General features: G+C 61.9%; 104 protein-coding genes and 1 pseudogene. 54 read left to right on the top strand and 51 right to left on the bottom strand.

Translation table 11 applies throughout. From position 1 onward, the window contains the following. The 10 genes and pseudogenes from ACLK1G_RS22140 to exaC all read right to left on the bottom strand — a co-directional run. Nucleotides 1-1193 (bottom strand): annotated as a pseudogene (locus ACLK1G_RS22140) (type IV secretion protein Rhs); the annotation flags it as partial. 463 nt (nucleotides 1194-1656) lie between these two features. Beyond that, on the bottom strand, nucleotides 1657-2388 hold the full coding sequence (locus ACLK1G_RS22135) for a LexA family transcriptional regulator (RefSeq protein ID WP_420767356.1): 732 nt from the start codon (nucleotides 2386-2388) through the stop codon (nucleotides 1657-1659). A 193-nt stretch (nucleotides 2389-2581) separates the two neighbouring features. Beyond that, entirely contained in the window at nucleotides 2582-3109 is a 528-nt protein-coding gene (gene ppa, locus ACLK1G_RS22130) for an inorganic diphosphatase (protein ID WP_003205933.1), read from the bottom strand. Between the two features lie 121 nt (nucleotides 3110-3230). After that, nucleotides 3231-4043, bottom strand: coding sequence for a M90 family metallopeptidase (locus tag ACLK1G_RS22125; protein ID WP_420767355.1), 813 nt, complete (start codon nucleotides 4041-4043; stop codon nucleotides 3231-3233). Nucleotides 4044-4050: 7 nt separating this feature from the next. Beyond that, the gene (locus ACLK1G_RS22120) at nucleotides 4051-4707 is read right to left on the bottom strand and encodes a DedA family protein (protein ID WP_420767354.1); all 657 of its coding nucleotides are present in this window, start codon (nucleotides 4705-4707) and stop codon (nucleotides 4051-4053) included. Nucleotides 4708-5095: 388 nt separating this feature from the next. Next, nucleotides 5096-5557 (bottom strand): GNAT family N-acetyltransferase, encoded by a 462-nt coding sequence (locus ACLK1G_RS22115; protein ID WP_420767353.1) that lies wholly within the window; start codon nucleotides 5555-5557, stop codon nucleotides 5096-5098. A 106-nt stretch (nucleotides 5558-5663) separates the two neighbouring features. After that, nucleotides 5664-6488, bottom strand: a complete 825-nt coding sequence (gene eutC, locus ACLK1G_RS22110) for an ethanolamine ammonia-lyase subunit EutC (RefSeq protein ID WP_420767352.1) — start codon at nucleotides 6486-6488, stop codon at nucleotides 5664-5666. Between the two features lie 11 nt (nucleotides 6489-6499). After that, complete coding sequence (locus ACLK1G_RS22105; protein WP_420767351.1) at nucleotides 6500-7894, bottom strand: ethanolamine ammonia-lyase subunit EutB; 1395 nt, start codon at nucleotides 7892-7894, stop codon at nucleotides 6500-6502. Nucleotides 7895-7951: 57 nt separating this feature from the next. Continuing rightward, nucleotides 7952-9400: an ethanolamine permease gene (gene eat / locus ACLK1G_RS22100; protein WP_420767350.1), complete on the bottom strand. Its 1449-nt coding sequence runs from the start codon at nucleotides 9398-9400 to the stop codon at nucleotides 7952-7954. Between the two features lie 239 nt (nucleotides 9401-9639). Beyond that, on the bottom strand, nucleotides 9640-11160 hold the full coding sequence (gene exaC / locus ACLK1G_RS22095) for an acetaldehyde dehydrogenase ExaC (protein ID WP_420767349.1): 1521 nt from the start codon (nucleotides 11158-11160) through the stop codon (nucleotides 9640-9642). Nucleotides 11161-11654: 494 nt separating this feature from the next. Here exaC and ACLK1G_RS22090 point away from each other — a divergent pair, with 494 nt between their 5' ends. The 4 genes from ACLK1G_RS22090 (at nucleotide 11655) to ACLK1G_RS22075 (ending at nucleotide 15951) form a co-directional block, all read left to right on the top strand. Further along, entirely contained in the window at nucleotides 11655-13559 is a 1905-nt protein-coding gene (locus tag ACLK1G_RS22090) for a sigma-54-dependent Fis family transcriptional regulator (protein ID WP_420767348.1), read from the top strand. Between the two features lie 121 nt (nucleotides 13560-13680). Continuing rightward, a complete protein-coding gene (gene mpl / locus ACLK1G_RS22085; RefSeq protein WP_420767347.1) occupies nucleotides 13681-15030 on the top strand; it encodes a UDP-N-acetylmuramate:L-alanyl-gamma-D-glutamyl-meso-diaminopimelate ligase in 1350 nt (449 codons plus the stop codon). Next, a complete protein-coding gene (gene ubiX / locus ACLK1G_RS22080) occupies nucleotides 15027-15674 on the top strand; it encodes a flavin prenyltransferase UbiX (RefSeq protein WP_420767346.1) in 648 nt (215 codons plus the stop codon). Before mpl ends, ubiX begins: the two co-directional genes overlap by 4 nt. Then, complete coding sequence (locus tag ACLK1G_RS22075) at nucleotides 15667-15951, top strand: YceK/YidQ family lipoprotein (RefSeq protein ID WP_045157038.1); 285 nt, start codon at nucleotides 15667-15669, stop codon at nucleotides 15949-15951. The genes ubiX and ACLK1G_RS22075 overlap by 8 nt, the downstream gene beginning before the upstream one ends. Nucleotides 15952-16106: 155 nt before the next feature. Here ACLK1G_RS22075 and ACLK1G_RS22070 read toward each other — a convergent pair whose 3' ends face one another. The 3 genes from ACLK1G_RS22070 to ACLK1G_RS22060 all read right to left on the bottom strand — a co-directional run bounded on the left by ACLK1G_RS22070 (nucleotide 16107) and on the right by ACLK1G_RS22060 (nucleotide 19043). After that, nucleotides 16107-16748 carry an oxidoreductase gene (locus ACLK1G_RS22070; RefSeq protein WP_420767345.1) on the bottom strand — a complete coding sequence of 214 codons (642 nt, stop codon included), beginning with the start codon at nucleotides 16746-16748 and terminating at the stop codon, nucleotides 16107-16109. Between the two features lie 27 nt (nucleotides 16749-16775). Next, entirely contained in the window at nucleotides 16776-18494 is a 1719-nt protein-coding gene (locus tag ACLK1G_RS22065; RefSeq protein ID WP_420767344.1) for a C13 family peptidase, read from the bottom strand. A 93-nt stretch (nucleotides 18495-18587) separates the two neighbouring features. After that, a complete protein-coding gene (locus tag ACLK1G_RS22060) occupies nucleotides 18588-19043 on the bottom strand; it encodes a MaoC family dehydratase (protein WP_420767343.1) in 456 nt (151 codons plus the stop codon). Nucleotides 19044-19232: 189 nt separating this feature from the next. Here ACLK1G_RS22060 and ACLK1G_RS22055 point away from each other — a divergent pair, with 189 nt between their 5' ends. Genes ACLK1G_RS22055 through ACLK1G_RS22045 form a run of 3 tightly spaced genes read left to right on the top strand, consistent with a single transcriptional unit; the run spans nucleotide 19233 to nucleotide 20912 of the window. After that, nucleotides 19233-19598 carry a CidA/LrgA family protein gene (locus ACLK1G_RS22055; RefSeq protein ID WP_420767342.1) on the top strand — a complete coding sequence of 122 codons (366 nt, stop codon included), beginning with the start codon at nucleotides 19233-19235 and terminating at the stop codon, nucleotides 19596-19598. Continuing rightward, a complete protein-coding gene (locus ACLK1G_RS22050) occupies nucleotides 19595-20311 on the top strand; it encodes an LrgB family protein (RefSeq protein ID WP_420767341.1) in 717 nt (238 codons plus the stop codon). Before ACLK1G_RS22055 ends, ACLK1G_RS22050 begins: the two co-directional genes overlap by 4 nt. A gap of 10 nt (nucleotides 20312-20321) precedes the next feature. Beyond that, nucleotides 20322-20912, top strand: a complete 591-nt coding sequence (locus ACLK1G_RS22045) for an LON peptidase substrate-binding domain-containing protein (protein WP_420767340.1) — start codon at nucleotides 20322-20324, stop codon at nucleotides 20910-20912. A gap of 2 nt (nucleotides 20913-20914) precedes the next feature. Here the strand turns inward: ACLK1G_RS22045 and ACLK1G_RS22040 are convergent, their stop codons facing one another. Both ACLK1G_RS22040 and ACLK1G_RS22035 read right to left on the bottom strand, forming a co-directional pair. Further along, on the bottom strand, nucleotides 20915-22231 hold the full coding sequence (locus tag ACLK1G_RS22040; RefSeq protein ID WP_420767339.1) for a bifunctional DedA family/phosphatase PAP2 family protein: 1317 nt from the start codon (nucleotides 22229-22231) through the stop codon (nucleotides 20915-20917). A gap of 45 nt (nucleotides 22232-22276) precedes the next feature. Next, on the bottom strand, nucleotides 22277-22957 hold the full coding sequence (locus ACLK1G_RS22035) for a DNA-3-methyladenine glycosylase (protein WP_420767338.1): 681 nt from the start codon (nucleotides 22955-22957) through the stop codon (nucleotides 22277-22279). Between the two features lie 198 nt (nucleotides 22958-23155). On the opposite strand from ACLK1G_RS22035, the gene ACLK1G_RS22030 reads away from it, so the two are divergent. The 13 genes from ACLK1G_RS22030 (at nucleotide 23156) to ACLK1G_RS21970 (ending at nucleotide 36373) form a co-directional block, all read left to right on the top strand. Further along, nucleotides 23156-24427 (top strand): glutamate-5-semialdehyde dehydrogenase, encoded by a 1272-nt coding sequence (locus ACLK1G_RS22030; RefSeq protein ID WP_420767337.1) that lies wholly within the window; start codon nucleotides 23156-23158, stop codon nucleotides 24425-24427. Nucleotides 24428-24455: 28 nt separating this feature from the next. Continuing rightward, nucleotides 24456-25127: a nicotinate-nucleotide adenylyltransferase gene (gene nadD / locus ACLK1G_RS22025; RefSeq protein ID WP_162488984.1), complete on the top strand. Its 672-nt coding sequence runs from the start codon at nucleotides 24456-24458 to the stop codon at nucleotides 25125-25127. Between the two features lie 71 nt (nucleotides 25128-25198). After that, nucleotides 25199-25693 (top strand): ribosome silencing factor, encoded by a 495-nt coding sequence (rsfS, locus tag ACLK1G_RS22020; RefSeq protein WP_420767336.1) that lies wholly within the window; start codon nucleotides 25199-25201, stop codon nucleotides 25691-25693. Between the two features lie 9 nt (nucleotides 25694-25702). Beyond that, nucleotides 25703-26170, top strand: coding sequence for a 23S rRNA (pseudouridine(1915)-N(3))-methyltransferase RlmH (rlmH, locus tag ACLK1G_RS22015; protein ID WP_003185785.1), 468 nt, complete (start codon nucleotides 25703-25705; stop codon nucleotides 26168-26170). Nucleotides 26171-26180: 10 nt separating this feature from the next. Then, complete coding sequence (mrdA, locus tag ACLK1G_RS22010) at nucleotides 26181-28076, top strand: penicillin-binding protein 2 (RefSeq protein WP_420767335.1); 1896 nt, start codon at nucleotides 26181-26183, stop codon at nucleotides 28074-28076. Between the two features lie 31 nt (nucleotides 28077-28107). Then, nucleotides 28108-29211 (top strand): rod shape-determining protein RodA, encoded by a 1104-nt coding sequence (rodA, locus tag ACLK1G_RS22005; RefSeq protein ID WP_045157031.1) that lies wholly within the window; start codon nucleotides 28108-28110, stop codon nucleotides 29209-29211. A 17-nt stretch (nucleotides 29212-29228) separates the two neighbouring features. After that, entirely contained in the window at nucleotides 29229-30239 is a 1011-nt protein-coding gene (mltB, locus tag ACLK1G_RS22000; RefSeq protein WP_420767334.1) for a lytic murein transglycosylase B, read from the top strand. Next, nucleotides 30239-31264: a septal ring lytic transglycosylase RlpA family protein gene (locus ACLK1G_RS21995; RefSeq protein WP_420767333.1), complete on the top strand. Its 1026-nt coding sequence runs from the start codon at nucleotides 30239-30241 to the stop codon at nucleotides 31262-31264. Before mltB ends, ACLK1G_RS21995 begins: the two co-directional genes overlap by 1 nt. A gap of 168 nt (nucleotides 31265-31432) precedes the next feature. Continuing rightward, the gene (locus ACLK1G_RS21990) at nucleotides 31433-32590 is read left to right on the top strand and encodes a D-alanyl-D-alanine carboxypeptidase family protein (RefSeq protein WP_420767332.1); all 1158 of its coding nucleotides are present in this window, start codon (nucleotides 31433-31435) and stop codon (nucleotides 32588-32590) included. Between the two features lie 82 nt (nucleotides 32591-32672). Then, a complete protein-coding gene (locus ACLK1G_RS21985) occupies nucleotides 32673-32948 on the top strand; it encodes a DUF493 domain-containing protein (protein WP_420767331.1) in 276 nt (91 codons plus the stop codon). Further along, nucleotides 32948-33595 carry a lipoyl(octanoyl) transferase LipB gene (gene lipB, locus ACLK1G_RS21980; RefSeq protein ID WP_420767330.1) on the top strand — a complete coding sequence of 216 codons (648 nt, stop codon included), beginning with the start codon at nucleotides 32948-32950 and terminating at the stop codon, nucleotides 33593-33595. The genes ACLK1G_RS21985 and lipB overlap by 1 nt, the downstream gene beginning before the upstream one ends. A gap of 1 nt (nucleotide 33596) precedes the next feature. Beyond that, nucleotides 33597-34619 (top strand): lipoyl synthase, encoded by a 1023-nt coding sequence (gene lipA / locus ACLK1G_RS21975; protein WP_014340371.1) that lies wholly within the window; start codon nucleotides 33597-33599, stop codon nucleotides 34617-34619. An 815-nt stretch (nucleotides 34620-35434) separates the two neighbouring features. After that, on the top strand, nucleotides 35435-36373 hold the full coding sequence (locus tag ACLK1G_RS21970) for a S66 peptidase family protein (protein WP_420767329.1): 939 nt from the start codon (nucleotides 35435-35437) through the stop codon (nucleotides 36371-36373). A 112-nt stretch (nucleotides 36374-36485) separates the two neighbouring features. Here ACLK1G_RS21970 and ACLK1G_RS21965 read toward each other — a convergent pair whose 3' ends face one another. The 5 genes from ACLK1G_RS21965 to leuS form a co-directional block, all read right to left on the bottom strand. After that, nucleotides 36486-37808 (bottom strand): lytic murein transglycosylase, encoded by a 1323-nt coding sequence (locus ACLK1G_RS21965; protein ID WP_420767328.1) that lies wholly within the window; start codon nucleotides 37806-37808, stop codon nucleotides 36486-36488. 72 nt (nucleotides 37809-37880) lie between these two features. Then, the gene (gene arfA, locus ACLK1G_RS21960; protein ID WP_030140368.1) at nucleotides 37881-38045 is read right to left on the bottom strand and encodes an alternative ribosome rescue factor ArfA; all 165 of its coding nucleotides are present in this window, start codon (nucleotides 38043-38045) and stop codon (nucleotides 37881-37883) included. A gap of 167 nt (nucleotides 38046-38212) precedes the next feature. Continuing rightward, nucleotides 38213-39250 carry a DNA polymerase III subunit delta gene (gene holA / locus ACLK1G_RS21955; protein WP_420767327.1) on the bottom strand — a complete coding sequence of 346 codons (1038 nt, stop codon included), beginning with the start codon at nucleotides 39248-39250 and terminating at the stop codon, nucleotides 38213-38215. A gap of 52 nt (nucleotides 39251-39302) precedes the next feature. Continuing rightward, nucleotides 39303-39908: an LPS-assembly lipoprotein LptE gene (locus tag ACLK1G_RS21950; RefSeq protein ID WP_420767326.1), complete on the bottom strand. Its 606-nt coding sequence runs from the start codon at nucleotides 39906-39908 to the stop codon at nucleotides 39303-39305. A 90-nt stretch (nucleotides 39909-39998) separates the two neighbouring features. Next, nucleotides 39999-42605, bottom strand: a complete 2607-nt coding sequence (leuS, locus tag ACLK1G_RS21945) for a leucine--tRNA ligase (RefSeq protein ID WP_420767325.1) — start codon at nucleotides 42603-42605, stop codon at nucleotides 39999-40001. Between the two features lie 304 nt (nucleotides 42606-42909). On the opposite strand from leuS, the gene ACLK1G_RS21940 reads away from it, so the two are divergent. Both ACLK1G_RS21940 and ACLK1G_RS21935 read left to right on the top strand, forming a co-directional pair. Continuing rightward, the gene (locus ACLK1G_RS21940; RefSeq protein WP_420767324.1) at nucleotides 42910-43230 is read left to right on the top strand and encodes a hypothetical protein; all 321 of its coding nucleotides are present in this window, start codon (nucleotides 42910-42912) and stop codon (nucleotides 43228-43230) included. A gap of 103 nt (nucleotides 43231-43333) precedes the next feature. Next, nucleotides 43334-44095 carry a YdcF family protein gene (locus ACLK1G_RS21935; protein ID WP_420767323.1) on the top strand — a complete coding sequence of 254 codons (762 nt, stop codon included), beginning with the start codon at nucleotides 43334-43336 and terminating at the stop codon, nucleotides 44093-44095. A gap of 146 nt (nucleotides 44096-44241) precedes the next feature. Here the strand turns inward: ACLK1G_RS21935 and lnt are convergent, their stop codons facing one another. From lnt to miaB, 5 genes are all read right to left on the bottom strand, one after another. Further along, nucleotides 44242-45765 carry an apolipoprotein N-acyltransferase gene (gene lnt / locus ACLK1G_RS21930; RefSeq protein ID WP_420767322.1) on the bottom strand — a complete coding sequence of 508 codons (1524 nt, stop codon included), beginning with the start codon at nucleotides 45763-45765 and terminating at the stop codon, nucleotides 44242-44244. A gap of 27 nt (nucleotides 45766-45792) precedes the next feature. Then, nucleotides 45793-46632 (bottom strand): CorC family transporter, encoded by an 840-nt coding sequence (locus tag ACLK1G_RS21925; protein WP_420767321.1) that lies wholly within the window; start codon nucleotides 46630-46632, stop codon nucleotides 45793-45795. Nucleotides 46633-46672: 40 nt separating this feature from the next. Then, the gene (gene ybeY, locus ACLK1G_RS21920) at nucleotides 46673-47131 is read right to left on the bottom strand and encodes an rRNA maturation RNase YbeY (RefSeq protein WP_420767320.1); all 459 of its coding nucleotides are present in this window, start codon (nucleotides 47129-47131) and stop codon (nucleotides 46673-46675) included. Continuing rightward, nucleotides 47124-48134 (bottom strand): PhoH family protein, encoded by a 1011-nt coding sequence (locus ACLK1G_RS21915; RefSeq protein WP_420767319.1) that lies wholly within the window; start codon nucleotides 48132-48134, stop codon nucleotides 47124-47126. The genes ybeY and ACLK1G_RS21915 overlap by 8 nt, the downstream gene beginning before the upstream one ends. Nucleotides 48135-48351: 217 nt before the next feature. Continuing rightward, nucleotides 48352-49680 (bottom strand): tRNA (N6-isopentenyl adenosine(37)-C2)-methylthiotransferase MiaB, encoded by a 1329-nt coding sequence (gene miaB / locus ACLK1G_RS21910; RefSeq protein ID WP_420767318.1) that lies wholly within the window; start codon nucleotides 49678-49680, stop codon nucleotides 48352-48354. Nucleotides 49681-49812: 132 nt separating this feature from the next. Here miaB and ACLK1G_RS21905 point away from each other — a divergent pair, with 132 nt between their 5' ends. Continuing rightward, a complete protein-coding gene (locus ACLK1G_RS21905) occupies nucleotides 49813-50142 on the top strand; it encodes a DUF1820 family protein (RefSeq protein WP_003185742.1) in 330 nt (109 codons plus the stop codon). A gap of 141 nt (nucleotides 50143-50283) precedes the next feature. Here ACLK1G_RS21905 and ACLK1G_RS21900 read toward each other — a convergent pair whose 3' ends face one another. The 4 genes from ACLK1G_RS21900 to ACLK1G_RS21885 all read right to left on the bottom strand — a co-directional run bounded on the left by ACLK1G_RS21900 (nucleotide 50284) and on the right by ACLK1G_RS21885 (nucleotide 53806). Next, the gene (locus tag ACLK1G_RS21900; RefSeq protein ID WP_420767317.1) at nucleotides 50284-50838 is read right to left on the bottom strand and encodes a tetratricopeptide repeat protein; all 555 of its coding nucleotides are present in this window, start codon (nucleotides 50836-50838) and stop codon (nucleotides 50284-50286) included. Nucleotides 50839-51056: 218 nt separating this feature from the next. Beyond that, on the bottom strand, nucleotides 51057-52340 hold the full coding sequence (gene hemL, locus ACLK1G_RS21895) for a glutamate-1-semialdehyde 2,1-aminomutase (RefSeq protein ID WP_420767316.1): 1284 nt from the start codon (nucleotides 52338-52340) through the stop codon (nucleotides 51057-51059). 26 nt (nucleotides 52341-52366) lie between these two features. Next, nucleotides 52367-52993: a thiamine phosphate synthase gene (thiE, locus tag ACLK1G_RS21890; RefSeq protein WP_420767315.1), complete on the bottom strand. Its 627-nt coding sequence runs from the start codon at nucleotides 52991-52993 to the stop codon at nucleotides 52367-52369. 15 nt (nucleotides 52994-53008) lie between these two features. After that, entirely contained in the window at nucleotides 53009-53806 is a 798-nt protein-coding gene (locus tag ACLK1G_RS21885) for a hydroxymethylpyrimidine/phosphomethylpyrimidine kinase (protein ID WP_420767314.1), read from the bottom strand. 299 nt (nucleotides 53807-54105) lie between these two features. Here ACLK1G_RS21885 and ACLK1G_RS21880 point away from each other — a divergent pair, with 299 nt between their 5' ends. The 4 genes from ACLK1G_RS21880 to ACLK1G_RS21865 all read left to right on the top strand — a co-directional run bounded on the left by ACLK1G_RS21880 (nucleotide 54106) and on the right by ACLK1G_RS21865 (nucleotide 60579). Next, nucleotides 54106-56490 carry a 7TM diverse intracellular signaling domain-containing protein gene (locus ACLK1G_RS21880; protein ID WP_420767313.1) on the top strand — a complete coding sequence of 795 codons (2385 nt, stop codon included), beginning with the start codon at nucleotides 54106-54108 and terminating at the stop codon, nucleotides 56488-56490. A gap of 74 nt (nucleotides 56491-56564) precedes the next feature. After that, nucleotides 56565-58214 carry an acyl-CoA dehydrogenase family protein gene (locus ACLK1G_RS21875; protein ID WP_420767312.1) on the top strand — a complete coding sequence of 550 codons (1650 nt, stop codon included), beginning with the start codon at nucleotides 56565-56567 and terminating at the stop codon, nucleotides 58212-58214. Nucleotides 58215-58374: 160 nt separating this feature from the next. Further along, complete coding sequence (amn, locus tag ACLK1G_RS21870) at nucleotides 58375-59874, top strand: AMP nucleosidase (protein WP_305501175.1); 1500 nt, start codon at nucleotides 58375-58377, stop codon at nucleotides 59872-59874. 138 nt (nucleotides 59875-60012) lie between these two features. Beyond that, nucleotides 60013-60579 carry a pseudouridine synthase gene (locus tag ACLK1G_RS21865; RefSeq protein WP_420767358.1) on the top strand — a complete coding sequence of 189 codons (567 nt, stop codon included), beginning with the start codon at nucleotides 60013-60015 and terminating at the stop codon, nucleotides 60577-60579. Here the strand turns inward: ACLK1G_RS21865 and ACLK1G_RS21860 are convergent. Both ACLK1G_RS21860 and ACLK1G_RS21855 read right to left on the bottom strand, forming a co-directional pair. Further along, a complete protein-coding gene (locus ACLK1G_RS21860; RefSeq protein WP_003228500.1) occupies nucleotides 60574-60783 on the bottom strand; it encodes a DUF2788 domain-containing protein in 210 nt (69 codons plus the stop codon). The two genes, ACLK1G_RS21865 and ACLK1G_RS21860, sit on opposite strands and share 6 nt — an antisense overlap. Before the next feature lie 252 nt (nucleotides 60784-61035). Then, nucleotides 61036-61515 carry an Lrp/AsnC family transcriptional regulator gene (locus tag ACLK1G_RS21855; RefSeq protein ID WP_039594083.1) on the bottom strand — a complete coding sequence of 160 codons (480 nt, stop codon included), beginning with the start codon at nucleotides 61513-61515 and terminating at the stop codon, nucleotides 61036-61038. A gap of 413 nt (nucleotides 61516-61928) precedes the next feature. Here ACLK1G_RS21855 and ACLK1G_RS21850 point away from each other — a divergent pair, with 413 nt between their 5' ends. Next, entirely contained in the window at nucleotides 61929-62933 is a 1005-nt protein-coding gene (locus ACLK1G_RS21850; protein WP_420767311.1) for a DUF6515 family protein, read from the top strand. Nucleotides 62934-63111: 178 nt separating this feature from the next. Here ACLK1G_RS21850 and ACLK1G_RS21845 read toward each other — a convergent pair whose 3' ends face one another. Continuing rightward, entirely contained in the window at nucleotides 63112-64005 is an 894-nt protein-coding gene (locus ACLK1G_RS21845; RefSeq protein ID WP_420767310.1) for a cation diffusion facilitator family transporter, read from the bottom strand. A gap of 27 nt (nucleotides 64006-64032) precedes the next feature. Then, a complete protein-coding gene (locus ACLK1G_RS21840; protein ID WP_420767309.1) occupies nucleotides 64033-64452 on the bottom strand; it encodes a polyribonucleotide nucleotidyltransferase in 420 nt (139 codons plus the stop codon). A gap of 95 nt (nucleotides 64453-64547) precedes the next feature. Here ACLK1G_RS21840 and hrpB point away from each other — a divergent pair, with 95 nt between their 5' ends. Then, the gene (hrpB, locus tag ACLK1G_RS21835; protein WP_420767308.1) at nucleotides 64548-67064 is read left to right on the top strand and encodes an ATP-dependent helicase HrpB; all 2517 of its coding nucleotides are present in this window, start codon (nucleotides 64548-64550) and stop codon (nucleotides 67062-67064) included. Between the two features lie 130 nt (nucleotides 67065-67194). Here the strand turns inward: hrpB and ACLK1G_RS21830 are convergent, their stop codons facing one another. Next, complete coding sequence (locus ACLK1G_RS21830) at nucleotides 67195-68274, bottom strand: endonuclease/exonuclease/phosphatase family protein (protein ID WP_420767307.1); 1080 nt, start codon at nucleotides 68272-68274, stop codon at nucleotides 67195-67197. Beyond that, entirely contained in the window at nucleotides 68271-68930 is a 660-nt protein-coding gene (locus ACLK1G_RS21825; RefSeq protein ID WP_420767306.1) for a DUF7847 domain-containing protein, read from the bottom strand. The genes ACLK1G_RS21830 and ACLK1G_RS21825 overlap by 4 nt, the downstream gene beginning before the upstream one ends. Nucleotides 68931-69108: 178 nt before the next feature. Here ACLK1G_RS21825 and ACLK1G_RS21820 point away from each other — a divergent pair, with 178 nt between their 5' ends. From ACLK1G_RS21820 to rhlE1, 5 genes are all read left to right on the top strand, one after another. Next, nucleotides 69109-69864 (top strand): DUF2076 domain-containing protein, encoded by a 756-nt coding sequence (locus tag ACLK1G_RS21820; RefSeq protein ID WP_420767305.1) that lies wholly within the window; start codon nucleotides 69109-69111, stop codon nucleotides 69862-69864. A 128-nt stretch (nucleotides 69865-69992) separates the two neighbouring features. After that, nucleotides 69993-70472: a LabA-like NYN domain-containing protein gene (locus ACLK1G_RS21815; RefSeq protein ID WP_030140338.1), complete on the top strand. Its 480-nt coding sequence runs from the start codon at nucleotides 69993-69995 to the stop codon at nucleotides 70470-70472. A 21-nt stretch (nucleotides 70473-70493) separates the two neighbouring features. Then, nucleotides 70494-71105, top strand: coding sequence for a 3'-5' exonuclease (locus ACLK1G_RS21810; RefSeq protein ID WP_420767304.1), 612 nt, complete (start codon nucleotides 70494-70496; stop codon nucleotides 71103-71105). Nucleotides 71106-71262: 157 nt separating this feature from the next. After that, nucleotides 71263-72165 carry a drug/metabolite exporter YedA gene (gene yedA, locus ACLK1G_RS21805; RefSeq protein ID WP_420767303.1) on the top strand — a complete coding sequence of 301 codons (903 nt, stop codon included), beginning with the start codon at nucleotides 71263-71265 and terminating at the stop codon, nucleotides 72163-72165. A 58-nt stretch (nucleotides 72166-72223) separates the two neighbouring features. Continuing rightward, nucleotides 72224-73561: an RNA helicase RhlE1 gene (gene rhlE1 / locus ACLK1G_RS21800; protein ID WP_420767302.1), complete on the top strand. Its 1338-nt coding sequence runs from the start codon at nucleotides 72224-72226 to the stop codon at nucleotides 73559-73561. Between the two features lie 133 nt (nucleotides 73562-73694). Here the strand turns inward: rhlE1 and ACLK1G_RS21795 are convergent, their stop codons facing one another. Both ACLK1G_RS21795 and ACLK1G_RS21790 read right to left on the bottom strand, forming a co-directional pair. After that, nucleotides 73695-74936: a TIGR03862 family flavoprotein gene (locus tag ACLK1G_RS21795; RefSeq protein ID WP_420767301.1), complete on the bottom strand. Its 1242-nt coding sequence runs from the start codon at nucleotides 74934-74936 to the stop codon at nucleotides 73695-73697. Between the two features lie 279 nt (nucleotides 74937-75215). After that, nucleotides 75216-76136 carry a histone deacetylase family protein gene (locus ACLK1G_RS21790; RefSeq protein WP_420767300.1) on the bottom strand — a complete coding sequence of 307 codons (921 nt, stop codon included), beginning with the start codon at nucleotides 76134-76136 and terminating at the stop codon, nucleotides 75216-75218. Nucleotides 76137-76209: 73 nt separating this feature from the next. Here ACLK1G_RS21790 and ACLK1G_RS21785 point away from each other — a divergent pair, with 73 nt between their 5' ends. The 3 genes from ACLK1G_RS21785 to ACLK1G_RS21775 all read left to right on the top strand — a co-directional run bounded on the left by ACLK1G_RS21785 (nucleotide 76210) and on the right by ACLK1G_RS21775 (nucleotide 78342). Next, nucleotides 76210-76779: a GNAT family N-acetyltransferase gene (locus ACLK1G_RS21785; RefSeq protein WP_420767299.1), complete on the top strand. Its 570-nt coding sequence runs from the start codon at nucleotides 76210-76212 to the stop codon at nucleotides 76777-76779. A 103-nt stretch (nucleotides 76780-76882) separates the two neighbouring features. Next, on the top strand, nucleotides 76883-77752 hold the full coding sequence (tesB, locus tag ACLK1G_RS21780) for an acyl-CoA thioesterase II (RefSeq protein WP_420767298.1): 870 nt from the start codon (nucleotides 76883-76885) through the stop codon (nucleotides 77750-77752). Then, nucleotides 77749-78342: an HAD family hydrolase gene (locus ACLK1G_RS21775; RefSeq protein WP_420767297.1), complete on the top strand. Its 594-nt coding sequence runs from the start codon at nucleotides 77749-77751 to the stop codon at nucleotides 78340-78342. Before tesB ends, ACLK1G_RS21775 begins: the two co-directional genes overlap by 4 nt. A gap of 144 nt (nucleotides 78343-78486) precedes the next feature. Here the strand turns inward: ACLK1G_RS21775 and ACLK1G_RS21770 are convergent, their stop codons facing one another. Both ACLK1G_RS21770 and ypfJ read right to left on the bottom strand, forming a co-directional pair. After that, nucleotides 78487-79434 (bottom strand): alpha/beta hydrolase, encoded by a 948-nt coding sequence (locus ACLK1G_RS21770; protein ID WP_420767296.1) that lies wholly within the window; start codon nucleotides 79432-79434, stop codon nucleotides 78487-78489. Further along, nucleotides 79435-80322 (bottom strand): KPN_02809 family neutral zinc metallopeptidase, encoded by an 888-nt coding sequence (gene ypfJ, locus ACLK1G_RS21765; protein ID WP_420767295.1) that lies wholly within the window; start codon nucleotides 80320-80322, stop codon nucleotides 79435-79437. Between the two features lie 252 nt (nucleotides 80323-80574). On the opposite strand from ypfJ, the gene ACLK1G_RS21760 reads away from it, so the two are divergent. Continuing rightward, on the top strand, nucleotides 80575-81453 hold the full coding sequence (locus ACLK1G_RS21760; protein WP_030140327.1) for a DMT family transporter: 879 nt from the start codon (nucleotides 80575-80577) through the stop codon (nucleotides 81451-81453). A 189-nt stretch (nucleotides 81454-81642) separates the two neighbouring features. On the opposite strand, the gene ACLK1G_RS21755 is transcribed toward ACLK1G_RS21760, so the two are convergent. Next, nucleotides 81643-82980: an MFS transporter gene (locus tag ACLK1G_RS21755; RefSeq protein WP_420767294.1), complete on the bottom strand. Its 1338-nt coding sequence runs from the start codon at nucleotides 82978-82980 to the stop codon at nucleotides 81643-81645. Between the two features lie 258 nt (nucleotides 82981-83238). Between ACLK1G_RS21755 and quiC the strand changes: the two genes are divergently transcribed. Together quiC and ACLK1G_RS21745 are read left to right on the top strand one after the other, a co-directional pair. Further along, on the top strand, nucleotides 83239-85137 hold the full coding sequence (quiC, locus tag ACLK1G_RS21750; protein ID WP_420767293.1) for a 3-dehydroshikimate dehydratase QuiC: 1899 nt from the start codon (nucleotides 83239-83241) through the stop codon (nucleotides 85135-85137). Nucleotides 85138-85239: 102 nt separating this feature from the next. Continuing rightward, nucleotides 85240-85917 (top strand): TetR/AcrR family transcriptional regulator, encoded by a 678-nt coding sequence (locus ACLK1G_RS21745; RefSeq protein WP_420767292.1) that lies wholly within the window; start codon nucleotides 85240-85242, stop codon nucleotides 85915-85917. A gap of 156 nt (nucleotides 85918-86073) precedes the next feature. Here ACLK1G_RS21745 and ACLK1G_RS21740 read toward each other — a convergent pair whose 3' ends face one another. The 4 genes from ACLK1G_RS21740 to ACLK1G_RS21725 all read right to left on the bottom strand — a co-directional run bounded on the left by ACLK1G_RS21740 (nucleotide 86074) and on the right by ACLK1G_RS21725 (nucleotide 90038). Further along, on the bottom strand, nucleotides 86074-86925 hold the full coding sequence (locus ACLK1G_RS21740; RefSeq protein WP_420767291.1) for a shikimate dehydrogenase: 852 nt from the start codon (nucleotides 86923-86925) through the stop codon (nucleotides 86074-86076). Between the two features lie 4 nt (nucleotides 86926-86929). After that, nucleotides 86930-87370, bottom strand: a complete 441-nt coding sequence (gene aroQ / locus ACLK1G_RS21735; protein WP_420767290.1) for a type II 3-dehydroquinate dehydratase — start codon at nucleotides 87368-87370, stop codon at nucleotides 86930-86932. Between the two features lie 296 nt (nucleotides 87371-87666). Further along, nucleotides 87667-88746, bottom strand: a complete 1080-nt coding sequence (gene trmA, locus ACLK1G_RS21730; RefSeq protein ID WP_420767289.1) for a tRNA (uridine(54)-C5)-methyltransferase TrmA — start codon at nucleotides 88744-88746, stop codon at nucleotides 87667-87669. Then, entirely contained in the window at nucleotides 88743-90038 is a 1296-nt protein-coding gene (locus ACLK1G_RS21725; protein ID WP_420767288.1) for an NCS2 family permease, read from the bottom strand. Before ACLK1G_RS21725 ends, trmA begins: the two co-directional genes overlap by 4 nt. A 217-nt stretch (nucleotides 90039-90255) precedes the next feature. Here ACLK1G_RS21725 and ACLK1G_RS21720 point away from each other — a divergent pair, with 217 nt between their 5' ends. Beyond that, a complete protein-coding gene (locus ACLK1G_RS21720; protein WP_420767287.1) occupies nucleotides 90256-90696 on the top strand; it encodes a DUF4879 domain-containing protein in 441 nt (146 codons plus the stop codon). Nucleotides 90697-90774: 78 nt separating this feature from the next. Further along, nucleotides 90775-91341, top strand: a complete 567-nt coding sequence (locus tag ACLK1G_RS21715; RefSeq protein WP_420767286.1) for a DJ-1 family glyoxalase III — start codon at nucleotides 90775-90777, stop codon at nucleotides 91339-91341. Between the two features lie 5 nt (nucleotides 91342-91346). Here the strand turns inward: ACLK1G_RS21715 and ACLK1G_RS21710 are convergent, their stop codons facing one another. Together ACLK1G_RS21710 and ACLK1G_RS21705 are read right to left on the bottom strand one after the other, a co-directional pair. Beyond that, a complete protein-coding gene (locus ACLK1G_RS21710) occupies nucleotides 91347-91634 on the bottom strand; it encodes a HigA family addiction module antitoxin (RefSeq protein ID WP_420767285.1) in 288 nt (95 codons plus the stop codon). A gap of 14 nt (nucleotides 91635-91648) precedes the next feature. Beyond that, entirely contained in the window at nucleotides 91649-91927 is a 279-nt protein-coding gene (locus ACLK1G_RS21705) for a type II toxin-antitoxin system RelE/ParE family toxin (protein WP_420767284.1), read from the bottom strand. Nucleotides 91928-92108: 181 nt separating this feature from the next. Between ACLK1G_RS21705 and ACLK1G_RS21700 the strand changes: the two genes are divergently transcribed. Genes ACLK1G_RS21700 through ACLK1G_RS21690 form a run of 3 tightly spaced genes read left to right on the top strand, consistent with a single transcriptional unit; the run spans nucleotide 92109 to nucleotide 95820 of the window. Beyond that, on the top strand, nucleotides 92109-92633 hold the full coding sequence (locus ACLK1G_RS21700; protein WP_420767283.1) for a (2Fe-2S)-binding protein: 525 nt from the start codon (nucleotides 92109-92111) through the stop codon (nucleotides 92631-92633). Next, on the top strand, nucleotides 92630-93622 hold the full coding sequence (locus tag ACLK1G_RS21695; protein WP_420767282.1) for an FAD binding domain-containing protein: 993 nt from the start codon (nucleotides 92630-92632) through the stop codon (nucleotides 93620-93622). The genes ACLK1G_RS21700 and ACLK1G_RS21695 overlap by 4 nt, the downstream gene beginning before the upstream one ends. Further along, complete coding sequence (locus tag ACLK1G_RS21690; protein ID WP_420767281.1) at nucleotides 93619-95820, top strand: xanthine dehydrogenase family protein molybdopterin-binding subunit; 2202 nt, start codon at nucleotides 93619-93621, stop codon at nucleotides 95818-95820. The genes ACLK1G_RS21695 and ACLK1G_RS21690 overlap by 4 nt, the downstream gene beginning before the upstream one ends. On the opposite strand, the gene ACLK1G_RS21685 is transcribed toward ACLK1G_RS21690, so the two are convergent. Next, nucleotides 95817-97055 (bottom strand): MFS transporter, encoded by a 1239-nt coding sequence (locus ACLK1G_RS21685; protein ID WP_420767280.1) that lies wholly within the window; start codon nucleotides 97053-97055, stop codon nucleotides 95817-95819. The genes ACLK1G_RS21690 and ACLK1G_RS21685 overlap by 4 nt on opposite strands. 486 nt (nucleotides 97056-97541) lie before the next feature. On the opposite strand from ACLK1G_RS21685, the gene ACLK1G_RS21680 reads away from it, so the two are divergent. Genes ACLK1G_RS21680 through ACLK1G_RS21670 form a run of 3 tightly spaced genes read left to right on the top strand, consistent with a single transcriptional unit; the run spans nucleotide 97542 to nucleotide 100178 of the window. Further along, on the top strand, nucleotides 97542-98981 hold the full coding sequence (locus ACLK1G_RS21680) for a cytochrome ubiquinol oxidase subunit I (protein ID WP_420767279.1): 1440 nt from the start codon (nucleotides 97542-97544) through the stop codon (nucleotides 98979-98981). A gap of 3 nt (nucleotides 98982-98984) precedes the next feature. Continuing rightward, nucleotides 98985-99992: a cytochrome d ubiquinol oxidase subunit II gene (cydB, locus tag ACLK1G_RS21675; RefSeq protein ID WP_420767278.1), complete on the top strand. Its 1008-nt coding sequence runs from the start codon at nucleotides 98985-98987 to the stop codon at nucleotides 99990-99992. Nucleotides 99993-100013: 21 nt separating this feature from the next. Beyond that, entirely contained in the window at nucleotides 100014-100178 is a 165-nt protein-coding gene (locus tag ACLK1G_RS21670; protein ID WP_080942585.1) for a DUF2474 domain-containing protein, read from the top strand. Nucleotides 100179-100183: 5 nt separating this feature from the next. Here the strand turns inward: ACLK1G_RS21670 and ACLK1G_RS21665 are convergent, their stop codons facing one another. Both ACLK1G_RS21665 and ACLK1G_RS21660 read right to left on the bottom strand, forming a co-directional pair. Then, nucleotides 100184-101308, bottom strand: a complete 1125-nt coding sequence (locus ACLK1G_RS21665; RefSeq protein WP_420767277.1) for a methyltransferase — start codon at nucleotides 101306-101308, stop codon at nucleotides 100184-100186. 173 nt (nucleotides 101309-101481) lie between these two features. Further along, the gene (locus ACLK1G_RS21660; RefSeq protein WP_420767276.1) at nucleotides 101482-102198 is read right to left on the bottom strand and encodes an autoinducer binding domain-containing protein; all 717 of its coding nucleotides are present in this window, start codon (nucleotides 102196-102198) and stop codon (nucleotides 101482-101484) included. A gap of 282 nt (nucleotides 102199-102480) precedes the next feature. Here ACLK1G_RS21660 and ACLK1G_RS21655 point away from each other — a divergent pair, with 282 nt between their 5' ends. Beyond that, on the top strand, nucleotides 102481-103257 hold the full coding sequence (locus ACLK1G_RS21655) for a ferredoxin--NADP reductase (protein WP_420767275.1): 777 nt from the start codon (nucleotides 102481-102483) through the stop codon (nucleotides 103255-103257). Nucleotides 103258-103299: 42 nt separating this feature from the next. Here the strand turns inward: ACLK1G_RS21655 and mscL are convergent, their stop codons facing one another. Then, nucleotides 103300-103713, bottom strand: coding sequence for a large-conductance mechanosensitive channel protein MscL (mscL, locus tag ACLK1G_RS21650; RefSeq protein ID WP_420767274.1), 414 nt, complete (start codon nucleotides 103711-103713; stop codon nucleotides 103300-103302). 283 nt (nucleotides 103714-103996) lie between these two features. On the opposite strand from mscL, the gene katB reads away from it, so the two are divergent. The 3 genes from katB (at nucleotide 103997) to radA (ending at nucleotide 107557) form a co-directional block, all read left to right on the top strand. Then, nucleotides 103997-105538 carry a catalase KatB gene (gene katB / locus ACLK1G_RS21645; RefSeq protein ID WP_420767273.1) on the top strand — a complete coding sequence of 514 codons (1542 nt, stop codon included), beginning with the start codon at nucleotides 103997-103999 and terminating at the stop codon, nucleotides 105536-105538. 62 nt (nucleotides 105539-105600) lie between these two features. Further along, nucleotides 105601-106149: an ankyrin repeat domain-containing protein gene (locus ACLK1G_RS21640; protein WP_420767357.1), complete on the top strand. Its 549-nt coding sequence runs from the start codon at nucleotides 105601-105603 to the stop codon at nucleotides 106147-106149. Nucleotides 106150-106189: 40 nt separating this feature from the next. Continuing rightward, nucleotides 106190-107557 carry a DNA repair protein RadA gene (gene radA / locus ACLK1G_RS21635; RefSeq protein WP_030140305.1) on the top strand — a complete coding sequence of 456 codons (1368 nt, stop codon included), beginning with the start codon at nucleotides 106190-106192 and terminating at the stop codon, nucleotides 107555-107557. Nucleotides 107558-107745: 188 nt separating this feature from the next. Here the strand turns inward: radA and ACLK1G_RS21630 are convergent, their stop codons facing one another. Next, nucleotides 107746-108102 carry a PilZ domain-containing protein gene (locus tag ACLK1G_RS21630; RefSeq protein WP_420767272.1) on the bottom strand — a complete coding sequence of 119 codons (357 nt, stop codon included), beginning with the start codon at nucleotides 108100-108102 and terminating at the stop codon, nucleotides 107746-107748. Nucleotides 108103-108261: 159 nt separating this feature from the next. On the opposite strand from ACLK1G_RS21630, the gene ACLK1G_RS21625 reads away from it, so the two are divergent. Then, nucleotides 108262-110328 (top strand): carbon starvation CstA family protein, encoded by a 2067-nt coding sequence (locus ACLK1G_RS21625; protein WP_420767271.1) that lies wholly within the window; start codon nucleotides 108262-108264, stop codon nucleotides 110326-110328. Between the two features lie 15 nt (nucleotides 110329-110343). Further along, nucleotides 110344-110541, top strand: coding sequence for a YbdD/YjiX family protein (locus tag ACLK1G_RS21620; RefSeq protein WP_072390895.1), 198 nt, complete (start codon nucleotides 110344-110346; stop codon nucleotides 110539-110541).

Raw genomic sequence — 110541 nt, 5'->3', positions numbered from 1 at the left:
GGATTGCTGACCGACAGAGGTGGGGAGTCTCCCGTGGTGATTTGCAAGGGTCTGACAGGCGCCGGCCCCACTGAAGGTCCTCGCCCCGCAATCACGACCGGCTTGAGCACATCGGCATGAGCGTTAAGGCTGTCGCCACCGAGTTGGCCCAGGCGTTGGCTCGAGGCCTGCAACCATGCGCGGGCTCGTTCCGAGCGAACCAAGCGCAGCGCCTTGCCGCTCAGGCGCAGGCCTATGCCTAAGCCGCCGGTAACGATTGCCAGGATGAAGTTGATCAGCACCGCACCGCGCACTTCGCCCAGGACTTCGGCCAAATATTGCGGTGGCAACATCCGCAGCCAACTGGTGAACGCCGCCGTGTAAACGAAGAGCAAGGGCTCATCGCTCATCATCAGCGCTTTGGCGATCGCCTCTGACGAAGTTTCCAGCAGTTGCTCAAGCTCGGCCCCGGTGAGGTATTCCAGGAGCTTTTCACTGTTGGCCTTAAGGTCCGCCAGCAGATCGAAGATCTGTTTGATGTCGTCCCACAGTTCAAACAGGCCTTTTTCAAAGCCGCGTAACTGAGACTGCTCCAACAGGTCGACGCGCTTGAAAAAACGGCTGTCGGAGAATTCCTTCCACTGTGGTTGAAACTCGTTCCACTCGGCTTTCAGCCAACCTTCGAGCTCGGCGATCGCTGTTTGATAAGAGGCATACAGCGCCCTGACGTGATCGCTCGTGACATTCGGAAAAAAGCTGATGCGGTAACGCTGGCCGCGGTCGCATTCGGCGATTTCCAGGATGCCGCTGGGGCCGATGACGTATGGGATTGGATCGCCAAACGTTTCTTTCCCCAGCGCGTCCCGAATGATGGGTTCGAGCACCACCGGTGTGTCGCCGATTGGCACGAAACGTGATGCCTGGAACATATGCACAAGGGTCAATGGACCTTGTGCCGGACAGCTCGCCACCACGGCGCTGACTTGCTTGCCGCCGTCCTTCGTAGGCGCGAGCGAGACCTCATTGCCGACCTTGAACACCTGCTCGATGTCCAGCGTCTGGCCGTTCCAGAACTTCTCTGCCCACGTGTCGTAGTCGCCCAGGCAACTGCGAAAATCCTGTAGCACCGCCTCGACATTGGGCTTGTTCATGACGGCCAGGACCAGCGAACCAATGGCGCCGCTTAGAGACGGGGTCTTGTCAGGGAAACGCATTCAGACATCTCGCAACGCAGGAAGGCGCGAGACTTTGCCGGGGATGGCTGGAGAAATAAGTCAGGAAAGGAGATAGGGTCTGTAGGGCAAATCTTTAATTGGTTCCGGATAGGCAAGAACCCGCTGAACCCCTTGGAATTCAGACAATAAAAAGCCGGCTTATGGCCGGCTTCTCGTTGACTGATTCAGTTCGTTTTTGACAAACCTTACCAGCCTTCAAAACGTACATCCGGCTCTTGCGGCCGGCTGTGGGACTTGGTCAGAAAGTGATCTGCCTTGTCGGTGCGAGGCGTGGGCTCGCAAATGTGGGGCGCAGGATACGCGGGTTTGCTTTGGAATCCCAGTGGTAAGTGGTGTGGAATCATTGGGTTAGGGGTGAACCAGGGGAAAAGCAGGGGGCTGCTGCGCAGCCCAGCGGGAGCAAGCTCCCTCGCCACGAAAAGCGATCCCTGCCGTTGGGAAGTCAATCGGACACCGGCGGTCTCTGTTTGTTGAGGGTTGACCACCAGAACACCCAGCCGATCACGTGGATGTGTTGTGCGTCGATCTGTTCGGCGCTGAAGACTTCGTCGGGGTAGGCGGCGCTGTTGTGGCTGCGCAGCCGAAGTCGGTTACCGGGGATGCGGTGCAGGTATTTGATGCGCAGCATGCCGTCGTGTTCGAGGGCGTAGATTTGGCCGTCGACGATTTGGGTCAGACCCCGGTCGATGGCGAGGGTGGAGCCGTCTTCGATGCGTTCGGCCATGCTGTCGCCGACCATGGTGGTGCAGATGGCGTCGCTGGGGTCGATTTCCAGGGATTCTAGGTGGGTGCGGGGCAGGCGGATGGATTGATCGGGGATTTCGGTGATGTAAGTTTTGGTTTCGCCGGGGGCAATCGGGACTTCCTTGTAGAACGGCAGTTCGATGTCCGTGGTTTCCGCCACGCTGTAGACGCCGTCGTTTTCGGCGGCTTCATAGGTGGTGCCGGGGCCGAGGCCCAGTGGGGTTTGCGGGCCTTCGCCGGTGGCGAGCCATTGCGGGCTGACGGTGAGCAGGCCGGCGATGCTGTAGATGCGTCCCGGTGGGATGCCACGGTTGAACCAGTTATTTACATGCTGCGATTTTACGCCGTACAACTTCGCGAAGTCGGCGGATCGGATGTTGGCTTCTTTGAGAAGGGCTCTGAAGCGGTCGCCACTGGAATGTATTTTCATAAACGGAAAGTTTAGGGGCGACTGTGCTTTCGGCAATAAACATGTCGTGTGAATTTATAAGATGATCTTTCCGTTTGCAGGAACCAAAACTAGCGGGATAAACGCAGGTAAACGCTGGTAATACGAAAGTGTATTAGCCAGGGTCCAAGCATAAAAAAACCCCGGTTAACCGGGGTTCTTTTTAAGTTCGGTCTCAGCCTTTGTAGGCGGCAACCGACTTGGTGATCGCTTCGCGGGCGGCGTCTGCGCCGGCCCAGCCTTCGATCTTGACCCACTTGCCTTTTTCGAGGTCTTTGTAGTTCGCGAAGAAGTGCTCGATCTGCTGGATCAGCAGTGGTGGCAGGTCGGTGTATTCCTTCACATCGACGTACAGTTGCGACAGTTTGTCGTGGGGTACTGCGATGACTTTGGCATCGCCGCCGCCGTCGTCGGTCATGTTCAGGATGCCGACTGGACGGGCGCGGATGACCGAGCCTGGAGCCACTGGGTAAGGGGTTACGACCAGCACGTCGAGGGGGTCGCCGTCGTCGGCCAGGGTATTGGGGATGTAACCGTAGTTGGCCGGGTAGAACATCGGGGTGGCCATGAAACGGTCAACGAACAGGCAATCGCTGTCTTTGTCGATTTCGTATTTGATCGGGGCGTGGTTGGCCGGGATTTCGATCGCGACGTAGATGTCGTTCGGCAGGTCTTTGCCAGCCGGAATCTTGCTGTAGCTCATTGGGCGGTGCCCCCGTTAGTTGACCAGATGACTGGTCGGATTGACCAAAAAGTGGCGGCGATTATAGGCATATTCGGCCGCTGTTGCCACGCTACCAGGGTCTTGGGCTTTGCCCTAGACCTTAGTATGACGCCTGATAGACCGGATCTTCGGCCTGAAGTTGCCGCAGCCGGGCCAACGGATCCTGGCGGTAAAACGCCTTGAGCTGTTCATACACCCGAGGATAGGCCTGGTGCAGCAGATCCGGGGCGCTGAAGAAGTATTCGCTGGTGACGGCGAAGAACTCGGCGGGGTTTTCGGCGGCATAGGGATCGATGGCGGTCTCTGCGTCGGGGTTGTGGTCGAGTTGGCGGTCCAGATCATCGAATGCATGTTGCATGGCGTCGGCCCAGTCGCTGACGCGCATGTCGGCGTGCAGCGGTGGCAGGCCGTTGGCGTCGCCGTTGAGCATGTCGAGTTTGTGCGCCAGTTCGTGGATCACCAGGTTGTAGCCGTCCCAGCCGCCGCTGGCCATCACGCCGTCCCAGGCCAGGATGATTGGGCCTTGGGGCCAGGCTTCGCCGCTGTGTTCGCCGTCCCATTCGTGCTCGATGCCGCTGGCGTCGCGGTAGCGTTGGGGGCTGAGGAAGTCGTCGGGGTAGAGGACGATTTCGTGGAAGCCCTGGTACCAGTTCAGGTCGCCGAGGTGCATCAGTGGCAATTGGGCCTGGGCGGCGAGCAGCAGGCGTTGTTCCTGGTGCAGTTCGACGCCGGGCAGGGCGGTAAGGTGTTTGTCGTGCAGGAACAGTACGCAGGCTTCACGCAGCCATTGGTCTTCTTCGGCGCTGATGCCGTCGAGGAAGCTCAATTGCTGGCGCACCCGTTGCCAGGTGTCCTCGGCCACGGGGTGTTTGGCGAGGGCGCGTCGGCGGCGCCAGTTGCTCAAGGACCACATGGAGCGATCAGCGCGTTTCGGCTTTTGAGCCGCGCTGGCTCATTTTGCTGCGCACCAGGCCAATGATCATCGGCAGCAGCGACAGCAGGATGATGCCCACCACCAGCAGCGACAGGTTTTGCTTGATGAAGGGCACGTTGCCGAAGAAGTAGCCGAGGGTCACCAGGCCGCCAACCCATAGGATGGTGCCAAGGACGCTGAAGCCTAAGAAACGCAGGTAATTCATCTTTCCGACGCCGGCGACGAAGGGCGCGAAGGTGCGGATGATCGGCAGGAAGCGCGCCAGGGTCACGGTTTTGCCGCCGTGTTTATCGTAGAAATCGTGGGTCTGCTGCAGGTAGTCGCGGCGGAAGATTTTCGAGTTGGGGTTGCTGAACAGTTTTTCGCCAGCGGTACGGCCGATGAGGTAGTTGGTGCTGTCGCCGAGGATGGCCGCGAGCATCAACAGGCCCCCCAGCAGTACCGGGTCCATGGCGCCACCGGCGGCTACGGCGCCGGCGATGAACAACAGGGAGTCGCCCGGCAGGAACGGCATGACCACCAGGCCGGTTTCACAGAAGATCACCAGGAACAGGATGGCGTAGATCCACGTCCCGTAGTTGGTCACCAGCATGTCGAGGTAGACGTCGAGATGCAGGATGAGGTCGAGGGGGTTGAAATCCATGCGTAACACCTTGGTGGCGGCCCGACTCGGCGGGCCTGGTGGGTCTGGCTTTGAGTATGGGCTACAGAGTGTGTAGCTTTTTCTTACAAGCAGGGAAGAGCGGCATTATACGGTGGGGATTGTGAAGCGCGTGTTGAGTTTGTAGCGGGGGATTTCCAAGGGGACTGGCTGGATGAGGCGTGGCTCGGACCGATTTTGTGGCGAGGGAGCTTGCTCCCGCTGGACCGCGTAGCGGTCCCAAAGCAGGCAGCTCGGTCGGCCTGATGTACCGCGTGCTCAGGTTTTGGGGCTGCTGCGCAGCCCAGCGGGAGCAAGCTCCCTCGCCACGAGGGTTTCACTCAGTCACAAGGTTTCACCTGGCCACAGAGGCTTCATCTAGCCGCAGGGGTCAAAGCCCTTCACTGATCGGCAGCACGTAGTTCTTGAACTCGGAGTCTTCCTTGAAGCCGATCGACTCGTAGGTTTTCTGCGCGACGTCGTTGTTGCTGCTGGTGGAGACGCGCATGCGGACGGCGTTGGTTTCCTTGGCCATTTTTTTTGCGGTGCGGATCAGGTTGTCGGCGACGAGTTGGCGGCGGGCGTCTTCGGCGACGTAGATGTCGTTGAGGATCCACACGCGCTTGAGCGACAGCGACGAGAAGCTGGGGTAGAGCTGGCAGAAACCGAGCAACTTGCTGTCGTCGTCATCCGGCAGGGCCAGGTAGATCACCGACTCTTTGCGGCGCAGGCGTTTTTCCAGGAAGGCCCGGGACGAGTCCGGAAAAGGCAGCGAGCCGTAGAATTCCCGGTATTTGACGAACAATGGGGTCAGCAGGTCCAGGTGTTCCAGCGTCGCTTGGATAATCCGCATGGTAGGTCTCGTCTGCAAAGGTCGACATCAAGTCTGACAACAACGGCGGACTGCCGTGCCCAGATGCTGCCTGAAAGCGGATCAAAAGCGCAATTGCATGACAGGTTCAGCTTGGGGGCGGCGCCAGTAGGAAATTACCTTTCATATCGGCACCGTTTTCCGCCTCTAAAGTGTTTACCTGGGCTTCGTCCTTCAGATTGACCCCCGAGAGCTGTCGGCGACAGGCCTCGCGCATCAGGTAGATCAGGCGATGGGCCGCCATGCCGTAGCTCAGGCCTTCGAGGCGCACATTGGAGATGCAGTTGCGATACGCATCGGTCAGGCCGACCTTGGGGGCGTAGGTAAAATACAGCCCCAGGCTGTCGGGGGAGCTGAGGCCGGGGCGTTCACCGATCAGGATCACCGACATTTTTGCGCCGAGCCGCTGCGCCACTTCATCGGCCACCGCGACGCGGCCCTGTTCCACCAAAACGATGGGCGACACAGACCAGCCTTCGGCGGCGATCTGTTCTTCCAGGCGCGCCAGGAACGGCAGCGTATGGCGATGTACCGCCAGCGCTGACAGCCCGTCAGCCACCACAATGACCAAGTCCACACCGCCGGGATGGGCGGCGGCGTAGTCCTGAAGGATTTGCGCGGAGGCGCCGTCGAGCCGTCGACCCAGATCCGGGCGTTGTAGATAGCTATTGCGGTCGCTGGCTGCGCTGTGGAGCAACAGGCTTTCACGGCCACGCTCAGTCAGTTGTGCGCGGATGCCCTGGTGATCGAACGCCAGGTGCACCGCATCGCGGGCCTGGGCGTGGGCGAATTGGAAGTCCAGTTGCGCCGAGGTGGGTAGGCTGGTGCCGGTGCGGCCCAGGGCGATGCGCGCCGGGGTGAGGTTGCGCAGGTTCAGCCAAGGGTTTTGCGAATCGACAGGGTTTTTATCCATGGGCAGGTCTCTTATCCCAAATGCGCGAGGGCGTGACGAAACGCCGGTGGCAGGTTGTCGCCGAACCGCACCCGGCCATCGGCCTGAGTGAAGATGCCCATGTTCGCCAGCCAGGTTTCGAATTCCGGCGCGGGCTTGAGGCCCAGGGTCTGGCGGGCATAGAGGGCGTCGTGGAACGAGGTGGTCTGGTAGTTGAGCATGATGTCGTCGGAGCCGGGGATGCCCATGATGAAGTTGATCCCGGCCACGCCCAGCAGGGTCAGCAGGGTGTCCATGTCGTCCTGGTCGGCTTCGGCGTGGTTGGTGTAGCAGATGTCGCAGCCCATCGGCACGCCGAGCAACTTGCCGCAGAAGTGGTCTTCGAGGCCGGCGCGGATGATTTGTTTGCCGTTGTAGAGGTATTCCGGACCGATGAAGCCTACAACCGTGTTCACCAGGAACGGGTTGAAATGTCGCGCCACGGCGTAGGCCCGCGTCTCGCAGGTCTGTTGATCGACGCCGTGGTGGGCATTGGCCGACAGCGCGCTGCCTTGGCCGGTTTCGAAATACATCAGGTTGTTGCCCAAGGTGCCGCGATTCAGGCTGAGCCCTGCGTCGTAGCCTTCCTTCAAAATGTTCAGGCTGATGCCGAAACTGGCGTTGGCCGCTTCGGTGCCGGCGATGGACTGGAACACCAGGTCCAGGGGCACGCCCCGGTTCGCCGCTTCGATGGAGGTGGTGACGTGGGTCAGCACGCAACCTTGGGTGGGGATGTCGTAGCGCTGGATGATGGCGTCGAGCATTTCCAGCATGGCGCAGATCGAGGCGGTGCTGTCAGTGGCCGGGTTGATACCGATCATGGCGTCGCCGTTGCCCAAGAGCAGGCCGTCGAGGATGCTCGCGGCGATGCCGGCGGGTTCGTCGGTGGGGTGGTTGGGTTGCAGGCGCGTGGACAATCGCCCGCGCAGGCCGAGGGTGCCGCGGAACTTGGTCACCACGCGGATTTTCTGCGCCACCAGCACCAGGTCTTGCACGCGCATGATTTTCGACACGGCGGCGACCATTTCCGGCGTCAGGCCAGGAGCCAGTGCCCGCAGGCTCTGTTCGTCGGCGGCTTCGCTGAGCAGCCAATCGCGAAAACCGCCGACCGTGAGGTGGCTGACGACGGCAAAAGCTTGTTTGTCGTGAGTGTCGACGATCAAACGGGTGACTTCGTCGGCCTCGTAAGGAATCAGCATTTCTTGCAGGAAATGGCTGAGGGGCAAGTCAGCCAGGGCCATTTGCGCGGCCACGCGCTCGCCATCGTTGAGCGCGGCGATCTCGGCCAGGAAATCCCCGGAACGCGCCGGGCTGGCCTTGGCCATCAGGTCTTTGAGGCTGTCGAAGCGGTAGGTCTGGGCGCCGACCGTGTGTGCAAAACTGGCCATACAGGTTCTCCGTGACGGCGCCGCTGGGCGGCGCCGTGTTTTTCGGCACGTTACGGCTTAGTGCAAGGCTTCTTCGGCTTTTTGAATGGCCGCGAATTCCTCTTCGGGCGTGCCTGCGACCAAGTGATGCCGACTGTAGAAAGCAAAGTAAGCAATTAACACTCCATAGATGATCGCGGCGCCGATCACCACCCGAGGATCGACCAGGAAGCCCGCCACCACGGCGATACACGCCAGCACCAGGGCCACGCCCGAGGTGAAGATGCCGCCCGGCGTGCGGTATGGCCGGTCCATTTTGGGGCGACGGATGCGCAGGGTGATGTGCGCGGCCATCATCAGCACGTAGGAAATGGTCGCGCCGAACACCGCCACCAGAATCAGCAGGTCGCCCTGGCCGGTCAAGGACAGGCCGAAACCGATGATGCCGGGGATGACCAACGCCATGACCGGCGCTTTGCTTTTATTGGTTTCCGAGAGTTTGCGCGGCAGGTAGCCGGCGCGGGACAGCGCGAAGATCTGCCGCGAGTAGGCGTAGATGATCGAGAAGAAACTGGCGACCAAACCGGCCAGGCCGACCAGGTTGACGAAGTTGCCCATCCAGGTCGAGCCGCCGTAGGCCTTGGCCAGGGCTTCCACCAGTGGGTTGCCCGACGCCATCAACGCGTTGGAGCCCGCGCCGCCCGGGCCGATCACCAGAATCAGCAGGGCAAAGGCCACCAGCACCAGCATCGCGCCGATCAGGCCGCGCGGCAGGTCGCGCTTGGGGTTCTTGGTTTCTTCAGCGGCCAGCGGCACGCCTTCCACGGCGAGGAAAAACCAGATCGCATAAGGGATGGCCGCCCAGACGCCGACGTAGCCGAACGGCAGGAACGAACTGGCCCCAGCGGCCTCGGTGACCGGAATGTCCAGCAGGTTGGCGACGTTGAAGTGCGGCACCATCGCCACCAGGAAAACCCCCAGTGCCAGGGCGGCGACGGCGGTGATGATGAACATCAGCTTGAGGGCTTCCCCGACGCCGAAAATGTGGATGGCAATGAAGATGATGTAGAACGCCAGGTAGATCATCCAGCCGCCAATGCCGAACAGCGACTGGCAATAGGCGCCGATGAACACGGCAATCGCCGCCGGGGCAATGGCGTATTCGATCAGGATCGCGGTTCCCGTGAGGAATCCGCCCCAAGGCCCGAATGCGCTGCGGGCAAAACCGTAGCCGCCGCCGGCGGTGGGGATCATCGAAGACAGCTCGGCGAGGGAAAAACACATGCACAGGTACATCGCGGCCATCAGCAGCGTGGCGAGGAACATCCCACCCCAACCGCCCTGGGCCAGGCCGAAGTTCCAGCCAGCGTAGTCGCCGGAAATGACATAGGCCACGCCCAGGCCCACCAGCAGGACCCAGCCTGCCGCGCCTTTCTTCAGTTCGCGTTGTTGGAAATATTCGGAGCCGACTTTTTCGAAATCGACCGAGGACGTTGCCGGTTGCGGGGTTGCATGATCGCTTGGCATAAGGGTTCACCTGTTTTTATTGTTTTTTGGCCCTGTTGGAGCGGGGCTGCTCTTGGAACCGGTGTGTTGCATACAGCATGGATGCAAGCTGGACCGCCGCCTTCGCGAGCAGGCTCGCTCCCACAGTGGATCGGTTCCAACCCTGAAGAAGAGTTATCCACAAATCCCTGTGGGAGCGAGCCTGCTCGCGAAGGCAATCTAAAGGGCGAAGCAGGGTTGCCTGCCTCGCCCTTTTTTACTTAGAAGAACCCCAACGGATTGATGTCGTAGCTCACCAGCAGATTCTTGGTCTGCTGGTAGTGGTCGAGCATCATCTTGTGCGTCTCGCGCCCGACGCCGGACTTCTTGTAGCCACCGAACGCGGCGTGGGCCGGGTACAGGTGGTAGCAGTTGGTCCAGACGCGACCGGCCTTGATCCCCCGGCCCATGCGGTAGGCGCGGTTGATGTCGCGGGTCCAGAGGCCCGCGCCGAGGCCGAACTCGGTGTCGTTGGCGATGGCCAGGGCTTCGGCTTCGTCCTTGAAGGTGGTGATGCTCACCACCGGGCCGAAGATTTCTTCCTGGAAGACGCGCATCTTGTTGGTACCCTTGAGCAGGGTCGGCTGGATGTAATAACCGCTGGAAAGGTTGCCTTCGAGTTTCTCCACCTGGCCGCCGGTCAACAGTTGCGCGCCTTCGCCCTTGGCGATTTCCAAGTACGAAAGAATCTTGTCGAATTGCTGCTCGGATGCCTGGGCGCCGACCATGGTGTCGGTGTCCAGCGGGTCGCCACGTTTGATCTGCTCGATTTTCTTCATCACCACTTGCATGAATTCGTCGTAGATCGACTCCTGCACCAAGGCGCGGGATGGGCAGGTGCAGACTTCGCCCTGGTTGAAGAACGCCAGCACCAGGCCTTCGGCGGCTTTTTCGATGAAGCTTGGCTCGGCCTGCATGATGTCTTCGAAGAAGATATTCGGCGACTTGCCGCCCAGTTCCACGGTGGACGGGATGATGTTCTCGGCGGCGCATTTCATGATGTGCGAGCCCACCGGGGTGGAACCGGTGAAGGCGATTTTGGCGATGCGCTTGCTGGTGGCGAGGGCTTCACCGGCTTCCTTGCCGAAACCTTGCACCACGTTCAGCACGCCCGGTGGCAGCAGGTCGCCGATCAGTTCCATCAGCACGCAGATGCCCAGCGGGGTTTGCTCGGCCGGCTTGAGTACCACACAGTTGCCGGCGGCCAGAGCCGGAGCGAGTTTCCAGGCGGCCATCAGCAGCGGGAAGTTCCACGGGATGATCTGCCCGACCACGCCCAGTGGTTCATGGATGTGATAGGCCACGGTGTTGCCGTCGATCTCGGCGGCGCTGCCTTCCTGGGCTCGCAGGCAACCGGCGAAGTAGCGGAAGTGGTCGGCTGCCAATGGGATGTCGGCGTTGAGGGTTTCACGCACGGCCTTGCCGTTGTCCCAGGATTCGGTGATCGCCAGGGTTTCGAGGTTCGCTTCGATGCGGTCGGCGATTTTCAGCAGGATCAGCGAACGGGCCTGGACCGACGTAGCGCCCCAGGCATCAGCGGCGGCGTGGGCGGCATCCAGGGCTTTGTCGATGTCTTCGGCCGTGGAGCGCGGGAATTCGGCAATGGGCTGGCCATTGACCGGCGAAGTGTTGGTGAAGTACTGACCTTTGACAGGCGCGACGAACTCGCCGCCGATGTAGTTACCGTATTTGGCCTTGAACGAAACGATAGCGCCTTCAGTACCGGGGTGAGCGTAACGCATGATGAGTTCTCCTTGGCTTTTGTGCTTATTAGGGAGCCGCGCAAATTCGCGCTGGTACTTAAGCCTAGAGCAAAGGTTGGGCCATTGCCTTGCAGGGCCCGGAAATCAAGACTTTGGGAGGAATACGTCAGACAAACGGAGGGGTTGTGTCACGGTTGCGATACGCAGGGTGTGACAGTTTGTGCCATGGCTGAGACAGTCTGTGACCGGCAGGTCGCGCCAGCATTGCAAAGGCGGTTGGGCTGGAGGATGCTGGGCCTCACGAAGTTGGCCTGCTCAGCATTGTGGCGAGGGGATTTATCCCCGCTGGGCTGCGCAGCAGCCCCCAAAGCAGCCAACTCGATCAATCTGATCCACCGCATGCTCAGGTTTCAGGGCTGCTGCGCAGCCCAGCGGGGATAAATCCCCTCGCCACAGGTTAAGTGTCGAGCACGGGTTAAATGTTAAACAGTTGCTCCAGTGAGGCAGGTCCTTCAGGGGAGAATAATAAGAACATGCACAGCAACCATTTGAGTCGCCATGCCCAGCAAGTCTTGACGGTCACCCAGGGCAAGGCCCATTTGCAGGGGCCTGGCAGCGATCCGTCGATTGCCCGTTCCTGGCTGCGCTGCCTTGAGGACTATCACCTCGACCCGGCCCAGAACCTGGCGCCGACGGTGCTTGAACATGGCCGAGTGCTGGAAAGCCGCGAGCGTTTGCAGCAAGTGCTGCATATCGCCGGCACGGAAATGACCAGCCTGCATCAGCAACTCTCCGGCGCCGGCCACGCTGTGCTGCTCACCGACGCTCGGGGCGTGATCCTCAACTGCGTCACTGCCCCCAGCGAGCGGAAGATTTTCGAGCGGGCCGGCCTTTGGCTGGGCGCCGACTGGAGCGAAGCCTGCGAAGGCACCAACGGCATCGGCACCTGCCTGGTGGAACGCCAAGCCCTGACCATCCACCAGGAAGAACATTTTCGCGGCCGTCACACCGGCCTGACCTGCTCGGCGAGCCCGGTGTTCGACCCTCATGGCGAACTGCTGGCGGTGCTTGACGTGTCCTCGGCCCGGCCAGACGTGTCGCGCCAGAGCCAGTTCCACACCATGGCCCTGGTCAATCTCTCGGCGAAGATGATCGAGAGCTGTTATTTCCTGCGTTGCTTCGACAATCAATGGTTACTGCGCTTCCATCTGCAGGCCGAGTCCGTGGGGCTGTTCAGCGAAGGGCTGATGGCGTTCGACGGCGAAGGGCGGATCTGCGCGGTGAACCAGAGCGCGCTGAACCTGCTCGGGCACATTCGTGGCGGCTTGCTTGGTCAGCGGGTCGAAGACTTTTTTGATTGTTCCCTGGATGAGCTGATGGGCCGGGCCAGTGCCCAGGCCAGCGCCAGTTGGCCGTTGCGCACCCGTGACGGCCGGCATCTGTTTGCCGTGTTGCGCGGCCAGCCGCGTAGCGTCCCGGCCCCGGTCGCGCCGGCCTTCAAAATGGTCGAGTCGGCACGTTTGCCGGGGATCTGCCTGGGAGATGCGGCGTTGCAGGAACATTTTCGCAAGGCACTGCGGGTCTACGAACGCGATGTGCCGCTGCTGATCCACGGCGAGACCGGCTCCGGCAAGGAGGCGTTTGCCAAGGCTGTGCACCATGCCAGCCAGCGCGCCGAAAAAAACTTCGTCGCCCTCAACTGCGCCGCGATTCCAGAAAGCCTGATCGAAAGCGAGCTGTTCGGTTATCGCGGCGGCAGCTTCACCGGCGCGAGAAAAGAGGGCATGCGCGGCAAGTTGCAACAGGCCGACGGCGGCACGCTGTTTCTCGATGAAATCGGCGACATGCCGCTGGCCTTGCAGACTCGCTTGCTGCGGGTACTGGAAGATCGCCTCGTGGTGCCCATCGGCGGCGAACCCGAGGCGGTGAACGTACGCATCATCAGCGCCACTCACCGGCAATTGCTCGACCGGGTGCGCGATGGCAGTTTTCGCGAGGATCTGTATTACCGCCTCAATGGCTTGGAAATCCTGTTGCCGGCGTTGCGTGAGCGCAGTGACAAATCTCAGCTGCTGGATTTCCTGTTGGCTGAAGAGAGCGGCGCCGAGACGGTGTTTATCGACGAACCGGCGCGCCAGGCATTGCTGGGCTTCGGCTGGCCGGGCAACGTGCGGCAGCTGCGCAATGTGCTGCGTACCCTCGCTGCGTTGTGCGACGGCGGGCGGATTGGTTTGGAAGACTTGCCGGCGATGATCCGCCAATGCCCGGTGGAGCAGGTAGAAGCCCCGACAGAACACCCGCTGGAAGATGCCGAGCGGCTGGCGTTGCTCGATGCGCTGGAGCGCCAGCGCTGGCATATGACCCACACAGCTGAACAGCTGGGGATCAGCCGCAATACCCTCTACCGCAAACTGCGCAAGCACGCGATTGCCCGATAACCGCGTCGCGGCCCTTCGCGAGCAGGCTCCCTCCCACAGTGGATCTCGGTGCGAAGGCTAAACACAAGGTGCGATTTTCCCCTCCCTACGCTAACCTGCGGCCATGTTTACGAGGTCGACTATGCACATCCATATTCTCGGTATTTGCGGCACTTTCATGGGTTCGATGGCGGTTTTGGCGAAGGAATTAGGCCATCACGTGACGGGTTCCGACGCCAACGTCTATCCGCCCATGAGCACTCAGCTGGAAGCCCAGGGCATCGAGTTGACCCAGGGCTATGACCCGGCACAGCTGGACCCGGCGCCGGACCTGGTGGTCATCGGCAACGCCATGTCCCGTGGCAACCCGGCGGTGGAGTACGTGCTCAACAAAGGCCTGCCGTACGTGTCCGGGCCGCAATGGCTGGCCGACCATGTGCTGCAGGGCCGTTGGGTCCTGGCCGTGGCCGGCACCCACGGCAAGACCACCACCAGCAGCATGCTCGCCTGGGTGCTGGAGCACGCGGGCATGAGCCCGGGCTTCTTGATCGGTGGCGTGCCGCAGAATTTCTCGGTGTCGGCGCGCCTGGGTGGCACGCCGTTCTTCGTGATCGAGGCCGATGAGTACGACAGCGCATTTTTCGACAAGCGCTCGAAGTTCGTCCACTACCGTCCACGCACGGCGATCCTTAATAACCTCGAGTTCGATCATGCGGACATCTTCCCCGATTTGCCGGCCATTGAGCGGCAATTCCACCATTTAGTGCGCACCATCCCCAGCGAAGGCCTGGTGATCCACCCGACTACCGAGCCGGCGTTGCAGCGCGTCATTGAAATGGGCTGCTGGACGCCGGTGCAAACCACCGGTGCGGGCGGTCAGTGGCAGGTCAAGCTGCTCAAGGATGACGGCTCTGAGTTTGAAGTGATGTTCGACGGCCAGCCCCAAGGCGTGGTCGAGTGGGACATGACCGGCCAGCACAACGTCGCCAATGCCCTGGCGACCCTGGCGGCGGCCCGGCATGTCGGCGTGGTGCCGTCCATGGGCATCGCCGCGTTGAGCGCGTTCAAAAGCGTGAAACGGCGGATGGAAAAGGTTGCCGAAGTCCGCGGCATCACCATTTACGACGACTTCGCCCACCACCCGACGGCTATTGCCACCACCCTCGACGGCTTGCGCAAGCGCATCGGTGATGCGCCGTTGATCGCTATCATCGAGCCGCGCTCCAATTCCATGAAGCTCGGTGCCCACCGCGACGGCTTGCCGGAAAGCGTGGTCGATGCCGACCAGGTGATCTGGTATGCGCCGGCCAACCTGGGTTGGGATCTGGCCGCCACCGCCGCGCTGTGTACGGTGCCGTCGATTGTCAGCGATTCCTTGGAGGGCATCATCGAACGCGTCAAAAGCCAGGCCCAGCCCGGTACCCACGTGGTGATCATGAGCAATGGCGGCTTCGGCGGCCTGCACGGCAAACTGGCCGAGGCGCTGAAATGAACACTCGCTTGCAGGGCAATGGCCCGGAACGCATCACGCTGGCGATGACTGGTGCGTCCGGCGCCCAGTACGGCTTGCGCTTGCTCGATTGCCTGGTGCGCGAAGACCGCGAAGTGCATTTCCTCATCTCCAAGGCCGCGCAACTGGTGATGGCCACCGAGACCGACGTGACCCTGCCACCCAAGACTCAGATGATGCAGGCCTTCCTCACCGAGTACACCGGTGCGGCGGCGGGGCAGATTCGTGTGTATGGCAAGGAAGACTGGATGTCGCCGGTGGCCTCCGGCTCCGGCGCGCCAGCGGCGATGGTGGTGGTGCCGTGTTCCACCGGGACGCTGTCGGCGATTGCCACCGGTGCCTGCAACAACCTGATCGAACGGGCGGCGGACGTCACGCTCAAGGAGCGTCGCCAGTTGATCCTGGTGCCCCGGGAAGCGCCGTATTCGAGCATTCACCTGGAGCACATGCTCAAGCTGTCGAACATGGGCGTGACCATTTTGCCGGCCTCGCCGGGTTTCTATCATCAGCCACAGACCATCGATGACCTGATCGATTTCGTGGTCGCCCGGATCCTCAACCTGATGAACATTCCCCAAGACATGCTGCCACGTTGGGGCGAGCATCATTTGAGCAGCGATGAATAAGCTGCTGGCGGTGTTACTGGCGTTGCAACTGACCGGTTGCGCCACCGCCCGCACCCTCGACGCCGCCAAGCCGGGTGCGCCGGTGGTGTACGCCGGGACGCGCCTGGATCTTTATGCGCTGAACGGCGGTTGCTGCGCCAAGGACCGCTTTGGCGCTGAGGCGCCGAGCTATCCGGGCCTCGATCTGCCTGGGAGCGCGTTGCTCGATACTTTGTTGTTGCCGTTGTCGTTGTTTACGGCGTTGGGTGTGGGGTTCCAGGCGACTGGGGGATTGTAGCAAGCAATTGCCTCACAACCTGTGGCGAGGGCGCTTGCTCCCGCTGGGCTGCGGAGAAGCCCCCAGCTTTTTCCCCTGAGATCCAAGGCGACTGCTGCGCAGTCGAGCGGGAGCAAGCTCCCTCGCCACTATGCATCCACGCAGGCGCTACAGAATCATTTCCCAAGCCTGCGCAACTCATCCGACTCCACCACCCGCACCCCATCCTGCTCTTCCAGCGCCAGACGCCACATGGCCCGGGCCAGTTGGCAGGCTTCGATACCGTGGTACTTGCCGGGAATCAGCTTGGACAACGGCCCGGCCAGTTGCTCGGCCAGGCGCGGTTCAACCCGCTCGCCGAGCAGCAGGGAAGGGCGGCAGATGGTCAGTTGCGGCCAATCCTGGGCCTTGAGGGCCGCCTCCATTTCGCCTTTGACCCGGTTGTAGAAGATCGACGACTTCGCGTCGGCATTCAACGCACTGATCACGATGAGATGCCGCGCGCCCAGCTCCCGGGCGCGTTTGGCGAAGGCTACCACCAGGTCCAGGTCCACGGCGCGAAACGCCTGTTCGGAGCCGGCTTTCTTGATGGTGGTGCCGAGGCAGCAGAAGGCGATGTCGACCGGGCCTTCGAGCCGTTGCAGCAACTCGGCCGGTTCCCCAACCGGATTTTCCAAGTGCGGATGCTCGGCCAGTGGCCGGCGGGAAGGCGCCAGTACCCGGGTGATGGTCGGCTCATTGAGCAGCCGATCCAACAGATGTTCCCCGGTCAATCCGGTCGCGCCGGCGAGCAAAACATGCTGAGGCGTCAAGTACATAGTGTCTCCCCCTTGATACGGTTCAGCTTAGTTGCTCTTTTTGCCCTCGTCGTTCAATGCAGCACTTCGCAATGCTTTTCGCGCTTGTTGCTTGCGCAGCAATTGCCAGTGGGACAGCACCGTCCTCGGCGCCCAGATCTGCGGTTCCGAGGCTTCGAAATTGTCCGCCTGCTCGCGTTCGGCAACGATGCCCTTGGCGCGCTTGAACGCTTGCTCCAGGTCGTCGGTCTGGTTCAGCGCCTGGGCGAACAGGGCGTCGCCGAAATAAGTGAAGTTGGCCTCCTCGGAGCAGCCGAATGACACCCGGTCGGCCCGGGACGCGGTCATGATCAACGTGCGTTCATCCTTGAGCGCCGGAATGAACCCACCGGAATAACAGGCCGAGATCACCACGATCTTGTCGCGATGCTTGAGCGGCGCCAGGACAACGGCCAATTCGTCGGCGGGCAGGTCGGCCAGTTCCATGCGAGGTTGGTCGAGCACCAGTTCGTGCTCGCTGGTGCCGTGGCTGGTCAGGTAGATGAATATCAGATCTTCCGGGCCGCTGCGCTCGGCCAAAGTGACGGCGGCGCGGCGCAGGCTTTCGCGGCTGGCCATGGGCCGGTCGCTGAGGTGATCGCGGTGGTTCACCAGGCGGATCTGGCCGGTCGCGCCGAAACGGCTGGCAAGCATATTGGCAACGTAATCGGATTCACGCAGGAACACGCTCTGCTTGCCGTCGCCGCCCAGGGTCAGGCTGTACAGTTCCACCTCAGGCGTCGACGCGGGGATATCGGCCAGCGCTTCGTCGAGCAGGCGGCCTTGGGCCAGGATGCCGCGTTCGAGCACGTCCGGCAGCAGCTTGCCGTCGGCGTCGCGTATCCGCAGGCCGTTGGCCCAGGTGCCGCTTTGCACCGTGCCGTCGGTCAGTACCAGGGTGCCGCGCCCATGGTAGCTGTCGCTTTCGAACTGGCCCACGTAGAAGCTGCCATCGGGCAGGTTGAGGCGGCCCTCGCCGGTGAAGCGCCATTCGTTGAACTGGCCGAGATAATGACTGCCGTCCGCGCCAATCAGTTCGCCTTTGCCGGTCAGCGCGCCGTCCTTGAACTGGCCGATCCAGACATCGCCGTCGGCATTTTCATAACGCCCCCGACCGTTGAGTTGGTTGTTGCGGAAACCGCCGATGTAGACGTCGCCTTCGGCACTGTTGAACGTGCCCTTGCCCTGGAGCTGGCCGTCGACGAAATGCCCGGTGAACTGGTTGCCGCTGGCATCGAAGCGCTGGCCTTCGCCGTTGGGCTTGCCGTTGGCGAACGGGCCTTGATACTGGCTGCCATCGTCGAGTTCGAGACGCCCGAGGCCGGAGTAACGGTCGGCCTTGAATTCGCCCCGGTAGGTCATGCCGTTTTCCTTGAGCGTCCCTTCGCCGTCCCGCCGGCCTTGCTTGAAGCCGCCGGTGTAGCTGCTGGTCGGTGTGGTCAGGCTGCCCTGGCCATGGAACAGGCCTTGCTCGAATTGGCCGCGATAGACCTCGCCATTGCTGCCATGCCACTCCCCGGTGCCGTGCCACTGGCCCTTGTCGAACTGGCCGGCGTACCAGCTGCCGTTGGGGTAATCGATGCGTCCCTGGCCTTGCAACAGGCCGTCCACCAGGTCGCCGCGATAACGCCCGCCATCGGGCAGGCGTGCATCGGGAGGCAGCAGCGATTCGCCATCGCCGCAGGCTGTGAGCAGGAGGGCCAGGGTCAGGGGTACAAGTGCGCGCATAACGGGATCCAGGTAATCAGGCGACGAGTATGCCGCAGCTATGCGCGTTGACGCGATGCGAAACTGCATGAGCGGTTTCGCGACCGCGAGGGTCTACACGAAGCAGAGCGACAGTGGCTCGGCGATGTAGGCCGGTTTTTCCGAACCTTCGATTTCCAGCGTGGCGGTGGCCTTGAGCAGCCATTGGCCAGGTTTTTTCTCGGTCACGTCCACCAGATCGACCTTGAGCCGGACCTTGGAGTCGACCTTCACCGGCTGGATGAAGCGCACGCTGTCGAGCCCGTAGTTGACGACCATCTTCACACCCTCGGGCAGGATCAGGATGTCTTCCATCAATTTGGGCATCAGCGACAGCGACAGGAAACCGTGGGCGATGGTGCTGCCGAACGGGGTCTGCGCGGCCTTGACCGGGTCGACATGGATGAACTGGAAGTCGCCGGTGGCTTCGGCGAACAGGTTGATGCGGTCCTGGTCGATGATCAGCCAGTCGGAACATCCCAGTTCCTTGCCGACATAATCCTTGAGCGCTGTAACGGGAACGTAGGGCATTGAGACTCTCCTTGGTTCATCTGTCCTGCTTTTATGGAACGGGGGTCTGCGCCCCCGAGAACCACTGTAGATCAACATGGCCGACCGGGAAGGTCATCGACCATGCTTTTTACGAATGCCGAACCATAGCGTGGGCGTGCTTATAATGCCGGCGCATTCTTTGAACACGTGTTGCGGGGGAAAGAGCGGATGTTGCTACGGGGCCTGACCTGGCTGGTGCTGTTCCAATTGCTGGGCACTGCCATCAACCATTTGTTCCTGCCGATCCTGCCGGGGCCGATCGTTGGCCTGCTGCTGATGCTGGGCTACCTGATCACTCGCGGCGAAGTCAGCGAGCCGTTGAACCTGGCCGCCAGCAGCCTGTTGCGCTACCTGCCGTTGCTGCTGGTGCCGCCGGCGGTTGGGGTGATGGTCTATGCCCGGGCGATCGCGGCCGATTTCTGGGCGATTGTCGGTGCGCTGGTGTTGTCGTTGGTCCTTTCGGTGGCGTTGACGGGCGTGATGATGCAGCGCCTGGCCCGGCGCCACAGTGTCGAGCCGGAGGACGCCCCATGATGTTCGATTGGCAAGGCGCCTGGACCTCGGTCATCCATCACCCGCTGTTCGGCATCGGCATTACCCTGGGCGCCTATCAATTGGTGCTGGCGGCGTTCGAGAAGACTCGCTGGGTGTTTCTTCAGCCGGTATTAATGTCGATGCTGGTGTTGATCGCCGTGCTGGTGGGCTGCGGCATCAGTTACGCCGAGTACCGCAAGAGCACCGAGATCCTGAGCATTCTGCTGGGGCCGGCAACCGTGGCCTTGGCGGTGCCGTTGTACTTGAACCTGCGGCGAATCCGCCAATTGTTCTGGCCGATTTTTACTACGCTGGTGGTAGGCGGGGTGTTCGCCACCGGTTCCGCGGTGGTGCTGGGCTGGGCGTTTGGCGCCGAGCACATGATTTTGATGACCATGGCGCCCAAGTCGGTGACGTCGCCGATCGCCATGCTGGTGGCCGAGCAGATTGGCGGCGTGGCGGCCATGGCGGCGGTGTTCGTGCTGATCACCGGTGTGCTGGGGGCGATCCTGGGGCCGAGTATTTTGACCCGATTGGGTGTCCACAGCCCTGAAGCGCGGGGCATGGCCCTGGGCCTGACCGCCCACGCGGTGGGCACCTCGGTGGCGTTGCAGGAAAGCGAGGAGACCGGCGCCTTCGCGGCCCTGGCGATGAGTTTGATGGGTGTGGCCACGGCGGTGCTGCTGCCGCTGGTGGTGTCGATGACTGTTTAAGGAATGGGTTATGAGCTTGCCGCTGTTCCCGTTGAACACTGTGTTGTTCCCCGGTTGCACTCTTGATCTGCAAATCTTCGAGGCGCGTTACCTCGACATGATCGGGCGCTGCATGAAAAAAGGCGAAGGTTTTGGCGTGGTGTGCATCCTCGATGGCGAGGAAGTCGGCATTGCGCCCGATGGCTACGCGCGGGTCGGGTGTGAAGCGCTGATCACCGATTTTTCCCAGCAGGAAAACGGTCTGCTGGGGATCCGCGTGCAAGGCGCACGGCGTTTCCTGGTGCACAGCACCAGCGTCCAGGCGGATCAGCTCACCGTGGCGCAGGTCGAGTGGCTGGAGGACGAGCCGGAACAACCGTTGCAAGATGAAGATGCCGACCTGGTGGCGCTGCTCAAGGCCCTCGCCGAACACCCGATGGTCGAGGCGCTGAACATGGGCACCGAAGCCAAGGGCCAACAGTCCCTCGCCAATCAGCTGGCCTATCTGCTGCCGTTCAATGAACTGGACAAGATCGACCTCCTGCAACTGGACGACCCGCAACAGCGGCTGGATGCGATCCAAGCGCTGTTGGATGAATTACAGGGCGAACTGTTTGCCTGACATCAATAGGCATACCGCAACATCGCATGCGGCAGGTGCCGCAGGGCGAAGAAGCTGAAGGCCGCCAACAGCGCCGGCAGGACCAGCCACCAGACTCTTGGCGACATGGCGCGCAGCGGTTCCTGGCGCTGGGTCAGCCACAGGACGGCGGCGCAGACGGTGGCGGCGAGCATGGCGCCGGCAACGATGTCGCTCGGCCAATGCGCACCGAGGTACACCCGCGACAGGGCGATGGCCAGGGCCGGCAATGCGCCTAGCAGCAGCCAGGTCAAGCGCAGGCGCGGCGGCTGTCCCCGGCCGGCCAGCACGGCGAGGGTCAGGAACAGCGCGAATGCGCCAGAAGCATGGCCGCTGGGCATGCTGTAGCTGGTCAACGGTTCGCTCAGGATCTCAGGGCGCACGCGGGCGAAAAACAGTTTGGAGCCGGTGTTGGCCAGGGCCGTGAGCAGCATCGCGCCCCCGGCAAAGATTGCCTGGCGCCATTGGCGTCCCAATAACAACAGTCCGGTAACCAGGGCGCTGAAGATCAGCATGTAGCGGAATTCGCCGATCAGCGTGAAGGTCACGGCGATTTCATCCAGCGTTGCGCTGCGATGTTCCTGGACCAGGGCAATCAGGCCCTGGTCGAAAGCCGTCAGGTAGCGAAAACCAGTGAACAGGCCGATCAGGATGGCCAGGCCAACACCCGCGATGATTGCCGAGGCATGACGGTGACGACGCAGGCTGCTGTTGACGCTCAGGCCGAGCATCACCGCGATGCTGCCGATGACGACGCCGGCTTGTGGCCAGAAGCCTTCGGGCAGTGGCAGGCGGAACGCCGCTCCGGTGGCCCAGCCGGGTAGGAGATAGGCAACGGTCCAGCCTGCCGCCGCCACCACGCTGACGACCGCGAAGCGTGGGAACGGCATGTCGCACATCCCGGCCACCATCGGCAGCATCGGCCTCAGCGGGCCGATGAAACGCCCCACCAGCAGGCTGGCGATACCGTAGCGCTGGAAATAGCTTTCCGCTGCGCTCATCCATTCCGGATGTTGTCGCAGCCCCGGCAGGCGCCGGATGTTCTGGTGGAAATGCCGTCCGAGAAAGTACGAAACCAGATCCCCCAGCAATCCGCCGAGAAGGCCCAGCAGCAAGGTTTCGCCCAGGGACAGCGCCCCACTGCCGGCCAGCACCGCGATGGCGAACAACAACACCGTGCCCGGCACAATCAACCCGGCAATGGCCAGGCATTCAACGCAAGCGACGACAAACACCGCCACCGCCAGCCATTGCGGGTTGACGGTCAGCCAGCCGGTAATGCTATCGAGCCATTGGCCCATAAAGACAACTCCATTGAATATTGATGGGCATGCACGGCGTTGTGTTCAGGACAGCAAAACATAATCCCGGCCCTCGACCTGTCCGCGCCGCAGCGGGTTGCGGGTACACCATTGCGCGTAGGCGGCATCGACGAAGCGGTAGGGCAGGTGTTCGTCTCGTCCCAGTGGAATGCCCAGGCGAGTGGTCTGGATCACATTCACCGTTGGCACGCCCACATCTTCCACCAGCAGCCGTTCAGGGTCGAAGCGTTTGGCGTCCCAGTCCGGCACTTTCAGGCCCAGGGCCTTGCACAGCAAGGTCTGGCCAGCACACAGCTTTTGTGGCGCGCGTGGTCGGCCTTGGGCGTCGGGGTTGTTGAGGAGCATCCGCGCCAGGCTGTCCGGGCCGCTGATGGCATCCACCCAGGGATACGCAGACTTGATCAACACCGCATTACCCGGGCCTTGCGCACTGAAATTCAGTGAATCGCCGCCCCGGGCGTAATACATATAGATGTGGCCGCCATCGAGAAACAACGCCCTGCGCTTTTCCGTATAGCCCAGGGAGGCGTGGCTGCCTTTCTCGGCGAAGTAATAGGCTTCGGTCTCGATGATCCGCGCACTGAGCCACAGGCTGCCGACCTTGTGGCGAATGACCTTGCCCAGCAGGTCCCGGGCGAGCACCTGGGCGTCGCGATCAAAAAAAGCGTGTGGCAAAGCGATGGGTACGGAAGGCGATTCGGTCATGTCGATGGACGAAGTAAGGCCAAAAGTAGCGCGATGATAACAATGGAAAGCTTAATTACCGCTGAACATTCACGGAAACATTCGCGTTCGATGGCTGTTTTGCGCCTCCGCCGGTCACCGCTGTGAGTCCATGCTGTTAGTCGAGGGTTACGACAGCTATAATCTGCCGCTTTCCTCTTTGCCAAGACCACACAGACCATGACTGAGTCCGTTCTTGACTACATGACCCGCCTGGGTCGCGCCGCCCGCGAAGCGTCGCGCGTCATCGGCCGTGCCAGCACCGCGCAGAAAAACCGCGCCTTGCAGGCCGCCGCCAACGCGCTGGACGCGTCTCGCGCCGAGTTGTCCGCCGCCAATGAGCTGGACCTGGCCGCTGGCCGGGCCAATGGTCTGGAGCCGGCCATGCTCGAACGCCTGGCGCTGACACCGGCGCGCATCGACGGCATGATCGTCGGTCTGCGCCAGGTCGCGGCACTGCCGGACCCGGTCGGGGCGATCCGCGACATGAGCTATCGGCCATCGGGTATCCAGGTCGGCAAGATGCGCGTGCCCCTGGGCGTGGTCGGGATCATCTACGAGTCGCGGCCGAACGTGACCATCGACGCCGCGAGCCTGTGCCTGAAGTCCGGTAACGCGACCATCCTGCGTGGCGGTTCCGAGGCGATCCATTCCAACCGCGCCATTGCCGCCTGCATCCAGCGTGGCCTGGCCGAAGCCAACCTGCCGGCCGCCGTCGTGCAAGTGGTGGAAACCACCGATCGCGCCGCGGTCGGCGCGCTGATCACCATGCCCGAGTTTGTGGACGTCATCGTGCCCCGCGGCGGCAAGGGCCTGATCGAGCGCGTCAGTCGCGACGCCCGCGTGCCGGTGATCAAGCACCTGGACGGCATCTGCCATGTCTACGTCAGCGCCCACGCCGAATTGCCGAAGGCCCAGCGCATTGCCTTCAACGCCAAGACTTATCGTTATGGCATCTGCGGTGCGATGGAAACCCTGCTGGTGGACCAGGCCGTAGCCAAGGATTTCCTGCCGTCGATGGCTGCCCAGTTCCGCGAAAAAGGCGTCGAGCTGCGTGGTTGCGAGCGCACGCGGGCAATCATCGAGGCCGTTGCGGCCACGGAAGAAGACTGGGATACCGAATACCTGGCGCCGATCCTGTCGATCCGCGTGGTCGATGGGCTCGACCAGGCGATCGAGCATATCAACCGTCATGGCTCCCATCACACCGACGCCATCGTCAGCGAACACCAGGGCGAAACCCGGAGTTTCGTGGCGCAAGTGGACTCTGCTTCGGTGATGATCAACACCCCGACCTGCTTCGCCGATGGCTTTGAATACGGATTGGGTGCCGAGATCGGCATTTCTACTGATAAGCTGCACGCCCGCGGTCCGGTGGGCCTCGAAGGCCTGACCTGCGAGAAGTACATCGTGGTCGGTGACGGCCAGTTGCGCGGACAGGAGCCGGCCTGACTTGGGCGACCTCGACCCACTGGCCTCTATGACGATGCCCGTTGTGACGGCGATCGCGCCAAAGCGCATTGGTATCCTGGGTGGCACATTCGACCCGGTGCACATCGGCCATCTGCGCGGTGCGCTGGAAGTCGCCGACGCGCTGGCCCTCGATGAGTTGCGCCTGACGCCCAGCGCCCGGCCGCCTCATCGGGACACGCCGCAGGTGTCGGCCCGGGATCGCCTGGCGATGGTCGAGTGCGCGGTGGCCGGCGTGGCGCCGTTGGTGGTGGATGCCCGCGAATTGCAGCGGGACAAACCGTCCTACACCATTGATACCCTGGAGCTGATGCGTGCCGAACTGGCCGCTGATGCCCAGGTTTTTCTGCTTCTGGGCTGGGACGCTTTTTGCGGCCTGCCCACTTGGCATCGCTGGGAAGAGTTGCTCCAGCATTGCCACATCCTGGTGCTGCAACGCCCGGATGCCGACAGCGAACCGCCGGATGCCTTGCGCAACCTGCTGGCGGCGCGCTCGGTGAGCGACCCGCTGGCCCTCAAGGGGCCGAGCGGACAGATTGCATTCGTCTGGCAGACGCCGCTCGCGGTATCCGCCACCCAGATCCGTCAACTGCTGGCCAGCGGTAAGTCGGTACGTTTCCTGGTGCCCGACGCGGTCCTGGCCTACATCGATGCGCACGGGCTGTACCGTGCGTCGAACTGAACAAGGCGTGCTCCGCCGACACGAATCCACGTGTACCGAGCACCCGAACACATGAGCAAAACGAGTTTTCTATGACTGACAAAGACCTGAACAAAGTTAAGCGCAAGGGCACCTTCAAGAGCGCCCCGCTGCCGGTAGAAGCACACGCCGGCGTGGCGCTGACCGGCGAAGAGCTGGTCAAGGTGGCCGTGGCGGCCCTGGAAGACGTCAAGGCCCAGGACATCCAGGTGATCGACGTTCGCGAGAAGCAGAGCATCACCGACTACATGATCATCGCCACCGGTACCTCCAATCGCCAGATCAATGCGATGCTGGAAAAGGTTCGCGAAGAAGTCAAAAAGCAAGGCGCCAAGCCGTTGGGCGAAGAAGGCAAGGGCGAAAGCGACTGGGTGCTGCTGGACATGGACGATGTCATCGTTCACATGATGACCGCGTCGGCGCGCCAGTTCTACGACCTGGAACGCCTGTGGGCAGGCGCCGAGCAGAGCCGTTCGGCCAGTGCCGCGCACCACAGCCCGGAAAACTCCCATGAGCACTTCACCAAGCTCAACAAAGACCAGCAATAAGGGATCGCTGTGCGACTGCGCCTGATCGCCGTCGGTTCTCGCATGCCCAAGTGGGTGGAAGAAGGCTGGCATGAATATGCCAAGCGTCTTCCGTCCGAGCTGGCCCTGGAACTGGTGGAAATTCCGCTCAATACCCGTGGCAAGAACGCTGACGTGGCGCGTTTCATCCGCCAGGAAGGCGAAGCCATGCTGGCCAAGGTCGGGCCGAACGAGCGGATCGTCACGCTCGAAGTCCACGGCAAGCCCTGGAGCACCGAGCAACTGGCGGTGGAGCTCGATCGCTGGCGATTGGATTCGCGCACGGTCAATTTCATGGTCGGTGGCCCGGAAGGGCTGGCGCCTGAAGTCTGTGCGCGGGCCGATCAGCGCTGGTCGTTGTCGCCCCTGACGTTGCCGCACCCACTGGTGCGGATCCTGATCGGTGAACAGTTGTACCGTGCCTGGACAGTCTTGTCCGGGCACCCTTATCACAAGTAATCCTGCCCTCATGCCTCAGCCGATCCGCATCAAGGACCACGAAAAAGACGCCCGTCTGGTGCGGGGCCGCGTCGTGTTCGGGGCTATCGCCGTGGTCACGCTGATCGGCGTGCTGATCGCGCGGCTGTATTTCCTCCAGGTCATCCAGTACGAGTATCACTCGACCCTCTCGGAGAGCAACCGCGTCCACGTACAGCCGATTCCGCCGACCCGAGGGCTGATTTTCGACCGCAATGGCGTGGTGGTGGCCGATAACCGGCCCAGCTTCAGCCTGAGCATGACCCGCGAGCGCTCTGGCGACTGGCAAAAAGTCCTCGACGTGATCGTCGAGGTGCTGCAGTTGACACCTGAGGACCGGGCGATTTTCGAGAAGCGCATGCGCCAGGGCCGGCGCCCCTTCGAGCCGGTGCCGATCATGTTCGAGCTGACCGAAGAGCAGATCGCGCTGATCGCGGTGAACCAGTTCCGCCTGCCCGGTGTCGAGGTGGTGGCGCAGTTGGTGCGGCATTATCCGCAAGGGCCGCACTTTGCCCACTCGGTCGGCTACATGGGACGGATCAACGAGAAAGAGCTCAAGACCCTCGATCCGGTCAACTACAGCGGCACCCACCATATCGGCAAGACCGGTATCGAGCGTTTCTACGAGGCCGAGCTGCACGGCCAGGTGGGATACGAGGAAGTCGAGACCAACGCCCGAGGCCGGGTGTTGCGGGTGCTCAAGCGCACCGACCCGATTCCTGGCAAGGACATCGTCCTGAGCCTGGACATCAAGTTGCAGGAAGCCGCCGAAGCGGCGCTGGGCGGACGGCGTGGCGCCGTGGTCGCGTTGGACCCCAGCACCGGCGAAGTCCTGGCGATGGTCAGCCAGCCAAGCTTCGACCCGAACCTGTTCGTCACCGGCATCAGCTTCAAGGCCTACGCCGAGCTGCGCGATTCCATCGATCGGCCGCTGTTCAACCGCGTGCTGCGCGGCCTGTATCCGCCGGGGTCGACCATCAAGCCGGCCGTGGCGATCGCCGGGCTGGATGCCGGCGTGGTCACTGCATCGAGCCGGGTCTATGACCCCGGTTATTACCAACTGCCGAACTACGACCACAAGTACCGTAACTGGAACCGCACCGGTGACGGCTACGTGGACCTGGAAACGGCGATCATGCGCTCCAACGATACCTATTTCTATGACCTGGCCCACAAGCTGGGGATCGATCGGTTGTCGTCCTACATGAACAAGTTCGGTCTCGGCCAGAAAGTCTCCCTGGACATGTTCGAAGAATCGCCGGGCCTGATGCCGTCTCGGGAGTGGAAGCGCGCGACACGCCGACAGGCCTGGTTCCCGGGCGAAACCTTGATCCTGGGGATCGGCCAGGGCTACATGCAGGCCACGCCGTTGCAACTGGCCCAGGCCACGGCTCTGGTGGCGAGCAAGGGCAAGTGGTATCGCCCGCACTTGGCCAAGACCATCGAGGGCCAGAAGCCCGTGGATCCGGACCCGGTGCCGGACATCATCCTGCGCAATCCATCGGACTGGCAGAAGGTCAACATCGGCATGCAACAGGTAATGCACGGTGCCCGGGGCACGGCGCGCAAGGCTTCCATCGGTGCGCAATACCGGATCGCCGGCAAGAGCGGGACCGCCCAGGTCGTGGCCATCAAGCAGGGTGAGAAGTACGACCGCTCCAAGGTCCAGGAGCGCCACCGCGACCACGCCTTGTTCGTCGGTTTCGCGCCGGCCGATAACCCGAAGATCGTCGTCTCGGTAATGGTCGAGAACGGTGAGTCCGGTTCTGGTGTCGCCGCGCCGGTGGTGCGCCAGGTCATGGACGCCTGGCTGCTGGATGAGCACGGCCAGCTCAAGCCCGAATTCGCAAGCCCGATCAGCGCGGAGGCTACGGCCCGTGAAGAATAATTTCGACCGCATCCTCTCCAGCGAAGATGTGATGCGCCGTCGCGCCACGTTGCTGCAGCGCATGCACATCGACGGTCCGCTGCTGATCCTGCTGTTGACCCTGGCGGCCGGCAGCCTGTTCGTGCTGTATTCAGCCAGCGGCAAGAATTGGGACCTGCTGGCCAAGCAGGCCACCTCGTTCGGCATCGGCCTGGTGTCGATGATCGTCATCGCCCAACTCGAACCACGCTTCATGGCGCGCTGGGTGCCACTGGCCTATGTGGTCGGCGTGGGGTTGCTGGTGGTGGTGGACATCATGGGTCATAACGCCATGGGCGCCACCCGCTGGATCAACATCCCCGGGGTGATCCGTTTCCAGCCCTCGGAATTTCTCAAGATCATCATGCCGGCGACCATTGCCTGGTACCTGGCCAAGCGCTCGTTGCCGCCGCAACTCAAGCATGTATGTATCAGCCTGTTGCTGATCGGTATCCCGTTCATCCTGATCGTGCGCCAGCCGGACCTGGGCACTTCGCTGCTGATCCTGGCCGGCGGCGCGTTCGTGCTGTTCATGGGCGGGTTGCGCTGGCGCTGGATCCTCAGCGTGATCGCCGCCGCCGTGCCGGTGTCGGTGGCCATGTGGTATTTCGTGATGCACGACTACCAGAAGCAACGCGTCCTGACATTCCTCGACCCGGAAAGCGATCCGCTGGGCACCGGCTGGAACATCATCCAGTCCAAGGCCGCCATCGGTTCCGGTGGGGTGTTCGGCAAGGGTTGGCTGATGGGCACCCAGTCGCACCTGGACTTTTTGCCGGAAAGCCACACCGACTTCATCATTGCCGTGATGGGCGAGGAGTTCGGCCTGGTAGGCATCTGCGTGCTGCTGCTGATCTATCTGCTGCTGATCGGGCGAGGCCTGGTGATCACCGCCCAGGCCCAGACCCTGTTCGGCAAATTGCTTGCTGGCAGCCTGACCATGACTTTTTTTGTTTATGTTTTCGTCAACATCGGTATGGTCAGTGGCCTGTTGCCGGTCGTGGGGGTGCCGTTGCCATTCATTAGCTACGGAGGAACTTCGCTGGTGACGCTACTGTCAGCGTTTGGGGTTTTGATGTCGATTCATACGCATCGCAAATGGATCGCGCAGGTTTGAATAAGGTGAAGAGTTCAATGCAAGCAATGCGTGGCTGGTCGACGCGATATGCGCCGTGGGTCGGCCTGGTCGGCTTACTGGGCTGTGCGCCGCATGCCTTGGCGGGCGAATACGAAGGCTCGCCGCAAGTGGCCGAATTCGTCGGTGAGATGACCCGCGACTACGGGTTTGCCGGCGAGCAGCTGATGGGGGTGTTCCGCGAGGCCGAGCGCAAGCAGTCGATCCTCGATGCGATCTCCCGGCCCGCCGAGCGCGTCAAGCAGTGGAGCGAGTACCGGCCGATGTTCATCACCGAGGCGCGTATCGCCCGGGGCGTGGACTTCTGGCGTCAGCACGAGGCGGCCCTGGCTCGCGCCGAGCAGGAATATGGCGTGCCGGCCCAGGTCATCGTGTCGATCATTGGCGTTGAAACTTTCTTTGGCCGCAACACCGGCAATTTCCGGGTCATCGACGCATTGTCGACCCTGGGCTTCGATTATCCGCCGCGCGCCGAGTTCTTCCGCAAGGAGCTGCGCGAGTTTCTGCTGTTGGCCCGCGAAGAGCAGGTCGATCCGCTGACTCTCAAGGGTTCCTACGCCGGAGCCATGGGCCTGCCACAATTCATGCCCAGCAGTTTCCGCGCCTACGCGGTGGATTTCGACGGTGATGGCCACATCAATATCTGGACCAACCCGACCGATGCGATCGGTAGCGTTGCCAGTTATTTCAAGCGCCACGGCTGGGAAGCCGGCGAGCCGGTGGTCAGCCGTGCCGACGTGCGCGGCGAGCAGGTTGACGAGGGCTTGACCGAAGGGATCGAGCCGACGAAAACCGTCGGGGAGTTGCGAGCGCTGGGCTGGTCGAGTCATGATGCGCTGCGTGACGATATGTCCGTCACCGCGATGCGCCTGGAAGGCGAGCAGGGCCCTGAATATTGGATGGGCCTGAAGAATTTCTACGCGATTACGCGTTATAACCGCAGCGTGATGTACGCCATGGCTGTATATCAACTGTCTGAAGAGCTGGTCAAAGCACGGGGCGTCAAATAATGCAGGCATTGCCTACCTATCAACCCCTGAGAGCCAGGCCCCTCAAGCTGGTGGCATTGGCGGCGCTGTCGTTACTGGTTGTCAGTTGTTCGACCAGCCGCGCACCCACCCAGAAAAGCCCCAACGTCGTGCGCGCCACGCCAGGCCTGGACATCAACCGGGCCCACAAGGACGGCGCGCCGTGGTGGGACGTGGATGTCTCGCGCATTCCCGACGCGACGCCGACCCTGCACACCGGCCCCTACAAGGCCAACCCGTATACGGTGCTGGGCAAGACCTATTTCCCGATGGCTGAATCCAAGCGCTACGTCGCCTCGGGCACGGCGTCCTGGTACGGCACCAAGTTCCACGGCCAGAACACCGCCAATGGCGAGGTCTACGACCTCTATGGCATGAGCGCGGCCCACAAGACCTTGCCACTGCCCAGTTATGTGCGGGTGACCAACCTGGACAACAACAAGACGGTGATCCTGCGTGTCAACGATCGTGGGCCGTTCTATTCCGATCGCATCATCGACTTGTCGTATGCGGCGGCGAAAAAGCTCGGTTACGCTGAAACTGGCACCGCGCGGGTAAAAGTCGAGGGCATCGATCCGCAGGAATGGTGGGCCCAGCGCGGCCGTCCGGCGCCTTTGATGCTCAACGAGCCAAAAGTAGCGCAGAATGCCGCGCCAACCGTGACGGCTTCCACCGGCACGGTCGAGCAATGGACCCCACCGCCGCAGCAGCATGCGGCGGCCGTGGTGCCCGTGCAGATCGACGCAAAAAAAAACGCTTCTGCAACAGCGTCTGGCCAGTATCTTCAAGTGGGCGCGTTCGCCAACCCGGACGCTGCAGAGCTGTTGAGATCGAAGCTGAGCTCGATGGTCAGCGCGCCGGTGTTCATCAGCTCGATCGTGCGCAACCAGCAGACACTGCATCGGGTGCGCCTGGGGCCGATCGGTTCTCCGGGTGAGGTCCAGCAGGTACAGAACAGCGTGCGCCTGGCCAATCTCGGTTCGCCGAGCCTGGTCACCGCTGAATAATTGATTGAGGCCCGCTTGTGGTTTGGGCGGGTCAGGTTGTTGGCTCGATGAATAACAAAAGCCCGGCAAGGGTTGTGAGTGAGCAACTTAAGTGCGCGGCGGCCCGTTAGAAAGCTGCCTGTTTAGTATTGCCTCCGGGCAGTTTCCATTAGCGATTTCGAGAGACGGATGAACATCACCACCTTTGCCAAACGCCTTTGCCTGCTAGTCCCGCTGCTTCTCTCACCGGCCGCGTTCGCGGTCGAGATGATGCCGGCGCCGCCTCAATTGGCCGCCAAATCCTTTGTGCTCATGGATGCCAGCAGCGGCGAGGTGCTGGTGGAGAACAACGGTGACCAGCGTCTGCCACCGGCCAGCCTGACCAAGCTGATGACGGCCTACATCGCCACGCTGGAAATCCGTCGTGGCCAGATCGGTGAAAACGATCCGGTGACCGTCAGCGAGAATGCCTGGCGCACCGGCGGTTCGCGGATGTTCATCAAGGTCGGTTCGCAAGTGACCGTCAGCGACCTGCTGCACGGGATCATCATCCAGTCCGGCAACGACGCCAGCGTCGCCCTGGCCGAGCACATCGCCGGCAGTGAAGACGCATTCGCCGACATGATGAACAAGACCGTGGCCGACCTGGGCATGACCAACAGTCACTTCATGAACCCGACCGGTCTGCCGAACCCGGAGCATTATTCGTCGGCTCACGACATGGCGATCCTGGCGCGGGCGATCATTCATGAAGACCCGGCGCACTACGCCATCTATTCCCAGAAAGAGTTCTTCTGGAATGGCATCAAGCAGCCCAACCGCAACCTGCTGCTGTGGCGCGACAAGACTGTCGACGGTCTGAAGACCGGCCACACCGAGGAAGCGGGTTACTGCATGGTGTCGTCGGCCGTTCGTGACGGCATGCGCCTGATCGCCGTAGTGTTCGGCACCAACAGCGAAGTGGCCCGCGCCGCCGAGACCCAGAAGCTGCTGACCTATGGTTTCCGCTTCTTCGAAACCCAGACCTTCTACCAGAAGGGCACCGAACTGGCCCAGGCCCAGGTCTGGAAAGGCGCCACCAACCAGGTCAAGGCCGGCCTGGCCCAGGACCTGACCATGACCTTGCCTAAAGGCCAGCTCAAGAAGCTCGCCGCCAGCATGACCATGAACCCGCAACTGACCGCGCCGATCGCCAAGGGTGACGTCATCGGCAAGGTCGAAGTCAAACTGGACGACAAAGTGGTGCACAGCGCCGACCTGATCGCGCTGGATGCGGTCGAGGAAGGTGGTATTTTCCGCCGCATGTGGGATAGCATCCGTCTATTCTTCTACGGCTTGTTCAACTGATTTCAAGTGTTGACCTGCATGGCCCCGTTCCTTTCCGGCACGGGGCCATGTTCGTTACCACGGCTTGCGAGGCCGTTACGCCATGACAGACTCCGAAGTAAAGGCGCCAAAGATCGAGTTTCCTTGCGAGGACTACCCGATCAAAGTAATCGGCGACACCGGTGTGGGCTTCAAGGACAAGATCGTCGCGATCCTTGAGAAGCACGCCACCGTTGACCTCAAGACCCTGGCCGAGCGCCAGAGTACCAACGGCAAGTACACGACCATCCAGCTGCATATCATTGCCACCGGCCAGGAACAGCTCTACGACATCAACAGCGAGCTGCGAGCGACCGGTTTCGTGCACATGGTGTTGTGATGCCGGGCACGCTGGGCTTTCGCGAGCTGGGCACGATGGCTTACGAGCCGGTCTGGCATGCCATGCAACGCTTCACGAACGAACGCGGTACCACCGCCGACGATGAAGTCTGGCTGGTCGAGCACCCACCGGTGTTCACCCAGGGCCAGGCGGGCAAGGCCGAGCACGTGTTGTTGCCCGGCGACATCCCGGTGGTGAAGGTCGACCGGGGCGGGCAGGTGACTTACCATGGGCCCGGCCAACTGGTCGCCTATCTGTTGCTGGATGTGCGCAAGCTGGGATTCGGTGTACGCGAGCTGGTCACCCGCATGGAAACGTGCCTGATCGATTTGCTCGCCAGCTACGGCGTAAGCGCGGCGGCAAAGCCCGATGCGCCGGGCGTGTACGTCGACGGGGCGAAGATCGCCTCCCTTGGGCTGCGGATCCGCCATGGCTGTTCGTTTCACGGCCTGGCGTTGAACGTGGACATGAATCTTGAGCCGTTTCGACGGATTAATCCCTGTGGCTACGCAGGGCTGGCGATGACCCAGCTGCGCGATCACACAGGATCGATTGAATTTGCCGAGGTAAGTGCCCGGCTGCGCGCGCAGCTCGTCAAACACCTCGACTATGCTGAGCAGACGACCCTCACGGGCGGAATCGACTGATATGACTACTGATGCAGTGCAAACCATGATCCCGACGCTGGACGTCACCGAGCGTCCGGCCCCGCGTGCCAAGGTAGAGGCCGGCGTCAAGCTGCGCGGCGCCGAGAAGGTTGCACGCATCCCGGTCAAGATCATCCCGACCACCGAATTGCCGAAGAAGCCCGACTGGATCCGCGTGCGCATCCCGGTCTCTCCGGAAGTCGACCGCATCAAGGCGCTGCTGCGCAAGCACAAGCTGCACAGCGTCTGCGAAGAAGCCTCCTGCCCGAACCTGGGCGAGTGCTTCTCCGGCGGCACCGCGACGTTCATGATCATGGGCGACATCTGCACCCGTCGCTGCCCGTTCTGTGACGTCGGCCACGGCCGTCCGAAGCCATTGGACACCAACGAGCCGGAAAGCCTGGCCATCGCCATCGCTGACCTGAAGCTCAAGTACGTGGTCATCACCTCGGTGGACCGCGACGACCTGCGTGACGGCGGTGCCCAGCACTTTGCCGACTGCATCCGCGAAATCCGCAAGCTGTCGCCGAATGTCCAACTGGAAACCCTGGTGCCGGACTACCGCGGCCGCATGGACATCGCCCTGGAAATCACCGCCGCCGAGCCGCCGGATGTGTTCAACCACAACCTGGAAACCGTGCCGCGCCTGTACAAGGCCGCGCGTCCGGGTTCGGATTACCAGTGGTCGTTGACCCTGCTGCAACGCTTCAAGCAAATGATGCCGCATATTCCGACCAAGTCCGGCTTGATGCTGGGCCTGGGTGAGACCGATGAGGAAGTCATCGAAGTCATGAAGCGCATGCGTGAGCATGACATCGACATGTTGACCTTGGGGCAGTACCTGCAACCTTCGCGCAGCCACTTGCCGGTGCAGCGTTTTGTGCACCCGGATACCTTTGCCTGGTTTGCTGAGGAGGGGTACAAGATGGGCTTCAAGAATGTGGCTTCGGGGCCTTTGGTGCGTTCTTCGTATCATGCTGATGAGCAGGCCAAGTTGGTCAAGGCTGAGCTTCTGGGGTCCTGATCTTTTAGCTTTGGGTGGTGTGTAGATCCGTTATTGTGTGATAGCGGCTTATGGTTCCGCCCTTACGGCGGGTTACTTTTTTCAGACGCCAAAAAAGTAACCAAAAAGGCTTTGCCCCACCACTCGGTGCCTCGCCTAGGCTCGGCATGCCTGAACGAAGGCATCGCTCCGTGGGCCGCCGCGAAGGGCCATCCATGGCCCAGCGCGGCTAACCCGGCATCCATGCCGGGTTACCCACTGCACAATACCTTCGTTCAGCCATCGTGGTTAACGGGGCGTTTCAGATCAAAAGCAAAAGCAAAAGCAAAAGCGAGGCGGCCTTTAGGCCGACCTGTTTTTTGGTGAGCGCGTTTCTTCTGTGGGGGGCTTGCTTGCGATAGCGATGTGTCAGTTTGCGGTTATGCCGAATGTGCCGGCCTCATCGCGAGCAAGCTCGCTCCCACAGGAGTTTGCGGCGCATATGAATTTTGTGTCGCTCTTGCTTTGGATCTTGATCTTGATCTTGATCTTGATCTTGATCTTGATCTTGGCGCCCCGTTAAACCACGCTGGCCGAACGCAGGCATTGCGCAGTGGGTATCCCGGCATGGATGCCGGGATAGCCGCGCTGGGCCATGGATGGCCCTTCGCGGCGGGCCCACGGAGCAATGCCGGAGTGAGGGTACGCCGAGCCTAGGCGAGGTGCCGAGTGGTGGGGCGGAGCGTTTTTGGTTACTTTTGGCGCTCTTTCCAAAAGTGACCCGCTGTAAGAGCGGAACCATAAGCCGCCGTTACCGCAGAAACGGATATTCACACGATCTAAAAATCGGAAAACCCATGGTCCACACCCTAACCCCACATCACCCCGTCCCAGCCCTCCCACCCGAAGGCCTGATCGGTGTGATCGCCCCCGCCGGCCCCGCCCCCCTGGACACGGACAAAGCGATCCAATGGATGCGCGCAAGGGGCCACGAACTGCGCATCTTCCCAGGCGTCTACGAAACGAACGGCTACCTCGCCGGCAGCGACGAAACACGCCTCAACGACCTCCACGCCGCCTTCGCCGATCCAGAAGTCAAAGCCATCATCTGCCTGCGCGGCGGCTACGGCACCCCCCGTCTACTCGATCGCATCGACTTCAACCTCTTGAAAGGCAACCCCAAGCCATTCGTAGGCTACAGCGACATCACAGCCCTGCACCTGGCCATCAGCCGCTACGCAGGCTTCGTCACCTTCCACGGCCCCTTGCTCAATGCCGACCTGCTGGGCGACAAGGAGCCATCGACCATTACCTCATTCTTCAGCCTGCTACGCGGGCAATTGAAGGCCGGTGACGTGTTGAGCCATCCGGCAGCGTATCCGTTGACCACAGTCGAACCGGGCATCGCCCACGGTCGCTTGCTGGGGGGCAATCTGTCGATGATTGCCGCGACCATGGGCACGCCCTACGAAATCGACGCAGAAGGGGTGATCCTGCTGGTGGAGGACGTCAATGAGCCACTTTACCGCATCGATCGCCTGCTCACCCAGCTGCGATTGGCGGGAACCCTGGCCAAATTGCGAGGAGTGCTGTTGGGAGACGTGGCGGGTGTGGACGTCGAGGCGTTGAATCGCTTGTTCAAGCAGACCTTCGCGCCGTTGCGCATCCCGGTGTTGTCGGGTTGGCGCAGCGGGCACTGTGATCCGAACCTGACGTTGCCCATGGGGGCGTTGGTGACGCTGGATGCGGGGGAGAAGAGGCTGGTGTTGGGGCAGGATGTGGTGGTCAGCCGCTAGTTATTCAGCGTTTGCAAATCAGTCATCGCGAGCTGGCTCGCTCCCACAGGCTTTCCAAGGACCTTGTGGGAGCGAGCCTGCTCGCGATGGCGATACTGCGCCATAAGCGGCTTCAACGGTTACGCAACGCCTCCAGCAATTTGTGCGTCGGATACCCATCCGCCGGCCAGCCAAGCGACTGCTGGGCGCTGCGGATCGCCTTGCGGGTATTGGCGCCGATGATGCCGTCGGGGTTGCCAGCGTCGTAATTATGTTTGCCCAGCAGGGTCTGCAATTCGATGCGTTCGCTGCGGCTCAGGGGCAAGTCGTCCTTTGGCCATGAGCCGTCAATCAGCCCTGCGCCGCTGAAACGCTCGGACAGCAGGCTGACCGCCAATGCATAGGACGACGAGTTGTTGTATTTGAGAATTGCACGGAAGTTATCGAGCACCAGGAACGCCGGGCCGCGATAGCCCGCGGGCAACAGCAGGGCTGCCGACAAATGTTCGGAGCCGGCCGGCGGCTGGGCGCCGTTGGGCAGGCTTACACCCAGTTGCAGCCACTCGGCGACGGGCTTGCGGATCAAGCCGTCGGCCAGCGGATAGTCGAAGCCTTCCTTCAGCCGCACCTCGAACCCCCACGGCTGGCCGCGCTGCCATCCGGAGCTTTGCAAGTAATGCGCGGTCGAGGCCAGGGCGTCGGTAGAGCTGCCCCAGATGTCCCGGCGGCCGTCGCCGTCGAAGTCCACCGCATGGGTGTTGTAGGTGGTTGGAATGAACTGGGTCTGGCCCATGGCGCCGGCCCAGGAGCCGAGCATTTTTTCTGGCGTGATATCGCCCTGTTGCAGGATCTGCAGCGCGGCGATCAGTTGTGCGTGGGCAAAACCTGGGCGTCGTCCTTCATAGGCCAGGGTCGCCAAGGAGTTGATGACCGACTTGGTGCCCTGGAACTGGCCGAAATTGCTCTCCATGCCCCACACCGCCACCAACGCCGCGCGATCGACGCCATAGCGTTGCTCGATGCTTTGCAGGATATCGGCGTGCTGCTGGACCAACGCCTGGCCCTTGCGTACCCGCAGAGGCGACAACGCTCCGTCGAGGTATTCCCACACCGGCCGGGTGAATTCAGGTTGGCTGCGATCGGCCTTGATCACGCTCATGTCCGGACTGACGCCGATGAAGGCGCGGTCGAACAGGTCGGCTCGAATCCCGGCGGCCAATGCCTGCTTGCGGAACCCGGCTTGCCATTCGGCAAAGGTCTGGGTGGGCACGATGGCCAGGTCGTCCCCGGTAGGCACGACAGGCGGCACGATAGCCGGCGCTGTCACGACGGGAGCGGTCTGGAGCGGTTGGGCGTCGGCGGCGGTGGGTTTCTCTGCACAGGCCACCAGCAGGACAACGCTTGTGGCGGCAATCAATTGGCGCAAAGGCCAACCACGGGGAAGACAGAAGGGCATTCAGGGGTCCAGAAAATCAAATCAGGTGCTGACCTTAACATGCGAAAGGGCTGTAGGGCTTGTCCAGGTGTTTCATGCCGCCAGAAAGCAAGAAGCCTCCCAGTTGTCAGACTGGAAGGCTTCGCGGCGGTAGCTGCCTTTGCCCTTGGCGGGTCGTTCCTGGCGGCTGCGGAACAGGGGTTGGGCGACGATGGACTTGGCTTTGTTGGGGCCATGCCTGGATGGCTTTTTGCTCATGATTGGATCTCTCGTGGGGTGGTTGTGCGGGGGGAAATCATGGGACAGGACTGGGGTTTTGTCCAGTCCCTGCATTGCGTAGGAAATTTCAAGATGGCGAGGGGATTGTGGCTCCCTCGCCACAAAATCATGCTTGACACAAAAAGTCTGTTGCTTGGAAAAGAGGTTTATTCCGCGGGTAAAGGGAGTCGTTGTCCGGCCATCAACAACGACAACCGACTGAGGCTCATCCACGGCGAGCCGGCGGCCTGGCCCTTGATCTGCGCGTCGATGCGCTGGGCCTCGAGCAGCAATTGGGCCCAGCGTGACGCGGAATAGCGTTGCAGCGCCTTGCTCATCAGCGGTTTGCGCTTGTCCCACACTGGCGGGCGAGCCTGACTGAAGGCCTTGTCCAGGGGCACCCCCTGGCTGTATTGCAGCGACAGGTTGGCCAGCAGCCGCAGCTCCCGGGCCAGGGCCCAGAGGATCACCGGAGGTTCGACGCCTTCGCCTCGCAGGCCTTCGAGCATGCGCAAGGCATGAGCGGCTTCGCCGTTGAGGATTGCGTCGGTCAGCCCGAAGACATCGAAGCGGGCGCTGTCAGCCACGGCGGCCTGCACCGTTTCCACGGTGATCTGGCCGCCCTCGGCCATCAGCTTGAGCTTTTCGACTTCCTGGGCGGCGGCCAACAGGTTGCCTTCGACCCGGGCGGCAATCAGTTCAACCGCGTCCTGGCTGGCCGATAGACCGGCCTGGGACAGGCGTTGGCGGATCCAGTTCGGCAGCTGGCTGGCATCCACCGGCCAGATCTGCACGAACTGGGTCTGTGGACCTTCGACCAGCGCCTTGCCCCATTTGGTTTTCTGCGCGCTGCCGTCGAGTTTCGGCAGGCTGATGAGCAGCACCGTGTCTTCGGCCGGTCGCGAGCAATATTCGATCAGCGCGGCGGCGCCTTTGTCACCGGGTTTGCCCGAGGGCAAGCGCAGTTCCAGCAGGCGTTTTTCGGCAAACAGCGACATGCTCGCCCCTGCCAGCAGCAGCGTGCCCCAGTCGAAACTGGCGTCGGCCGCGAACACCTGGCGTTCGTCGAAGCCTTGTTGGCGAGCGGCGGAGCGGATGGCGTCGGCGGCTTCCTGGCACAGCAGCGGGTCATCGCCGCTGATGATGTAGACCGGGGCGAGGGCGCCTTGCAGGTGTTTGCCGAGTTGGGCGGGGGCCAGTTTCATAGACGCTGTTCAGGAGAGAAGGCGAGCGGGGCACCGAGGCGCCCCGCAAGGCTTATGGAGCAGGAATTTGCATAGGCGATTGTTGCGGGGTTTCCGCTTCCGCCTTGCGTGCTGCTTCCAGCGCTTCGGCTTCGGCCTTGGCCTTGGCGTCGGCGGTCTGTTGCAGTTGCTCCAACTGGGCCGGGCTCAGTTGTTGCAGGCGTAGCATCATCCGCTGTACCAGGTCGCGACGCATTTCTTCGCGTACTTCGCTGGACTCCTGGTCGGAGCCGGTGATGTTGTTGCCGTCATGCAGGTAGACCTTCTGTACTTGCAGCTTGTCGTCCAGCAGCACCAGGTTGTTTTGCCCGCGGATTTCATAGTTCAGCACGTTGTTGAGCTCGTATTCGGCCGAGCGACCGGCGCCGGCATAGCTCAGGCTGCGCTGGCTTTGCTGTTCGCGGGTCAATACCAGCTTGTACGGCGCACCGCTGTAGACTTTCACGCCGCTGTCTTCCAGCGTGTCGCGCAACGCTTTTACGGTATCGCCATAGGCGTCGCGCGCGCTGAGGTCCAGTTCGGTGATGGCCAGTTCGGTGGTGCCGGTGCCGCGCAGCTGGAAGCCGCAGGCGCTCAACAGGACCGCCAGGCCCATAACCAGCAGATTACGTTTGATCATCTTGTTGCTCCCCTTGAAACCCATGGGCCGAGCGTGCGGCCCCGCAGGTCAAATTCGGCGCCGGGCCCCTGGCCCGGACGCCCGATCCAATTAGCTTGCGACGATGTTGACCAGTTTGCCGGGCACGACGATCACTTTGCGAATCGTCAGGCCATCGACGAAGCGCAGCACGTTTTCGTTGGCCCGCGCGGCGGCTTCGACTTCTTCGCGCGTGGCGGCGGCCGGCATTTCGATCTGGCCACGCAGTTTGCCGTTGACCTGGATGACCAGGGTCAGGCTGTCCTGCACCAGCGCACTTTCGTCCACCAGCGGCCAGCGGGCGTCGATCACCGGGTCAGCGTGACCCAGGCGATTCCACAACTCGTGGCTGATGTGCGGGGTGATCGGCGCCAGCAGCAGCGTCACGGCTTCCAGGCCTTCGTGAATCAGTGCGCGATCCTGCTCGGTGCCTTGGGCGGCTTTTTCCAGTACGTTCATCAGCGTCATCACCTGGGCGATGGCGGTGTTGAATTTGTGGTTCTGGCCGACGTCGTGGCTGGCCTGCTTGATCGCCAGGTGGATCGAACGACGGACGGCTTTCTGGTCATCGTTCAGGCTGGCGACGTCCAGTTTGCCCGGCAGGCCCTGGGTGACGTGGGCCTGGGCCAGGCGCCAGACGCGCTTGAGGAAGCGGTGCGAGCCCTCGACGCCGGAGTCGGACCATTCGGCGCTCATGTCCGGTGGCGAGGCGAACATCATGAACAGGCGGCAGGTGTCCGCGCCGAACTGGTCGATCATCGACTGAGGGTCGACGCCGTTGTTCTTCGACTTGGCCATTTTCTCGGTGCCGCCGATTTCCACCGGCAGGCCGTCGGCGATCAGCTTGGCGCTGATGACCTTGGCCTTGCTGTCGCGTTCGAGTTCGACGTCGCTCGGGTTGAACCACGTGTAGGCACCGTTGGCTTCGCGACGATAGTACGTCTCGGCGATCACCATGCCCTGGGTCAGCAGGTTCTTGAACGGCTCGTTTGAGCTCACCAGGCCTTCGTCACGCATCAGCTTGTGGAAGAAGCGCGCGTAGAGCAGGTGAAGAATGGCGTGTTCGATGCCGCCGATGTATTGATCCACCGGCAACCAGTGGTCAGCCGCGGATTTTTCCACCAGGCCGCCTTCAAAGTGCGGCGAGGCGTAGCGGGCGTAGTACCACGAGGACTCGACGAAGGTGTCCATGGTGTCGGTTTCACGCTTGGCCGGTGCGCCGCATTTCGGGCAGCTGCACTCGTAGAATTCGGGCATGCGCGCCAGGGGCGAACCGGCGCCGTCGGGTACGACGTCTTCCGGCAGGACCACCGGCAGCTGATCTTCCGGCACCGGTACGTCACCGCAGGTGTCGCAATGCACGATCGGGATCGGGCAACCCCAGTAGCGCTGGCGGCTGATGCCCCAGTCGCGCAGGCGGAACTGAGTGCGCGAGGCGCCGAGGTTCTTCTTGATCAGGGCCACTTCGATGGCATCGAAGGCGCCAGCGAAATCCAGGCCGTCGAACTCACCGGAATTGATCAGCTCGCCGTGTTCGCCGTAGGCGTCCTGCCAAGGCGCTGGTGTCTGGTCGCCGACGCTGGTGCGCACGACCGGCTTGACCGGCAGGTTGTATTTGTGGGCGAACTCGAAATCACGCTCGTCGTGGGCGGGCACCGCCATGACCGCGCCGTCGCCGTAGTGCATCAGCACGTAGTTGGCGACCCACACCGGCAGTTTCTCGCCGGTGAGCGGGTGCTCGACGAACAACGAAGTCGGCAGGCCTTTCTTCTCTTGGGTGGCGACGTCGGCTTCGGCGACGCTGCCGCCTTTGCATTCGGCGATGAACGCCTGCAAATCGGGGTTGTTCCGCGCTGCCAGAGTCGCCAGCGGATGCTCGGCGGCCACGGCCACGTAAGTGGCGCCCATCAAGGTGTCCGGACGGGTGGTGAAGACCTTCAGGGTGCCGGCTTCGCCAATGGAGGCGACGTCGTAGGGGAACTGCACTTCCATGCCCCGGGACTTGCCGATCCAGTTGCGCTGCATGGTCTTGACCTGCTCGGGCCAGCCGGTCAGCTCGTCGAGGCTCTCCAGGAGTTCATCCGCGTAGGCGGTGATCTTGAAGTAGTACATCGGGATCTCGCGCTTTTCTATCAGCGCGCCGGAGCGCCAGCCGCGACCGTCGATCACTTGCTCGTTGGCCAGTACGGTCTGGTCCACCGGGTCCCAGTTCACGGTGCCGTTCTTGCGGTAGATCACGCCTTTCTCGAACAGGCGGGTGAACAGCCATTGTTCCCAGCGATAGTAGTCGGGCTTGCAGGTGGTGACTTCGCGGGACCAGTCCACCGCCAGGCCCAGGCTGCGCAGCTGGGTCTTCATGTACGCGATGTTTTCGTAGGTCCACTTGGCGGGGGCGACGTTGTTCTTCATCGCGGCGTTTTCCGCCGGCATGCCGAAGGCGTCCCAACCCATGGGTTGCAGGACGTTCTTGCCTTGCATGCGCTGATAGCGGGAGATCACGTCGCCGATGGTGTAGTTGCGCACGTGCCCCATGTGTAGCTTGCCGCTGGGGTAAGGGAACATCGACAGGCAGTAGTACGTCTCCTTGCCTGGCTGTTCACTGACTTCAAAGGACTTTTGCTCGTCCCAGAACGACTGGGCGGCGGCTTCGATTTCACGGGGCTGGTAGTGTTCGTGCATGGCTACTTTTGTACTGAATGGGGTGGCCCAATCCTCTTCATTGCCATGCTGGACGCAGATGACGCCGAATGCGGCGTTTTCGATGCCCAGCCAAGCTGGAAGTGGAGTTACAGGAAGCGCCGTAGCATACATGACCGCGCTCCGCCGAGGGAAACCCTGATTGCTGCCCAACCATTGCCGAGCCTTTTGCCGACCATTGGCGACGACCGGGGTTCTGGGCCGTTGGTCGCGGCGTCCAGCCGGTTTGCCCAGCGAAGCTAAGCTTCTGAATGGGGAGTGAGTCTTATCTTCAATGAGGTGAGGGATGGTTGAATCACAACGAAAAGTCGCTACACCTGAGTTGTATGAAAAACTGATCGATCGCCTGGGGATGGCCTTGGACGCCGCAAGAACCGCCGGTCGCTTGCGTGATGAACGCCCGGCAGAGCTGGAACTGCGAGGCCTGAGCCCCGCAGAGTTCGAGCTGGTCAAGGCTTACCTTGAACAGGCCGGGCACCAGGCCTCAGCAAATGGGGCCCAGGCAAACAAGCGTCTCGAAGCGCCCCGATCGGCCAAGGTTGTCTGGCTCAAGGATCGGACGCCCGACAAGGATGCTGTAAAGGTCCGGTCCCTGCAGTTCAAGTAAAGGCCGGATTCACGCGTGTCGCTTTTTTTGATTCGAGGTTCTTGGAATCTGTTGTCGCTTTGCGTCAACCCACCTAGGCTTCGGGCATCTATGGAGATGCCCGATGCCGTTTCGCTATTTCATCAAACAACTTCTATTGCCGCCTGGCATTCTTTTGCTTTTGCTGGCGCTTGCCTGGTGGTGGCGTGATTCCCGGCCGCGCCTGGCCCGCGTGTGTTTTATCCTGGGGCTGGGTGGTTTCTGGCTGATGAGCCTACCGATAGTGGTGCAGTGGAGCGCGAAGGCATTGGAGCGCGAACCGCCGCTGCTGCGCAGTGAATGGGCGACCCTGGCCCAGCGCGCCGACGCCATTGTGGTGCTGGGCTCGGGGCGCGAGCGCGGTGACCTGGCCTGGGGCACTGACCAGCCCACCGGGGTGGGTCTGGAGCGCCAGCGTTATGCGGCGCGGTTGGCCAAGGCTTCGGGCTTGCCCGTGTTGACAACCGGCGGCTTGCATTACGGCACCCCGCCCAGCGAGGCCAAGCTGATGGCTGACTCGATGCGTGAGGATTTCGGCGTCGACGTTCGCTGGCAGGAGGGCCACAGCCGCACCACGTGGGAGAACGCCCAGATGAGCGCGCAGATCCTGCTGCCCGAAGGGGCGAAGCGCGTGGTGGTGGTGACCCAGGCCTGGCACATGCCACGGGCGGTCTGGAGTTTTGAACGTTCTGGATTTGAAGTGGTGCCTGCGCCTGTCGGTTTCCTGGGTCAGGATAACGCCCGGCCGTTGGGTGGCTGGATGCCGGAATTCAAATCGGTGTGGCAATCGGGGCAGTTGATGAACGAGGCGGTGGGGTTGGTGGGGTATTGGTTGTTTTATCGCTGAATAATTGAAGTGAACGCTATTGTGGCGAGGGAGCTTGCTCCCGCTGGGGCGCGCAGCGGCCCCAAAAAGCGGGGCCTGCTGCGCCCGAAGCGTCGGACCGGTCCAGCGGGAGCAAGCTCCCTCGCCACAGGGATGGGGGGAGCGAGTTAAACCGTCTTGGCCATCCGCCCCGCCACCAGCGCCCAACCCAAAAGCAATACACACAAAATGATCAGCGGCCACGAGCGCCATTGAAGGTACGGCGTCAGGTCGTGCATCGGCACCACTTCACCGTAGAGGATGCCGCGTTGGAACTGCGGGATCTGGGCGGTGATCTGGCCGAAGGGGTTGATCAGGCCGGTCACGCCGTTGTTGGTGGCGCGAATCATCCAGCGCCCGGCCTCCAGCGCGCGCATCTGGGCCATTTGCAAGTGTTGCAACGGGCCGATCGACGTACCGAACCAAGTGTCGTTGCTGATCGTCAGCAACAGATCGCTTCGCGCTGAAAGGTTGGCAGCGAATTCCGGGTAGACCACTTCGTAGCAAATGAATGGCGCGATCTGGTAACCCTTGGCCTGCAGCAATGGCTGATCAGCCGGGCCGCGGGCGAAATCCGACATTGGCAGGTCGAAAAACGCGATCAGGCCGCGCAGGATATCCTGCAATGGCACGTACTCGCCGAAGGGCACCAGTTTCTGCTTCAGGTAAGTGCCGTCGCCTTCGCCGGTCACGGTGATGCCGTTGAAATAGCGCTTCTCATGACGTACTTCCTGGCGGATCGGTACGCCGGTGATCAGTGCCGAATGCCGCTCGGCGGCGAAACTGCCCATCATGTCCAGGTAGCCCTGGGCGGACTCCTTGAGTACCGGCACGGCCGTTTCCGGCCAGACCAGCAGGTCGACGCGCTTGGACGTGAAGCTCATGTCACGGTACAGCGCCAATTGCGCGTTGAGCTGCTCGGGGTCCCACTTCATGCTTTGTTCGATGTTGCCCTGGATGGCCGCGACACTCAGCGGCTCGCCCGAGGGGCTGGTCCAGGCATGCCCCTTGAGCGCAAAGCCGGCCGCCCAGGGGCCGATCAGCAAGGCCACACCCGCGACGACGAAGCCTTTGCGCCCGGAACGCAGCAATCGGGGCGCGTTGTACAACAGCGCGGCGGTCAGGGCCAGGGTGAAGGAGATCAGCCACATGCCACCCAGCGGTGCAAGGCCGGCCAGCGGGCCGTCCAGTTGACTGTAGCCGGAGTAAAGCCAGGGGAATCCGGTCAGGAACCAGCCTCTAAAGGCTTCCTGGCCCAGCCAGAGCGCGGCGAAGGCCAGGGCATCGGCCAACGGTGCCTCGTTGCGCCGCAGCCAGCGCGCCCAGAGCCAGGCGGGCAGGGCGAAGAACCAAGCGATCGCGGCAATGAACAGCAGCATCAAAAGCCCGGCCAGCAGCACCGAGGCGCCACCGAAGTTATGGATGCTGACGTAGATCCAACTGGTGCCGGCGCCAAACAGGCCGAAACCGAAACACCAGCCGCGCCCCAGGGCCTGGCGCGGCGAGAGCTCGCGCAGGCCAGCATAGAACAGCCCGACCGCCAGCAATGCCAGCGGCCAGATATCGAACGGCGCCAGGGCCAGGGTGGTGATCGCACCGGCCGCCACGGCCAGCAGGTTACCGGGCCAGCCGGGGCGGTTTATCCAGCGCATGTGTTTCCTTAGCGGCTCTTGCAGGGTTTAACGGGCAATGGGTGACAGGCGCAGCAGATGAATCCGGCGGCTGTCGGCATTCAGGATGCGGAAGCGCCAGGAGCCGATCTCGGTGGTTTCGTTGCGCTTGGGCAGGTGGCCGAAGGCACTCATCACCAGGCCGCCGACGGTGTCGAACTCATCGTCGGAGAATTCGCTGTCGAAGAACTCGTTGAAGTTCTCGATCGGCGTCAGGGCCTTGATCAGGAAGTCGCCGCTGGGCAAGGGCTTGATGTAGCTGTCTTCCTCGACGTCGTGCTCATCCTCGATGTCGCCAACAATCTGTTCGAGCACGTCTTCGATGGTGACCAGTCCGGCCACGCCGCCGTATTCGTCGATGACGATGGCCATGTGGTTATGGTTGGCGCGGAATTCACGCAGCAGTACGTTCAGGCGCTTGGACTCGGGCACGAACGTGGCCGGGCGCAGCAGGTCCTTGATATTGAAACTGTCGCCGTTCTCCTGGAGGATCAGCGGCAGCAGGTCCTTGGCCAGCAGCACGCCCATGACGTCGTCATGGCTCTCGCCGACGACCGGGTAGCGCGAGTGAGCGGAGTCGACCACGGCGGGCAGGAATTCGCGGGGAGTCTGGGTCGCCTTGATGCTGATCATCTGCGAGCGCGGGACCATGATGTCCCGAACCTGCAGGTCAGCCACCTGGATGGCGCCTTCGACGATGGCCAGCGCTTCGCTGTCCAGCAATTTGTTCTGGTGTGCATCGCGCAGCAGCTCCAACAGCTCCTGGCGGTTTTTCGGCTCATGGGCAAAAGCCTGGGTGAGCTTGCCCAGCCATGACTTCTGCCCGTTGGTCGATCGATCTTCGCTCATAGCGATTACTCTGAATCCTTTGTCGTTACAGGTTGATGTTTCAGTGTTCGTCGCCGGCATACGGGTCGGGATGACCCAGCTCGGCAAGCAACGTTCGTTCCAGCGCTTCCATTTCCTCGGCTTCGTCCTCTTCCATATGGTCGTAACCAAGCAAATGCAAGCAGCCATGGATCACCAGGTGGGCCCAGTGGGCTTCGGGTGACTTGTTTTGTTCGGCGGCCTCGCGCTCGACGACCGGGACGCAGATCACCAGGTCCCCCAGCAACGGGATGTCGAGCATTTCGTCGGGCACGTCGGCGGGAAACGACAGCACGTTGGTGGCGTAGTCTTTCTGCCGCCAGGTGTGGTTCAGCTCGCGGCCTTCGGCTTCGTCCACCAGGCGGATCGTCAGTTCCGAGTCGGCGCTGCGCTGGCGCAGCGCCAGTTCGCACCATTGGCGGAACTGGGCTTCGCTGGGGGCGGGGTGTTCACTGGCCTCTTGCAGGTCGAGTTCAAGCATTGTGGCGATTGCCTTTGCTTTCGGCCGAATCTTCATCGGCGCGGTTCTCGAAACGCTCGTAGGCTTCGACGATGCGCTGCACCAACGGATGGCGTACGACGTCCTTGGGCATGAAGTGCGTGAAGCTGATGCCCGGGACGTCCTTGAGCACCTGGATCACGTGGTTCAGCCCGGACTTGGTGCCTCGGGGCAGGTCGACCTGGGTAATGTCCCCGGTGATGACGGCGGTGGAGCCGAAACCGATCCGGGTCAGGAACATCTTCATCTGTTCGACGGTGGTGTTCTGGCTTTCGTCGAGGATGATGAAGCTGTTGTTCAGGGTTCGACCACGCATGTAGGCCAGCGGCGCGACCTCGATGACCTGTCGCTCGATCAGCTTGGCGACGTATTCGAAGCCGAGCATTTCGTACAGCGCGTCATAGAGCGGGCGCAGATACGGGTCGATCTTCTGGGTCAGGTCGCCGGGCAGGAAACCGAGTTTTTCCCCTGCTTCGACGGCGGGACGCACCAGCAGAATGCGGCGCACCTGTTCGCGCTCCAACGCGTCGACCGCACAGGCAACGGCCAGGTAGGTCTTGCCGGTACCGGCCGGGCCGATGCCGAAATTGATGTCGTTGGCCAGGATTTCCTTCACGTAGCGCTGCTGATTCAAGCCGCGAGGGCGAATCATGCCTTTTTTCGTGCGCAGGGCCACGGCAGGTTCCGACGGGGCGTGATTGTCGAGTTCTTCGACCGCCGACTCTTGCAGGAACAGGTGGACCATGTCCGCAGACAGCTCGCTCGCCTTGGTTTCTCGGTAGAGACGGCGCAGCAGGTTTTCCGCGGAGGTGGTGTGCTTGGGATCGCCGATCAGTTCGAACTGGTTCCCGCGATTGCGGATCTCGATGGCCAGGCGCTGTTCGATCAAGCGAAGATGCTCGTCGAATTGCCCGCACAGATTGGCGAAGCGGCGAGCCTCAAAGGGCTCGAGAATGAAACGATGAGGTTCGATGGGTGCGTTCAAGGTCGTTTTTAGCCGCCCAGGGGCAATTAAGGTGAAATCAAGGATAACGCCAGTAGGCTGGGTGCGAAAGGTCTTAAGCGGGCGAATCTGACCACAGGGCTTGCCACGGCCACTGTGGGAGCGAGCTTGCTCGCCATGAGGGTGTCACATTCAACATTGATATTGACTGTCACACCGCTATCGCGAGCAAGCTCGCTCCCACAGGGGGGTTGTGTAGCTACTGCACCAGCGAACCCCGCAGCGAGTGCGGTTGCGCGGCGTCGATGTGTACGTCGGCGAACTGGCCGATCAGGGCTGGCGTGTCGCAGCGGAAGTTGACGATACGGTTGTTTTCCGTACGGCCCTGCAATTCGCCCGGGTCTTTTTTCGAGTAGTCGGTGACCAGGATCCGCTGGATCGAACCGACCATCTGTCGGCTGATTTCAAAGCCCTGCTGGTTCAAGCGGTGCTGCAAAGCATTGAGCCGCTCCTTCTTCACTTCCTCGGGCGTCTCATCCGCCAGGTCGGCCGCCGGCGTGCCGGGGCGCTGGCTGTAGACAAAGGAATAGGAGAAGTCGAAGCCCACGTCTTCGATCAGCTTCATGGTCTGCTGGAAATCTTTCTCGGTTTCGCCAGGGAATCCGACGATAAAGTCCGAGCTGATGCAGATCCCCGGCACTGCGGCGCGCAACTTGCGCAGTTTGGATTTGTACTCCAACGCCGTGTGGTTGCGCTTCATCGCTGCGAGGATTCTGTCCGAACCCGATTGCACCGGCAGGTGCAGGTGCTTGACCAGCTCGGGAACTTCGGCGTGGGCCTGGATCAGGCTGTCGGAAAACTCCAACGGATGGGACGTGGTGTAGCGGATCCGGTCGATACCGTCCACCGCCGCCACAACGCGGATCAACTCGGCGAGGTCCGCCAGGCGACCGTCGTGGGTCAGGCCGCGATAGCCGTTGACGTTCTGCCCCAGCAAGGTCACTTCACGCACGCCGTTTTCCGCCAGGTGGATGATCTCGGCGATCACGTCGTCGAACGGCCGGCTGACCTCTTCGCCGCGGGTATAGGGGACCACGCAGAACGTGCAGTATTTGCTGCAGCCTTCCATCACCGACACATAAGCGCTGGGGCCGTCGATGCGCGGCTCGGGCAGGTGGTCGAACTTCTCGATTTCGGGGAACGAAACGTCGACTTGGGGCAGTTTGGTCACGCGCGCTGCGTCGATCATTTCCGGCAGGCGGTGCAGGGTCTGGGGGCCGAAGACCACGTCCACGTACGGCGCGCGGTCACGAATGGCCGCGCCTTCCTGGCTGGCGACGCAGCCGCCGACCGCGATGACCATTTCCGGGTTGGCCAGCTTCAGTTCACGCCAGCGGCCCAGTTGGGAATACACCCGGTCCTGGGCGCGCTCGCGGATCGAGCAGGTGTTGAGCAGGATCACGTCTGCGTCTTCGGCGCGGGCGGTGACTTCCAGGGCCTGGTGTTCACCCAGCAGATCGACCATGCGCGAGCTGTCGTACTCGTTCATCTGGCAACCGTGGGTTTCGATGTAAAGCTTCTTGGCCATGGACGGATCATCACGTGATTCAAAGAACCGCGCATTATAGGCAACAAGTCCCCCGGTTCCTACCGCTGCGCGAGCAGTGGCTATGCTATAGTTCGCGCCCTCATTTTTACCCGCCGATGTGTTTCGCCAGCCATGACCAAACGTGAAGCTCCAATCTACAAGGTGATTTTCCTCAACCAGGGCCAGGTGTTCGAGATGTACGCCAAGCAGATCTATCAGAGTGATCTGTGGGGCTTTCTGGAAGTGGAAGAGTTCGTCTTTGGCGAGCGCACACAAGTGGTCGTCGACCCAAGCGAAGAAAAGCTCAAGGCACAATTCGAAGGCGTGGTGCGCAGCTTCGTGCCGATGCATTCGATCGTGCGCATCGATGAGGTCGAGCGCCTTGGCACTCCGAAAATCAGCGAAGCCCGCGGCGCGGTCGGCAATGTGATGCCGTTTCCGATGCCGATGCCTGAGAAGTAGGGTTCAAGACCGGGTTGCTCCCAATCGCGAGCAGGCTCGCTCCCACAGTAAATCGCCGGTGAGCACAAATCTTGCGTCGCCAGAGAGCCAACTGTGGGAGCGAGCTTGCTCGCGATGAGGCCTTCAAGGCCAGAACATTAATCAGGGCAGTGGCGAGAACGGCGTGCGTCCGTCGGCGTTCTGCAATTCCATCAGGTATTTGCGAAAGATCTGCCCCAGCACCTGGGTGGCCACTTCCAGCTCGTCGCGGGGCATCTGCTCGGCGACTTCGTCGGCGGTGTCCAATGCCTCTTCGGCGCCGTTGACCGCCGCCATCTTCAAGACGATATACGCCTGGACATTGTTGGCCGGTACGCCTTCGCCATGGAAGAACATGCCGCCAAGCTTGAACTGCGCCTGGGCGTGGCCTTGTAGCGAGGCTTTTTCGAAATAGTTGAGGGCCAGCTTGAGGTCGCGGGGCGCGGCCTTGCCGTCGTAGTAGAACTCGCCCAATTCATATTGCGCTTGGGCATCGCCCTCGTCGGCCGCTTTTCGACAGGCGTCGAGTGCCGGTGCGAGATCTTGTGGCTGGGTGTTGAGGGTGCAACGGCCCATCGCCGGGATCAACAACGAGTTACCGCCTGCCTGTGCATGAGCGAGCAGGGGCTGAAGGAGCAACAGGCAGCCCAAGGCAAGGGTGCGGCCGGTGCGGTTCATGGGAATCGACTTACCTCTGAGGGGCGCGTGGACCCTTCGGGGGATCCAATAAGCGCGCATTATGAAATAAGCGGGGCCATCCTTACAAAGTCTTTACTCGTTTTTCTGCTGCAAAGGAACCGCAACGACGGTTTGTTGGGCAGATATGTAGGAAAAGGCACGGTGGGTTATGGGCAATAACTGACGCTGGTGTCAGCCAGCGTCAGTTATCCACAGGCTTATTTCAGTGCCGCGAAGGCTCGTTCAGCCGCGTCGAGGGTAATCTTCAGTTCCGCCTCGCCATGGGCGATGGAGGTGAAGCCGGCTTCGAAGGCGCTTGGCGCCAGGTAGACGCCGCCTTCGAGCATCAGGTGGAAGAAGCGCTTGAAGCGGTCGGCGTCGCTGGCCATCACGTCGTCGAAGGTCACGATGTCATCGGCACCGCTGAAATACAGGCCGAACATGCCGCCGGCCTGGGTGGTCACAAACGGAATGCCGGCCGCGTCGGCGCGCACTTGCAGGCCATCGAGCAGGCGCGTGGTGAATTCGGTCAGTTCGGCGTGGAAGCCCGGGCGGCTGATCAGGCGCAGGGTGGTCAGGCCAGCAGCCATCGCCAACGGGTTGCCCGACAGCGTGCCGGCCTGATAGACCGGGCCCAGCGGCGCGATGCATTCCATGATGGCGCGTTTGCCGCCGAAGCAGCCCACGGGCATGCCGCCACCGATGATCTTGCCGAAGGTGCTCAAATCCGGCGTCACGCCATAGTGGGCCTGGGCGCCACCAAGGGCGACACGGAAGCCGGTCATCACTTCATCGAAAATCAGCACCACGCCATGCTGGTCGCACAGGCTGCGCAGACCTTCGAGAAAGCCTGGCGCCGGCGGCACGCAGTTCATGTTGCCGGCCACCGGCTCGACGATGATGCATGCCACCTCCTGACCGACTTCGCCGAGCATCTTCTCGACTTCTTCAAGGTCGTTGAACGGCAGGGTCAGGGTGTGCTTGGCAAATGCCGCTGGCACGCCCGCCGAGCTCGGAACGCCTTGGGTCAGGGCGCCGGAACCGGCCTTGACCAGCAGGCTGTCGGAATGGCCGTGGTAGCAGCCTTCGAATTTGATGATGCTGTCGCGGCCGGTGTAGCCACGGGCCAGGCGGATCGCGCTCATGGTCGCTTCGGTGCCGGAGCTGACCATGCGCACCATTTCCATCGACGGCACGATGGAGCAGACCAAGTCCGCCATCTCGGTTTCCATCGCCGTCGGCGCGCCATAGGACAGCCCGTGCTCCAGCTGCTTGCGCACCGCATCCAGCACGTCCGGATGGCTATGGCCGAGGATCATCGGCCCCCACGAGCCGACGTAGTCAACGTAGCGCTTGTCGTCTTCATCGGTGACATACGCGCCTTCGGCGTGCTTGAAGAACAGCGGGGTGCCGCCGACGCTCTTGAACGCGCGAACAGGCGAGTTCACGCCGCCGGGGATATGTTTCTGGGCGTTGGCAAACAGGGTTTCGGAACGGGACATGGTAGGGCTCTCGAAAACGGAAATGACTATGTGATGTGCAGCAGGTCGTTGAAGGCGCGGGCGCGGCGCGTCACTTCAGCGGTGCTGTCGGCGCCGAACAGGCCGTGGACCACCGCAAGCAGGTCGACCCCATGGGCCACCAGCGGGGCGGCGTTTTCCAGGGTGATGCCGCCGATGGCGCAAACCGGTATATGCAGTTTGATGCGGGCCTGTTCGAGCAGTTCAAGGTTTGCGCTGGGTGCCCCAGGCTTGGTGCTGGAGTTGAAGAAGCGCCCGAACGCGACGTAGCTGGCGCCTTCGTTGACGGCCTGTTCGGCCAACTCCAGGCTGGCGTGGCAGGTTGAGCCGACGATTGCCTTGTGGCCCAGCAACGCCCGCACCGGCGCCAACGGGCCATCGGTCTGGCCCAGGTGCACGCCGACGCCCAGGCGCGCGGCCAATTCGGCGTCATCATTGATGATCAGTTGGGTCTTGTAGCGCTCGCACAGGTTGCGCAGGGCCTCGGCCTCACGAAGGCGGCGGGCCTCGTCGCTGCTTTTGTCGCGGTACTGCAGCAAGGTCACGCCGCCTTCCAGCGCGGCTTGCACATAGGCAAGGAACTTGCCGGCCAGCAGTTGGCTGTCGGTCACGGCATAAAGGCCACGTAATTTCATTCCACGGCTCCTGTGCTACGAGCAGAAATCCAGCGGTAGGCGACGCGGTACGAACTGGCCTTTGCCCAGTTGTTCGGCATCGCGCAGCGTGCGCCACGTGTAGTCCAGGGCTGTCTTGACCGCGCTGGAGAGTTGTTCGCCCTGGGCCAGTCGGCCGGCGATGGCGCTGGCGAGGGTGCAGCCGGAGCCGTGATAACTGCCGGGCAAGCGCTGGCAGGTGAACGTTTCGCGGTGTCCGTCGCGGCTGTACAGGCGATTGTGGACTTCATGCTCGTCGCCATGGCCGCCGGTGATCAGCAGGTGCTTGACGAAGGGCAGCAGTTTTTCGGCGCATTCATCGGCGCTGCCTTCGGGCAGTTCGGCGAGAATGCGTGCTTCAGGCAGGTTGGGCGTGGCGATGGTGGCCAGGGGCAGCAGGCGCTCGCGCATGGCGTAGCCGACTTCATCCTTGCCCAGCCGTCCGCCACCGCCGGCGCGCAGCACCGGGTCGCAGACCATCGGCAACTGCGGGTGTGCCTGGAGCAGCTCGACCACGGTGTCGACCATTTCCAGCGAGCCGAGCATGCCCAGCTTGACCGCCGCGACGGGGGAGTCGTTGAGCACGGCATTGGCTTGCGCCAGCACCCACTCGCGATCCAGCACGCGGAAATCGCTGACGTTGACCGTGTCTTGCACGGTCAACGCAGTAACGGCCGGGGCGGCATGACATCCCTGGGCAAGCAGGGCTTCGATATCTGCCTGCAAGCCGGCGCCACCACTGGGGTCGTGGCCGGAGAGACAGAGGACAACGGGGCGAGAGCTGTAGATATTCATGGTGCGCGAGCTTATCACCAAACCTCTTTTATCGGTGATTGGCCTCAGAGGGTTTTGTTGGCGACCACTTTTGTGCTTTACCAATTGGCAACCTGACCAAAGCAACAGCTCTATCTCAATGGTTGGCGCTGAGACGCCCGTGCTAGAGCCTTTTGTCGGAAAAATTTCCGTGGTGCAAATTGGCCATCAACGGCTATGCTAGAGATGGATCCAACCAATAACAGGTAATGCCGGTTTTACGTCTACTCAGGGAATGGGGGGCTTCCTGACTCAACCGGACAGGCCACGCTGGGGCTTAAATGCGCTATTTGCTGATGTTGCTGCTGTGCTTGTCCCCCTTGGCAAGTGCGCTCGAATTCGATGAATCAACCCAAAGCCTGCCTTTGGGCCACGCTTTGCAAGTGTTGGAAGACCCCAGTGGCACGGCCTCCATCGATGAGATTCTGGCCCAGGCCGCGGCCGATCGTTTCAAGCCCCATGACAAAGCCACGCTGAACGCCGGTTACTCACGTTCGGCGTTCTGGTTGAAAGTGGATCTGCACTATCGTCCTGCCAATCCCGACGCCCAGCGGACCTGGTTGCTGGAGCTGGCGTATCCGCCGCTGGATCATCTGGACCTGTACTTGGCCGACGGCAGCGGAGCCTATCGCCTGGTCCGCCAGACGGGCGATGCTCTGCCTTTTGCCAGTCGCGAGGTCCGCCAGAACAATTACCTGTTCAGCCTGGACTTCCAGCCGGATCAACGCCAGGTCGTGTACTTGCGTCTGCAAAGCCAGGGTTCGATCCAGGCGCCGTTGACGCTGTGGTCGAGCACGGCGTACCTGGAGCAGCAGCCGGTGCGCCTCTATGTGTTGGGGATCATCTATGGCGTGCTGCTGGGGATGCTGGTCTACAACCTGTTCATTTACCTGAGCGTGCGCGATACCAGTTATTTGTACTACATCTTCTATATCGCCTCGTTCGGCCTGTATCAGTTGTCGGTCAATGGCGCGGCGGTGGAATATTTCTGGCCGGACAATCCCTGGTGGGCCAATGCCGCAACGCCGTTCTTCATCGGCTGCGCGGGGCTGTTCGGCAGTCAATTCGCCCGCAGCTTCCTGCAGACCTCACAACACAGTCGCTGGCTCGATCGACTGCTGCTGGCGCTGATCGCCTACAGTGCCGTGGTGGTAGGGCTGTCGCTGATGACCAGCTACGCCTTGGCCCTGCGCCTGGCGACGGCGTTGGCCCTGGTATTTACCGTGGTGATTTTCGCCGCCGGGCTGTTCGCCTGGTGGCGTGGCCTGCGGGTGGCGCGTTATTTCATCATCGCCTGGTCGGCGTTCCTGCTGGGGGGGATCGTCAACACGATGATGGTGCTCGGTTACCTGCCGAACATCTTCCTGACCATGTATGCCAGCCAGATCGGCTCTGCCATCGAGGTGGCATTGTTGTCCCTGGCCCTGGCGGACCGCATCAACGCCATGCGCGAGCAGCAGGCCCAGACGCTGTTCGACGCCGGACAGAAACTGGAAGTGCTCAACCAGCAATTGGCCCACGGCAACAAACTCAAGGATGAATTCCTCGCCACCCTCACCCATGAATTGCGCACCCCGATGAACGGTGTGATCGGCTCCCTGGAGCTGATGGAAACCGTCGAGATGGACGAGGAGCTGACCCAGTATCAACAGACCGCCGCCGGTTCGGCGCGGGACATGATGCGCATGGTCAACGGCATCCTCACCCTTACCGAGTTGCAGGCCGGCAAGCTCAAGGTCTACCCGACGCCGTTCAGCCTGCGTGGTGTGATTGATGCGCTGCAGGTGCAGTTCGGTGCCAACGCGGCGGTCAAGGGTTTGGACTTCAAAGTCGACATAAGCCCCAGCCTGGCGGATCGGTTGGTGGGCGACAGCGCTAAATTGGTCCAGTGCCTGGAATGCCTGCTGGACAACGCTATCAAGTTCACCCGCTCGGGTGGCATCGCCCTGCGGGTCAGTGGACGACCGTCGGAGCTCGATCGCCTGGTGCTGTCATTCGCGGTGATCGACACCGGCATCGGTTTCACCGATCTTGGCGAGGCGACGTTGTACCAGCGTTTCTTCCAGCTCGATGGCTCGATGACGCGCGAGTACGGGGGGCTCGGCGTAGGCTTGGCGATCTGCCGCCAACTGGTCGAATTGCTCGACGGGCGCCTGACTCATATTTCCGAGCCGGGGCGCGGCAGCCGTTTCCAGCTGGACGTGGAATTCGAAATCGCCTTGCCAGTGGAGGTCCCGACGCCTTTTTCGTTCGGTGGGCGCCGGGATTCCCGCCAGCCCCAGGACTGCACGGTACTCCTGGCGGACGACAACCCCGTCGATCAATTGGTCATGCGAGGCATGTTGCTCAAGCTGGGCTATCGGGTGCGCACCGCCGACAACGGTCGGGCGGCCCTGGACCTGCTACAGGGCGAGAGTGTTGACGCGGTGCTCCTCGATTGCCATTCGGCGCCATTGGACGGGGTGTCGCTCTGCTGCCAGATCCGAGCGCTGTCCGGTTGTGAGGATCTGCCCGTGCTGGTAGTCAGTCCGAACCTCGAACAGGAGCGATGCCCGTCTGGAGCGTTGATCGACTATTTGAGCAAACCGGTGAAGTTCGAGGTGCTCCAGGCGATTCTGCAGCGACGGGTGCTTTGTCCGAAACAGGGTGAAAGCGCCGATATTTAGGCGGATATGCCACTTTGATCGACCTGGAGGCGGTGCTTAACTGATCCTCTGCTGGCCGACCGAGGAGCCCCGTCATGAACTTGCATCAGTTCGCCGAAACCCACGACGTCACCAATCAGCCGCCGTCCTTGGACGGCGCCAACCTGTACCGCATCGATCTGCCGTTGCAACAGTGGTCCCAGCGTTTCGGTGCCGGTTGGGCGCAGGCGCGGATCGATGCCTACGGTGCGTTGGCCGGCGGGCCGTTGATGGAAGCGGGGTTCCTGGCCAACCAGAACACGCCGGTGTTTTCCAGTCATGACCGGTATGGCCATCGCATCGACCTGGTGGAGTTTCATCCCGCGTATCACGAGTTGATGCGCACCGCCGTCGAGCACGGCTTGCCCAGCCTGCCGTGGGCTCATCCGCAACCCGGCGCCCATGTCGCCCGTGCGTCGATGACCTACCTGCACAGCCAGGCCGAAGCCGGCACCGGTTGCCCGTTGACCATGACTTTCGCCAGCGTGCCGGCCCTGCGCCTGCAACCGGACCTGGCCGAGCGCTGGGTGCCGAAGGTGCTCGCCACCGAGTACGACCCGCGCAACGTCGGCATCGCCCACAAGGCCGGGGTCACGATTGGCATGGCGATGACCGAAAAACAAGGCGGCACCGACGTGCGGGCCAACACCACCAAGGCGTATCCGGTAGGCGCCAGCGGGCCCGGCCAGGCCTACGAACTGGTGGGGCACAAATGGTTCTGTTCGGCGCCGATGTGCGACGCTTTCCTCACCCTGGCCCAGACCGACAAGGGCCTCACCTGTTTCCTGCTGCCGCGCCATCGCCCGGACGACACGCGCAACCAGTTCTATATCCAGCGACTGAAAAACAAGCTGGGCAACTGTTCCAATGCATCCAGCGAAGTGGAGTTTCGCGGTGCGCTGGCCTGGATGGTCGGGGAGGAGGGCCGAGGCGTGCCGACGATCATCGAGATGGTTGCCATGACTCGCTTCGATTGCATGGTCGGCTCCAGCGCGCTGATGCGCCAGGCGCTGACCCAGGCCAGTCATCACTGCGCGCACCGCAAGGTCGGCGGCAGAGTATTGAGCGAACAGCCATTGATGCAAAACGTGCTGGCCGACCTGGCGCTGGAAAGCGAAGCCGCGCTGGCCCTGAGCCTGCGCATGGGGCGGGCGCTGGACCACTTGAACGACGACCACGAGGCCAAGTTCGCCCGACTGGTGACGGCGGTAGGCAAATACTGGATCTGCAAGCGCGCCCCCGCGATGATCAACGAAGCCGCCGAGTGCATGGGCGGCGCCGGCTACGTCGAAGACAGCATCCTGCCTCGCCTGTATCGTGAGGCGCCGGTCAATTCGACCTGGGAAGGCTCCGGCAATGTGCAATGCCTCGATGTGTTGCGGGCCCTGTCCAAGGAACCGGGCGTACTGGAAGTGCTGTTCAACGAACTGGGCGATGGCCATGGCGATAAACGCCTGGCCCGCCACATCGACCAATTGCACGCGGCATTCAAAGACATCGACGACATCCAATACCGCGCCCGGCAATTGACCGAAGACATCGCTGTTGGGCTGCAGGCGCGATTGCTGCTTGAAGCGGGCAACAGCGACGTCAGCGATGGGTTCATTGCCAGTCGCCTTGGGGCCGGCGCCAGGGTCTACGGCGCATTGCCCCGAGGCTTGAACGTGGAGGCCATCGTCGCTCGCTCGACCCCACGGGGTTTCTAAAAAGGGCTCAGTTCGGCACATGACCCTGTGGGAGCGAGCCTGCTCGCGATAGCGTCGGCACAACCAACCTTCCCAGTGCCTGACCCACCGCTATCGCGAGCAGGCTCGCTCTCGCAATACCCATACGCCACTGTTCCCGTCGGACCACGATGCAGGCAAGATGAAGGCCTGCAAGTCAGAACACAGGAAGCTGATCGTGACCGAAGCGTTTATTGTCGTTCAAACCGCCGAGCAAGCCGTGGATCGGCTGGCGGCCCTGCACGAGCGTGCGACCACTGCGCTGAACCAGGCGCTCAAGCGGTATCTCAAGGACCGCATCGAGCCGGATGCCGAGCAACGGGCCTTGTTTCGCTATCCGGCCCTGCGCCTGACCTACCATTGCCACGGCGAGGTCCCGCAAACCACCCGCGCCTACGCCAAGGTCCAGCTGCCCGGCACCTACAGCGTCACCGTCACCCACCCGGCCGCGTTCCGTAAGTACCTGCTGGAACAACTCGTTCCGTTGATGCACGACTTCACTGTCACCGTCGAAGTGGGCGTCAGCGAGCAGAACATTCCGTACCCGTACGTGGTGGAGCAGGGCGATGAGCTGGCCGGCTCCGGTGTGACCGCCGCCGTGCTGGCGCGGGTTTTCCCCAGCACCGACCTGTCGGCCGCCACCGACGGCATCGCCGACGGTTTGTACGATTGGGAAAACACCGACCCGCTGCCCCTGGCGCTGTTCGACGCCGCGCGGGTGGACTTTTCCCTGCGTCGGCTGGTGCATTACACCGGCAGTGACTGGCGCCATGTGCAGCCGTGGATCCTGCTGACCAACTACCACCGTTATGTCGACCAATTCATCGTCCATGGCCTGGAGCAACTGCGCAGCGACCCGCGCTTCGTGCGCATGGTGCTGCCGGGCAACGTGATCATCGACAAGAACATGGACCACGGCGAAGCCTCGGCCATCGCCGCGGGTGTGGTCTGGCACCGCTACCAGATGCCGGCCTATCATTTGCAGGCCAGCGATGGCCATGGCGTAACCCTGGTGAACATCGGCGTCGGGCCGTCCAACGCCAAGAACATAACCGACCACCTGGCCGTGCTGCGTCCGCATTGCTGGCTGATGATCGGCCACTGCGGCGGCCTGCGACAATCCCAGACTATCGGCGACTACGTGCTGGCCCACGCCTATATGCGCCGCGATGGCATCCTCGACCGCGTCGTGCCGCCGAACATCCCGATCCCGGCCCTGGCCGAAGTGCAACTGGCGCTTCAGCAGGCGGCGGCGAACATCACCGGCGAGAAAGGCGACGAGCTGAAAAAGCGCCTGCGCACCGGCACCGTGCTGACTTACGACGATCGCAACTGGGAGCTGCGCTGGGCCCAGGAGAGACCGTTGATCAACCTCTCCCGCGCCGTCGCGGTGGACATGGAAAGCGGCACCATCGCTGCCCAGGGTTACCGCCTGCGGGTGCCTTATGGCACGTTGCTTTGCGTTTCGGACAAACCGCTGCACAGCGAGATCAAGCTGCCGGGCTCGGCCAACGCGTTTTATGAGCGGGCGGTCAACCAGCATTTGAAGATCGGCATCGCGGCGCTGGACCTGCTGCGCAACGAACTCAACTCGTTGCACTCGCGCAAACTGCGCAGTTTCGATGAGCCGCCGTTCCGCTGATCAGGTGGTGGTCATTTAACGGTCGGGCCACTAGCATGGTCGGCCCAGACCGTTAGATGTTTCACTGCCATGCCCCGACCGCCCCGTCCCGTTTCCCGCCGCCCTGGCGCAAAGCCCTCAGCCTCCGCCCCGCGCCGCGTGGCCAAGGCGCCGCCGTCCGAGCCGAAGCTGATCCTGTTCAACAAACCCTTTGACGTGCTGACGCAGTTCAGCGACGGCGAAGGGCGCGCCACGCTCAAGGATTTTATCGACGTGCCCGGCATCTACCCGGCCGGTCGGCTGGACCGTGACAGCGAAGGGCTGTTGTTACTCACCAACGACGGGCAATTGCAGGCGCGAATCGCCGACCCCAAGCACAAACTGGCCAAGACGTATTGGGTTCAAGTCGAGGGGGAGCCGAGCGACGAACAGCTGCAGCGCTTGCGCGATGGCGTGGAATTGAACGACGGCATGACGCTGCCGGCCGAGGCCCGCCTACTGGACGAACCGCAGTTGTGGCCGCGCAACCCGCCGGTGCGTTTTCGTAAAAGCGTGCCGACGAGCTGGCTGGAACTGGTGATCCGCGAAGGGCGTAACCGCCAGGTACGCCGCATGACTGCCGCCGTGGGATTGCCGACTCTGCGGCTGGTGCGGGTCAGGATCGGCGATTGGACGATCGAAGGGCTCGACCAGGGCCAGTGGAAGGAAGTGCCGGCGCGCTTATAACGCGCCGGATTCGATCAGGCCGATCACCACGCTCTTGATGATGAACGCCGCGACGCCCAGGCCCAGCACAAAAAACAGGATGAACGAACCAAAGCGCCCGGCCTTGGACTTCTTCGCCAGGTCCCAGACGATGAAACCCATGAAAATGATCAGGATGCTGACCAGGCCGGTCATCATCCACTCTTCGAAAACAGCAGGATCCATCGGGGCACTCCGGCATTGGCGGGGTTGTAAAGGCGCGGCGAGTATACGGCATGGGGGCGGGGCGCAGGATTGGGCTGCGGCGGTGTGTCGCAGCTATTCATCGCAAGCTGGAGCTTTTTGTGGCGAGGGAGCTTGCTCCCGCTCGGTTGCGCAGCGACCCCAAAAAGATCTGACCGGTTTCTGATTGCCAGTGGGCCGGTTTGCGACTGCTGCGCAGTCGAGCGCGAGCAAGCTCGCTCGCCACAAAAGCGGTCAGCTGCGCAGATGTGTCAACGGCAGTTCGGTGCTGTTGAGCACCTGGTTCAACACGAAACTCGACCGCACGCTGGTGACCCCTTCGATTCGGGTCAGATGCCCCAACAGCAATTTCTGATAGTGGTCCATGTCCGGCACCACCACCTTGAGCTGGTAGTCTGCATCGATGCCGGTGACCAGGCTGCATTCCTGTACTTGCGGCAGGTTGCGGATCGCGGCTTCGAAGGTCTCGAAGCGATCGGGGGTGTGGCGATCCATGCCGATCAGCACGTAGGCGGTGAGGCTCAGGCCCAGCATCTTGCGATCGAGCAGGGCAACCTGGCGGGTGATATAGCCGTCGTCTTCCAACTGCTTGACCCGCCGCGAGCACGGTGAGGGCGAGAGGCCGATGCGTTCGGCCAGTTCCTGGTTGGAGATACGTGCGTCGCGCTGCAATTCCGCCAGAATACTCAGGTCGTAACGGTCAAGTTTGCTCATCGAGCGGGCCTTTATTCGGTTAATTGCGTTGGATTATCCATCCTGAGGTAAAAATTGCGCAAGTGGAGTTTATTCGAGCAATCTTCGCAATCGCCTGCCGATGCCTCGGGCCTATGCTTATCACCAAGATCACTGCTCGGACAAACAGTCCAGTGCAGCCCGCCCAATCCGGCCGGCTGCGGTCGCAGTACCCACCGGTACTGGCAGACCCCCGAGCTGCACACTGTCCAGAAGACGGCGTGAGGTGAGCCGACGTCAAAAGCGTCGAGCACGGACTAGATTCTCAAGGGGAGGCCGACGGGCCTCCCTTTTTTATGCCTGCGAAATAGACCCCGCGGCTGATAACCTATCGCCGAACCGGCCTGGGCTTTTCCAGTCTTACGTCCAGGCCCCGAACCGTTGTGAGGAATTTCATGAAGTCGCGCATCTGGCGTTTGGCAGGTGTTGGTCTGTTGTGGGCAAGTGTCAGTGCGCAGGGGGTGGCCGACGATCAGCAAAACCGTGGCGGCCCGGACGGTGACCGCGGGCAGAACGGACGAGGCGGCAACGGCCAGGGTTATTCAGGGCAACCCAGGCAGCAAAGCAACGAGATCATCCGGGGCGATAACAGCCGACAGTTCGAGGTCAGGCCGCAAAACCCGGGTGGACAGCAATATGAGCGTCCACCGCAGGACCCCAACAGTCACGGCCGCCCACCGCAACAGCCGGGCAACAACCTGCCGATCCAGGGCCGGCCCGACAGCGTGAACCAGACCCGTGAACCGCAACCGGGCTACTACCGCGACATCCCGCGCCGCAACGATGGCTACCCCAATGGCGGGTCTCGTCCCGGTCATGAGGGGCGTCCCGAGCAGCACTGGCCCGGCCGGCCTGACGGCCATGGCAACGGCTGGGGGCCGGGGCCGCAATATCGCCCGGGTTATGTGATCGATCGCTTCCCGGATCGCAATTATCGTGTGCCTTATCGCGGCCACGATTATTTCTACTCCGGTGGCTACTGGTATCGCCCTCAAGGGCCGCGTTATGTCGTGGTCCAGCCGCCACGGGGCATTCGCACCCGTTATCTGCCCGATTATGCCCGCGAGGTCTGGATCGGCAGTTCGCTGTTCTTCCTCGCCGCCGGCGCCTATTACATCTACGAAGCCAATACCCAGGACTACGTCGTGGTCGACGCGCCGGTCGCCAACCCGCAGCCGCAACCGCAGGGCAACAGTTTTGATGTGGTGGCTTATCCGGCCAACGGCCAGTCCCGGGAACAGGTCAACCAGGACGGCTACGATTGCTATCGCTGGGCGGTGCAGCAGAGTGGGTTCGACCCGCGCAACTACACCTACCCGCCGGCGCCGGAGGTGGTGCAGACCTATCGCCAGGCGCAGGGCAATTGCTTGAGCAGCCGTGGGTATCAGGTGACGTACTGAGGCGTGGCAAAGATCGTGTGGACGCTGCTTTTTGTGGCGAGGGGATTTATCCCCGCTGGGGTGCGAAGCGGCCCTGAACCACCGCCTCGGTGTGCCAGGCAGATTGAGTTGGCTGCTTTGGGACTGCTTCGCAGTCCAACGGGGATAAATCCCCTCGCCACACGTTTGTGTGCACGAGCTAGGCGCTGGCGCGCTTCACCACTTCCGACGGATCGGCATGCACCAGCACTTCGGCCTTCGGATAAGCACGCTGGATCGCATCGGCGGCCTGGTCGCTGATGCCGTGGGCCACTGACAGGGTCAGTTCCCCCGGCAGTTCCAGGTGCAGTTGCACGAACCAATGGTTGCCGGAGACCCGCGTGCGCAGGTCATGGGCGCCGATCACGCCGGGCACCGCGCAGGCCAGCTCGAGCATGCGTTGGCTGACGTCGGGCGGCAGCTCTTCATCCATCAGCACCGCAAAGCTTTCCCGGGCGATCTGGATCGCGCTCCACAGGATGTATACCGCGATCCCCAGGCCGAACCAGGCGTCGAGCTGATACCAACCGAACCCGGCCAGGACCAGCGCCACCAGGATGCTGCCATTGAGCAACAAATCCGAACGGTAATGCAGCGAGTCGGCGCGCACGGCATTGGAGCCGGTGGCGCGGATGACCCGATGCTGCAGCGCCAGCAGGGCCAAGGTCAGCAACAGGGAAAACACGATCACGCCGACGCTGAGCCAGGGCGCGTCCACGGGCACCGGGTCCTTCAGCCGCTCGAAAGCCTGCAACGCGATCAATACCGCGCTGCCGCCGATAAACAGCGCCTGGGCCATGCCGGCCAAGGATTCGGCCTTGCCATGCCCGTAGCGGTGATCTTCATCGGCGGGGCGCAGCGCGTAATGCACCGCCAGCAGATTGAGCAGCGAGGTGACGCCGTCCAACGCCGAGTCGGTCAGGCCGGCGAGCATGCTCACCGAGCCGCTGAGCCACCAGCCCAGCGCCTTGGCGACGATCAGCACGAGTGCCACGGCCACCGATGCCCGGGTGGCCATGCGCAGCAGGCGAGCGTGTTCGGTGCGGGTGGTCATGGCGCGGTCTTCCTTGGGCTGCGCCTCTTATGCGGCGGGTTTGAGGCCGAACGCGGCCAGTTGCTGGACGTTGCCCTTGTGCTGGATAAGACGTGGGTCATCCAGCGGGAAACTGCGACCCAGCTCGCTTTCCAGGATCGCTTGCAGCTTGTGGTTATTGACCGTGCCGTCGGGGTTGATGGCCGGCTTGAGTTTCTCAGGCTCGATCTGGACGCTGCGGCCCGGCTCGAAATAGATCGCGCCGGTGGCGAAGTCCACGGCGAAGGCGATCAGGCCGGGGATGATGTAGAACAGCAGGCCAACGGCATCGAGCGCGGCGATGGCCGGGTCGATCTTGCCTTCGATCTGGCCGCGACGGTCCGGGTAGAAGATCGAGCCGCACGCGCTGATCTGGGTCAGCAGGGTGGCGACCAGGACGCCGCCGATCACGCGAAAGGGAATACGCATAGCAATCTCCTGAGCAGGTATGGGCGTTGCTGGTTGGAGTCCAGACCACGCCAAACAGTTCGCCGTTATACTCGGCCCTCTGTTTTGGAGCCAGCATGATTTCTTTGCCGATTGATGAAGTTTTACCCGCGCTGCGCCAAGCCCTGGCCTCGCGCCACGAAGCGGTGCTCGAAGCGCCCCCCGGCGCCGGTAAAACCACCCGTGTTCCCTTGGCCCTGCTGAACGAGCCTTGGCTGGCCGGGCAAACCATCCTCATGCTCGAACCCCGGCGCCTGGCGGCACGGGCGGCGGCCGAGCGCCTGGCCAGTGAGCTAGGGGAAAAGGTCGGTGAAACCGTGGGCTACCGGATTCGCCTCGACAGCAAGGTGGGCCTCAACACGCGCATTGAAGTGGTCACCGAAGGCATTCTCACCCGCCGCCTGCAGGACGATCCGGCGCTGGAAGGCGTGGGGCTGCTGATTTTCGACGAATTCCACGAGCGCAGTCTCGACGCCGACCTCGCCCTTGCCTTGAGCCTCAATGGCCGGGAGCTGTTTCGCGAAGACCAGCCACTGAAAATTCTGCTGATGTCCGCGACCCTGGAAGGCGAGCGCCTGGCGGGATTGCTGGACGACGCGCCGATCCTGCGCAGCGAAGGACGGATGTTCCCGGTGACGGTGCGTTGGGGCCGGCCGTTCCAACCTGGGGAATTCATCGAGCCGCGACTGGTGCAGACCGTGCTCGAAGCGCTGCACGACGAAACCGGCAGCGTGCTGGTGTTCTTGCCCGGGCAAGCCGAAATCCGCCGGGTTCATCAACAATTGGCCGACGCCCTTGGCGACGGCGGCAACGTGTTGCTGTGCCCGTTGCACGGTGAACTGGACCTGACGGCCCAGCGCGCCGCCATCGATCCAGCACCGCCCGGGCTGCGCAAAGTCGTGCTGGCGACCAACATCGCCGAGACCAGCCTGACAATCAATGGCGTGCGGGTGGTGGTGGATGCCGGGCTCGCCCGCGTCCCGCGTTTCGATCCGGGCAGCGGCATGACCCGCCTGGACACCCAGCGCATCTCCCGCGCCAGCGCGACCCAGCGGGCCGGCCGTGCCGGACGCCTGGAGCCGGGGGTGTGCTATCGGCTGTGGTCCGAAGACCAGCACGAACAGCTGGCCGCTTATGGCAGCGCCGAAATTCTTTCGGCGGACCTGGCCGGGCTGGCCCTGCAATTGGGGCGCTGGGGCGTTACGCCGCAGCAATTGGTGTGGCTCGACGTCCCGCCGACTGCCGCGTATGCCCAGGGCCAAGACCTGTTGCAACGTCTCGGCGCACTCGATGGCGGCCAACTGACCCGCCACGGCCAGGCCATGGCCGAACTGCCGGCTCATCCGCGAATTGCCCACTTGCTGTTGCGCGGCCAGGGGCTGGGGCTGGCGGACATGGCCTGCAACGTCGCCGCGTTGTTGGGCGAGCGCGACATTCTTCGCGGCGCCGGCGCGGACCTGCATAGTCGCCTGGCCTTGCTCTCCGGCGAGGAACGGGCGGCACGCGGCGCCCAGGGTGGCGTGCAGCGGGCGCGGCAATTGGCCCGGCAATATCGCGGTTACTTGCGGGGCAAGGCTGGGGAAGCCGTGGCCGATCCCGATCATCCACGTTGGCTCGGCGCGCTGCTGGCGCTGGCTTACCCGGATCGCGTCGCCCAACAGCGCCGGCCCGGCGGCGCGGAGTATCGCCTGGCCAACGGTCGTGCGGCGCTGTTTGCCGAGGCCGACAGCCTGATGAAGCAACCCTGGCTGGTCATTGCCGATTTGGGCAGCCGCCAAGGCCAGCGCGAAGAGCGGATTTATCTGGCGACGGATTTCGACCCGACGCTGTTCGACTCGGTGCTGGCCGAGCAGGTGCATACGGTCGACCAGCTGGACTGGGATGAGCGCGAAGGCGTACTGCGCGCCGAGCGCCAGCGCAAGGTCGGCGAGCTGGTGCTCAGTCGCGAGCCGTTGACCGGGCTGGATGAAGCCGCCCGAAGCCAGGCGCTGGTCAACCTGGTGCGGCGCAAGGGCCTGGAGCTGCTGCCGTGGACGCCGGAGTTGCGGCAATGGCAGGCGCGGGTGGCGCTGTTGCGTCGCCTCGATGTGGAGAGCAAGGGCCAGAGCGAATGGCCGGACGTCAGCGATGCCGCACTGCTGAGCAGTCTCGAACATTGGTTGATGCCGTACCTGGGACGGGTGTCGCGGCTCAGTCATTTCGCCAACCTTGATCTGTCGAGCATCGTCCATAACCTGCTGCCCTGGCCACTGCCGCAACGCTTGGATGAACTGGCGCCGCACCACTTGAGCGTGCCCTCGGGATCGTCGATCCGCCTGGACTACAGCGAACATCCGCCGATCCTCGCGGTGCGCTTGCAGGAACTCTTCGGCCTGTCTGACACCCCGCGCATTGCTGGGGGGCGGCAGGTGGTCAAGTTGCACCTGCTGTCGCCGGCTCGTCGGCCCGTGCAGGTGACCCAGGACCTGGCGAACTTCTGGCGCAGCACCTACGCCGAGGTAAAGAAGGACCTCAAGGGACGGTATCCCAAACATTACTGGCCGGACGACCCGTTGGTGGCTGAAGCAACGGCGCGGATCAAGCCGCGCAAGTGACCTGGTCCCACCGCAGGCCCACTGTGGGAGCGAGCTTGCTCGCGATGGCGGCGAATCAGCTGCATCAGTATTGGCAGACACACCGCGATCGCGAGCAAGCTCGCTCCCACAGTGGGCAAGGCGAGTCTGACTAAGGCATCGCCGGCAACAAAAACCGCGCAATCACCGGCAAATGATCGGAAATGCGCAACGTGTCGTCCTGTCGGACCTGGGCTTCGACCCGTTTGAGGCGTGGGCTGTAGAACAGGTAGTCGACGGTGCGGTCGGGGCCGTTGAGGCCGGGGTCGTTGGGGTAGTGGGTCAGCCAGTGCGTGCGGTCGATACCGCTGGCCTCGTTGTTGGTGGGGATCATCGGGTATTTGTCCCATAGCAAATGTAGCTCGCTGTCCGCGGAGTAGGGCGAGCGCTGTTCAATCGACAGGCGCCGGTATTGGCCCAGGGGCAACAGGTTGAAATCGCCCCCGATCAGCCAGGGCGTGCCAGCGGACTCGAGCTTGTCGAGGGACTTGGAAATGGCTTCGACCTGCCTGCGCGCCGTGTCGTGCGGCTGCGTGGCTCGCTCCAGGTGCGTATTGAGCACCGCCAGTTGACCGCCGCCGTTAAGGGCCAGGTAACTCACGAGCAAGGCGTTTTTCGGCTGGAACTGACGGCTGATGAAGTTCCCATCGGCCACCGGCAATTGCACCCGCTCGGCGTGGTCGATGCGGTAGCGGCTCAGCGTCGCCAGCTGTCGGCCGACGCTGCCGAAGATGCGCGGATCGGGAATGAAGTCGGCTTTCCAGTCGAAGGCGCTGGTGCCGCACGGGTAGAGGTCGGCCAGGCGTTCCTGCAACAGCTTGAGCTGGTCCTGGTACTCGCTGGCCTTGGCGCCGTTGTCCAGTTCCTGGAGCAACACCACGTCTGGTTGCTCGTCGCGAATGACCCGAGCCACTTCGTCCAGACTGAAGGCCATGTCTTCGGGAGTCGGGCTTTCATCGTTGCCCTGGGCCAGGTCGTGCCAGAACACATAGCGCTTGCCGGCCATGAACTGGACGTTCCAGGTCATGACTTTCAAGGCCTGGCCGGGCATCAGCGGCGCGGCGTTGGCGGCGCAGCTGACGGGCAGCGTTTCCCGGGCCTGTGGACGCCAGGTCAGGCCATAAACCGAAAAGGCGCCGATTCCGACAATCAACAGCAGGCCCAGCAGGGCGTATCGCAGCAGGCGGGTCATGGCTCAGGTTTTTCTGCAATCAACATGAACATTCGGAACAGCACCACCGTAGTGAACAATTGCAGGAAGCTGTGGATGCTGTCGATCAGCAAACTGACCAAGGGGTTTTGCGGCGGCGGATACACCGAGACGCTGGCGCCCTTGAGCAGCCACAGCGGGATCATCACCGCCAGGATACACAGCAGGATCCGCCAGAAATGACCGCGGCTCATGCGCAGGCTTTCCTTCATCGCGGCCAGTGGTGCCAAGCCTTTGAGTACCACCAGATACTCACCAAAGGCGAGGACAACCATCAGCCAAAGCCCTGGCAGGAAATACAACGAGATGCCAATCAAGATCAGCAGCGTATTGAGGGCGGTCAGCAAGGCAAAGCGTGGCCATTGCAGGAGCGAGGCCGCGAGCAGGTCGCGAGGGCGGGGGGCTTCGCCACGACTGCGGGCGTCAAGAAACAGAATCAACGCCGCGGTGTACAGCGGGTATACCAACAGCCCGACGATCACGCTGTAACCGGAAAAGCCCTCGGCCCCGACGGCGCTGTCCACCCCTTGTTGCAGCACGGCTTCAAGTATCACCAGCGGCAGGCACAACTGGGCGATCCGGCCCAGATGGCGCTTGAAAAAATACAAGGAGTCACGCAGTACTTCTAACGGATTCATGGGTCGGTATCGCAGTTCAGAAAAGCGGTCCGACACTTTACCCATCAGCTGCCCGCATAAACAAACGTAAACATCAGGTAAAGACCATTGAAAGCGTCTTGGCGGGCCCCATTACAGACGGGCGCCGGTCTTTTGCGGACCGGCCTGGTTTTTTATCCGGCAATCTGATGAGGTCGCCATGAACAGCGAAGAACAAACCCTGATCGATGGACTGTTTTCACGGCTGCAACAGGCCGAAAAGGATTCAGCCCCGCGCGACGCCCAGGCTGAGGCGCGGATCAAGGAGCATTTGGCCAAGCAGCCTGCGGCGGGCTATTTCATGACCCAGGCGATCCTGGTGCAAGAGGCGGCGATCAAGCGACTGGACGAGCAGAACAAGCAACTCGCCCAGCAGGTCGAGCAATTGCAAGCCGAGTTGCAGCAGGCGCGCAACCAGGCATCGGCGCCAAGCGGTGGCGGTGGCTTTCTTTCAAGCATCTTCGGCGGCAGCAACCGAGATTCACGTCCCGCAAGCGCGCCGGCACCCAGCGGTGGCGGCTGGCGCGAACCGGCACGGCCATCTTTCAATACGCCGACACAGCAAGGCTTAGGCGCAGCGCCCGGCAACTATGGCGCGCCGCCGCAGCAAGCCCCAGCGGCGGGCAGCTTCCTGGGCGGTGCGCTGAAAACCGCAGCGGGCGTGGCCGGTGGCGTGATGCTGGCGCAAGGCATCAGCAGCCTCTTCCATAGCAATCAGCCTCAGGAAATCGTCGAGATTCTCAAGGAAGAACCGGCCCAACCCGTCAACGACACGGTTGATAACAGTGGCAACGGTTGGGGCGATGACTCGCGCACGGCCGACAACAGTACCTACGACAACGACCCGGGCGGTTTCAGCGACGCGGACTACAGCGACGATTCGTCCTTCTTCGGCGACGACGACTCCTTCGTCTGACCTGCCATTCGTCCGAGGCGCCCAGCCGCCTCGGGCCGATTATTCGCGGAACATTCCTTGAGGCTGGCATACTGGGCGACTTTTCGGGCCTGGTGGCCTGCGCGCGTGTGCACTCATGAGGAAACGCGGTGAAAAAAATCGCAGTGTTCGCCGATGTCCAGAACCTCTATTACACCGTGCGCCAAGCCTACGGCTGCCATTTCAACTATGCGGCGTTGTGGGCTGATGTCAGCAAACAGGGTCAGATCGTCGAGGCCTATGCCTACGCGATCGATCGCGGCGACAGCAAGCAACAACAGTTCCAGCAGATCCTGCGCAACCTGGGTTTCACCGTGAAGCTCAAGCCCTACATCCAGCGCAGCGACGGCTCGGCCAAGGGCGACTGGGACGTGGGCATCACGCTGGACATCATGGACGCCGCCGATCACGTCGATGAGGTGGTGCTGGCCTCCGGCGACGGCGATTTCGACATGCTGCTCGAACGCATCATCAGCAAGCATGGCGTGCAGGCGGTGGCCTACGGTGTACCGGGGCTGACCGCCAACTCGCTGATCCGCGCCGCCAGCCGCTACGTGCCCATTGAAGGCGCGCTGCTGCTCAAGAACTGATCTTCAAGGAGCCCCACAGGTTTGGAACGCATCGCAGTCATCGACTTTGAAACCACCGGCATCACCCCGAGCAGCAGCTGCCGGGCCACCGAAATCGCCGTGGTGATCCTTGAACGGGGCCGGATCGTCGACCGTTATCAGAGCCTGATGAACGCGGGCGTTCGCGTCCCGGCCTTCATCGAACAGCTCACCGGCATCAGCAACGCCATGCTGCGCAGCGCACCCCCGGCGGAAAAAGTGATGAACGAGGTCAACGAATTCGTCGGCATCACGCCGCTGCTGGCCCACAACGCCGCGTTCGACCAGAAGTTCTGGGATTTCGAATTGGGACGCATCAAGCGCACCCGCTTGCAGAACTTTGCCTGCTCGCTGTTACTGGCCCGGCGCTTGATGCCAGCGGCGCCGAACCACAAGCTTGGCACCCTCAACACTTTCGCCGGCTTGCCCCACACCGGCCAGGCTCACCGCGCCATGGCCGACGCCGAAATGGCCGCCAACCTCACCGCGCACCTGGCCTCGGAACTGCGAGAAAAGCATGGGCTGCGGGCGTTGTCCCATGACTTGCTGTGCAGCTTGCAAAAAGTGCCGGCGGCGAAGATCAACGAACACCTCAAACGCCATCGCGGGTTCTGAATACACCGCGAAACCTTCCCACAGGGTGGGTTGTGTTGATCTGAGATCTGTCGTGTCTTGAAAAGTGTATGGCTCGGATAAACAGATTTTGTAACTTAATTTCTGTCGATCGCCTTTCTAGAATGACAGGTTTCATCGTCCTGACTTCGAGCTGAACATGCCTGGCCCACGCCGTTTCCCCTTGCCTCTGATCGCTGCTTTTTTTGCCTTGTACGTCATCTGGGGTTCGACCTACCTGGTGATTCGCATTGGCGTCGAGCATTGGCCGCCGTTGCTGCTGGCCGGGATTCGCTTCGTGATCGCCGGATCGCTGATGTACGGCTTCCTGCGCTGGCGCGGGGCGCCGGCACCGACCTGGGCGCAATGGAAGGCCGGGGCGCTCATTGGCGTGCTGTTGCTGACGTTCGGCAATGGTGCGGTGAGCATCGCCGAGCACATGGGCGTGGCGTCGGGGGTGGCGGCGTTGGCCGTTGCGACGGTGCCTTTGTTTACCTTGCTCTGTGGATATTTCTGGGGCGCGCGTAATACCCGTCTCGAATGGGCCGGTATTGTGTTGGGATTGATCGGCATCGCCATGCTCAACCTGGGCTCCAACCTGCAATCGAGCCCGTTGGGGGCGGCCTTGCTGGTGTTCGCGGCGGCTTCCTGGGCCTTCGGTTCGGTACTGAGCAAACATCTGCCGTTGCCGGCGGGAGCGATGGCCAGCGCCGTGGAGATGCTGGTGGCCGGCGTGGTGCTATTGATCGGCAGCTTTGCCAGCGGCGAACGTCTGGACCACATGCCGCCGCTGGAAGGCTGGTTCGCGCTGGTCTACCTGATCGGTTTCGGTTCGATCATTGCCTTCAACGCCTACATGTATCTGCTCAAGCATGTGCGCCCGGCCGCGGCCACCAGCTATGCCTACGTCAACCCGGCGGTGGCGGTGTTGCTGGGGATCGTCTTCGCCGGTGAAACCATTGGTATCGAGGAAGCCTTGGCGATGCTGGTGATCATCAGCGCCGTGGTGCTGATCGGTTTGCCCCAGTGGCGCAAGCCCAAGCCCGCACCGGCCGAATCCTGATTTAGGGTAAACTGCCGCGCATTGCACACCCTGCGCTGATTTTTCCTACGGTACCTCCATGACTTTCGCCACCCTTGGCCTGATCGAACCCCTGCTGCGCGCCCTCGAGACGCTCGGCTACCAGACTCCGACCCCGGTCCAGGCCCAAGCCATGCCGGCCGTGCTCGCCGGGCGCGACCTGATGGCCGCGGCCCAGACCGGCACCGGCAAGACCGCCGGTTTCGCCGTGCCGCTGTTGCAGTTGCTGACCACCGAAGGGCCGAAAGTCGCCGCCAACTCGGTGCGTGCGCTGATTTTGGTGCCGACCCGCGAGCTGGCCGAGCAGGTCCACGAAAGCGTGCGCCAATATGCGCAGCACTTGCCTTTGAGCACCTACGCCGTATATGGCGGTGTCAGCATCAACCCGCAGATGATGAAGTTGCGCAAAGGTGTCGACTTGCTGGTGGCCACGCCGGGCCGCTTGCTCGATCTGTTCCGCCAGAACGCGCTGAAGTTCAACCAATTGCAAACGCTGGTGCTGGACGAAGCCGACCGCATGCTCGACCTGGGTTTCTCCGAAGAGCTGGCGAACATCTACAAGGCATTGCCGAAGAAGCGCCAGACGCTGCTGTTCTCGGCGACCTTCTCCGATGCGATCCGCCTGTTGGCCGGGCAGATGCTCAACGACCCGCTGAGCATCGAAGTGAGCCCGCGCAACGTGGCTGCCAATACCGTCAAGCAATGGGTGGTGACGGTGGACAAGAAGCGCAAGCCGGAACTGTTCATTCACCTGATGCGCAAGCACAAGTGGAAGCAGGTGCTGGTGTTCGCCAAGACCCGCAACGGCGTCGATGCGCTGGTGGAAAAACTCCAGGGCCTCGGTGTGAATGCCGACGGCATCCACGGTGACAAACCCCAGGCGACCCGCCAGCGCGCGCTGGATCGCTTCAAGGCCAGCGAAGTGCAGATCCTGGTAGCCACCGACGTCGCCGCCCGTGGCTTGGACATTGAGGACTTGCCGTTGGTGGTGAACTTTGACCTGCCGATCGTGGCCGAGGACTACATCCACCGCATCGGCCGTACGGGCCGGGCAGGTGCTACGGGCCAGGCGATTTCCCTGGTCTGCGCCGATGAAGTGAACCTGCTGTCGGCCATCGAGACCCTGACCCGTCAGACATTGCCGCGCCAGATGGAACAGGATTTCGAGCCTGAACACCGCGTGCCGGAGACCGATGCCAGCGGCCAGGTCATCAAAAAACCGAAGAAGCCGAAGAAACCGAAAACCCAGAGCAGCGGCGGTAAGCGCAACCTGGGCAAGTGGGTGGACAGCGGCGATTCGGGGCCGGTGGAACCGTCGGTCAAACCTGTGCGAAAAGTGCCGGTTTTCAATACCGGGCCGCGTAAGCGTAAGCCTTGATATTGCTGCGCCTGATATACCGCTATCGCGAGCAAGCTCGCTCCCACAGTGGTGCTCAGGTGTTCACAGATCCTGTATGCACCACAGATCTTCTGTGGGAGCGAGCTTGCTCGCGATGGCCGCGCCCAGGTTTTCAATCCAGGCGCTGTAACCACGCCAGCATCCCCGACCCCGCCGCCCGGCCACTGGCAAAGCACGCCGTGAGCAGGTAGCCGCCGGTCGGCGCTTCCCAGTCGAGCATTTCCCCCGCGCAGAAAACGCCGGGTAATTGCTTGAGCATCAGCCGTTCGTCCAGGGCTTCGAAGGTCACGCCGCCGGCGCTGCTGATGGCTTCGTCCAGTGGACGGGTTTTCACCAGCGTGACCGGCAATGCCTTGATCGCTTTCGCCAGCCGCGCCATGTCGGCGAAGCAATCGGCGGACGTCAGCTCGCGCAACAGCGCTGCCTTGACCCCGTCGAGCCCCAATTGACTGTGCAAGTGCTTGGCCATCGAGCGTGACCCGCGTGGTTTGTTCAAGGCCTGGAGGATTTTATCCACAGGCCGGCCTGGCAACAGGTCCAGATGAATGGTCGCGCTGCCGTGCTGGTTGATGGCCTCGCGGATCGCTGCCGACAGGGCATAGATCAAGCTGCCTTCGAGGCCGGTGGCGGTGATTACGCATTCGCCCAGGCGTGGCACATCGTCGTTGAGGCCGATGGCGATGTTCTTGAGCGGGGCACCGGCGAACTTGCCGATCATGAAGTCGCTCCAGGCGGCCACGTCGAATCCGCAATTGCTCGGTTGCAAGGGTGCCAACGCCACGCCGCGCTGTTCCAGCGACAGCATCCAGGCGCCATCGGAACCCAGGCGCGACCAACTGCCGCCGCCCAGCGCCAACAGCGTTGCGTCGGGGAACAAGGTTTTTTCACCGTCCGGGCTGGCGATGCGCAAGCCGCCGTCGGGGCTCCAGCCAAGCCAGCGGTGGCGGGTGTGGATCACCACCCCGGCGTCCCGCAGGCGCTTGAGCCAGGCGCGCAGCAGTGGGGCGGCTTTCATGTCGGTCGGAAAGACGCGCCCCGAGCTGCCCACAAACGTGTCGATGCCCAGGCCCTGTATCCATTGGCACAACTCATCCGCGCCGAATGCCCGCAGCAGCGGGGCGATATTTGGCGAGCGTTCGCCGTAGCGGGACAGGAACGCCGGGAACGCTTCGGAGTGGGTGATGTTCATGCCGCCCACGCCCGCCAATAGAAATTTCCTGCCCACCGACGGCATGCTGTCGTACAGGTCGACCTGGACACCGGCCTGGCTCAACACCTCGGCTGCCATCAAGCCGGCGGGGCCGCCGCCGATGATGGCGATGTGTGGGGAGGAGGGCTGGGTGGTCGAGGTCATGGTGTGAACTGCGGAAACGAGGAATAGCGCGGCATTCTATCAGTACAAACTCCTGTGGGAGCGAGCCTGCTCGCGAAGCGGCGGATCAGTAACATCCATGTCGACTGACATGTCCCTATCGGGGCAGGCTCGCTCCCACATTTGAATGTGATGCCTTCTGAATACGTGATCAAAAAACAACCACATCTACGCAAGCTATACGCGCCATAGGCTGTAAGCCGTTTCGCTCAGGTTATCCACAGGCCGCTCCACAGGCATTGTGGGTAAAGCGCCCAGATTTCAATGACAGCCTGATGACGCCCAGACCTTTTGTGCGCTGTGGTGCAGGATCCCGTGGCGCCGGGCCAGGGCCTTGCGGTCCTTGCTGTAGCCCCCGCCGATGACGCCCACTACCGGAATGTCCCGCCCCAGGCAATGGCGCATGACGCTTTCGTCCCGGGCGGCGAGGCCTTCGTCGGTAAGTTTCAGGTAACCGAGGGCGTCATCCTTGTGTACGTCGACGCCGGCGTCGTACAGCACCAGGTCCGGCTGGTAGAGCGGCAGCAGATAATTGAGCGCATCGTCCACGACTTTAAGGTACGCAGCGTCTTCCATGCCCATCGGCAGTGGAATGTCCCAGTCACTCTGCGCCTTGCGTGCGGGAAAATTCTTTTCACAGTGCAGGGAAACTGTCACGGCGTCTGGAGTGTCATGGAGTATTCGAGCCGTACCGTCACCCTGGTGTACGTCGCAGTCGAAAATCAACACGCGCGAAACCCGGCCGCTGGCCAGGAAGTAGCGGCTGATCACCGCCAGGTCATTGAAAATGCAAAAGCCGGCCGGGTGGTCGTAGTGGGCGTGATGGGTGCCGCCGGCCAGATGACAGGCCAGTCCGTGTTCAAGCGCCTTTTCGGCGGCCAGGAGCGAGCCACCCACGGCGCGCACCGTTCGCCGCGCCAGGGCTTCGCTCCAGGGCAGGCCAAGTCGCCGTTGGTCTTCGCGGGACAACTCGCCGCCCATGTAGCGTTCGATATAAGCGCGGTCATGGGCCAGGGCGAGAATCTCCGGCGGGCACAGGGCGGGACGCAGCAGGTCTGTGTCCCGGGCCAGGCCGCTCTCTACCAAGTGGTCGCGCAGCAGGCGGAACTTGTCCATGGGGAAGCGGTGATCAGCTGGGAACTCGGGGCTGTAGTCTTCGTGGTAGATCAACGGTAGCGGCATGGTGTTTTCAGTGGTGGTTGAGCCACGGATCCTACCAGCGATGTAGACTCTGGGGCATGGAAAGGGAGTGAAGATGGAGCCGATACTGGAACTGGAAAGCGCACGGCTGATATTGCGGCAGTGGCGCGACGATGATTTGCCGGCGTTTGCGGCCATGTCCGCCGATCCGCAAGTGATGCGTTATTTTCCGGCACCCTTGAGTCGCCTGGAAAGCGCTGCGTTGATCGGCCGCGTGCGGGGGCATTTTGCCGAGCATGGTTTTGGCTTGTGGGCCTTGGAGCGCAAGGACACTGGCGCCTTCATTGGCTTTACCGGGCTGGGCGTGGTCGGGTTCGATGCGCATTTTACCCCGGCGGTGGAAATCGGCTGGCGCCTGGCCCGCGAGCATTGGGGGTTCGGCTACGCCAGCGAAGCGGCGTGGACGGCGTTGCGTTGCGCCTTCGACCGCCTGGGGCTGGACGAGGTGGTAGCGTTTACCGCCACCGACAACCTGCCGTCGCAGAAGGTCATGCAGGCCATCGGCATGCACCACGACCCGGCCGATGACTTCGAACATCCAAAGCTCGCGGTCGGTCATCCATTGCGTCACCATGTGCTCTATCGCATTGACCGGGAGCAGTGGTTGCAGACTCTGCACGGTTAGCCGACACGGACGTTACAATGCCCACCAAAATGGCCCGGGCCACTATCGATCCGCCGCCGCAGCGTAGACTGCGCGGTTTTTGCGCTGTGTGAGGAAAGTCTGAATGAGCCACGTGTTGGAAGATCTGGTCGACCTGCTGACCCTGGAACCGATCGAAGAGAACCTGTTTCGCGGTCGTAGCCAGGACCTGGGGTTTCGCCAGTTGTTCGGCGGCCAGGTATTGGGCCAGTCGTTGTCGGCGGCCAGCCAGACCGTGGAAGAGGCGCGCCACGTGCATTCGATGCATGGTTATTTTCTGCGTCCGGGCGATGCGGCCCTGCCGGTGGTCTATCAGGTAGACCGCGTACGGGACGGCGGCAGTTTCAGTACCCGGCGGGTCACGGCGATTCAAAAGGGCAATCCGATCTTCACCTGCAGCGCATCGTTCCAATATGACGAGCAGGGTTTCGAGCACCAGAGCACCATGCCGCAAGTCATCGGGCCGGAGAACCTGCCGTCCGAGCTGGAGCTGACCCAGCAGCGCGCCCATCTGCTGCCCGAGCACATGCGCGAAAAACTGCTTTGCCCCAAGCCGATCGAGGTGCGTCCGGTCACCGAAAAAGACCCTTACAACCCGCAACCGGCCGATCCGGTCAAATACGTGTGGTTCCGTGCCGATGGCGCCTTGGCGGACATCCCGGCCCTGCACAAATACCTGCTGGCCTACGCGTCGGATTTCGGCCTGTTGACCACCTCGCTGCTGCCCCACGGCAAGTCGGTGTGGCACAAGGATATGCAGGTCGCCAGTCTTGACCACGCGTTGTGGTTCCATGCCGACCTGCGCGCCGATGACTGGTTGCTCTATGCCATGGACAGCCCGTGGGCCGGAAATTCCCGTGGATTCTCCCGAGGCAGCGTGTTCAACCGCGCCGGGCAGTTGGTGGCATCGGTGACCCAGGAAGGCCTCATCCGCCATCGCAAGGACTGGGCATGAGCCTGTCCGATGTGCGCCATTGGGTGTTCGACATGGATGGCACGCTGACCATTGCCGTGCATGATTTCGCCGCGATCCGCGTCGCCCTGGCGATTCCGGCCGAAGACGACATCCTTACGCACCTGGCGGCATTGCCCGCGGAAGAAGCCGCCGCCAAGCACGCCTGGTTGCTGGAGCACGAACGGGACCTGGCGCTGGGCTCCAAGCCCGCGCCGGGGGCGGTCGAATTGGTGCGTGAGCTGGCCGGGCGTGGGTACCGCCTGGGCATCCTGACCCGCAATGCCCGCGAGCTGGCGCATATCACCCTCGAAGCCATCGGCCTGGCTGACTGTTTTGCGGTGCAAGACGTGCTGGGCCGCGACGAGGCACCGCCCAAACCGCACCCCGGTGGCCTGTTGAAACTGGCCGAGGCGTGGGAAGTGGCGCCCGGCTCGATGGTGATGGTGGGGGATTACCGCTTTGACCTGGACTGCGGCCGGGCAGCGGGGGCGCGGACGGTGTTGGTGAACCTGCCGGACAATCCCTGGCCTGAATTGACGGACTGGCATGCGCGGGATTGCGAGGAGTTGCGGCGGATGTTGTCGGCTTGAGAGGTCGGTTGGCTGATTGATCGTCATCGCGAGCAAGCTCGCTCCCACAAGGAGATTTCCGTCGAGCGCAAGATTTGTGTCTGCACCAGGCCCACTGTGGGAGCGAGCTTGCTCGCGATGAGGCCCGATACGCCGCCACAAGACTTACTGCCCAAACAATACTTGTAGCCCCTCCGGCGAGTTGAACATCCCATCCCCATCATGCCCAACCCCTGGCACTTCGATCAGCCGCTGGTTGAGTCCTTGCGGATGGCGCCGCGTCAGGTAGTCGAAAAAGAAATGCCCGCGCAGTAAGCGATACGCCCCTTGGGTCTGAGCCTCGCAGCCTTTGTCCAGCGCCGGATGCTCCGGGTCGATGTCCTGTTGTCCCAGCAAATAAGTGATGTCGCGCTTGATGTATTGATCTTCGAGCTGCGTGGCGGTTTGTCCGGACGCATAGGCGGGCAGGTACTCCAAGCCATATTTCCAGCGATTGAAAGCCGGGCAACTGGCTGGGTCGAACGCCATGGGCCGTTGCGCGTCAAGATAAGCATACGACGATGGATTGGCGATGACGAACCGAGGTGCGATGCGATACGTGCCGTGGGCGAGCAGGGCGTAGCGCTGCACCACCTGGGCGCCACCGGAATGGCCGGCGATGACGATTTCCTTCACTTCTGGAAACTGCTGTCGGTCGCTGACCCGCGCCACGATGTCGTCCAGCACTTGAAATGAACTGACCGGATTCGGTCCGATGGACAAGCCGCCCGCCATCCAGTCGTTGCCTTGCCAGCGCAGGAGGTCGGCGGGCAACTGATGACGTGCCGCATCCAGTTCGTTGAGAAACTGCGGGGCGATGATCAACGTCGTGGTCGATTGACCGGCCTGCGCGGCGGCCTTTTCACCGCTGTGAAGGTAAGTGTCGGCATTGCGCAGCCGACCGTGAAGGATGATCAACACCCGCTCGATCGAAGCCGGCGGCGGGCTCACGGCAACGGCCATGATCCCGCCCTTGAGCAGCAGGCGCCCCTGGGCGACCGCCTGGACGCCGTGTTCCTCGGCCTGGGCAACGGCGCAACAGAGCACCAGCCCGATCAACGCCGCCCACTTCATCTACAGGTTTTTCGCTGCGAAGGTGTCGCACTGGCTGACCTGGCCCTGGGCGAAACCGGTCTTGAACCAGCGCACCCGCTGGGCCGAAGTGCCGTGGGTGAAGGAGTCCGGCACAACGCGGCCCTGGCCTTGCTGCTGGAGGCGGTCGTCGCCGATGGCATTGGCGGCGGTCAAGGCTTCCTCGATGTCCCCTGGCTCAAGCCAGTTGAGGCGTTTCTGCGCGTGATTGGCCCAGACGCCGGCCAGGCAATCGGCCTGCAATTCCTGACGCACCAGCAAACCGCCGTCGCCTTCCATTTGCCGGCCTTGCTGGCGCGCCTCCTGGATTTTCGCCGACACGCCGAGCAGGGTCTGCACGTGGTGGCCGACCTCGTGGGCGATGACGTAGGCTTGGGCGAAGTCCCCGGCGGCGGAGAAACGCTGGGACATTTCATGGAAGAAACTCATGTCCAGGTAGACCTGTCGGTCTGCCGGGCAATAGAACGGTCCGGTGGCCGAGGATGCCAGGCCGCATGCCGAATTGACCCGACCGCTGAACAACACCAGCTTCGGTTGCTGGTACTGGCGCCCGGCCTGCTGGAAGACCTGGCCCCATGTGTCCTCGGTATCACCCAAAATCGAGCGCACGAATTCCGCCTGCTCATCGTTGGCCGGTGGCGCCTGGCGGGATTGCGAAGAGGTGGGCGCGGAACCTTGTTCCATCTGCCCGGTGAGTTGTCCAAGAATCTGCATCGGGTCCTGGCCGGTGATCCAGCCGATGCCGACGATGAGGATGATGGCCGTCAGGCTCAGCCCCTTGCCACCGCCGAAACGCATCCCGCCGCCGCCCCCACCGTCACCCCGGGCATCCACCACGTTGTCACTGCGGCGACCTTTTTTCCATAACATGTGGGAAATCCTCTGAATGGCCCTGCGAAGAAATGACTGCCGTGGCGATGAGTCTAGCCTTCAGGCGTTCAAGGCGCGCGTCGCGCTTGAGCAGTCAGGCAACCGCCGGGGATTTTGGTTCATCGGCGAGCCGATCCTGTCCGGCTGTGGATTTTTCATTACACTTGGGATCCAGAACTTATCGGAACCCTCGCTGGCCCAATAACTGCACTGTGCGTCCGGCCTCAATATCAAGCAACGCAGGTTTCCTTCATGACCATCAGCACTCCGCTCTCCGGCGTCAATCAGGCTTTCAAGGGCATCGTGCTTATTCTGGTCGCAACGTTTTTGTTCTCCAGTCACGATGCGTTGTCCAAATATCTCTCGGGTTTCTATCCCATCATCATGGTGGTATGGGCCCGTTACGTGGTGCACACCTTGTTGATGGCGGGTATTTTCCTGCCACGTTCGGGGTTGCGGGTGCTGCGTACCAAGCGCCCGTTGTGGCAGGTTGCCCGGGCTTTATGCCTGTTAGGCACCAGTTTGTTTTTTACCACCTCGCTGATGTTCATCCCATTGGCGGAGGCGACAGCGGTCAACTTCCTCGCCCCCGTGCTGGTCACGGCATTGTCGGTACCGCTGCTGGGCGAGCATGTGACACGTGGTCAGTGGATCGCGGTGATCTTCGGTTTCATCGGGGTGTTGATCATTGTTCACCCCGGTGGCGATTTGTTCACGCCGGCGGTGTTGTTGCCGTTCTGTTCGGCGCTGTTCTTCTGCTTTTATCAACTGCTCACGCGCAAACTCGCCGAGATAGACAGCCCCACGACCAGCAATTTTTTCGCCGGACTGTGCAATACGCTAGTGATGAGCGCCTTGGTGCCGTTCTTCTGGCAGGTGCCGAGCGTCACCCACGGCTTGATGATGTTGGCGCTGGGGGCGTGCGGGATGACCGCGCATTTGATGCTGACCCAGGCTTTCCGATTCGCCGCCCCGGCGCTGCTTGCGCCGTTCGGGTATTGCCAGATCATCTTTGCCGGGCTGCTGGGCTGGTTGTTTTTCAGCCATACGCCGACGCTGACGACGGTGGTGGGTATTACGTTGATCTGCTTGAGCGGGTTGGCGGCGGCGTGGCAACAGCGGCGTAAATAACCGCTACACAGAACCCTTGTGGCCCGCGCAGTCCCTGTGACTAGCACAGCCCTTGTGGCGAGGGAGCTTGCTCCCGCTGGGCTGCGGAGCAGCCCTCGCTTTTTTGCGATCGCTGCGCAATCGAGCGGGAGCAAGCTCCCTCGCCACAGATCCACCATGCCCCCGGACAAACAGGGATGCTTAGCCCCATCAATTTTCCAGGGTAGGCACCTTGCGCGGCGCCATGAAGTACATCCAGGCCAGCGCGATGAAGTACATCGCCGGGATCAGGGTGAACAGCACGGTGTAGTTGTTGTTAGTGATGGTGAGGATGTGCCCCACCAACTGAGTCATGAACATCCCGCCGATGGCCGCGCACATGCCGCCGAAGCCGAACACCGTGCTCATCATGTGCTTGGGCGTGTAGTCCATGACCAGGCTCCAGATGTTCGCGGTCCAGGCCTGGTGCGCGCCGATGGCCAGGGAAATCGCAAATACCGCCACCCACAAACTGCTGGAGCCGGCCGCCATGATCACCCCGACAATGCAGCAAGCGAACAGCAGCATGGACATCAGTCGAGCCTTGATCGGATTGACCCCGCGGCCGATCAGGAATGACGACAGGATCCCCCCGCCGACACTGCCAAAATCGGCGGTCAGGTAAATGATGATCAATGGGATGCCCATCTGGGTCACGTTGATGCCCAGGTTGTATTGCTGGTTCAGGAACGGCGGCAGCCAGTAAAGGTAGAACCAGAACACCGGCGCGGTGATCGAGTAGGCCAGGGCGAATGCCCAGGTGCCGCGCATGCGCAGGATGCGGGAGAACGGAACACTTACCGGGTCCGGTTCTTCCTGGGCCTGGATGTAGTCCAGTTCCGACTGCTTCACGCTCGGGTGGTCTTCGGGGTTGAAGTATTTCAGGCCCCAGAACACCAGCCAGATACCGCCCAGGGCCGCCATGCACAGGAACGCGGCCTGCCAGCCCCAGACGTGCAGGATCAGCGGCAGGAGCATTGGGGTGAACATCGCGCCGACGTTGGTCCCGGCATTGAAGATGCCGGTGGCCACGGCGCGTTCGCCCGCCGGGAACCACAACCGCGTGGTTTTCACGCAGGCCGGGTAGTTGGCGGCTTCGGTCAGGCCAAGGATGAAGCGGCAGACCATGAAGCCCACCGCCGAGGTCGCCAAGCCGTGGGCGCCGGTCGCCAGGCTCCAGAGCAGCACGGCGCAGAAGAACACGCGCTTGACGCCGATTTTGTCGATCAACCGCCCTTGCAGCACGAAACCGACCGCGTAACCGACCTGGAACCAGAAATTGATATTGGCGTAGTCCATCGCCGTCCAGCTCATCTCCTTGGCGAGGATCGGCTGCATGACTCCGAGGGCGGCGCGGTCGATGTAGTTCAGGGTCGTGGCGAAAAATACCAGGGCGAGCATGCCCCAACGGGTCTTGCCCACGGCCATCGCGCCACGGATCTTGTCGCCGATGCCACCGCTGGCGACAACCGGGCCGTGGGCCAGGCGGGAACTTTGGGAAGGAATCATAGGGTCACCCGTTCTTGAAATTCTTATGGTGTGGTCTGGGTCTGCATTGAGGCTTGGCAACAATGTGATGTCGATGGTGGGCAGTGGACAAAAAATCGTCAATTCGCTGATCGGGCATAGTGTTCGATAATCGCCCAAAAAACTAACCGGATGGTACATATTAAATTGCCCAAAGAAACCGGCAGCTCAATAATCCCCCGACTCTTTTAAAAAGCGGCGCATTTTTTGTAGCCGACGCCAGTCCCGGGAGCCGAAGTCATGCAGCGTTCCATTGCCACTGTTTCCTTGAGCGGTACCCTGCCGGAAAAACTCGAAGCCATTGCCGCCGCCGGTTTTGACGGTGTGGAGATTTTCGAGAACGATCTCCTTTACTACGACGGCAGCCCTCGGGAAATCAGGCAGATGTGCGCCGACCTGGGCATTGCCATCACGCTGTTCCAACCCTTTCGAGATTTTGAAGGATGCCGCCGGGATCGCCTGGCGCGCAACCTGGAGCGAGCCGAGCGTAAGTTCGACTTGATGCAGGAGTTGGGCACCGACCTGGTGCTGGTGTGCAGCAATGCTTCGGCCGACAGCGTCGGCGACGAACGGATACTGATCGATGACCTGCGGCTGCTGGCCGAGCGGGCCGGCGCCCGAGGCTTGCGCATCGGTTATGAAGCGTTGGCCTGGGGCCGGCACGTCAATACTTATCAACAGGTCTGGAACATCGTCCGCCAAGCCGATCACCCGAGCCTGGGCGTGCTGCTCGACAGTTTCCATACCTTGTCGCTCAAGGGCGACCCCAGCGCCATCGCCGAGATTCCAGGCGAGAAAATCTTCTTCGTGCAAATGGCCGATGCGCCGATCCTGGCGATGGACGTCCTGGAATGGAGCCGGCACTTCCGGTGTTTCCCGGGTCAGGGCGAATTCGATTTGCCGGGATTCCTCGCGCCGATCATCAAGAGCGGCTACACCGGGCCGCTGTCGCTGGAAATCTTCAACGACGGCTTTCGCGCCGCGCCGCCCAGGGCCAATGCAGCCGATGGGTTGCGTTCACTGCTGTACCTGGAAGAGAAGACGCGCCAGCGCCTGGCCGAGGAAGCGCCCGCGCAGACGCCTGAAATTCTGTTCGAGACCCCTGCGGCCAGCGAATACAACGGCATCGAGTTCCTTGAATTTGCCGTGGATGACAATCTCGGCGCCAAGCTCGCCCATTGGCTGGAGCGCCTGGGCTTCGTCAAGGCCGGCCAGCATCGCTCCAAGAACGTCAGCCTGTTGCGCCAGGGCGATATCAACCTGATCCTCAATTGCGAGCCGTATTCCTTCGCCCATAGTTTTTTCGAGGCCCACGGCCCTTCGCTGTGCGCCATGGCGGTACGCGTCAAGGACAGCACCAGCGCCCTGAAACGGGCCGTGGCCTACAAGGGCCAGCCGTATCGCGGGCTCGTCGGGCCCAATGAACTGGAGCTGGCGGCGGTACGCGCGCCGGACAGCAGCCTGATCTACCTGGTGGATCAGGACGCCGACGTCTACGGCACCGACTTCAATCTGCAGCCCGCTGCCGCCATCGGCGCCGGGCTCAAGCGCATCGACCACATGGCGATGGCGCTGCCGGCCGACAGCCTCGACAGCTGGGTGCTGTTCTACAAGAGCCTGCTGGATTTCGAGGCCGATGATGAAGTGGTACTGCCGGACCCGTATGGCCTGGTGAAAAGCCGTGCGCTGCGCAGCCGCTGCAGCTCGATTCGCTTGCCGTTGAACATTTCCGAGAACCGCAACACCGCAATCTCACATGCGCTGTCGAGTTATCGCGGTTCCGGCGTGCATCACATTGCCTTCGATTGCGATGACATCTTTGCCCAGGTCAGTTGTGCCAAGGAGGCCGGGGTGCCGTTGTTGGACATCCCCCTCAACTACTACGACGACCTGGCGGCGCGTTTCGATTTCGACGATGAGTTCCTCAGCGAGCTGGCATACTTCAACGTGCTGTACGACCGGGATGCCCAGGGTGGCGAGCTGTTTCATGTCTATACCGAGCCGTTCGAAGGGCGTTTCTTCTTCGAAATCATCCAGCGCAAGAATGGTTACGCCGGGTACGGCGCCGCCAACGTCGCGGTGCGCCTGGCGGCCATGGCCAAGTCCCGCAGTGGCGGCGTGCGGCACGCCAAGTTGTAGGGAAATCGTAACGATGGCGGTAAAGGGCAGTGCCTTGGCTTCCTTCACTGCCCGGTGCGGCCCATAATCGCCAACCTGTGCAGTGACGGCCGTGAGCCCGCAATGACTATGAATCCAGAGCTTTCCGCAGCCCTCGACGAACCTGTCGCCGCGCCGCGCAAGAGTCGCAAGAACAACCCGGAGAAAACCCGGGAGAACATTCTCCAGGAAGCCATCGTCGAGTTTGTCCAGCAAGGCCTGGCGGGCGCTCGGGTCGACGCTATCGCCGAGCGCATCCACACCTCCAAGCGCATGATCTATTACTACTTCGGCAGCAAGGAACAGTTGTACGTCGAGGTGCTGGAGAAACTCTACGGCGATATCCGCACCACCGAAAGCCGCTTGCACCTGGCAGAGCTGGCGCCAGTCGAGGCGATCCGGCGCCTGGTGGAATTCACCTTCGATCACCACGACCGCAACGTGGATTTCGTGCGTATCGTCTGCATTGAAAACATCCACAACGCCGAGTACGTGAAACAGTCTGGTGCAATCAAGGCGATGACCAATACCATCCTCGACTCCCTGGGCGTGATCCTGCGTCGCGGCGCCGAAGAAGGGGTGTTCCGCGCCGGCCTGGAACCGCTGGATGTACATTTGCTGATCAGTTCGTTCTGCTTCTACCGGGTGTCGAACCGCCAGACGTTTGGTGAGATCTTTCAGATCGACTTGTCGGACGAAGCGGTCAAGCAGCGGCACCGACAGATGGTGTGTGAGTCGGTGTTGCGGTACTTGCAGGCCTGATCCTGAACCTATGCAGACCTTGTGGGAGCGAGCCTATGTGGGAGCGAGCTTGCTCGCGATGGCGGCATGTCAGTCACGTTGATATCAACGGATCCACCGCTATCGCGAGCAAGCTCGCTCCCACAAGTCATTCCCTCAGGGAGTTTGTCGCGAGCTTCAGGGATTCATGCTCTGAAAATGCGCCAGCATCCGCCCCGCATCCGGCGCCACGCCGCTGAACAGTTCGAACGCCTTCACCGCCTGGAACACCGCCATGGTGCCGCCATCCAGTGTGCGGCAGCCGAGCGCGCGGGCGTTGCGCAGCAGTTCGGTTTCCAGCGGGAAATACACAATCTCCGCCACCCACAGGTCGCCCCGCAACAACTCGACCGGCACCGGCATGCCCGGTAGTTTTGCCATGCCCATGGGCGTGGTGTTCACCAAGCCGTCGGCTTCGGCCATGGCAGCGGAAAGGTCATGCCCGGCTCGGGCGCGACCGGCGCCGAAGTGTTGGTTCAGGTTGTTGGCCAATGCCTCGGCACGGCTGACCTCGACATCAAAAATGCTCAGCGTCTCCACGCCCTCCACCAATAAGGCGTGGGCCACCGCTGCGCCAGCGCCGCCAGCGCCCATCTGGACCACGCGGTTGCGCGCGACATCGCCCAGGCCTCGACGAAAACCTTCGGCGAAACCCAGGCAGTCGGTGTTATGGCCGATGCGCTTGCCGTCCTTGAGCACCACGGCGTTCACCGCGCCGATTCCCCGCGCTTCCGCCGAAAGGTCATCCAACAGAGGGATGACCGCCTGCTTGCAAGGAAAGGTGATGTTCAGGCCGGTGAAATCCATGCGTTCGGCGGCCATCAGCAAGTCGGGCAGGGCGCTGCTGTCGAGTTTCAGCGCGTCTAGATCGATCAGTCGATACAGGTAACGCATGCCTTGGGCATCGCCTTCGCGCTCGTGCAGCGCTGGCGTGCGAGACGCCTGGATACCCGCGCCGATCAGGCCGGCCAGTACAGTGACGTTCGGCATGCGCTCAACCCTTCAACCGATGACTGAAATGTTCGAGGGCCAGGCGATAACCATGGCTGCCAAACCCGCACATCACGCCGATGGCGACGGATGAGACGAAGGAGTGGTGGCGAAACGTCTCGCGGGCGTGGACGTTGGAAAGATGGACTTCGATGACCGGCACTTCGCTCGCCACCAGGGCATCGCGGATCGCCACGGAGGTGTGGGTCCAGGCCGCCGGGTTGATGACGATACCGCCGCACCGGCCTCGGGCGCCGTGAATCCAATCAATCAATTCACCCTCCTGGTTGGTCTGGCGAAATTCCACGGTCAGGCCGAACTCCTCGGCGGCGCGGCCGCACAGGGCGGAAATATCGGCCAGGGTTTCGTGGCCATAGGTCGCCGGCTCGCGGGTGCCGAGCAGGTTCAGGTTCGGGCCGTTGAGCACCAGAACGATCGGAGGCATCGCACAATCTCCACATTTTTATTGTTGGTCTCGGCGGGTTTCAGCCGGTGGAGATAAATTGTACTAGATGGTTAATTTGGTCAAATAAAGCAGCGGTTGTCGGGCAATAAGTGTTCGATGATCGAACATTGCCGGCCGAAAGGTGAGGGAGAGCAATTGTGGCGAGGGGATTTATCCCCGCTCGAGTGCGCAGCACTCGCAAGAGGCCAGACAAGACAGAGCAGAGGGCCGCTTCGCAGCCCAGCGGGGATAAATCCCCTCGCCACAGGGTAATCCTTCACCCCGAAAGGGAGGACTCAGCGCCGCGTCAACAACACCCCGGATTCCATGTGGTGGGTCCAAGGGAATTGATCGAACAACGCGCAGCGCGTGATGCGGTGGGTATCGTTCAGTTGCGCGATGTTCGCGGCGAGGGTTTCGGGGTTGCAAGAGATGTAGAGGATGTTGTCGAAGCGCCGGGTCAGCTCGCAGGTGTCCGGGTCCATGCCGGCGCGAGGCGGGTCGACGAAGACGCTGCCGAATTCGTAGCTTTTCAGGTCGATGCCCTGCAGGCGCCGGAACGGCCGAACTTCGTTCAGGGCTTCGGTCAGCTCTTCAGCGGACAGGCGCACCAGCGTGACATTGTCTACCGCATTCTCGCTGAGGTTGCTCAGTGCGGCGTTGACCGAAGTCTTGCTGATCTCAGTGGCGAGCACTTTGCGCACACGGGTTGCCAGCGGCAGAGTGAAGTTGCCGTTGCCGCAGTACAACTCCAGCAGGTCGTCATTGCGATCGCCCAGGGCTTCATAAGCCCAGTTGAGCATCTTCTGGTTCACCGTGCCGTTGGGCTGGGTGAAGGCGCCTTCGGGTTGGCGGTAGCTGAAGGTGCGGCCGCCCACGTCGAGTTTCTCCACCACGTAGTCGTGGCCGATCACTTCGCGTTTGCCCTTGGAGCGGCCGATGATGCTTACGCCCAGCTCGGCCGCCAGTTTCGAAGCTGCGGCGTGCCAGTGTTCATCCAGCGGACGGTGGTAACACAGGGTGATCATCGCGTCGCCGGCCAGGGTGGTCAGGAACTCCACCTGGAACAGCTTGTGGCTCAACGGCGCGCTGGCTTGCCAGGCGGCCTTGAGCTGCGGCATCAATTGGTTGATGCGCAGGCTGGCGATGGGGAACGCTTCGATGAGGATCGGCGTGCGCTTGTCTTCCTGGGAAAACATCGCGTAATGGCGTTCGCCGGCCTCGCGCCACAGGCGGAATTCGGCTCGCAGGCGGAAGTTCTGTAGCGGAGAGTCGAACACCTCGGGCTCGGGGGCCTCGAACGGAGCCAGCAGGTCGCGCAGGCGCACGACCTTGTCTTGCAGCTGGGTGGTGTAGGCCTGGGAATCAAAAGTCATGCGTTGAACCAACCCAACTTGATAACGAACAGGATCGAAAGGATGACCAGCGCCGGGTTCAGCTCACGGCCGCGGCCGGACACCAGTTTGATGGCGGTCCAGGCGATGAAGCCGAAGGCGATGCCGTTGGCGATGGAATAGGTGAACGGCATCGCCAGGGCAGTGATCACCACCGGAGCGGCAACGGTAACGTCGTCCCAGTCGATTTCCGCCAGGCCGGAGGTCATCAATACCGCGACGAACAGCAAGGCCGGCGCGGTGGCGAAGGCCGGGACGCTGGCGGCCAACGGTGAGAAGAACAGCGCCAGCAGGAACAGGATCGCGACCACGATCGCCGTAAGGCCGGTTCGGCCGCCGGCGCTGACGCCCGCCGCCGATTCGATGTAGCTGGTGGTCGTCGAAGTGCCTAGCAGCGAACCGGCCATGGCGGCGGTGCTGTCGGCAATCAGCGCACGGCCCATTTTCGGCATGTGGCCGTCCTTGCCCATCAGCCCGGCGCGCTTGGCGACGCCGATCAGGGTGCCGGAGTTATCGAACAGATCGACGAACAGGAACGCAAAGATCACGCTGACCAGGCCGATGTCCAGGGCGCCCTTGATGTCCAACTGCAGGAAGGTCGGGGCCAGGGATGGCGGCGCGGAAATGATGCCGCCAAAGGGCGTGAAGCCCATCAGGATCGAGACGATGGTGACCGCCAGGATGCCGATCAGTACCGCGCCGCGCACTTTAAGCGCCTCCAGAGCGACAATCAGTACGAAGCCCAGGGTTGCCAGGATCGGCGCCGGTTGCTTCAGGTCGCCGAGGCCGACCATGGTCGCTGGGTTTTTCACCACGATGCCGGCGTTGTTCAGGGCGATCAGCGCCAGGAACAGGCCAATACCGGCGGCGATGGCCGAGCGCAGCGGCAGCGGGATGCTGTTGATGATCCATTCCCGGATGCGGAAGATCGATAGCAGAAAGAACAGCACGGCGGAGACGAACACCGCCCCCAGCGCCACTTGCCAGGTATGGCCCATGTGCAGGACCACGGTGTAGGTGAAGAAGGCGTTCAGGCCCATGCCCGGCGCGAGGGCGATCGGGTAGTTGGCGATCAGGCCCATGACTGTGGAACCAATGGCCGCCGCCAGACAGGTGGCGACGAATACCGCGCCCTTGTCCATGCCGGTTTCGCCGAGGATGCTCGGGTTGACGAACAGAATGTAGGCCATGGCCAGGAACGTCGTGACGCCCGCCAGGATCTCGGTCCGCACGTTGGTATTGTGTGCCTTGAGTTGAAACAGCCTTTCCAGCATGTCTGCTCCCCGTGGCGCGCGCGGCGCCGTGAATGTATCGACCTCAACAGCAAAGCACAGGTCGCCAGGGGCGCCGGGATTTTCTGCGGGTCGGAAAAAGCCGCGCATCATAGCAGCGCGGCGATGTGGCTGCGATCCTCGGTGTGCGTCGCATAAGTGTGCGCAGGCAAAAGTTGGGCCATACTGCGCCCGATTTCGGACGGTCGGGATGTATCGCATGAAAAACATTGCATGGGCCTGGGTGTTCGGCCTGGGGCTGGCCGTGCCGGTCGCGCACGCCGCGTCGGCACCACCGCTGAGCGAGGTCAAGGTGCTCAAGGTCGAGTCGCCGGCCTGTGGTTTCGAAGACGTTTCCGCAGGACAGGCGCAAACCCGTTGCGACCACAGTGGCCCGCATATCAAGGTCTACGTGCTGGAGCTCGGCATAGGCCACCAGCCGAATGTCACGCTGGACGGCTTCGAGGTCGACGGCACCCGTTCACCGGTGTGTGCATACGACAATGGCAATCTCAATGATTGTTCGACCGGAGCCCGGCGAACGGTCGGCTACTTGTATATCTTCGATCTGAAGGGCAAGCAGGAAGGCACCTTCAGCTTCAGCAACGTGTCGATCAACGCACCTGGCAACCGGATGTCGACCCAGTTGTACATCAAATGACATGCCGTGGACGACCTTCGGCTGACAGGGCCCGGCAAAGCTGACTAGTCTTGAAGGATCACCCAGCGGAGAGTGCCCATGATGCCTGGAACCAAGATCCCCCGAGTCCTGATCGCCGTGGCTGAAGGCGTTGATGATTTGCAGGTGGTGACGCTGATCGACGTGTTGCGCCGGGCGCAGCTTGAAGTCGTCGTGGCGAGTATCGAAGGCCGTCGCATGCTCACCTGCGCACGCGGAACGCGCCTGACCGCCGACGGCATGCTGGTGGACGTGCTGGTGCAGGATTTCGACTTGATCGTCTTGCCGGGCGGCATCATCGGCGTGCAACACCTGGCGGCCCACCCGCCTTTGCAACAGTTGATCAAGGACCAGGCGGCCGCCGGGCGCATCTTCGCCGCCATCGCCGAAGCCCCGGCGTTGGTGCTCCAGGCGTTCGGCGTGCTGCGCCAGCGCCGGATGACCTGCCTGCCCGCCGTGAGCCAGCAACTGTCCGGGTGCAGCTTCGTCGACCAGCCGGTGGTGGTGGACGGCAATTGCATCACCGCCCAGGGTTCCGCCGCCGCCTTGGTGTTTGCCCTTGCGCTGGTGGAAGCATTAGCCGGTAAAGGGGTGAGGAGCGTGGTGGCGGCGGAGTTGTTGGCGTGACAGCGTCAAATGTGATGGGCAAGGGGTTCGATCATTGGTTGTTCGCGCCGCTCGGCTTGCCATAGGTCATAGTCGGTCTGGACGCCCAGCCAGACGCGTGCCTTGCCGATGCCTGCGCGTTCCAGGCGTACTGCCAGGTCTGGGCTGACCGGTGCATGACCGTGCAGTACCCGAGAAAGGTGCGGTCGAGCGAAACCGAGGTGTCTCGCCAGTTCGGTCACCGTGATGCCCAGCTTGGGCAATACGTCCACCAGCAATGTTTCGCCAGGATGTGGCGGATTGTGCATGGGCATGTTCCAGCCTCCTGTCAGTGATAGTCGAGGTAATCGACCAGTTCGATGTCGGACTCGATGAAGCGGAAGACAATTCGCCAGTTCCCTGAAACGCTCAGCGACCAATAATCGACCAGATCACCCTTGAGCGAATGCAATCGCCACCCGGGGATGTCCAGGTCGCTTGGCATGCATGCCCTGTCCATGAACTGAAGCATGCGAGCCAGCCGCTTCCCGTGGTCTGCCCGAATTCCCCGCGTCGAACCCGTTTCATAAAAGACCCTGAGGCCTTTGTGCTGGAAGGATTTAATCATGGAATGGAGTGTAAGGCGATACATTACAGCCTGTGCGATACATATGTACCGCACAGGCGCGCTGGACTCGTGCATTGGGGGCGGGCAATTGTCTTGGAACGCTCATCCCACCCCGAAGTCGTACCCCTTATGACGGCGGTTTTCCAAAACGCCGCGTGTACGACCAACCGTGAGGTGTTCCATGAGCGCGACCTTGTCCGAAGCGACGCAGGCGTCCTTCGTCCGTCATCCCATACGTCTGACACTCAATGGCGCGGTGCGCGAGTTGCAGGTGCTGCCCTGGACTACGTTGCTCGATTTGCTGCGCGAACAATTGGACCTGGTGGGCAGCAAAAAGGGCTGTGACCACGGCCAATGCGGCGCCTGCACGGTGCTGCGCGACGGCAAACGGATCAACGCCTGCCTGACCCTCGCGGTGATGTGCGACGGTGCCGAGCTGACCACCGTCGAGGGCCTGGCCAATGGCGACGAGTTGCATCCGATGCAACGGGCATTCATCAAGCATGACGCGTTCCAGTGCGGCTATTGCACTCCCGGGCAGATCTGTTCGGCGGTGGCGCTGGCCCACGAGGGGCGGGCGAGCACTGGCGCCGAAATCAGCGAGCTGATGAGCGGCAACCTCTGCCGATGCGGTGCCTACAACAACATTCGCGATGCCATCGAAGAAGCCCTGCCGCTCTTCCAGCAGACCGGAGGTGAGTCGTGAATCCCTTTCGCTACAGCAAGCCCGACACGCTGCAGGCCGCCGTCGAGCTGTCGAGTGCCGATTCGCGTTTCATCGCTGGCGGCACCAACCTGCTCGACCTGATGAAGGAAAACCTCACCCGCCCCCAGCACCTGATCGATATCACCGGGCTGCCCTTGGCCGACCTCAGCGAAACGCCATCGGGCGGGGTGATGATTGGCGCGTTGGTGAGTAACGCCGATCTGGCCTGGCACCCCTGGATCGAGCGCCGTTATCCGTTGCTCTCCCAGGCCATTCTTGCCGGTGCTTCGCCACAGCTGCGCAACATGGCCAGCACGGGTGGCAACCTGTTGCAGCGTACCCGTTGTTACTATTTTTATGACGCCGGTGTGCCGTGCAACAAACGCCGGCCTGGCAGTGGCTGCCCGGCTCGAAGCGGTTTGAACCGTATTCACGCGATTCTTGGGGCGAGCGATCAATGCGTCGCGACTCATCCCTCCGACATGTGCGTGGCACTGGCCGCGCTTGACGCGGTGGTCCATGTGCTGGGCCGGGGTGGTCCACGGACCATCGAATTCGCCGACTTCCATCGCCTGCCCGGCGACGCTCCGGACCGGGACAATCAACTGGCCGATGATGAACTGATCACCTATATCGAGCTGCCGCCCACAGGCTTCGCCGAACACAGCCAGTACTTGAAGATCCGTGACCGCGCGTCCTATGCCTTCGCTCTGATCTCGGTCGCCGCCGCGCTGGAGCTGGACGGGCCGGTGATTCGCCAGGCTCGCCTGGCCTTGGGTGGCGTGGCCCACAAGCCTTGGCGTGATCGATCCGTGGAGAGTTGGTTGGTGGGTCAGGCGGTCAGCCGCGAGACGTTCACGGCCGCCGCGGATGCGCTGCTGCAAGACGCCGAGCCGTTGGAGCACAACGGTTTCAAGGTCAAGTTGGCGCGCCGGGCGATTGTCCGCGCCTTGAGCGATGCCGCACTGGTGGGAGGAACCGCCCGATGAATGCACCGAGCAAAACCATAGGCCAGCCGCTGGACCGGGTCGATGGCCTCCTCAAGGTGACCGGTCGGGCCCGTTACGCCGGGGAATATCCGGAAGACGGCTTGTTGCACGGCAGTGTCGTATCCAGTGCCATCGCCCGGGGGCGGGTGGTGGGTATCGATGCTTCCCGCGCCCTGGCGCTGCCGGGTGTCGTTGCTGTGATCGATCATACCAATCGGCCCAAAATCGCCAGCTACGACGAACCCTATCAGGATGCCGACGCGGCGGAGGGCTCGCCGTTCCGGCCACTGTTCAACGACCAGATCCTCTATAGCGGCCAGCCGCTGGCCCTGGTGGTCGCCGAAAACCTGGAGCTGGCCCGTTATGCCGGCTCGCTGGTGGAGATCGAATACGAGGCTGAGGGGCATCAGACCGATCTGACAATCCTGCAAAACGAAGCTCATCCAGCACCTGCAGAACTGCCCAAGCCCCGTGGGAATTTTCAGGGCGAGTACGCGAGCGCAGCCCTGAGTGTGGACGTGTCCTACAGCACGCCGATAGAACACCACAACCCGATGGAGCCCCATGCCTCCACCGTGTTGTACCAACCCGACGCAAGCCTGCATATCCACGACAAGACCCAAGGCGCGCAAAACTGCCAGGCGTACGTGCAAAAAGTATTCGGGCTGGAAAAGGAGCAAGTGCGGGTATTTGCCGCCTACGTGGGCGGCGCGTTTGGTTCCGGCCTGCGTCCGCAATACCAATTGGCGCTCGCGGTGATGGCCGCGCTGCATCTCAAGCGTTCCGTACGGGTCAGCCTGACGCGCCAGCAGATGTTTACGTTTGGCTATCGGCCTCGGACATTCCAGCGCTTGCAATTGGGTGCTGCGGCCAACGGAAGATTGCTCGCGGTAGCGCATACCGCCATTGGCCAGACCTCGCGTTTCGAAGATTTTACCGAGCACGTGGTGGAGTGGAGCGGCATGCTCTATCACTGCGATAACGTGACACTGACGTACAAACTGGCGCCGTTGGACGTGTACACACCGCTGGACATGCGCGCCCCGGGCGCGGCCCTCGGGTTGATCGGGCTGGAGTGTGCCATGGACGAGCTGGCCTGCGCCCTGGCGATCGACCCGGTGCAGTTGCGTCTGATCAACTATGCCGAACGCAACGAAAACGAAGGCAAGCCCTATTCCAGCAAGGAGCTGCGGGCCTGTTACGCCCAGGGCGCCGACCGTTTCGGTTGGAGCAAGCGCAACCCCGAACCGCGCAGCATGCGCAGCGGCCGGCAACTGGTGGGTTGGGGCATGGCGGGCGGCGTGTGGGAAGCCATGCAGCAAAAAGCCAGTGCCCGCGCCTCGCTGGACGCCAACGGCAAGTTGACCGTCAGCAGCGCAACGACGGACATCGGCACCGGCACCTATACCGTCATGACTCAAATTGCCGCCGAGGCGTCAGGCGTTTCCCTTGAGGACGTCACCTTTGTCCTGGGCGACTCGTCGCTGCCAACGGCACCATTGCAGGGTGGTTCGTTTACCGTCTCGTCGGTGGGCACGGCGGTGCAGAAAGCCTGCGAAGCGCTCAGGGAAAAGCTGCTCGCCGTGGCCCGTCAGTCCTGTCCTGCCTTCAGCGGCGCGACCCTTGAGCAGGTAACATTCATCGACGGTGAACTGCGCATGGGCGAGGCCCGTGTCGCCCTGGCGGAGCTGGCGCAAAAAAGCGGTGAAATGCCGTTGCAGGCGGAGGTCGCCACCGGACCGGATGAAAAACGCCAGGCCTATGCGACCGCCACGCATTCGGCGGTTTTCGTTGAGGTGTTGGTGGATGAAGACCTTGGCACGGTGAAGGTCAACCGAGTGGTCAGCGCCATCGCGGCGGGCCGGGTAGTCAATCCGAAGACTGCCCGCAGCCAGATCCTCGGTGGGGTGGTCTGGGGCGTTGGCATGGCACTGCACGAAGAAACCTTGACCGACCATGCCCTTGGCCGCCACATGAACCACAATCTGGCCGAGTACCATGTGCCGGTGAATGCCGACATTGGCGAGATAGACGTGATATTTGTCGAAGAGCATGACGAAATCGTCAATGCCCTCGGGTCCAAGGGCGTCGGCGAAATCGGCATTGTCGGCGTGGCCGCGGCGGTGGCGAATGCGGTCTACCATGCCACGGGCAAACGGGTGCGGGATTTCCCCATCACCCTGGATAAGTTGCTCTAGGCTTTCGCCTCGTCCACCGGTTCGTGCATCCGGTCACGGTTGGCCAGGGTCGGGAACAGTTTGATCCAGGCCCCGGTCACCAGCAGCGTGCCGACGCCGCCCATGACCACCGCCGGCACCGTGCCGAACCAGTGGGCGGTGAGCCCGGACTCGAATTCGCCCAACTGGTTCGAGGCGCCGATAAACAACCCATTCACAGCGCTCACCCGACCGCGCATCTCGTCGGGCGTTTCCAACTGCACGAAGGAGGCGCGGATGACCATGCTGATCATGTCCGCCGCGCCCAGCACCACCAATACCGCCAGGGAGAACCAGAACGACGTGGAAAGGCCGAACGCAATGGTGGCGACGCCGAACACGCCCACGGCGGTAAACATTACCCGGCCGACCTTGCGCTCCACGGCAAACCGCGCCAGCCACAGCGACATCAGCAAGGCCCCGACCGCCGGCGCCGAACGCAACAGGCCCAGGCCCCAGGGGCCGGTGAGCAGGATGTCCTTGGCAAATACCGGCAACAGCGCGGTGGCGCCGCCCAACAGCACCGCAAACAAGTCCAGAGAGATCGCCCCTAGGATGTCCGGGCGGCTGCGAATGAAGCGAATACCGGCCAACAGCGAGTCGAGGGTCGCCTTGCCTTTATTCAGCGGTGTCTGCCGGGCGGGCAGGTTGAGCATCAGGCAGCAGGCGATGACATAGAGCAACACGGTTGGCCCATAGACCCAGACGCTGCCAAAGGCGTACAGCAAACCGCCCAGGGCCGGGGCGACGATGGTGGCCGATTGTTGTGCTGATTGCGCGGCGGCCACTGCCCGGGGAAACAACGCGGCAGGTACAATGCTCGGCAACAGCGCCTGGGTGGTCGGCATTTCGAAGGAGCGGGCCGCGCCGAGCAGGAACGCGAGAATGAAGATCATCTCGCGCGTAACGTTGTCGCTGGCGCTGCTAATCGCCAGGGTGAGGGCGATCATGGCTTGCAACGATTGGCAGATGGCCGCGACTTTACATCGATCGTATCGATCCGCCACGTGCCCGGTGTGCAGCATGAACAGCACCCGTGGGGCGAACTCCACGAGGCCGACGAGCCCCAGGTCCAGGACATTGCCGGTCAGTTGATAGAGGTTCCAGCCGATGGCCACGGTCAGCATCTGGAAACCGCTGGCGGTGAATATCCGAGCCAGCCAGAAAGCAATGAAGGGACGATGGTGACGGAGCAGAAGGGGCGCTTGGCTGGGCATCTGTGACGGGGTCCGGTGATGGGATGGTCGAGATTATCACTGAGCTGTAACAGGAAGTTGCGGTGGTTGGAAAAATAGTTAGCCAAACATCGATATTGGCTTGAGGGAACATTTGTGGCGAGGGGATTTAGCGAACGTCGCACCGCCCCGCTGGGGCGCTAAGCGGCCCCAAGCTTTTGCGAGTGCTGTGCAATCGAGCGGGATGAATCCCCTCGCCACAAGAGCTTTTACTTATGTCCTGAGCACCTGGGACAACCTGTCACGCGACAAAAGACCACGCCGTCCATCGGCCATATAGCGACTACTCTTTGAACATTGCTTGACCCAGGTCAATCCCCTTGGGGTGTTGTGCTGGCGGCCATTGGGCCAAAGTCCTGCGTTGTGACGGTTTAAAAAGAACGATTTTAAAAGCATCGCACTCCATATCCCTGGGGGCTGTGATGCAAGCCCCGCCCGCAGCCGGTTTTACCTGACAGAGGAAGACTTATGTTCGGTTTGGAGGCGCTCGATCTCGCCCGAATCCAGTTCGCGTTCACCATCTCGTTCCACATCCTGTTCCCGGCCATCACCATTGGCCTGGCGAGTTACCTGGCGGTACTCGAAGGCCTGTGGCTGAAGACACACGACGATACCTACCGCGACCTGTATCACTTCTGGTCGAAGATTTTCGCCGTCAACTTCGGCATGGGGGTGGTCTCCGGGCTGGTGATGGCCTATCAGTTCGGCACCAACTGGAGCCGTTTTTCGGATTTCGCTGGCGCTGTAACCGGGCCGCTCCTGACTTATGAAGTGCTCACGGCATTCTTCCTCGAAGCGGGCTTCCTCGGCGTAATGCTGTTCGGCTGGAATCGCGTGGGGCGTGGCTTGCACTTCTTTTCCACGGTCATGGTGGCGATCGGTACGCTGATCTCGACCTTCTGGATCCTGTCGTCCAACAGTTGGATGCAAACCCCGCAAGGCTACGAAATCATCGATGGCCGGGTCATTCCGGTGGACTGGCTGGCCGTGGTGTTCAACCCCTCGTTTCCGTTCCGGCTGATGCACATGTCGGTCGCGGCCTTTGTCGCCACCGCGTTTTTCGTCGGCTCGTCGGCGGCCTGGCACCTGCTGCGCGGTCGCGATAACCCGGCCATTCGCCGCATGTTGTCGATGGCGATGTGGATGGCCCTGCTGGTCGCGCCTGTCCAGGCGGTAATCGGTGACTTCCACGGTCTCAATACGCTGAAGCACCAGCCGGCAAAAATTGCCGCCATCGAAGGGCACTGGGAAAACGTCGGCGACGAACCCACGCCACTGATTCTGTTCGGCTGGCCGGACATGAAGGCCGAGCAAACCAAGTTCGCTGTGGAAATCCCGTACCTGGGCAGCTTGATCCTGACCCACTCGCTGACCGATCAGGTGCCGGCGCTGAAGGATTTCCCGCCTGAGGATCGACCGAATTCGACCATCGTGTTCTGGTCGTTCCGGGTCATGGTGGGCCTGGGGTTGCTGATGATATTCACTGGGCTGTGCAGCCTCTGGCTACGCCGCGGCAACCGGCTTTACCAATCCCGCCCGTTCCTGCATCTGGTGCTGTGGATGGGGCCTTCCGGGCTGATCGCGATCCTGGCCGGCTGGTTCACCACGGAAATCGGTCGCCAGCCGTGGGTAGTCTACGGCTTGATGCGCACGGCGGATGCGTCGTCCGGCCACAGCTTTGCACAGATGAGCTTCACCCTGGTCATGTTCGTGGTGGTGTATTTCGCGCTGTTCGGCGCGGGGTTGAGCTACATGATGCGTCTGGTGCGCAAGGGCCCGGTGGCGCAGGAAGCCGAGCCGACCGACGGTGGCCCCGGTCAGAAACGCACCCCGGCCCGTCCATTGTCGGCCGCCAACGAAGGCGACGACGAAGTGGACCACAACGACAGCTCGAACAAGGGGAATTGAGTCATGGGTATTGATCTTCCGCTGATCTGGGCCGTGGTCATCATCTTCGGCATCATGATGTACGTGATCATGGACGGCTTCGACCTGGGCATCGGCATTCTCTTCCCCTTCGTCAAGGGCGAGCGCGACCGCGACGTGATGATGAACACCGTCGCGCCGGTCTGGGACGGTAACGAGACCTGGCTGGTGCTGGGCGGGGCAGGGCTGTTCGGGGCGTTCCCGCTGGCGTATTCGGTGGTGCTCTCGGCATTGTACCTGCCGCTGATCCTGATGCTCATCGGGCTCATCTTCCGGGGCGTGGCGTTCGAGTTCCGCTTCAAGGCCAAGGCCGAGAAGCGGCATCTTTGGGACAAGGCATTTATCGGTGGCTCGCTGACGGCGACGTTCTTCCAGGGTGTCGCCCTGGGGGCGTTCATCGACGGCTTCGAAGTGGTCAACCGCCAGTTCGCCGGCGGTTCCCTGGACTGGCTCACGCCGTTCACCATGTTTTGCGGCCTGGCGCTGATCGCCGCCTATGCCTTGCTCGGCTGTACCTGGCTGATCATGAAGACCGAAGGCAAGCTGCAAGAACAGATGCATGACCTGGCCAGGCCGTTGGCCTTCGTGGTGCTGACGGTGATCGGTATCGTCAGCATCTGGACCCCACTGGCCCATGCCGATATCGCCGCGCGCTGGTTCACCTTGCCGAACCTGTTCTGGTTCCTGCCGGTGCCGATCCTGGTGTTGGTGACCATGTACGGGTTGTTCCGCGCCGTGGCCCGCAACGCCAACTACACGCCTTTCATCCTGACGCTGGTGCTGATTTTCCTGGGTTACAGCGGCCTTGGCATCAGCCTGTGGCCGAACATCGTGCCGCCGTCCATTTCGATCTGGGACGCCGCGTCGCCGCCACAGAGCCAGGGCTTCATGCTGGTCGGCACGTTGTTCATCATTCCGTTGATCCTGGTGTACACCTTCTGGAGCTACTACGTGTTCCGCGGCAAGGTGACCCATGACGATGGCTACCATTGACCGACCTGCGAGGTGCCGAAGATGGCCAAGCCTGACTTGAAAGACATCGAGGCCGCGGAAAAAAAGCCGCTATGGCAGCGGCTCGGTTGGCTGGCGGCGATTTGGGCCGGTAGCGTGCTGGCATTGTTCATCGTAGCCAGCTTGATGCGGATGTTCATGAACGCCGCGGGTTTGACGACTCATTGACGCAGTTATTTGCGGGCTTTGAGGATCACGAACTTCGGCGTGGCGGCCACCTGCTCGACACCGCGGAACAGCCGCGCCAGCTTGCTGTGATAGCCCAGGTGGCGGTTGCCGACGATGTACAGCGCGCCGCCGACCACCAACGCTTCACGGGCCTGCTGGAACATGCGCCAGGCAAGGAAATCGCCCACCACTAGCTGCTGATGGAAGGGCGGGTTGCACAGCACCACATCCAGGGACTGCGCTTCTTGCCCGGCCAAGCCATCGCCCGCCCTCACGATCACTTCGCGCTCGCCCAGGGCGGCTTGCCAGTTTTCGGCGGCTGATTGCACGGCCATGTACGACTCGTCCACCAGGGTGTAGCGAGCGTCCGGGTTAGCCAGCGCGCTGGCAATGGCCAGCACGCCGTTGCCGCAACCCAGGTCCGCAACACGCGCCGAGCCCAGGTTCTTGGGCAGGTGCGGCAGGAAGGCGCGGGTGCCGATGTCCAGCCCTTCACGGCAGAACACGTTGGCGTGATTGAGCAACTCGATGTTCGGCTCATCCAGCACATACCGAGTGGGGTAAGGGGAAGCGGCCGGTGTCCTCGGTTGCGGCGTGGCAATCAACAGACGGGCTTTCTTGACAGCGAGCGAGGCCTGCACCGGGCCGACGTAGCGCTCCATCAGGTCGCCTGCGGCCCGGGGGAGGTGCTTGACCATCGCGGCAGCGATCACCTGGGCCCCTGGTGCCAGTTGCCCTTGCAGCCGGATCAGTTGCTCCTCCAGCAGCGCCAGAGTCTTGGGCACCTTGACCAGGACGCAATCGAAAGGCCCCGTCAGCGCTTCGCTGGCCGGAACGATGGGCACCGTATCGAACGGCAAGCCGTTGCGCACCAGATTCTTTTCCAATGCCTGCAGCGCCAGGAACGAGTCACCGCTGCTGGTGACCTTGACCTTGCCTGCGAGGCTGGCCGCCAGGGCGCCGAAGCCATCATTGAGTACCAGAACCCGGGTTTCCGCGCCCGGTTGCTGTTCGGCCAGGTGCGCAAGCAGATATTCATCGGCAGCGTCGAACGCTTGCAGGGGTTCGTTCGGCTGTTCGGGCTGGCGGATCAGGTCGAGTTGGGCGAAGGGAGTATCGAGCAAGGGCATGGCTGGGACTCTGGCAAATCAACGGGTGTCCCGCTGCCTTGGGCAGGTCTGTCAGCGGGACCTCCTGAATGAACTGCGTCGCGGACTAGGCGCGTCATCATTCAAGTGGGGCCGTAAATGGTACGTTTTTTTGCCAGGCATTACCCGTGGGTTTTTGCAGACTGAGCGGTTACCTAGATCACATGGATGTGCGCAGCTTTCGCCACCGCCGAGATTTTATTGGTCACGTTCAACTTCCGCATGCAGCTGCAGACATGGAAATTCACGGTACGTTCGGACAGGCACAGGATGCGCCCGACCTCCGACGCCGTCTTTCCTTCGGCGGACCACCTCAGCACTTCGATCTCCCGGGGGGAGAGGTGGTAGGTTTGCGGGGGCACCATATTGTTGTCGACCAGCTTCTTGCCCGCCAGAGCATGCAGTTTCTGGCTGGCGAAGATGGCATAGCCAAGGTTCCCATAGTGTTCGTCGGCATTGATCGGACAATGCGTCCTGGCGAGGCTGAATAAACTGTAATGGGAGCCGTGCTCATCATGTATCGCTTGTGTCCAGCCGTGCCTGAGACCCTGTCGGTTAAGTTCCCGCCATAACTTGGGTGCTTCGGAAAATGCACTCTCACTCCACAGGATCGGTAATGCGGACTGGTTGCAATGCGCCACTATTGGGTCATTGTTGACGTAACCATTTTGTTCATAAAGCCGGTCCCATCCATAAGGGTAATTATTAATATTGATCTTGCTGGCATACCGATCGGGAACGCCCGAGTATGCGGCAAAGGCACAGTATTCAAATCCTTGAAAATTAAAGAAATCCAGTACCAGACGATAGGCCCTTTGCAAGTCCTTTTCACATGACAGTTTTCGCAGTTGCAAGTCCTTCCACTCGTCCATCGCATTTCTCCTTTGGAACTTTCAACGAGGTGGATCCAATCGGTGACGCGAAAATGAGTGTAGGACTTTTCCTTGCTCTGTAGTTAGATTTTTTTCTTTTGTCTGGTGTCGTCGCTATTGACGTAGGCACTTTACTAATAGTGTTTTTGATACATGTTTTTTACTTTGTAGAGCTTTATCCGCCGATGTACAAGGTGGGTGGCTTAACGCTATCAATCTTCGACGGTGGTTAATATCCTCACTTTGCGGGACACTGCAGGCCTTGTTCGATTGGAGTGCCCCATGACCGACAATGCAGAAAAGTTTACCCGCCAGAGACTGGTCGACGTACAAACGTTGACGCCTCACTTGTTTACGCTACGCACCACCAGGGATCGCGGTTTCCGCTTCCGGGCTGGTCAGTTCGCCCGGCTCGGTGTCGTCAAGGCGGATGGGAGCACCGTCTGGCGTGCTTATTCTATGGTGTCATCGCCGTTCGACGAGTTTCTCGAGTTCTTTTCGATCGTCGTCCCGGGCGGTGAATTCACCAGCGAGCTGAGCCGTCTGAAACCAGGGGATAATCTGCTGGTCGAGCGCCAGGCCTTTGGCTATTTGACGCTGGACCGTTTTGTCGACGGTCGTGATCTATGGCTGTTGTCCACGGGAACGGGTGTCGCCCCGTTTCTTTCGATCCTGCAGGATTTCGAGGTCTGGGAAAAATTCGAACGGATCATCCTCGTCTACAGTGCGCGGGAGGCCAGGGAACTGGCGTACCAAGACCTTATCGAGGGGTTGTTCCAGCGAGACTACCTGGCCGAATACGCGCATAAGTTCCGGTTTATATCAACCGTCACCCGTGAGCAGGTTCCAGAGGCCCTTAACGGGCGAATCACTACGTTGATAGAAAACGGTGAGCTGGAACGGGTCGCCGGTGTCCCGCTGACGCCTGAGCATTCCCGGGTCATGCTGTGCGGCAATCCCCAGATGATTGACGACACGCGCAAGCTGCTCAAGGCCAGGGGCCTGCAACTGAGCCTCACCCGCCGGCCCGGCCAGGTAGCGGTGGAAAACTATTGGTAGAAAAATGGCGTCCCGGGGACGCCATTTCTAGGCGCGGGAATATCAGGGCCGTTCGTTCTGGGCCTTGAGCAAGTCGCGGATCTCACTCAGCAATAGCTCTTCCTTTGTCGGCACAGGGGGGGCGCTCGGGGCGACGGCTTCTTCGCGCTTGAGCCGGTTGATGGCCTTGACGCCCATGAAGATCGCGAACGCGACGATGATGAAGTCCACTGTGCTCTGGATGAATTTGCCATAGGCCAGCACAACTGCCGGCGTATCGCCTTGGGCGGCCTTGAGGGTGATGGCCAGGTCGCTGAAGTCCACCCCGCCGATCAGAAGGCCGATCGGAGGCATGACCACGTCACCCACGAACGACGAAACGATCTTGCCGAAAGCAGCACCGATGATGATCCCGACGGCCATGTCGACGACATTGCCTTTGACCGCGAAGGCCTTGAACTCGCTTAGCACGCCCATGAATGATTCCTTGTGACAGATGAGTTGATAGCCGCAGTGTAAGCCAGTCATCGGTGTCTCGCTCGACATGATTGCTTACAAAGCGTGCCTGTAATCGACCCGGCCCCCCGCGAAAAGTTTACAAAGTGCCACCAATCGCGCGCGATACGCGCTTCAGGGCTGACTCCCTATATTGTTTTTTCTATCAGCGCGGTATGGCATTTCTATTTAGGTTTTCATTTTCCGAGCACTAGCCTCTGAAAGGCGCACATGGATGCGCTTTATAAAATCAGAGGAAACTTCAATGAACACTTCCCTTGGCCTCGGCGCTATGTCCGGTCGCCGTTCCCTTGTTGTGCTGACCGCCAGCCTGTTTTCCCTGTCCATCCATGCCGCCACGCTGACTCGCGATAATGGTGCAGCGGTAGGCGACAACCAGAACTCGCAAACGGCGGGGCCCAATGGCCCAACCTTGCTGCAGGATGTGCAACTGATCCAGAAGCTCCAGCGGTTCGACCGCGAACGTATCCCCGAGCGCGTCGTCCATGCCCGTGGCACCGGTGCCCATGGCGAATTTACCGTGTCCAATGATTTAAGCGACCTGACCAAGGCCAAGGTCTTCGCGGCGGGGCAGGTCACGCCAGTGTTCGTACGTTTTTCCGCCGTGGTGCATGGCAACCATTCGCCCGAGACGCTGCGCGACCCTCGTGGCTTTGCCACCAAGTTCTATACGGCGGATGGCAACTGGGATCTGGTGGGCAATAACTTCCCGACATTTTTCATTCGTGACGCCATCAAGTTTCCTGACATGGTCCACGCGTTCAAACCCGATCCGCGAACCAACCTGGATGATGACTCCCGTCGTTTCGACTTCTTTTCCCATGTTCCAGAAGCGACTCGCACCCTGACCGAGTTGTATTCAAACTCCGGGACACCAGCCAGTTACCGCGAGATGGACGGTAACGGTGTACATGCTTACAAACTGATCAACTCAAAGGGCGAGATCAGTTACGTAAAGTTTCATTGGAAAAGTTTGCAGGGCCTCAAAAATCTCGACCCGAAAGAAGTGGTGAAAGTACAAGGACAGGATTACAGCCATATGACCAACGATTTGGTCAGCCATATCAATAAGGGGGACTTTCCAAAGTGGGACTTGTTCGTCCAGGTGCTCAAGCCTCAGGACCTGGCCAAGTTTGACTTCGATCCATTGGACGCGACCAAGATATGGCCGGATGTTCCTGAGCGAAAAGTTGGGCAAATGGTGTTGAACCGTAATCCGGCGAATGTTTTCCAGGAAACCGAACAAGTGGCAATGGCGCCGGCGAACCTGGTGCCGGGTATCGAGCCTTCGGAAGATCGGTTGTTGCAGGGGCGGGTGTTTTCCTATGCCGATACGCAAATGTACCGGGTTGGGCCGAACGCGCTGCAGTTGCCAATCAATGCCCCCAAGGTCGCTGTCAACAACGGCAACCAGGATGGCGCGATGAATTTTGGCAAGACCAGCACCGGCGTGAATTACCAGCCGAGCCGCTTGATGCCCCGTGAAGAACAACAAGCGGCGCGCTATAGCCAGGCCGAGCTGACCGGTAGCACCCAACAGGCGAAAATCCAGCGCGAGCAGAACTTCAAGCAGGCGGGCGACCTGTACCGCTCGTTCAACCAAAAGGAGCGCAGTGACTTGATCGAGAGTTTTGGTGGGTCTTTGGCGACTACCGATGACGAGAGCAAGCACATCATCCTGTCGTTCCTCTACAAGGCCGATCCTGAATACGGGACGGGAGTGGCCCGTGTCGCCAAGGGCGACCTGGCGCGGGTCAAGGCGCTGGCCGGGAAGCTGAGCGACTGATCCGCTTATGGGAGCCGAGTGGGTTCGGCTCCCATAATTCGCAGTCGCATGGAGAGGTCATGATGTGTAAGTTCCTTTCATTGATATTAGTCACATGGTCATGGGCTGTGCTGGCCGATCAGGCTCCGACCGCCGGCGCGGATGAGGTGCGGGCACAGTTGCAAGATTATTATTTCGATGCCGCCCGCCGGGGCGATGTGCCGATGCTCGATACCTTCATCGAGGCCGGCTATTCGCTGGACACGCGGGATGAGAAGGGCTACACCGCGCTGATCCTGGCGGCGTATCACGGTCATGGCCCGGCGGTTGAGCGTCTGTTGGTCGCCGGGGCGGATGCCTGTGCCCAGGACAAACGTGGCAACACCGCGTTGATGGGGGCGATTTTCAAGGGCGAAGTGCAGATCGCGCGTCGTTTATTGTCCACCGATTGCAGCCCAGACCAGCGCAACGGTGCCGGGCAGACCGCCGCGATGTATGCCGGTCTGTTCAAGCGTGGCGAGTTGCTCGATGCCCTGAGGGCCAAGGGGGCCGACCTGGAGGCCAGGGATCCGTTGGGCAACACCCCGGCAGATCTGGCAAAGGGTGAAATCAGAATGCCGGCCCCGCGGTAAAGCCCGGCTGTTATCATCGCGGTTTTTACCCGGAGTTCAGATGGCCAAGGCAAAGCGCATGTACGGCTGCACCGAGTGCGGCTCGACCTTTCCCAAATGGGCCGGCCAATGCAGCGAATGCGGGGCCTGGAACACTCTGACCGAAACCATGGTGGAAAGCGGCGGCGCGGCGGCGCCCACCGGGCGTACGGGCTGGGCCGGCCAGCAGGCGCAGATCAAGACGCTGGCCGAGGTCAGCGTTGAGGAAATTCCGCGTTTCTCCACGGCATCCGGTGAGCTGGACCGCGTGCTGGGCGGTGGTCTGGTGGACGGTTCGGTGGTGTTGATTGGCGGCGATCCGGGCATCGGCAAGTCCACCATCCTGTTGCAGACGTTGTGCAATCTCGCCACGCGCATGCCGGCGCTGTATGTCACTGGCGAAGAATCCCAGCAGCAGGTGGCCATGCGCGCCCGGCGCCTGGGGTTGCCCCAGGATCAGTTGCGAGTCATGACCGAGACTTGCATCGAAACGATCATCGCCACGGCGCGCCTGGAAAAACCCAAGGTCATGGTGATCGACTCGATCCAGACAATTTTTACCGAACAACTGCAATCGGCCCCGGGCGGCGTGTCCCAGGTGCGAGAGAGCGCTGCGTTGCTGGTGCGTTACGCCAAGCAGAGCGGCACGGCGATTTTCCTGGTAGGCCACGTCACCAAGGAAGGCGCGTTGGCAGGGCCACGGGTGCTGGAGCACATGGTCGATACCGTGCTGTATTTCGAAGGCGAATCCGATGGTCGCCTGCGATTGCTGCGGGCGGTGAAGAATCGCTTCGGCGCCGTCAACGAACTGGGTGTATTTGGCATGACCGACAGGGGCTTGAAGGAAGTATCCAACCCCTCGGCGATCTTTCTGACACGCGCCCAGGAAGAAGTTCCAGGCAGCGTTGTCATGGCTACGTGGGAAGGCACCCGACCGATGCTGGTGGAAGTGCAGGCGTTGGTGGATGACAGTCACCTGGCGAACCCGCGCCGTGTCACGTTGGGGTTGGATCAGAACCGATTGGCGATGTTGCTGGCTGTCCTGCACCGGCACGGCGGGATTCCTACGCACGACCAAGACGTTTTTCTCAACGTGGTGGGCGGAGTCAAGGTGCTGGAGACCGCATCCGACCTGGCACTGATGGCAGCGGTCATGTCCAGCCTGCGAAACCGGCCGCTGCCCCACGATTTGTTGGTGTTTGGGGAAGTGGGGTTGTCGGGAGAAGTGCGACCGGTGCCCAGTGGCCAGGAGCGGCTGAAAGAAGCGGCCAAGCATGGCTTCAAGCGCGCCATCGTGCCCAAGGGCAATGCGCCGAAGGAGGCGCCGGCGGGGTTGCAGATCATCGCGGTGACACGTCTGGAGCAGGCGTTGGATGCGTTGTTCGAATAGCACCGAGGCGGGTGCGGTCCACTGTGGTGAGCGGATTTATCTGTGGCGAGGGGATTTATCCCCGCTGGGCTGCGCAGCAGCCCCAAAAAAGCGACCCCAATCAACCTGGCACACCGAGTTGTCAGGTTTAGGGCTGCTTTGCAGCCCAGCGGGGATAAATCCCCTCGCCACAGGGGGCACCGCTGGATTCAAATCTGGATCAGCGCCGCCAGCTCCCGCTCCAGTTCATCATGGTCGGCCAGGTTCAGTTCCACCAATCGACGCAAGTGGGCGATGGAATCCAGGTCGATATGCTCGCAGACGAAGCCCAGGTGGCCGTGGTCGTCGTGAGCCAGCCGGACTTCCATCTTGACCTCTGCCTCCGAGCTCAGGTGGATGTCTGCCATGAAAGGCGCCTCGGGATCACCGAGCCAAGGCTGGGGCTTTTCGATCAGCAGCCCCTTGAGGGACAGGTCCAGCAACTTCACTGGCCAGATGAAGGGCCCTTGGCTCAGTTCGGTCTTGGCATGGAATTCAATTCGTACGAAGCGGCGGCGTTCGCTCATTACCCATTCCCCCTGAAGATCCACTGACTATAGACCCAACTGGCGCGCCGTCGTTGTCGTTCGGTCAGTGGCCGACGAATGTCGGGGTATGGCCTTTACGCTGGTTAGCGCTAAACTCCAGTGGCTATCTTTCTTGTCCACCCTGGCTGGAATATAAAAATGAAAAACAATAATAGCCTGCTACGCCATCTGCCCTGGCTACTGCTGGCCGTCGTAGGAGCGTGCGCCCTGGGCGTCGTGGCATTGCGCCGAGGCGAGGCGATCAACGCCCTCTGGATCGTCGTCGCAGCCGTGGCCATTTACCTGGTCGCCTATCGCTACTACAGCCTCTTCATCGCCAACAACGTGATGCAACTCGATGCGCGCCGGGCCACGCCTGCCGTGCTCAACAACGATGGCCTGGACTACGTCCCGACCAACAAGCACATCCTGTTCGGCCACCACTTCGCGGCCATTGCCGGCGCGGGGCCGCTGGTCGGGCCGGTGCTGGCCGCGCAGATGGGCTACCTGCCCGGCACGCTCTGGCTGATCGCCGGCGTGGTGCTGGCCGGTGCGGTGCAGGACTTCATGGTCCTGTTCCTGTCCACCCGCCGCAACGGTCGCTCCCTGGGCGACATGGTGCGCGAGGAAATGGGCCGCATTCCCGGCACCATCGCGCTGTTCGGCTGCTTCCTGATCATGATCATCATCCTCGCGGTGCTGGCGCTGATCGTGGTCAAGGCCCTGGCCGAGAGCCCTTGGGGCATCTTCACGGTGATGGCGACCATCCCGATCGCGATGTTCATGGGCATCTACATGCGCTACATCCGCCCGGGCCGCATCGGCGAGATCTCGATCATCGGCGTGCTGTTGCTGTTGGGTTCGATCTGGCTGGGCGGGCAGATCGCCGCCGATCCGGTCTGGGCCAAGGCCTTCACCTTCACCGGAATCCAGATCACCTGGATGCTGATCGGCTACGGTTTTGTCGCGGCGGTCCTGCCGGTGTGGCTGATCCTGGCGCCACGGGACTACCTGTCGACCTTCCTCAAGATCGGCACCATCGTCGCCCTGGCGATCGGCATCCTGGTCACCATGCCCGAGCTGAAAATGCCCGCGCTGACTCAGTTCACCGACGGCACCGGGCCGGTGTGGAAGGGCGGCTTGTTCCCGTTCCTGTTCATCACCATCGCCTGCGGCGCGGTCTCGGGTTTCCATGCGCTGATCTCCTCGGGCACCACGCCCAAGCTGCTGGATAACGAAACCAACGCCCGCTACATCGGTTACGGCGGCATGCTGATGGAATCCTTCGTGGCCATCATGGCGATGGTTGCCGCCTCGGTGATCGAGCCGGGCGTGTACTTCGCCATGAACAGCCCGGCGGCGATCGTCGGCACTGACGTGGTGGCCGTGGCCCAGACCGTCAGCAGTTGGGGCTTTGCAATCACCCCCGACGCGCTGCAAGCGGTGGCCAAGGACATCGGTGAGACCACCATCCTGGCCCGTGCCGGCGGTGCGCCGACCCTGGCGGTCGGTATCGCGCAGATCCTGCACTCGGTGCTGCCGGGTGAGAACACCATGGCCTTCTGGTACCACTTCGCGATCCTGTTCGAAGCGCTGTTCATCCTCACCGCGGTGGACGCCGGCACCCGTGCCGGGCGGTTCATGCTGCAGGATCTGCTCGGCTCGTTCGTGCCGGCCCTCAAGCGAACCGAATCCTGGACCGCCAACCTGATCGCCACTGCCGGCTGCGTCGCGCTGTGGGGTTACTTGCTGTACCAGGGCGTGATCGATCCGCTGGGCGGCATCAACACCTTGTGGCCGCTGTTCGGCATCTCCAACCAGATGCTGGCCGGTATCGCGCTGATGCTCGCCACCGTGGTGCTGATCAAGATGAAGCGCCAACGCTACGTCTGGGTCACGCTGCTGCCGGCGAGCTGGCTGCTGATCTGCACCACCACCGCGGGCCTGATCAAGCTGTTCGACGCCAACCCGGCGATCGGCTTCCTGGCCCTGGCGCGCAAATACAACGATGCCCTGGCCGCCGGCCAGATCCTGGCCCCGGCCAAGAGCATCGAGCAGATGCAGCACGTGGTGTTCAATGCCTACACCAACGCAACGCTGACGGTATTGTTCCTGTTCGTGGTCTTCAGCATCCTGTTCTACGCGCTCAAGGTCGGCATCGCCGCCTGGGGCACGAAAGAGCGCACGGACAAAGAAGCGCCATTCCAGGCCCTGCCGGACGCTTGATAGAGGATTGCAACGATGTTCAATGACTTGAGTCGCCTCGGTAAATACCTCGGTCAGGCCGCCCGCCTGATGGTCGGCATGCCCGACTACGACAACTACGTCGAGCACATGCAAACCAAGCACCCGGACAAGCCGCTGATGGACTACGAGGCGTTCTTCCGAGAGCGCCAAGAGGCCCGTTACGGCGGCAAGGCCGGGCCCAAGTGCTGTTGA

This window comes from Pseudomonas algeriensis (assembly GCF_048847255.1).
Lineage (GTDB): Bacteria > Pseudomonadota > Gammaproteobacteria > Pseudomonadales > Pseudomonadaceae > Aquipseudomonas.
This window is presented reverse-complemented; position numbering and strand designations above follow the sequence as displayed.

Coding starts and splice junctions, on each gene's coding strand:
- ACLK1G_RS22055 (WP_420767342.1), top strand. CDS start 19,233: ATGTTGCTACGGGGCCTGACCTGGCTGGTGCTGTTCCAATTGCTGGGC.
- ACLK1G_RS21625 (WP_420767271.1), top strand. CDS start 108,262: ATGAAAAACAATAATAGCCTGCTACGCCATCTGCCCTGGCTACTGCTG.
- eat (WP_420767350.1), bottom strand. CDS start 9,400: ATGCCAAGCGATCATGCAACCCCGCAACCGGCAACGTCCTCGGTCGAT.
- ACLK1G_RS21710 (WP_420767285.1), bottom strand. CDS start 91,634: ATGCCCATGCACAATCCGCCACATCCTGGCGAAACATTGCTGGTGGAC.
- mrdA (WP_420767335.1), top strand. CDS start 26,181: ATGCCTCAGCCGATCCGCATCAAGGACCACGAAAAAGACGCCCGTCTG.
- amn (WP_305501175.1), top strand. CDS start 58,375: ATGAAGGCCTGCAAGTCAGAACACAGGAAGCTGATCGTGACCGAAGCG.
- quiC (WP_420767293.1), top strand. CDS start 83,239: ATGCAGCGTTCCATTGCCACTGTTTCCTTGAGCGGTACCCTGCCGGAA.
- ACLK1G_RS21685 (WP_420767280.1), bottom strand. CDS start 97,055: ATGCCCAGCCAAGCGCCCCTTCTGCTCCGTCACCATCGTCCCTTCATT.
- exaC (WP_420767349.1), bottom strand. CDS start 11,160: ATGCGTTACGCTCACCCCGGTACTGAAGGCGCTATCGTTTCGTTCAAG.
- ACLK1G_RS21640 (WP_420767357.1), top strand. CDS start 105,601: ATGTGTAAGTTCCTTTCATTGATATTAGTCACATGGTCATGGGCTGTG.
- ACLK1G_RS21690 (WP_420767281.1), top strand. CDS start 93,619: ATGAATGCACCGAGCAAAACCATAGGCCAGCCGCTGGACCGGGTCGAT.
- ACLK1G_RS22040 (WP_420767339.1), bottom strand. CDS start 22,231: ATGGGCCAATGGCTCGATAGCATTACCGGCTGGCTGACCGTCAACCCG.
- ACLK1G_RS22075 (WP_045157038.1), top strand. CDS start 15,667: ATGAATAAGCTGCTGGCGGTGTTACTGGCGTTGCAACTGACCGGTTGC.
- ACLK1G_RS22060 (WP_420767343.1), bottom strand. CDS start 19,043: ATGCCCTACGTTCCCGTTACAGCGCTCAAGGATTATGTCGGCAAGGAA.
- rodA (WP_045157031.1), top strand. CDS start 28,108: ATGCGCCGTCGCGCCACGTTGCTGCAGCGCATGCACATCGACGGTCCG.
- ACLK1G_RS22065 (WP_420767344.1), bottom strand. CDS start 18,494: ATGCGCGCACTTGTACCCCTGACCCTGGCCCTCCTGCTCACAGCCTGC.
- ACLK1G_RS22135 (WP_420767356.1), bottom strand. CDS start 2,388: ATGAAAATACATTCCAGTGGCGACCGCTTCAGAGCCCTTCTCAAAGAA.
- tesB (WP_420767298.1), top strand. CDS start 76,883: ATGAGCCACGTGTTGGAAGATCTGGTCGACCTGCTGACCCTGGAACCG.
- ACLK1G_RS21720 (WP_420767287.1), top strand. CDS start 90,256: ATGAAAAACATTGCATGGGCCTGGGTGTTCGGCCTGGGGCTGGCCGTG.
- ACLK1G_RS21655 (WP_420767275.1), top strand. CDS start 102,481: ATGACCGACAATGCAGAAAAGTTTACCCGCCAGAGACTGGTCGACGTA.
- mltB (WP_420767334.1), top strand. CDS start 29,229: ATGCAAGCAATGCGTGGCTGGTCGACGCGATATGCGCCGTGGGTCGGC.
- ACLK1G_RS21775 (WP_420767297.1), top strand. CDS start 77,749: ATGAGCCTGTCCGATGTGCGCCATTGGGTGTTCGACATGGATGGCACG.
- ACLK1G_RS21905 (WP_003185742.1), top strand. CDS start 49,813: ATGACCAAACGTGAAGCTCCAATCTACAAGGTGATTTTCCTCAACCAG.
- ACLK1G_RS21705 (WP_420767284.1), bottom strand. CDS start 91,927: ATGATTAAATCCTTCCAGCACAAAGGCCTCAGGGTCTTTTATGAAACG.
- ACLK1G_RS21630 (WP_420767272.1), bottom strand. CDS start 108,102: ATGAGCGAACGCCGCCGCTTCGTACGAATTGAATTCCATGCCAAGACC.
- rhlE1 (WP_420767302.1), top strand. CDS start 72,224: ATGACTTTCGCCACCCTTGGCCTGATCGAACCCCTGCTGCGCGCCCTC.
- lipA (WP_014340371.1), top strand. CDS start 33,597: ATGACTACTGATGCAGTGCAAACCATGATCCCGACGCTGGACGTCACC.
- ACLK1G_RS21770 (WP_420767296.1), bottom strand. CDS start 79,434: ATGAAGTGGGCGGCGTTGATCGGGCTGGTGCTCTGTTGCGCCGTTGCC.
- ACLK1G_RS21885 (WP_420767314.1), bottom strand. CDS start 53,806: ATGAATATCTACAGCTCTCGCCCCGTTGTCCTCTGTCTCTCCGGCCAC.
- radA (WP_030140305.1), top strand. CDS start 106,190: ATGGCCAAGGCAAAGCGCATGTACGGCTGCACCGAGTGCGGCTCGACC.
- ACLK1G_RS22070 (WP_420767345.1), bottom strand. CDS start 16,748: ATGTACTTGACGCCTCAGCATGTTTTGCTCGCCGGCGCGACCGGATTG.
- ACLK1G_RS21875 (WP_420767312.1), top strand. CDS start 56,565: ATGAACTTGCATCAGTTCGCCGAAACCCACGACGTCACCAATCAGCCG.
- lipB (WP_420767330.1), top strand. CDS start 32,948: ATGCCGGGCACGCTGGGCTTTCGCGAGCTGGGCACGATGGCTTACGAG.
- ACLK1G_RS21790 (WP_420767300.1), bottom strand. CDS start 76,136: ATGCCGCTACCGTTGATCTACCACGAAGACTACAGCCCCGAGTTCCCA.
- ACLK1G_RS21970 (WP_420767329.1), top strand. CDS start 35,435: ATGGTCCACACCCTAACCCCACATCACCCCGTCCCAGCCCTCCCACCC.
- ACLK1G_RS21715 (WP_420767286.1), top strand. CDS start 90,775: ATGATGCCTGGAACCAAGATCCCCCGAGTCCTGATCGCCGTGGCTGAA.
- ACLK1G_RS21965 (WP_420767328.1), bottom strand. CDS start 37,808: ATGCCCTTCTGTCTTCCCCGTGGTTGGCCTTTGCGCCAATTGATTGCC.
- ACLK1G_RS22035 (WP_420767338.1), bottom strand. CDS start 22,957: ATGACCGAATCGCCTTCCGTACCCATCGCTTTGCCACACGCTTTTTTT.
- ACLK1G_RS21880 (WP_420767313.1), top strand. CDS start 54,106: ATGCGCTATTTGCTGATGTTGCTGCTGTGCTTGTCCCCCTTGGCAAGT.
- ACLK1G_RS21840 (WP_420767309.1), bottom strand. CDS start 64,452: ATGCGTATTCCCTTTCGCGTGATCGGCGGCGTCCTGGTCGCCACCCTG.
- ybeY (WP_420767320.1), bottom strand. CDS start 47,131: ATGCTTGAACTCGACCTGCAAGAGGCCAGTGAACACCCCGCCCCCAGC.
- holA (WP_420767327.1), bottom strand. CDS start 39,250: ATGAAACTGGCCCCCGCCCAACTCGGCAAACACCTGCAAGGCGCCCTC.
- ppa (WP_003205933.1), bottom strand. CDS start 3,109: ATGAGCTACAGCAAGATTCCGGCTGGCAAAGACCTGCCGAACGACATC.
- ubiX (WP_420767346.1), top strand. CDS start 15,027: ATGAACACTCGCTTGCAGGGCAATGGCCCGGAACGCATCACGCTGGCG.
- ACLK1G_RS21760 (WP_030140327.1), top strand. CDS start 80,575: ATGACCATCAGCACTCCGCTCTCCGGCGTCAATCAGGCTTTCAAGGGC.
- lnt (WP_420767322.1), bottom strand. CDS start 45,765: ATGCGCTGGATAAACCGCCCCGGCTGGCCCGGTAACCTGCTGGCCGTG.
- ACLK1G_RS21670 (WP_080942585.1), top strand. CDS start 100,014: ATGGCCAAGCCTGACTTGAAAGACATCGAGGCCGCGGAAAAAAAGCCG.
- ACLK1G_RS21995 (WP_420767333.1), top strand. CDS start 30,239: ATGCAGGCATTGCCTACCTATCAACCCCTGAGAGCCAGGCCCCTCAAG.
- ACLK1G_RS21860 (WP_003228500.1), bottom strand. CDS start 60,783: ATGGATCCTGCTGTTTTCGAAGAGTGGATGATGACCGGCCTGGTCAGC.
- ACLK1G_RS21940 (WP_420767324.1), top strand. CDS start 42,910: ATGGTTGAATCACAACGAAAAGTCGCTACACCTGAGTTGTATGAAAAA.
- ACLK1G_RS21900 (WP_420767317.1), bottom strand. CDS start 50,838: ATGAACCGCACCGGCCGCACCCTTGCCTTGGGCTGCCTGTTGCTCCTT.
- ACLK1G_RS21740 (WP_420767291.1), bottom strand. CDS start 86,925: ATGCCGAACGTCACTGTACTGGCCGGCCTGATCGGCGCGGGTATCCAG.
- ACLK1G_RS21850 (WP_420767311.1), top strand. CDS start 61,929: ATGAAGTCGCGCATCTGGCGTTTGGCAGGTGTTGGTCTGTTGTGGGCA.
- ACLK1G_RS21755 (WP_420767294.1), bottom strand. CDS start 82,980: ATGATTCCTTCCCAAAGTTCCCGCCTGGCCCACGGCCCGGTTGTCGCC.
- aroQ (WP_420767290.1), bottom strand. CDS start 87,370: ATGCCTCCGATCGTTCTGGTGCTCAACGGCCCGAACCTGAACCTGCTC.
- yedA (WP_420767303.1), top strand. CDS start 71,263: ATGCCTGGCCCACGCCGTTTCCCCTTGCCTCTGATCGCTGCTTTTTTT.
- mscL (WP_420767274.1), bottom strand. CDS start 103,713: ATGGGCGTGCTAAGCGAGTTCAAGGCCTTCGCGGTCAAAGGCAATGTC.
- ACLK1G_RS21830 (WP_420767307.1), bottom strand. CDS start 68,274: ATGACCCGCCTGCTGCGATACGCCCTGCTGGGCCTGCTGTTGATTGTC.
- ACLK1G_RS21990 (WP_420767332.1), top strand. CDS start 31,433: ATGAACATCACCACCTTTGCCAAACGCCTTTGCCTGCTAGTCCCGCTG.
- ACLK1G_RS22105 (WP_420767351.1), bottom strand. CDS start 7,894: ATGGCCAGTTTTGCACACACGGTCGGCGCCCAGACCTACCGCTTCGAC.
- arfA (WP_030140368.1), bottom strand. CDS start 38,045: ATGAGCAAAAAGCCATCCAGGCATGGCCCCAACAAAGCCAAGTCCATC.
- thiE (WP_420767315.1), bottom strand. CDS start 52,993: ATGAAATTACGTGGCCTTTATGCCGTGACCGACAGCCAACTGCTGGCC.
- ACLK1G_RS21820 (WP_420767305.1), top strand. CDS start 69,109: ATGAACAGCGAAGAACAAACCCTGATCGATGGACTGTTTTCACGGCTG.
- ACLK1G_RS21785 (WP_420767299.1), top strand. CDS start 76,210: ATGGAGCCGATACTGGAACTGGAAAGCGCACGGCTGATATTGCGGCAG.
- ypfJ (WP_420767295.1), bottom strand. CDS start 80,322: ATGTTATGGAAAAAAGGTCGCCGCAGTGACAACGTGGTGGATGCCCGG.
- ACLK1G_RS21925 (WP_420767321.1), bottom strand. CDS start 46,632: ATGAGCGAAGATCGATCGACCAACGGGCAGAAGTCATGGCTGGGCAAG.
- ACLK1G_RS21725 (WP_420767288.1), bottom strand. CDS start 90,038: ATGCTGGAAAGGCTGTTTCAACTCAAGGCACACAATACCAACGTGCGG.
- ACLK1G_RS21935 (WP_420767323.1), top strand. CDS start 43,334: ATGCCGTTTCGCTATTTCATCAAACAACTTCTATTGCCGCCTGGCATT.
- ACLK1G_RS21855 (WP_039594083.1), bottom strand. CDS start 61,515: ATGAGCAAACTTGACCGTTACGACCTGAGTATTCTGGCGGAATTGCAG.
- ACLK1G_RS21680 (WP_420767279.1), top strand. CDS start 97,542: ATGTTCGGTTTGGAGGCGCTCGATCTCGCCCGAATCCAGTTCGCGTTC.
- eutC (WP_420767352.1), bottom strand. CDS start 6,488: ATGGATAAAAACCCTGTCGATTCGCAAAACCCTTGGCTGAACCTGCGC.
- ACLK1G_RS22030 (WP_420767337.1), top strand. CDS start 23,156: ATGACTGAGTCCGTTCTTGACTACATGACCCGCCTGGGTCGCGCCGCC.
- ACLK1G_RS21665 (WP_420767277.1), bottom strand. CDS start 101,308: ATGCCCTTGCTCGATACTCCCTTCGCCCAACTCGACCTGATCCGCCAG.
- mpl (WP_420767347.1), top strand. CDS start 13,681: ATGCACATCCATATTCTCGGTATTTGCGGCACTTTCATGGGTTCGATG.
- ACLK1G_RS21845 (WP_420767310.1), bottom strand. CDS start 64,005: ATGACCACCCGCACCGAACACGCTCGCCTGCTGCGCATGGCCACCCGG.
- ACLK1G_RS22115 (WP_420767353.1), bottom strand. CDS start 5,557: ATGCGGATTATCCAAGCGACGCTGGAACACCTGGACCTGCTGACCCCA.
- hemL (WP_420767316.1), bottom strand. CDS start 52,340: ATGTCCCGTTCCGAAACCCTGTTTGCCAACGCCCAGAAACATATCCCC.
- hrpB (WP_420767308.1), top strand. CDS start 64,548: ATGATTTCTTTGCCGATTGATGAAGTTTTACCCGCGCTGCGCCAAGCC.
- leuS (WP_420767325.1), bottom strand. CDS start 42,605: ATGCACGAACACTACCAGCCCCGTGAAATCGAAGCCGCCGCCCAGTCG.
- ACLK1G_RS22120 (WP_420767354.1), bottom strand. CDS start 4,707: ATGGATTTCAACCCCCTCGACCTCATCCTGCATCTCGACGTCTACCTC.
- cydB (WP_420767278.1), top strand. CDS start 98,985: ATGGGTATTGATCTTCCGCTGATCTGGGCCGTGGTCATCATCTTCGGC.
- katB (WP_420767273.1), top strand. CDS start 103,997: ATGAACACTTCCCTTGGCCTCGGCGCTATGTCCGGTCGCCGTTCCCTT.
- miaB (WP_420767318.1), bottom strand. CDS start 49,680: ATGGCCAAGAAGCTTTACATCGAAACCCACGGTTGCCAGATGAACGAG.
- ACLK1G_RS21825 (WP_420767306.1), bottom strand. CDS start 68,930: ATGAATCCGTTAGAAGTACTGCGTGACTCCTTGTATTTTTTCAAGCGC.
- ACLK1G_RS22090 (WP_420767348.1), top strand. CDS start 11,655: ATGCACAGCAACCATTTGAGTCGCCATGCCCAGCAAGTCTTGACGGTC.
- ACLK1G_RS22050 (WP_420767341.1), top strand. CDS start 19,595: ATGATGTTCGATTGGCAAGGCGCCTGGACCTCGGTCATCCATCACCCG.
- ACLK1G_RS21700 (WP_420767283.1), top strand. CDS start 92,109: ATGAGCGCGACCTTGTCCGAAGCGACGCAGGCGTCCTTCGTCCGTCAT.
- ACLK1G_RS21795 (WP_420767301.1), bottom strand. CDS start 74,936: ATGACCTCGACCACCCAGCCCTCCTCCCCACACATCGCCATCATCGGC.
- ACLK1G_RS22125 (WP_420767355.1), bottom strand. CDS start 4,043: ATGTGGTCCTTGAGCAACTGGCGCCGCCGACGCGCCCTCGCCAAACAC.
- ACLK1G_RS21660 (WP_420767276.1), bottom strand. CDS start 102,198: ATGGACGAGTGGAAGGACTTGCAACTGCGAAAACTGTCATGTGAAAAG.
- nadD (WP_162488984.1), top strand. CDS start 24,456: ATGACGATGCCCGTTGTGACGGCGATCGCGCCAAAGCGCATTGGTATC.
- ACLK1G_RS21950 (WP_420767326.1), bottom strand. CDS start 39,908: ATGATCAAACGTAATCTGCTGGTTATGGGCCTGGCGGTCCTGTTGAGC.
- trmA (WP_420767289.1), bottom strand. CDS start 88,746: ATGACTTTTGATTCCCAGGCCTACACCACCCAGCTGCAAGACAAGGTC.
- ACLK1G_RS21620 (WP_072390895.1), top strand. CDS start 110,344: ATGTTCAATGACTTGAGTCGCCTCGGTAAATACCTCGGTCAGGCCGCC.
- ACLK1G_RS22045 (WP_420767340.1), top strand. CDS start 20,322: ATGAGCTTGCCGCTGTTCCCGTTGAACACTGTGTTGTTCCCCGGTTGC.
- ACLK1G_RS21745 (WP_420767292.1), top strand. CDS start 85,240: ATGACTATGAATCCAGAGCTTTCCGCAGCCCTCGACGAACCTGTCGCC.
- rsfS (WP_420767336.1), top strand. CDS start 25,199: ATGACTGACAAAGACCTGAACAAAGTTAAGCGCAAGGGCACCTTCAAG.
- ACLK1G_RS21985 (WP_420767331.1), top strand. CDS start 32,673: ATGACAGACTCCGAAGTAAAGGCGCCAAAGATCGAGTTTCCTTGCGAG.